At 72.6% G+C, this 115,343-nt stretch carries 87 protein-coding genes, 1 tRNA gene and 1 pseudogene (1 of these 89 running past the window's edge); 40 read left to right on the top strand and 49 right to left on the bottom strand.

Translation table 11 applies throughout. The features are described from left to right. Positions 1–101 precede the first annotated feature (101 nt). Entirely contained in the window at positions 102–554 is a 453-nt protein-coding gene (locus P3T41_RS06960) for a GNAT family N-acetyltransferase (RefSeq protein ID WP_280688703.1), read from the bottom strand. Positions 555–593: 39 nt separating this feature from the next. After that, complete coding sequence (locus tag P3T41_RS06965) at positions 594–1,385, bottom strand: VOC family protein (RefSeq protein WP_280688704.1); 792 nt, start codon at positions 1,383–1,385, stop codon at positions 594–596. Between the two features lie 152 nt (positions 1,386–1,537). On the opposite strand from P3T41_RS06965, the gene P3T41_RS06970 reads away from it, so the two are divergent. From P3T41_RS06970 to P3T41_RS06980, 3 genes are all read left to right on the top strand, one after another. Then, a complete protein-coding gene (locus P3T41_RS06970) occupies positions 1,538–3,778 on the top strand; it encodes an ATP-dependent RecD-like DNA helicase (RefSeq protein ID WP_280688705.1) in 2,241 nt (746 codons plus the stop codon). Positions 3,779–4,013: 235 nt separating this feature from the next. Further along, a complete protein-coding gene (locus tag P3T41_RS06975; RefSeq protein WP_280688706.1) occupies positions 4,014–5,312 on the top strand; it encodes a citrate synthase in 1,299 nt (432 codons plus the stop codon). 493 nt (positions 5,313–5,805) lie between these two features. Beyond that, positions 5,806–6,525 (top strand): SDR family oxidoreductase, encoded by a 720-nt coding sequence (locus tag P3T41_RS06980; RefSeq protein ID WP_280688707.1) that lies wholly within the window; start codon positions 5,806–5,808, stop codon positions 6,523–6,525. Between the two features lie 52 nt (positions 6,526–6,577). On the opposite strand, the gene P3T41_RS06985 is transcribed toward P3T41_RS06980, so the two are convergent. Together P3T41_RS06985 and P3T41_RS06990 are read right to left on the bottom strand one after the other, a co-directional pair. After that, complete coding sequence (locus P3T41_RS06985; RefSeq protein ID WP_280688708.1) at positions 6,578–8,839, bottom strand: heavy metal translocating P-type ATPase; 2,262 nt, start codon at positions 8,837–8,839, stop codon at positions 6,578–6,580. Between the two features lie 83 nt (positions 8,840–8,922). Then, positions 8,923–9,141, bottom strand: coding sequence for a cation transporter (locus P3T41_RS06990; protein ID WP_280688709.1), 219 nt, complete (start codon positions 9,139–9,141; stop codon positions 8,923–8,925). A gap of 276 nt (positions 9,142–9,417) precedes the next feature. Here P3T41_RS06990 and P3T41_RS06995 point away from each other — a divergent pair, with 276 nt between their 5' ends. Beyond that, positions 9,418–10,587, top strand: coding sequence for a PP2C family protein-serine/threonine phosphatase (locus P3T41_RS06995; protein WP_280688710.1), 1,170 nt, complete (start codon positions 9,418–9,420; stop codon positions 10,585–10,587). An 18-nt stretch (positions 10,588–10,605) separates the two neighbouring features. Here the strand turns inward: P3T41_RS06995 and dhaL are convergent, their stop codons facing one another. Both dhaL and dhaK read right to left on the bottom strand, forming a co-directional pair. Further along, positions 10,606–11,244, bottom strand: coding sequence for a dihydroxyacetone kinase subunit DhaL (gene dhaL, locus P3T41_RS07000; RefSeq protein ID WP_280688711.1), 639 nt, complete (start codon positions 11,242–11,244; stop codon positions 10,606–10,608). Positions 11,245–11,290: 46 nt separating this feature from the next. Continuing rightward, entirely contained in the window at positions 11,291–12,286 is a 996-nt protein-coding gene (gene dhaK / locus P3T41_RS07005; RefSeq protein ID WP_280688712.1) for a dihydroxyacetone kinase subunit DhaK, read from the bottom strand. A 114-nt stretch (positions 12,287–12,400) separates the two neighbouring features. Here dhaK and dhaM point away from each other — a divergent pair, with 114 nt between their 5' ends. Beyond that, complete coding sequence (dhaM, locus tag P3T41_RS07010; RefSeq protein ID WP_280688713.1) at positions 12,401–12,796, top strand: dihydroxyacetone kinase phosphoryl donor subunit DhaM; 396 nt, start codon at positions 12,401–12,403, stop codon at positions 12,794–12,796. 24 nt (positions 12,797–12,820) lie between these two features. Here the strand turns inward: dhaM and P3T41_RS07015 are convergent, their stop codons facing one another. Continuing rightward, the gene (locus tag P3T41_RS07015) at positions 12,821–14,548 is read right to left on the bottom strand and encodes a bifunctional 3'-5' exonuclease/DNA polymerase (protein ID WP_280688714.1); all 1,728 of its coding nucleotides are present in this window, start codon (positions 14,546–14,548) and stop codon (positions 12,821–12,823) included. A 125-nt stretch (positions 14,549–14,673) separates the two neighbouring features. Here P3T41_RS07015 and P3T41_RS07020 point away from each other — a divergent pair, with 125 nt between their 5' ends. Then, the gene (locus P3T41_RS07020; RefSeq protein ID WP_280688715.1) at positions 14,674–16,698 is read left to right on the top strand and encodes a M3 family metallopeptidase; all 2,025 of its coding nucleotides are present in this window, start codon (positions 14,674–14,676) and stop codon (positions 16,696–16,698) included. Positions 16,699–16,979: 281 nt separating this feature from the next. Here the strand turns inward: P3T41_RS07020 and P3T41_RS07025 are convergent, their stop codons facing one another. After that, the gene (locus tag P3T41_RS07025; protein WP_280688716.1) at positions 16,980–17,687 is read right to left on the bottom strand and encodes a G1 family glutamic endopeptidase; all 708 of its coding nucleotides are present in this window, start codon (positions 17,685–17,687) and stop codon (positions 16,980–16,982) included. Between the two features lie 271 nt (positions 17,688–17,958). Between P3T41_RS07025 and P3T41_RS07030 the strand changes: the two genes are divergently transcribed. After that, positions 17,959–18,924 (top strand): LuxR C-terminal-related transcriptional regulator, encoded by a 966-nt coding sequence (locus P3T41_RS07030; protein WP_280688717.1) that lies wholly within the window; start codon positions 17,959–17,961, stop codon positions 18,922–18,924. Here P3T41_RS07030 and P3T41_RS07035 read toward each other — a convergent pair. Next, on the bottom strand, positions 18,921–20,333 hold the full coding sequence (locus P3T41_RS07035; protein WP_280688718.1) for a cellulase family glycosylhydrolase: 1,413 nt from the start codon (positions 20,331–20,333) through the stop codon (positions 18,921–18,923). The two genes, P3T41_RS07030 and P3T41_RS07035, sit on opposite strands and share 4 nt — an antisense overlap. A 78-nt stretch (positions 20,334–20,411) precedes the next feature. Beyond that, positions 20,412–21,077 carry a TetR family transcriptional regulator gene (locus P3T41_RS07040; protein ID WP_280689034.1) on the bottom strand — a complete coding sequence of 222 codons (666 nt, stop codon included), beginning with the start codon at positions 21,075–21,077 and terminating at the stop codon, positions 20,412–20,414. A 133-nt stretch (positions 21,078–21,210) separates the two neighbouring features. Between P3T41_RS07040 and P3T41_RS07045 the strand changes: the two genes are divergently transcribed. After that, the gene (locus tag P3T41_RS07045) at positions 21,211–22,428 is read left to right on the top strand and encodes an acyl-CoA dehydrogenase family protein (protein ID WP_280688719.1); all 1,218 of its coding nucleotides are present in this window, start codon (positions 21,211–21,213) and stop codon (positions 22,426–22,428) included. 22 nt (positions 22,429–22,450) lie between these two features. Here P3T41_RS07045 and P3T41_RS07050 read toward each other — a convergent pair whose 3' ends face one another. Next, on the bottom strand, positions 22,451–22,645 hold the full coding sequence (locus tag P3T41_RS07050) for a DUF1918 domain-containing protein (protein ID WP_280688720.1): 195 nt from the start codon (positions 22,643–22,645) through the stop codon (positions 22,451–22,453). A gap of 80 nt (positions 22,646–22,725) precedes the next feature. After that, complete coding sequence (locus tag P3T41_RS07055; RefSeq protein WP_280688721.1) at positions 22,726–23,559, bottom strand: enoyl-CoA hydratase/isomerase family protein; 834 nt, start codon at positions 23,557–23,559, stop codon at positions 22,726–22,728. A 245-nt stretch (positions 23,560–23,804) separates the two neighbouring features. Between P3T41_RS07055 and P3T41_RS07060 the strand changes: the two genes are divergently transcribed. From P3T41_RS07060 to P3T41_RS07075, 4 genes are all read left to right on the top strand, one after another. Beyond that, entirely contained in the window at positions 23,805–24,296 is a 492-nt protein-coding gene (locus P3T41_RS07060; RefSeq protein WP_280688722.1) for an NUDIX hydrolase, read from the top strand. Between the two features lie 62 nt (positions 24,297–24,358). Beyond that, a complete protein-coding gene (locus P3T41_RS07065) occupies positions 24,359–25,105 on the top strand; it encodes a 4'-phosphopantetheinyl transferase superfamily protein (RefSeq protein WP_280688723.1) in 747 nt (248 codons plus the stop codon). Positions 25,106–25,229: 124 nt separating this feature from the next. Beyond that, positions 25,230–27,434, top strand: a complete 2,205-nt coding sequence (locus P3T41_RS07070; protein ID WP_280688724.1) for an AMP-binding protein — start codon at positions 25,230–25,232, stop codon at positions 27,432–27,434. Between the two features lie 55 nt (positions 27,435–27,489). Further along, positions 27,490–28,947 carry an NAD(P)/FAD-dependent oxidoreductase gene (locus P3T41_RS07075; RefSeq protein ID WP_280688725.1) on the top strand — a complete coding sequence of 486 codons (1,458 nt, stop codon included), beginning with the start codon at positions 27,490–27,492 and terminating at the stop codon, positions 28,945–28,947. Positions 28,948–28,990: 43 nt separating this feature from the next. Here the strand turns inward: P3T41_RS07075 and P3T41_RS07080 are convergent, their stop codons facing one another. From P3T41_RS07080 to P3T41_RS07095, 4 genes are all read right to left on the bottom strand, one after another. Next, positions 28,991–30,202 carry a serine hydrolase domain-containing protein gene (locus tag P3T41_RS07080; RefSeq protein ID WP_280688726.1) on the bottom strand — a complete coding sequence of 404 codons (1,212 nt, stop codon included), beginning with the start codon at positions 30,200–30,202 and terminating at the stop codon, positions 28,991–28,993. A gap of 189 nt (positions 30,203–30,391) precedes the next feature. Continuing rightward, positions 30,392–32,023 carry an AMP-binding protein gene (locus tag P3T41_RS07085; RefSeq protein WP_280688727.1) on the bottom strand — a complete coding sequence of 544 codons (1,632 nt, stop codon included), beginning with the start codon at positions 32,021–32,023 and terminating at the stop codon, positions 30,392–30,394. Positions 32,024–32,044: 21 nt separating this feature from the next. Beyond that, the gene (locus P3T41_RS07090; protein ID WP_280688728.1) at positions 32,045–33,343 is read right to left on the bottom strand and encodes an acyl-CoA dehydrogenase; all 1,299 of its coding nucleotides are present in this window, start codon (positions 33,341–33,343) and stop codon (positions 32,045–32,047) included. A gap of 56 nt (positions 33,344–33,399) precedes the next feature. Then, positions 33,400–34,212, bottom strand: coding sequence for a 2,3,4,5-tetrahydropyridine-2,6-dicarboxylate N-succinyltransferase (locus tag P3T41_RS07095; RefSeq protein WP_280688729.1), 813 nt, complete (start codon positions 34,210–34,212; stop codon positions 33,400–33,402). Between the two features lie 595 nt (positions 34,213–34,807). On the opposite strand from P3T41_RS07095, the gene P3T41_RS07100 reads away from it, so the two are divergent. The 4 genes from P3T41_RS07100 to P3T41_RS07115 are packed head-to-tail and all read left to right on the top strand — an operon-like array spanning position 34,808 to position 38,674. Continuing rightward, complete coding sequence (locus P3T41_RS07100; RefSeq protein WP_280688730.1) at positions 34,808–37,405, top strand: SpoIIE family protein phosphatase; 2,598 nt, start codon at positions 34,808–34,810, stop codon at positions 37,403–37,405. A gap of 10 nt (positions 37,406–37,415) precedes the next feature. After that, entirely contained in the window at positions 37,416–37,736 is a 321-nt protein-coding gene (locus P3T41_RS07105; RefSeq protein ID WP_280688731.1) for a metalloregulator ArsR/SmtB family transcription factor, read from the top strand. Next, complete coding sequence (locus P3T41_RS07110; protein ID WP_280688732.1) at positions 37,733–38,215, top strand: SRPBCC family protein; 483 nt, start codon at positions 37,733–37,735, stop codon at positions 38,213–38,215. The genes P3T41_RS07105 and P3T41_RS07110 overlap by 4 nt, the downstream gene beginning before the upstream one ends. Further along, positions 38,216–38,674: an SRPBCC family protein gene (locus P3T41_RS07115; RefSeq protein WP_280688733.1), complete on the top strand. Its 459-nt coding sequence runs from the start codon at positions 38,216–38,218 to the stop codon at positions 38,672–38,674. It abuts the gene before it with no gap. A 385-nt stretch (positions 38,675–39,059) separates the two neighbouring features. Here the strand turns inward: P3T41_RS07115 and P3T41_RS07120 are convergent, their stop codons facing one another. After that, the gene (locus P3T41_RS07120) at positions 39,060–39,413 is read right to left on the bottom strand and encodes a hypothetical protein (RefSeq protein WP_280688734.1); all 354 of its coding nucleotides are present in this window, start codon (positions 39,411–39,413) and stop codon (positions 39,060–39,062) included. A 520-nt stretch (positions 39,414–39,933) separates the two neighbouring features. On the opposite strand from P3T41_RS07120, the gene P3T41_RS07125 reads away from it, so the two are divergent. Together P3T41_RS07125 and P3T41_RS07130 are read left to right on the top strand one after the other, a co-directional pair. Further along, positions 39,934–40,662 carry an aspartate/glutamate racemase family protein gene (locus tag P3T41_RS07125; protein ID WP_280689035.1) on the top strand — a complete coding sequence of 243 codons (729 nt, stop codon included), beginning with the start codon at positions 39,934–39,936 and terminating at the stop codon, positions 40,660–40,662. Positions 40,663–41,608: 946 nt separating this feature from the next. Continuing rightward, complete coding sequence (locus tag P3T41_RS07130) at positions 41,609–42,667, top strand: site-specific integrase (RefSeq protein WP_280688735.1); 1,059 nt, start codon at positions 41,609–41,611, stop codon at positions 42,665–42,667. Between the two features lie 200 nt (positions 42,668–42,867). Here the strand turns inward: P3T41_RS07130 and P3T41_RS07135 are convergent. Beyond that, positions 42,868–42,943, bottom strand: a tRNA-Arg gene (locus tag P3T41_RS07135). A gap of 436 nt (positions 42,944–43,379) precedes the next feature. Between P3T41_RS07135 and ssb the strand changes: the two genes are divergently transcribed. The 5 genes from ssb (at position 43,380) to P3T41_RS07160 (ending at position 49,536) form a co-directional block, all read left to right on the top strand. Continuing rightward, entirely contained in the window at positions 43,380–44,327 is a 948-nt protein-coding gene (gene ssb / locus P3T41_RS07140; protein ID WP_280688736.1) for a single-stranded DNA-binding protein, read from the top strand. Positions 44,328–44,965: 638 nt separating this feature from the next. Beyond that, positions 44,966–46,156 carry a thioester domain-containing protein gene (locus tag P3T41_RS07145; protein WP_280688737.1) on the top strand — a complete coding sequence of 397 codons (1,191 nt, stop codon included), beginning with the start codon at positions 44,966–44,968 and terminating at the stop codon, positions 46,154–46,156. Positions 46,157–46,449: 293 nt separating this feature from the next. Next, positions 46,450–48,114, top strand: coding sequence for an energy-dependent translational throttle protein EttA (gene ettA, locus P3T41_RS07150; protein ID WP_280688738.1), 1,665 nt, complete (start codon positions 46,450–46,452; stop codon positions 48,112–48,114). Between the two features lie 134 nt (positions 48,115–48,248). Beyond that, positions 48,249–48,728 carry a thioesterase family protein gene (locus P3T41_RS07155; RefSeq protein WP_280688739.1) on the top strand — a complete coding sequence of 160 codons (480 nt, stop codon included), beginning with the start codon at positions 48,249–48,251 and terminating at the stop codon, positions 48,726–48,728. Between the two features lie 52 nt (positions 48,729–48,780). Continuing rightward, a complete protein-coding gene (locus P3T41_RS07160; RefSeq protein WP_280688740.1) occupies positions 48,781–49,536 on the top strand; it encodes a hypothetical protein in 756 nt (251 codons plus the stop codon). 48 nt (positions 49,537–49,584) lie between these two features. Here the strand turns inward: P3T41_RS07160 and P3T41_RS07165 are convergent, their stop codons facing one another. The 6 genes from P3T41_RS07165 to P3T41_RS07190 form a co-directional block, all read right to left on the bottom strand. Continuing rightward, complete coding sequence (locus P3T41_RS07165) at positions 49,585–50,508, bottom strand: ABC transporter ATP-binding protein (RefSeq protein WP_280689036.1); 924 nt, start codon at positions 50,506–50,508, stop codon at positions 49,585–49,587. 68 nt (positions 50,509–50,576) lie between these two features. Beyond that, a complete protein-coding gene (locus tag P3T41_RS07170) occupies positions 50,577–53,606 on the bottom strand; it encodes an ABC transporter permease (protein WP_280688741.1) in 3,030 nt (1,009 codons plus the stop codon). Continuing rightward, positions 53,603–57,115: an FtsX-like permease family protein gene (locus tag P3T41_RS07175; protein WP_280688742.1), complete on the bottom strand. Its 3,513-nt coding sequence runs from the start codon at positions 57,113–57,115 to the stop codon at positions 53,603–53,605. Before P3T41_RS07175 ends, P3T41_RS07170 begins: the two co-directional genes overlap by 4 nt. Before the next feature lie 148 nt (positions 57,116–57,263). Next, positions 57,264–57,665 (bottom strand): globin, encoded by a 402-nt coding sequence (locus P3T41_RS07180; protein WP_280688743.1) that lies wholly within the window; start codon positions 57,663–57,665, stop codon positions 57,264–57,266. 130 nt (positions 57,666–57,795) lie between these two features. Further along, entirely contained in the window at positions 57,796–58,887 is a 1,092-nt protein-coding gene (locus tag P3T41_RS07185; protein ID WP_280688744.1) for an ABC transporter permease, read from the bottom strand. Further along, the gene (locus tag P3T41_RS07190; protein ID WP_280688745.1) at positions 58,884–59,801 is read right to left on the bottom strand and encodes an ABC transporter ATP-binding protein; all 918 of its coding nucleotides are present in this window, start codon (positions 59,799–59,801) and stop codon (positions 58,884–58,886) included. Before P3T41_RS07190 ends, P3T41_RS07185 begins: the two co-directional genes overlap by 4 nt. 105 nt (positions 59,802–59,906) lie before the next feature. Between P3T41_RS07190 and P3T41_RS07195 the strand changes: the two genes are divergently transcribed. Together P3T41_RS07195 and P3T41_RS07200 are read left to right on the top strand one after the other, a co-directional pair. Next, positions 59,907–60,824, top strand: a complete 918-nt coding sequence (locus tag P3T41_RS07195) for a GNAT family N-acetyltransferase (RefSeq protein ID WP_280688746.1) — start codon at positions 59,907–59,909, stop codon at positions 60,822–60,824. A gap of 253 nt (positions 60,825–61,077) precedes the next feature. Beyond that, the gene (locus P3T41_RS07200; protein ID WP_280688747.1) at positions 61,078–63,246 is read left to right on the top strand and encodes a glycoside hydrolase domain-containing protein; all 2,169 of its coding nucleotides are present in this window, start codon (positions 61,078–61,080) and stop codon (positions 63,244–63,246) included. Between the two features lie 212 nt (positions 63,247–63,458). On the opposite strand, the gene P3T41_RS07205 is transcribed toward P3T41_RS07200, so the two are convergent. The 7 genes and pseudogenes from P3T41_RS07205 to P3T41_RS07235 form a co-directional block, all read right to left on the bottom strand. Then, positions 63,459–64,388, bottom strand: a complete 930-nt coding sequence (locus P3T41_RS07205) for an FHA domain-containing protein (RefSeq protein WP_280688748.1) — start codon at positions 64,386–64,388, stop codon at positions 63,459–63,461. Between the two features lie 208 nt (positions 64,389–64,596). Next, positions 64,597–65,958 (bottom strand): VWA domain-containing protein, encoded by a 1,362-nt coding sequence (locus P3T41_RS07210; RefSeq protein WP_280688749.1) that lies wholly within the window; start codon positions 65,956–65,958, stop codon positions 64,597–64,599. Between the two features lie 190 nt (positions 65,959–66,148). Beyond that, positions 66,149–66,976 (bottom strand): annotated as a pseudogene (locus P3T41_RS07215) (PP2C family serine/threonine-protein phosphatase); the annotation flags it as partial. A 200-nt stretch (positions 66,977–67,176) separates the two neighbouring features. Next, positions 67,177–69,699: a serine/threonine-protein kinase gene (locus P3T41_RS07220; protein WP_280688750.1), complete on the bottom strand. Its 2,523-nt coding sequence runs from the start codon at positions 69,697–69,699 to the stop codon at positions 67,177–67,179. Positions 69,700–69,704: 5 nt separating this feature from the next. Then, the gene (locus P3T41_RS07225) at positions 69,705–71,051 is read right to left on the bottom strand and encodes a hypothetical protein (protein WP_280688751.1); all 1,347 of its coding nucleotides are present in this window, start codon (positions 71,049–71,051) and stop codon (positions 69,705–69,707) included. Positions 71,052–71,086: 35 nt separating this feature from the next. After that, positions 71,087–72,013, bottom strand: coding sequence for a glutamate ABC transporter substrate-binding protein (locus P3T41_RS07230; protein WP_280688752.1), 927 nt, complete (start codon positions 72,011–72,013; stop codon positions 71,087–71,089). Between the two features lie 11 nt (positions 72,014–72,024). Next, positions 72,025–73,389 carry a hypothetical protein gene (locus tag P3T41_RS07235; RefSeq protein WP_280688753.1) on the bottom strand — a complete coding sequence of 455 codons (1,365 nt, stop codon included), beginning with the start codon at positions 73,387–73,389 and terminating at the stop codon, positions 72,025–72,027. 255 nt (positions 73,390–73,644) lie between these two features. On the opposite strand from P3T41_RS07235, the gene P3T41_RS07240 reads away from it, so the two are divergent. Next, complete coding sequence (locus P3T41_RS07240; protein ID WP_280688754.1) at positions 73,645–74,673, top strand: cytochrome c oxidase assembly protein; 1,029 nt, start codon at positions 73,645–73,647, stop codon at positions 74,671–74,673. 32 nt (positions 74,674–74,705) lie between these two features. Beyond that, positions 74,706–75,287 (top strand): nucleosidase, encoded by a 582-nt coding sequence (locus P3T41_RS07245; protein WP_280688755.1) that lies wholly within the window; start codon positions 74,706–74,708, stop codon positions 75,285–75,287. Positions 75,288–75,349: 62 nt separating this feature from the next. Here the strand turns inward: P3T41_RS07245 and P3T41_RS07250 are convergent, their stop codons facing one another. Beyond that, positions 75,350–76,141 carry a ZIP family metal transporter gene (locus tag P3T41_RS07250; protein WP_280688756.1) on the bottom strand — a complete coding sequence of 264 codons (792 nt, stop codon included), beginning with the start codon at positions 76,139–76,141 and terminating at the stop codon, positions 75,350–75,352. Positions 76,142–76,362: 221 nt separating this feature from the next. Here P3T41_RS07250 and P3T41_RS07255 point away from each other — a divergent pair, with 221 nt between their 5' ends. Together P3T41_RS07255 and P3T41_RS07260 are read left to right on the top strand one after the other, a co-directional pair. After that, complete coding sequence (locus tag P3T41_RS07255) at positions 76,363–76,998, top strand: DUF4291 domain-containing protein (protein WP_280688757.1); 636 nt, start codon at positions 76,363–76,365, stop codon at positions 76,996–76,998. Positions 76,999–77,127: 129 nt separating this feature from the next. Then, positions 77,128–77,577, top strand: a complete 450-nt coding sequence (locus P3T41_RS07260) for a nuclear transport factor 2 family protein (RefSeq protein WP_280688758.1) — start codon at positions 77,128–77,130, stop codon at positions 77,575–77,577. 21 nt (positions 77,578–77,598) lie between these two features. On the opposite strand, the gene P3T41_RS07265 is transcribed toward P3T41_RS07260, so the two are convergent. The 8 genes from P3T41_RS07265 to P3T41_RS07300 form a co-directional block, all read right to left on the bottom strand. Next, positions 77,599–78,216, bottom strand: coding sequence for a TetR/AcrR family transcriptional regulator (locus P3T41_RS07265; RefSeq protein WP_280688759.1), 618 nt, complete (start codon positions 78,214–78,216; stop codon positions 77,599–77,601). A 46-nt stretch (positions 78,217–78,262) separates the two neighbouring features. Next, positions 78,263–79,318 (bottom strand): BadF/BadG/BcrA/BcrD ATPase family protein, encoded by a 1,056-nt coding sequence (locus P3T41_RS07270; RefSeq protein ID WP_280688760.1) that lies wholly within the window; start codon positions 79,316–79,318, stop codon positions 78,263–78,265. Positions 79,319–79,384: 66 nt separating this feature from the next. Next, the gene (locus P3T41_RS07275) at positions 79,385–80,668 is read right to left on the bottom strand and encodes a 6-phospho-beta-glucosidase (protein WP_280689037.1); all 1,284 of its coding nucleotides are present in this window, start codon (positions 80,666–80,668) and stop codon (positions 79,385–79,387) included. Positions 80,669–80,673: 5 nt separating this feature from the next. Further along, a complete protein-coding gene (locus P3T41_RS07280; RefSeq protein ID WP_280688761.1) occupies positions 80,674–81,576 on the bottom strand; it encodes a carbohydrate ABC transporter permease in 903 nt (300 codons plus the stop codon). A 2-nt stretch (positions 81,577–81,578) separates the two neighbouring features. Beyond that, positions 81,579–82,553 carry a sugar ABC transporter permease gene (locus P3T41_RS07285; protein ID WP_280688762.1) on the bottom strand — a complete coding sequence of 325 codons (975 nt, stop codon included), beginning with the start codon at positions 82,551–82,553 and terminating at the stop codon, positions 81,579–81,581. Positions 82,554–82,560: 7 nt separating this feature from the next. Continuing rightward, on the bottom strand, positions 82,561–83,901 hold the full coding sequence (locus P3T41_RS07290; protein ID WP_280688763.1) for an extracellular solute-binding protein: 1,341 nt from the start codon (positions 83,899–83,901) through the stop codon (positions 82,561–82,563). Between the two features lie 124 nt (positions 83,902–84,025). After that, entirely contained in the window at positions 84,026–85,213 is a 1,188-nt protein-coding gene (locus P3T41_RS07295) for an ROK family transcriptional regulator (protein ID WP_280688764.1), read from the bottom strand. A gap of 237 nt (positions 85,214–85,450) precedes the next feature. Beyond that, positions 85,451–86,503: a mechanosensitive ion channel family protein gene (locus tag P3T41_RS07300; protein ID WP_280689039.1), complete on the bottom strand. Its 1,053-nt coding sequence runs from the start codon at positions 86,501–86,503 to the stop codon at positions 85,451–85,453. Positions 86,504–86,961: 458 nt separating this feature from the next. Here P3T41_RS07300 and P3T41_RS07305 point away from each other — a divergent pair, with 458 nt between their 5' ends. Then, positions 86,962–87,579: an HNH endonuclease gene (locus P3T41_RS07305; RefSeq protein ID WP_280688765.1), complete on the top strand. Its 618-nt coding sequence runs from the start codon at positions 86,962–86,964 to the stop codon at positions 87,577–87,579. Between the two features lie 155 nt (positions 87,580–87,734). Here P3T41_RS07305 and P3T41_RS07310 read toward each other — a convergent pair whose 3' ends face one another. Then, positions 87,735–91,940, bottom strand: coding sequence for a beta-N-acetylglucosaminidase domain-containing protein (locus P3T41_RS07310; RefSeq protein ID WP_280688766.1), 4,206 nt, complete (start codon positions 91,938–91,940; stop codon positions 87,735–87,737). Between the two features lie 424 nt (positions 91,941–92,364). On the opposite strand from P3T41_RS07310, the gene malQ reads away from it, so the two are divergent. Together malQ and P3T41_RS07320 are read left to right on the top strand one after the other, a co-directional pair. Next, positions 92,365–94,482 carry a 4-alpha-glucanotransferase gene (gene malQ / locus P3T41_RS07315; RefSeq protein ID WP_280689040.1) on the top strand — a complete coding sequence of 706 codons (2,118 nt, stop codon included), beginning with the start codon at positions 92,365–92,367 and terminating at the stop codon, positions 94,480–94,482. Between the two features lie 12 nt (positions 94,483–94,494). Beyond that, positions 94,495–94,737 (top strand): hypothetical protein, encoded by a 243-nt coding sequence (locus tag P3T41_RS07320; protein ID WP_280688767.1) that lies wholly within the window; start codon positions 94,495–94,497, stop codon positions 94,735–94,737. A gap of 57 nt (positions 94,738–94,794) precedes the next feature. Here the strand turns inward: P3T41_RS07320 and P3T41_RS07325 are convergent, their stop codons facing one another. The 4 genes from P3T41_RS07325 to P3T41_RS07340 form a co-directional block, all read right to left on the bottom strand. Then, complete coding sequence (locus P3T41_RS07325; RefSeq protein ID WP_280688768.1) at positions 94,795–95,505, bottom strand: VIT family protein; 711 nt, start codon at positions 95,503–95,505, stop codon at positions 94,795–94,797. Between the two features lie 83 nt (positions 95,506–95,588). Further along, positions 95,589–96,350, bottom strand: coding sequence for an FAD:protein FMN transferase (locus P3T41_RS07330; RefSeq protein ID WP_280688769.1), 762 nt, complete (start codon positions 96,348–96,350; stop codon positions 95,589–95,591). Further along, a complete protein-coding gene (locus P3T41_RS07335) occupies positions 96,350–96,862 on the bottom strand; it encodes an FMN-binding protein (protein ID WP_280688770.1) in 513 nt (170 codons plus the stop codon). The genes P3T41_RS07330 and P3T41_RS07335 overlap by 1 nt, the downstream gene beginning before the upstream one ends. Before the next feature lie 14 nt (positions 96,863–96,876). After that, a complete protein-coding gene (locus tag P3T41_RS07340; RefSeq protein WP_280688771.1) occupies positions 96,877–98,253 on the bottom strand; it encodes a ferredoxin reductase family protein in 1,377 nt (458 codons plus the stop codon). A 227-nt stretch (positions 98,254–98,480) separates the two neighbouring features. On the opposite strand from P3T41_RS07340, the gene P3T41_RS07345 reads away from it, so the two are divergent. Next, positions 98,481–99,176: a response regulator transcription factor gene (locus P3T41_RS07345; protein WP_280688772.1), complete on the top strand. Its 696-nt coding sequence runs from the start codon at positions 98,481–98,483 to the stop codon at positions 99,174–99,176. Next, positions 99,173–100,684: a HAMP domain-containing sensor histidine kinase gene (locus P3T41_RS07350; protein WP_280688774.1), complete on the top strand. Its 1,512-nt coding sequence runs from the start codon at positions 99,173–99,175 to the stop codon at positions 100,682–100,684. The genes P3T41_RS07345 and P3T41_RS07350 overlap by 4 nt, the downstream gene beginning before the upstream one ends. Positions 100,685–100,751: 67 nt before the next feature. Here P3T41_RS07350 and pepN read toward each other — a convergent pair whose 3' ends face one another. Then, positions 100,752–103,334 carry an aminopeptidase N gene (gene pepN, locus P3T41_RS07355; RefSeq protein WP_280688775.1) on the bottom strand — a complete coding sequence of 861 codons (2,583 nt, stop codon included), beginning with the start codon at positions 103,332–103,334 and terminating at the stop codon, positions 100,752–100,754. Positions 103,335–103,466: 132 nt separating this feature from the next. Next, positions 103,467–105,278, bottom strand: a complete 1,812-nt coding sequence (locus tag P3T41_RS07360; protein ID WP_280688776.1) for a PQQ-binding-like beta-propeller repeat protein — start codon at positions 105,276–105,278, stop codon at positions 103,467–103,469. A gap of 408 nt (positions 105,279–105,686) precedes the next feature. Here P3T41_RS07360 and P3T41_RS07365 point away from each other — a divergent pair, with 408 nt between their 5' ends. The 6 genes from P3T41_RS07365 (at position 105,687) to P3T41_RS07390 (ending at position 114,150) form a co-directional block, all read left to right on the top strand. Next, complete coding sequence (locus P3T41_RS07365) at positions 105,687–106,883, top strand: ROK family transcriptional regulator (RefSeq protein WP_280689041.1); 1,197 nt, start codon at positions 105,687–105,689, stop codon at positions 106,881–106,883. A 198-nt stretch (positions 106,884–107,081) separates the two neighbouring features. Further along, entirely contained in the window at positions 107,082–108,185 is a 1,104-nt protein-coding gene (locus tag P3T41_RS07370; protein WP_280688777.1) for a substrate-binding domain-containing protein, read from the top strand. Positions 108,186–108,312: 127 nt separating this feature from the next. Further along, positions 108,313–109,098 (top strand): ATP-binding cassette domain-containing protein, encoded by a 786-nt coding sequence (locus tag P3T41_RS07375; protein ID WP_280688778.1) that lies wholly within the window; start codon positions 108,313–108,315, stop codon positions 109,096–109,098. 32 nt (positions 109,099–109,130) lie between these two features. Next, on the top strand, positions 109,131–110,378 hold the full coding sequence (locus P3T41_RS07380) for a sugar ABC transporter permease (RefSeq protein WP_280689042.1): 1,248 nt from the start codon (positions 109,131–109,133) through the stop codon (positions 110,376–110,378). A 193-nt stretch (positions 110,379–110,571) separates the two neighbouring features. After that, the gene (dxs, locus tag P3T41_RS07385; protein ID WP_280688779.1) at positions 110,572–112,488 is read left to right on the top strand and encodes a 1-deoxy-D-xylulose-5-phosphate synthase; all 1,917 of its coding nucleotides are present in this window, start codon (positions 110,572–110,574) and stop codon (positions 112,486–112,488) included. A gap of 141 nt (positions 112,489–112,629) precedes the next feature. Then, entirely contained in the window at positions 112,630–114,150 is a 1,521-nt protein-coding gene (locus P3T41_RS07390) for a glycosyltransferase family 39 protein (protein WP_280688780.1), read from the top strand. Between the two features lie 61 nt (positions 114,151–114,211). Here the strand turns inward: P3T41_RS07390 and P3T41_RS07395 are convergent, their stop codons facing one another. Next, positions 114,212–114,655 (bottom strand): SPW repeat protein, encoded by a 444-nt coding sequence (locus P3T41_RS07395; protein ID WP_280688781.1) that lies wholly within the window; start codon positions 114,653–114,655, stop codon positions 114,212–114,214. 168 nt (positions 114,656–114,823) lie between these two features. Next, on the bottom strand, positions 114,824–115,343 hold the 3' end of the coding sequence (locus P3T41_RS07400) for a 3-hydroxyacyl-CoA dehydrogenase NAD-binding domain-containing protein (protein WP_280688782.1). The gene runs 1,607 nt beyond the window's last position; 520 of the gene's 2,127 nt are visible here — the last part of the coding sequence; its start codon lies beyond the right edge, outside the window; it ends in the stop codon at positions 114,824–114,826.

Raw genomic sequence — 115,343 nt, forward strand, 5'->3', positions numbered from 1 at the left:
CTGCAGGGGGGACCCTGTGGGAGAGTAGGACGCCGCCGAACAATTCTTCTAGAGAAGCCCTCTTCCTTCGGGAAGGGGGCTTCTCTGCGTTTACCGCATGCTCAGAGCTGCAGCTTGAACCCGAGGTGCGATCCGGTGAATCCCAACCGGTCATAGAAGCGGTGCGCGTCGGTGCGGCTCAGGTCCGAGGTGAGCTGCACCAGACCCGCGCCGAGTTCGCGGGAGCGGTCGATCGCCCACTCCATCAGGACCGTGCCGAGGCCGTTGCCGCGCTCGTCGGCGTGGACCCGGACGGCCTCCACGATCACCCGGGTGGTGCCGCTCCTGGAGAGGCCGGGGATGACGCTGAGCTGAAGGGTGCCGACCACCCGGCCGGCTCGGACGGCGACGGTCGGGTGCTGGTTGGGGTCGGCGGCGATGCGCTCCCAGGCCGCGTAATAGGGGGCCAGGTCGTCGGGGCTCTCCCTGGTTGCGGCCACCGAGTCGGCGGCCAGCATCGCCACGATGGCCGGGATGTCGTCGGAGGTCGCCGGGCGGATGACAAGATCATTCATGGTGCTCAGCCTAGTGACCCCGCCCGGTGACCCGCGGCCTCACTCCTCGGCGGGCGCACCGGTGATCACCGCGAAGACCGCGCCCTGCGGGTCGCTGAGTTGCGCGAACCGCCCGACTCCGGCCTCCTCGACCACGTGGCCACGCTGGGTGCCACCGAGTTCCACGGCGCGGGCGATGGTCGCGTCGACGTCGGCCACTTCGAAGTACGGCTGCCAGTAGGAGCCGGCGTGCGCTGCCCGGTCCTCGGCGACCATCCCGGCGAGGCCGCCCTGGCTGGCGTCGGTGCCGCCGTCGGTGGGGGTGATCACGGTGTAGGTGAAGTCGCCGAACGGGACGTCCTGCTCCAGCCAGTTGAACACCGTGCGGTAGAACGGCTTGGCGGCCGACGGGTCGGTGGTGTGCAGTTCGGTCCAGCAGAGCGTGCCGACGTCGGTCACGGCCTCCAGCCCGGGGGTGTCGCCGGGCTGCCACACGGCGAACCGGGCGCCGGTCGGGTCGGTGTAGCCGGCCATCCGGCCGTGGGTGAAGACGTCGAACGGGCCGAGCCGGACCACGCCGCCCGCCTGCTGGACGAGCTTGCTGGTCTGGTCGGCGTCCTCGGTGTGGAAGTAGAGCGTCCAGGCGGGTGGCGCGCCCTCCTCGGTGAGCGGGCCGAGCGCGGCGACGGTTCGGTCGCCCAGTTGGAAGAAGCCGTAGCCACCGGAGTTGGGGCCGGCCGAGTTGAAGGTCCAGCCGAGGAGACCACTGTAGAAGGCCTGGGCGGCGTCGGTGTCGGGGCTGCCCAGGTCGAGCCAGTTGGGCGCGCCGGGGACGTAGTTGGTGGTCAGCATGGCGTCCTCCGCCTCTGTGCGGGGCCGGAACGCGGGTTGGGCGTCCGGGCATGACAACGAGTCCTCCTCTGCCATCGTGTCACCGCGCTGTCGGCCCGGCGCGATACCGTTCCTGGGCATGGGTTCAGCGGCGGTGTTGAGGGGGTCCCCGGATGGCCGGGCAGCGGTCCGACACGGCTCAGGTGCCCGCCCAGCGGCAGCTCGCCGAGGTCGAGGGCGTACTGGAGCGGATCACCTACGCCAACGAGGAGACCGGCTACACGGTCGCCAGGGTCGACACCGGTCGTGGCGCGAACGACCTGCTGACGGTGGTCGGCGCGCTGCTCGGCGCGCAGGTGGGGGAATCGCTGCGGCTGTACGGCCGTTGGGGCTCGCACCCGCAGTACGGCCGCCAGTTCACCGTGGAGAACTACACCACGGTGCTGCCCGCCACCGTGCAGGGCATCCAGCGCTACCTGGGCTCGGGCCTGATCAAGGGGATCGGCCCGCGGTTCGCCGAGCGGATCGTCGAGCACTTCGGCGTCGACACGCTGACCGTCATCGAGGAGCAGCCGGCCCGGCTGGTCGAGGTGCCGGGGCTCGGGCCGAAGCGGACCAAGATGATCGCCGCGGCCTGGGAGGAGCAGAAGGCGATCAAGGAGGTGATGGTGTTCCTCCAGGGGGTGGGGGTGTCCACCTCGCTCGCCGTGCGGATCTACAAGAAGTACGGGGACAGCTCGATCGGCGTCGTGAAGAACGAGCCCTACCGGCTGGCATCCGACGTCTGGGGCATCGGCTTCCTGACCGCGGACCGGATCGCGCAGGCGGTGGGCATCCCGCACGACAGCCCTGAGCGGGTGAAGGCCGGGCTGCAGTACGCGCTCTCGCAGAGCAGCGACCAGGGGCACTGCTACCTGCCGGAGGAGCGGCTGATCGCCGACGGGGTGAAGCTCCTGCAGGTGGACGTCGGCCTGGTGATCGAGTGCCTGGCCGAGCTGGTGGCGCAGGAGGGGGTGGTCCGCGAGAGCCTGCCGGGGGAGGGCGGCGAGCCGGTGGTCGCCGTCTACCTGGTGCCGTTCCACCGCGCCGAGATCTCGCTCTCCAACCAACTGCTGCGGCTGCTGGGCGCCGAGACCGACCGGATGCCGGGCTTCGCGGACGTCGACTGGACCAAGGCGCTGGCCTGGCTGGCCCAGCGGACCGGGGCCGAGCTGGCGCCGGAGCAGGAGCAGTCGGTCCGGCTCGCGCTGACCGAGAAGGTCGCGGTGCTGACCGGCGGCCCGGGCTGCGGCAAGTCCTTCACGGTGAAGTCGATCGTCACGCTCGCGCTGGCCAAGCGGGCGAAGGTGCTGCTGGCGGCGCCGACCGGGCGGGCGGCCAAGCGGCTGGCGGAGCTGACGGGCCACCAGGCCTCGACCGTGCACCGGCTGCTGGAGCTGCGTCCGGGCGGGGACGCGGCCTATGACCGGGACCGGCCGTTGGACGCCGACCTGGTGGTGGTCGACGAGGCCTCGATGCTGGACCTGATCCTGGCCAACAAGCTGGTCAAGGCGGTGGCGCCGGGCGCGCACCTGCTCTTCGTGGGGGATGTGGACCAGCTTCCCTCGGTCGGCGCGGGGGAGGTGCTGCGTGACCTGCTGGCCGACGGTGGGCCGATCCCCTCGGTGCGGCTGACCCGGATCTTCCGCCAGGCCCAGCAGTCCGGTGTGGTGGTGAACGCGCACCGGATCAACGAGGGGCAGCCCCCGCTCACCGACGGGCTGCCCGACTTCTTCCTCTTCGTGGAGGACGACACCGAGCGCGCGGCCGGGCTGGTGGTGGACGTGGTGGCCCGCCGGATCCCGCAGCGGTTCCGGCTGGACGCCCGCCGGGACGTGCAGGTGCTGGCCCCGATGCACCGCGGCCCGGCCGGCGCCGGCAACCTCAACACGCTGCTCCAGGCCGCCGTCACCCCCGGGCGCGAAGGGCTGGCCGAGAAGCGCTTCGGCGGCCGGACCTTCCGGGTCGGCGACAAGGTGACCCAGATCCGCAATAACTATGAGAAGGGCCAGAACGGCGTCTTCAACGGCACGGTCGGCGTGGTGACCGCACTGAGCGTGGAGGACCAGCGCCTCACCGTGCTGACCGACGAGGACGAGGAGGTGCCGTACGACTTCGACGAACTCGACGAGTTGCAGCACGCGTATGCCGTCACCATCCACCGCTCGCAGGGCAGCGAGTATCCGGCGGTGGTGATTCCGGTCACCACCTCGGCCTGGACCATGCTGCAGCGCAACCTGCTCTACACGGCGGTCACCCGGGCGAAGAAGCTGGTGGTGCTGGTGGGCTCGCGCAAGGCGATCGGGCAGGCGGTGCGCACGGTGAGTGCGGGGCGCCGTCATTCAGCCCTGGATCACCGGCTGTCCATCGGATGATCACCTGAGGCCGAATGGGGTCAGGGGCCTCCGCGGGGGTATCTTGACGTGAAGAAATTGATGGACCAGCCTAGTCTTGCCGTGATCTTGTCCGGTTCGTACGGGCTGGTGCGTCGGTTCTTGTAGTGTGGGGCCCTTTTGGGCCACCCCGGGTGCGCGGTCGTCCTCCGGATGGGGGAGGGTGGACGGGCAGACACCTTGGAAGCGGATTTTCATTTCGTCGGTGAGGAAGCGCGTGAGCGAGAACAGTCAGGAATCTGTAGTACTGCGGTACCAGGGCGGCGATTACGAGTACCCGGTCGTCGAGAGCACTGCGGGGAACTCCGGCTTCGACATCTCGAAGCTGCTCCCGCAGACCGGCCTGGTCACCCTGGACAACGGCTTCGGCAACACCGCTGCCTACAAGTCCGCGATCACCTTCGTCGACGGTGACAACGGCATCCTTCGCTACCGCGGCTACCCGATCGAGCAGCTGGCCCAGCAGGGCAGCTTCATCGAGACCGCGTACCTCCTGATCAACGGTGAGCTGCCGACGCCGGACCAGCTGGCGGAGTTCAACAGCGAGATCACCCAGCACACGCTGCTGCACGAGGACGTCAAGCGCTTCTACCAGGGTTTCCCCCGGGACGCGCACCCGATGGCGATGCTCTCCTCGGTGGTCGGCGCGCTGTCGACCTTCTACCAGGACAGCCACAACCCGTTCGACGCGGCCCAGCGCCACATGTCGACGGTGCGCCTGCTGGCGAAGCTGCCGACCATCGCGGCCTACGCGTACAAGAAGTCGGTCGGCCAGCCGTTCGTCTACCCGCGCAACGACCTGAGCTACGTCGAGAACTTCCTGCGGATGACCTTCGCGGTCCCGGCCCAGGACTACGAGCTCAACCCGGTGATCGTCAACGCGCTGGACAAGCTCTTCATCCTGCACGCCGACCACGAGCAGAACTGCTCCACCTCGACCGTGCGCCTGGTCGGCTCCAGCCACGCCAACCAGTTCGCCTCGATCTCGGCCGGCATCTCGGCGCTCTGGGGCCCGCTGCACGGCGGCGCCAACCAGGCCGTGCTGGAGATGCTGGAGCAGATCCAGGCCGACGGCGGCGATGTCGACGCCTTCATCCGCAAGGTGAAGAACCGCGAGGACGGCGTCAAGCTGATGGGCTTCGGCCACCGCGTGTACAAGGCCTTCGACCCGCGCGCCGCGCTGGTCAAGGGCCTGGCGCACGACGTGCTGGCGCAGCTGGGCAAGTCGGACGAGCTGCTGGAGATCGCGCTCAAGCTGGAGGAGCACGCGCTCAGCGACGACTTCTTCATCTCGCGCAAGCTCTACCCGAACGTCGACTTCTACACCGGCCTGATCTACCGCGCGATGGGCTTCCCGACCAGCATGTTCACCGTGCTGTTCGCGCTCGGCCGGCTGCCGGGCTGGATCGCCCACTGGCACGAGATGATCAACGACCCGACCAGCCGGATCGGCCGTCCGCGCCAGATCTACACCGGCACCGCGATCCGCGACTACGTGGCGCTCGACAAGCGCTGAGCGATCCCGCGCCGGCAGGTGCCGGTAGGTGTCCAGCAGGCCCCGCAGCTTCGTGCCGCGGGGCCTTCGGCGTGTCCGGGGCGCTCGAGGCAGATGTGACGGCGCACGGCCGCCGGGAAGTGGACGAGGCTGGGAACGGCCGCTCAAAGCGTTCCTGGTCACCCCACTGCCCGGCGCCGTGCGCGCCCGGGGCCCGCCGGAGCCCCGTGGGCGGCGCGCCGACCACGGGTGCGCGGCCCTGCCCCCAGGGGAGAGGGTGGGTCGCACGGTGCCGTTCCGCAGTCGTCTGCCGCACTCACCAAGGTAAGACGTATCTGGGTCGGCAAAGTTACGTCCGGGGGGTGTGAGTTGTCTCTCGCTTCCGTCCGCGTCCCTCGGTTCACCCGCTCATACCACATGACTCGCGGCGCCCGACGTCACCCTCCCCGCAGTGATGGCAACCCAGCGTGATAGGAATCGTGGCATTCCGGTACGGACAGGGCGGGAGAGACAGATGGCCAGGAACGTTGTCGTCACCGGCGGTGGCACCGGGATCGGCCTGGAGATCGCGCGGCGGTTCGCCGAGGCGGGCGACGCGGTGGTGATCGTGGGCCGTCGGCGTGCGGTGCTGGAAAGCGCGGCCGAGCGGCTCGGCGCCGGCGTCAGCACGCTGGTCTGCGACCTGGCCGACCCGGACGCCGTGGAGGCGGCGCTGGGCGAGCTGCCGGCCCGGATCGACGTCCTGGTCAACAACGCCGGCAGCCGGGAGACCGGCTTCGGGGCCGGCCCGCACGCGCTGCTGGCCCGCTGGCGCGGCGACTTCGAGCGCAACGTGCTCACCGCGGTGCTGCTCACCGAGTCGGTGCGGGACCGGCTCACCCCGGGCGAGGGGCGGGTGATCACGATCAGCTCGATCGCCGCGCTGCGCGGAGCCGGCTCCTACGGGGCGGCCAAGGCCTCGCTGCACGCCTGGAACCACTTCCTGGCCGCCCAGCTGGGCCCCTCCGGGATCACGGCGAACATCGTGGCGCCCGGCACGGTGGCCGGCACCGAGTTCTTCGGCCCGCGGCTGGACGAGGCCGAGGTCTCCCGCCGGGCCTCCCGCACCCTGCTCGGCCGGATCGGCGAGACCGGTGAGGTGGCGGCGGCCGTGCAGTTCCTGGCCTCGCCCGGGGCGGGCTTCATCACCGCCGAGATCCTGCACTGCAACGGTGGCGAGCTGCTCGGGCGTTAGGTCCTGTCCGGCAAAGATCGGCCGGACAGGACCTGGCGCCGAGCAGTTCGGCTCAGGCGGCGAAGCGGCGCAGCCGCAGGCTGTTGGTCACCACGAAGACCGAGGAGAAGGCCATCGCGGCCCCCGCGACCATCGGGTTCAGCAGACCGGCGGCGGCCAGCGGGACGGCGGCCACGTTGTAGGCGAAGGCCCAGAACAGGTTGCCCTTGATGGTGCCCAGGGTCCGCCGGGAGAGCCGGATCGCGTCCGCCGCCACCCGCAGGTCGCCGCGGACCAGGGTCAGGTCGCCGGCCTCGATCGCGGCGTCGGCGCCGGTGCCCATGGCCAGCCCCAGGTCGGCCCGGGCGAGCGCGGCCGCGTCGTTCACGCCGTCGCCGACCATCGCCACCGCGTGGCCCTCGCCCTGCAGGCGCTCGATGACCGCGACCTTCTGCTCGGGCAGTACCTCGGCGATCACGTCGGCCGGCTCGATCCCGACCTCGGCCGCCACCGCCCGGGCCACCGCGGCGTGGTCGCCGGTCAGCAGCACCGGACGCAGGCCCAGCTCGCGCAGCTCGCGCACCGCCTGCGCGCTGGTCGGCTTGACGGTGTCGGCCACCACCAGGACCGCGCGGGCCGCGCCGTCCCAGCCGACCGCGACGGCGATGCGTCCGGCGGCTCCGGCGGCGGCCTTCGCGGCGGCCAGCTCGGGGCTGAGCGGCTGCGCCAGCTCGGCCAGCAGCGACTCCCGGCCGGCGAGCACCTGGTGACCGTCCACCAGACCCCGTACGCCGAGCCCCGGCAGGTTGGTGAACTCCTCGACGGCGGGCAGCGCGCCCAGCCGCTCGCGGGCCGCGGTGGCGACGGCCCGGGCGATCGGGTGCTCGGAGGCGTGCTCCAGGGCGCCGGCCAGCCGCAGCGCCTGCTCCTCGGTGACGCCGTCGGCGGTGTGCACGGCGGTCAGCGCCATGGCGCCGGTGGTCACCGTGCCGGTCTTGTCCAGCACGATGGTGTCCACCCGCCGGGTGGTCTCCAGCACCTCGGGGCCCTTGATCAGGATGCCCAGCTGGGCGCCGCGCCCGGTGCCGACCAGCAGCGCGGTCGGGGTGGCCAGGCCCAGCGCGCAGGGGCAGGCGATGATCAGCACGGCGACGGCGGCGGTGAAGGCCTCGGTGGCGCTGCCGGTGGCCAGCAGCCAACCGACCAGGGTGGCCAGCGCGATCAGGATCACCGTCGGGACGAAGACTGCCGAGATTCGGTCGGCCAGCCGCTGGGCGGCGGCCTTGCCGTTCTGCGCCTGCTCGACCAGCCGGGCGATGTGGGCCAGCCGGGTGTCCGCGCCGACCCGGCGGGCCTCCACCACCAGGCGCCCGCCCGCGTTGACGGTGGCGCCGGTGACGCTGTCGCCGACGGTGACCTCGACCGGGACCGACTCGCCGGTGAGCATCGAGGCGTCCACCGCCGAGGCGCCCTCCACCACCACGCCGTCGGTGGCGATCTTCTCGCCGGGCCGGACCACGAAGCGGGTGCCGACGGTCAGTTCGGCCACCGGGAGCCGGACCTCGTGGCCGTCGCGCAGCACCGCGACCTCCTTGGCGCCGAGGTCGAGCAGCGCGTGCAGCGCGGCGCCGGCCCGGCGCTTGGAGCGGGCCTCCAGCCAGCGGCCGAGCAGGATCAGCGTGGTGACGGCGGCCGCCGTCTCCAGGTAGAGGGTTGATCCGGCGTCAGCCCGGCCGATCGCCAGGCTGAACTCGTGCTTCATCCCGGGCATCCCCGCGCCGCCCAGGAAGAGCGCCCAGAGGGACCAGCCGAAGGCGGCCAGGGTGCCGAGCGAGACCAGGGTGTCCATGGTGGCCGCGCGGTGCCGCAGGTTGGTCCAGGCGGCCCGGTGGAAGGGCAGGCCGCCGTACGCCACCACCGGGCCGGTGAGCGCGAAGGCGAGCCACTGCCAGAAGGTGAACTGCAGCGCCGGCACCATCGAGAGCAGCACCACCGGGACGGTCAGCACGGCGCTGAGCAGCAGCCGCACCCGCTCGGGGTCGGCCTCGGCTCCGGCTTCGACAGCGGGGCCCGCGGCCGGTTCGGCGGCCGGCGGCGGGGGCGGCTCGGCGGTGTAGCCGGTGCGCTCCACGGTGGCGATCAGGTCGGCCACCGTGACGCCGGGGCCGAAGTCGACCCGGGCCTTCTCGGTGGCGAAGTTCACCGTGGCCGCGACGCCCACCATCCGGTTCAGCTTCTTCTCGATCCGGGCAGCGCAGGAGGCGCAGGTCATCCCTCCGATCGAGAGCTCGACGCGGTCACTTATGCCGGTGGGTGCGGTGGTGGCGGTGCTCATCGGGCGGCTCCTTCGCGGGACGGGTGGGGACGGGGTGCGACCGGGCGGCCGGGGTGCGTCCCGGTCGCTCCCCGTGACCGGGCTCAGGCGGCCGGGCCGACCAGCTCGTAGCCCGCCTCGTCGACGGCGGCGCGGACGTCGGCCAGGGCCAGCGGCTGCTGGGAGGAGACTGTGACGGTGCCGGCCTTGGCGTTGGCGGCCACCTCGGTGACGCCGGCCAGAGCGGAGAGCTCCGAGCTGACCGACTTCTCACAGTGGCCGCAGCTCATGCCGGTGACGGTGTAGGTGACGGTGCTGGACATCGCTGCCTCCAAGGGATGAGGGGGCGCCGGAGGTCGGCGCCGCCGTACTGTCGAGAACACGATACCCCCTAGGGGTATTTCGTGAAGAGGGGTGAGCCGGGCGGCCGGTGAGATGGTCGTCACGGTCCGCTGACCGACAGTAGTCGCACCACCACCATGCGCCCGTCTTCGCCGCTCCCGGTCACCCGGAATGGCGCTGGGTGACCGGGCGACGCGGCTGCTCGTCGGGGTGATGGCGGATGGGCATCCGGGTCGAATGTCCGTAATGTTCGGCACGTGTTCAGCTTTCGCCGCCCCAGCCGCCCCTTGGCCTCCGCCGTCCAGGGCCTGCCCAAGGCGCGGCGGCGGCGCGCGCTGGCCGCCGTCGACCTGCGGGACCTGTCCTGGCGGCGGCGGGCCGCGCCGGCCCTGCTGGCGATCGTCTGCGTCTGCTTGGCGGACCTGTCCACCGGTCAGGAGCGCTACCTGGCACCGCTGATGACCGTGGTGCCCTCGATCGCCGCGCTCACCTTGTCGGCCGTCGGGGTGCTGAGCGTCTGCACGATCGGGCTGGCGGCGCTGGCCGGGCTCAACCGATACGACCAGGTCACCGCGGTGCACGACCAGCGCTTCCTGTTCGGTTCGATGATCACCTACCTGGCGCTCACCCTGTTCAGCGCCTACGTCGCGGAGCTCCGGATGCGCCGGGCGGCCGCTTTCGCCGCCGTCAGCTCGGTGGCCGAGGCGGCCCAGCGGGCGCTGCTGCGCCGGCCGGGGCCCGAGGTCGGGCCGCTGCGGCTGGCGGTCCGCTACGCCTCGGCCGCCGACGAGGCGCGGATCGGCGGCGACCTCTACTCGGTGCTGGAGACCCCGCACGGCACCCGCGCGGTGGTCGGCGACGTCCGGGGCAAGGGGCTGGACGCGGTCCAGACGGCCGCCGTGGTGCTCGGCGCCTTCCGCGAGGCCGCCTACGACGAGCCGGGGCTGCACCAGGTGGCCGCCCGGATCGAGGCCAGCGTGGAACGGCATGTCCCCGACGGCGAGTTCACCACCGCGCTGTTCGCCGAGGTGTGCGGCGACGGGGTGGTCGAGCTGCTCCAGTACGGGCACGTGCCGCCGCTGCGGGTGGCCCCGGACGGCACTGTGACGGTGCTGGAGGCCCCCGACCCCTGGGTGCCGCTGGGCCTGGGGCGGCTGGCGGCGGGCCGCCCGCAGAGCTGGCACCAGCCGTTCGGCACCGGTGACGTCCTGGTGCTCTGCACCGACGGCGTGGTGGAGGCCCGCGGGCGCGGCAGCGGCGAGTTCTATCCGCTGGAGGGGCGGGTCGCCGAGCTGGTGGCGGGCGCCGCGGGTTCGGTGGCCGAGCTGGAGGTGGCGGTGGGCCGGCTCTACGCCGACCTGCTCCGGCACACCGGCGGCGACCTCGGCGACGACGCGCTGCTGCTGCTGGTCAGCCGGGCCGACTGACCAGCGGCAGCCGGCCGTTCAGCTGACCACCGCGTCCGCCAGGGCGCGGAAGAGCAGGGCGGTGGAGGTCGCGCCCGGGTCCTGGTGGCCGATGCTGCGAGGGCCGAGATAGGAGGCGCGCCCCTTGCGGGCCTGCAGCGGGATGGTGGCGCGGGCCCCCGCCTCGGCGGCCTCGGCGGCCAGCGCGCTGGCCTCGCGCAGCGTGAAGCCGTCGAAGGCGGCGCGCTCCAGCGCGGCCACGGCCGGCTCGAAGGCGTCCACCATGGTCTTGTCGCCGACCACGGCGCCACCCAGCTTCTGCACCGCGCCGAGCCCGGCGCGCAGCGCCTGGGCCAGCTCCGTCAGGTCCGCGCTCGGGGCGGGCAGCGCGGCTCCCACGCCGCGCAGCGCGCTGCCGTAGAGCGGCCCCGAGGCGCCGCCGACCTTGGAGATCAGCGTGCTGCCGGCCTTTGTGAGCACCGTGCCCGGCGAGGCGTCGGCGGGCAGCGCGTCCAGCGCGGTGATGACGGCGGCGAAGCCGCGCCGCAGGTTGCTGCCGTGGTCGCCGTCGCCGATCGCGGCGTCCAGCGCGGTGAGTTCCTCGTGCCGGCGCTCGACGGCGGCGGCTGCGGCGCGCAGCCAGCCGAGCGCGAGTTCCCGGTCCAGGTCATAGCGCATGACGGGGTTCCCAGTCGGTCGGTGACAGTTGATCGGTGACGGATGGTCAGGGCCGGTGCAGGGCCGGGGTGCGGGCCGGGGCGTCCCACAGCTCGAGCAGCTCGGGATCTGCCTTGGTCAGGGTGAGCGAGAAGCCTGCCATGTCCAGGCTGGTCACGTAGTTGCCGACCAGCGCGCGGGCGATGGTGATGCCGCGCTCGGCCAGCCGGGCGGCCACCTCGCCGTGCACGATGTAGAGCTCGATCAGCGGGGTCCCGCCCATGCCGTTGACCAGGGCGATCACCTCGTCGCCCGCCGTCAGCGTGTGGTCGGCGAGGATGGTCTCCACCACCTCGGCGACCAGCTCGCGGGCCGGGCGCAGCGGCTCGCGGCGGCGGCCCGGCTCGCCGTGGATGCCCACGCCCACCTCGATCTGGTCCTCGGGCAGGTCGAAGCCGGGGCGCCCGGCGGCGGGGGTGGTGGCGGCGGTCAGTGCCACCGCGAAGGAGCGGGAGGCGGCCACCGCGCGCTCGGCCACGGAGGCCACCTCGGCGGCCTTGGCGCCGCGCTCGGCCAGCGCGCCGGCCACCTTCTCGACCACCACGGTGGCGCCGGTGCCGCGCCGCCCGGCGGTGTAAGTGGAGTCCTCGACCGCGACGTCGTCGTTGACCAGCACGGTGCGGACCTCGATGCCCTCCTCGGCGGCCAGCTCGGCGGCGAGCGAGAAGTTGAGCACGTCACCCGTGTAGTTCTTGACGATCAGGACCGCGCCCGCGCCGCCGTCGGTGGCCCGCAGGGCGGCGAGCACCTGGTCGGGCACCGGGGAGGTGAAGACCTCGCCGGGGCAGGCCGCGTCCAGCATCCCCGGGCCGACGAAGCCGCCGTGCAGCGGTTCGTGGCCCGAGCCGCCGCCGGAGATCAGCGCGACCTTGCCGGGGCGGGGCGCGTCCGCGCGGTGGATGACGTGGTTCTCCCGGTCCACTGTCAGTTCCGGGTGGGCGGCGGCCACTCCGGTCAGCGCGTCGTCGAGTACGGACTCGGGGGTGTTGATCAGCTTCTTCATCGGCGTCTCCCGCTGCTGAGGTCGGACCGGCTCGTTGCCGAACCTACGCCACCAGGTGCGGGTTTCTCATCCGTTCACCGCGACCTGGCGTGGCGGCGACTACCCTCGGCGGACATGAGGACTTCGGTGGGAATCGTCCTGGTGTCGCACAGCCCGCTGCTGGCCGCCGGGGTGCGGGAGCTGGTCGAGCAGCTGGGTGGCGGGAGCGTGCGGGTGGCGGTCGCGGGCGGTACCGAGGACGGCGAGCTCGGGACCAGCTACGAGTTGATCACCGAGGCGGTGCGGCAGGCGGACGGCGGCGCGGGCGTCGTGGTGCTGCCCGATCTCGGCAGCTCGGTGCTCACCGCGCGGGCCGTGCTGGCGGACCTGGGGCGGGCCGAGGAGCTCGTGCTGGTGGACGCGCCGTTCGTGGAGGGCGCGGTGTCGGCGGTGGTGACCGCCTCCACCGGGGCGGGCCTGGCCGAGGTGGTCCGGGCGGCCCAGGAGGCTTGGCAGGCGCATAAGTTCTGACCGGACGGGGCCTGGGGCGCTGGCTCACTTGGCGTCCGCGTAGCACTCCACCACGGCCGTGCTCATCGGGAACCGCACCGGGGTGTCGCCGAAGACCAGCCGGCTGGCCTCGTCGGCCGCCGCCGTGATCAGCGCTGCCACCTGCTCGGCCAGCTCGGTGGGCGCGTGCACCACCACCTCGTCGTGCTGGAAGAAGACCAGGTGCGGGCGGCCACCGGGCCCGGTGAGCTCGGCCAGCCGGCGGCGCAGCGCGGCCAGCAGGGCCAGCGCCCAGTCGGCGGCGCTGGCCTGGATCACGAAGTTGCGGGTGAACCGGCCGCGGGCCCGGGTGGAGCGCCCGCCCTGCTCGGCGCTCTCGCCGCCGGCCGCCGCGGCGCCCTCGGTCAGGTCCAGCCAGGCGTCCGAGGGCGGCGGGCAGCTGCGGCCGAGCCGGGAGGTGACGATGCCGCCCTCCTCGCCGGTGCGGGCGGCGGCCTCCACGTAGCCCATCGCGACGGGGTAGCGCTGGCGCAGGATGGCGAGCAGCGGGCCGATGTCCCCGCTGGTCTGCCCGTACATCGCGCCGAGCAGGCCGAGCTTGGCCTTCGCCCGGTCGCCCTGGAAGGCCGTGGCGGCCAGCGCCTCGTAGAGGTCGCCGCCGGCCGCGCTGCGAGCCAGCGCCGCGTCACCCGAGAGGGCGGCCAGCACCCGGGGCTCCAGCTGGGCCGCGTCGGCCACCACCAGCCGCCAGCCCGGATCGGCCACCACCGCGCGGCGCAGGATCCGCGGGATCTGCAGCGCCCCGCCGCCCCGGCTGGCCCAGCGCCCGGAGACCACTCCGCCCACCACGTACTCGGGGCGGAACCGGCCGCCGCGCGCCCAGGCGTCCTGCCAGGCCCAGCCGTGCGCGGTGTGGATCCGGGCCAGCTCCTTGTAGCGGATCATCAACTCGGCGGCTGGGTGGTCCAGTTCGCGCAGCTCCCAGACCCGGGTGGAGGTCAGCCGGACGCCCTGCTCGGCGAAGGCGCGCAGCACCTGGGTGTGCGAGTCGGGGTTGAACGGCTTGCCGCCGAGCGCCTGCTGGAGCCGGACGGCCAGCTCGGCCAGCTTGGCGGGCTGGGTGCCGGGGATGTGCGGGCGCGGGCCGAGCAGCTCGGTGAGCAGCGCGTCGTGGACCTCGGTGCGCCAGGGCAGGCCGTCCTGGGCCATCTCGGCGGCGGCCAGCGCGCCGGCCGACTCGGCGGCCACCAGCAGCCGGAACCGGGCCCGCTGCGCCTCGCCCTCGATCGCCTGGAGCCGGCGCTGCTGGTCCGCGTGCACGGCCAGTACGGCGGCCAGCGGGTCGGTGCCGGGCGGCAGTTGCAGGCGGTCGGGGGCGAACAGGGTGTCCTGCGCCTCGGCCGGGCCGCTCTCCGACAGGTCGGCGGGGACCGGCAGGGAGCGCAGCCGGGCCCAGGCGGCGCCGAGCGAGCGCGGCGCGCCCCAGCGGCCCTCGTGCGCCAACAGCAGGGCCTCGACCAGCCGCAGGTCGTGGCAGCGGCCGAGCCGGCGCCCGCCGGGCAGGTCGGCCAGTGCCGCCAGCAGCGGCGGGTAGACGGACTCGGCGCTCGCCCAGACCCAGCGCGGGTGCTCGGCGGCCTCCAGCTCGGCGACGGTGACGGCCAGCTCGGCGGCCTTCAGCGGGGCGCCGAGCGGCTCACCCGCCTCGGAGATGCGGTGCAGCCGGCCGCCGCGCCCGTGGGCGTCGGGGACCAGGGCGATCCTGGCGGGCACGGTGGGCTCCGTCTCGGTGGGTGGCGGCGGCAGGCGGGCGGCTCGCGGTCGGCGGGCCGCGCGTGCCGGTTCGTTCGACCCGACCGTAGCGCGCGGCGCTGACAGCGGCGCGTAGGGTCTGCGGAATGACGGAGAATCCCTTCCTGGCGCCCAGCCGGCTCCCTTACCAGTTGCCTCCCTACGCCGAGATCCGCGCCGAGCACTACCGCCCGGCCCTCGAGGCGGGGATGGCCGAGCAACTGGCCGAGATCGCGCGGATCGACGCCGATCCGGAGCCCGCGAGCTTCGAGAACACGGTGGTCGCGTTGGAGCGCACCGGCGAGCTGCTGCGGCGGGCGCTGGCCGTGTTCGACAACCAGAGCTCCGCGCACACCGACGCGCTGCTGCAGGAGTTGGACGCCGAGTTCAAGCCGAGGCTGGCGGCGCACAGCGACGCGATCCACCTGGACCGCGCGCTCTTCGCCCGGCTCGACGCGGTGCATGCCGAGCGCGCCTCGCTGGACCTGGACGCCGAGTCGCTGCGCCTGCTGGAGCGCCACCACCTGCGCTTCGTCCGGGCCGGGGCGCAGCTGCCGCCGGCCGAGCAGCAGCGGCTGCGCGAGTTGAACGCCGAGCTGGCCACCGCCTCCGCCACCTTCGAGCGGAACCTGTTCGCCGCCAACGCCGCCGGCGCCCTGGTGCTGGACCGCCCCGAGCAGTTGGCCGGTCTGGGCGAGGCGGAGATCGCCGCCGCCGCCGAGAACGGCCGGGCGCGCGGGCACGACGGCAAGTACGTGCTCAGCCTGCTGAACTTCACCCAGCAGCCGGCGCTGGCCCGGCTGACCGACCGTGCGGTGCGCCGCCGGCTGATGGACGCCGCGCTGAACCGGGGCCTGGCCGACAACGGTCCGCTGGCCGCCCGGATGGCCGCGCTGCGCGCCGAGCGGGCCGCGCTCTTCGGCCACCCCAGCCACGCCGCCTACGTGGTGGCCGACGAGACGGCCGGCAGCGTCGAGGCGGTCACCGCGATGCTGCACCGGCTGATCGCGCCGGCGGTGGCCAACGCCGAGCGGGAGCTGGCCAGGCTGCGCGAGGAAGCGGCGGCCGACGGCGTCACCGACTTCGGCCCGCACGACCTCGCGTACTACGGCGAGCGGGTCCGGCAGGCCGAGTACGACCTGGACAGCGCCGCGCTGCGCCCGTACTACGAGCTCGAACGGGTGCTGCACGACGGCGTGTTCCACGCGGCGGGCCTGGTCTACGGGCTGACCTTCACCGAGCGGACGGACCTGGTCGGCTACCACCCGGACACCCGGGTCTTCGAGGTCTTCGAGCAGGACGGCCGGCCGCTGGGCCTCTTCCTGGCCGACTTCTTCGCCCGCCCGTCCAAGCGCGGTGGCGCCTGGATGGACGAACTCGTCAAGCAGAACGGCCTGTTCGACCGCAAGCCGGTGGTCTTCAACAACCTGAACATCACCAAGCCCGCGCCCGGGCAGCCGGTGCTGCTCAGCGGCGACGAGGTCCGCACCCTCTTCCACGAGTTCGGCCACGCGCTGCACGGCCTCTTCTCCGACGTGCGCTACCCGCTGCTGGCCGGCACCGAGGTGCCGCGCGACTTCGTGGAGTTCCCCTCGCAGGTCAACGAGATGTGGCTGAGCTGGCCCGAGGTACAGGCCAACTACGCCCGGCACCACCTGACCGGTGAGCCGCTGCCGGAGGAGCTGCTGGCGAAGCTGGCGGCGGCCGAGCGGTTCGGCCAGGGCTACCAGACCGTGGAGTACCTGGCGGCGGCGCTGCTGGACTGGGCCTGGCACACCCGCCCGGTCGGCGAACCCGTGCTGGACGCGGCCGCGTTCGAGGCCGAGGTGCTCAAGGAGGCCGGGCTGGCGCTGCCCGAGGTGCCGCCGCGCTACCGGACCGCCTACTTCAGCCACCTCTTCGTGGGCGACTACAGCGCCGGCTACTACGCCTACATCTGGTCCGAGGTGCTGGACGCCGACACCGTGGAGTGGTTCAAGGGCAACGGGCGGCCGATCCGGGAGAGCGGGGAGCGCTTCCGCCGCGAGCTGCTGGCCCGGGGCAACAGCGTCCCGGCGCTGGACATGTTCCGCGCCGTGGTCGGCCGTGAGCCCGACGCCGCACCGCTGCTGGCCCGGCGCGGGCTGGGCTAGGGCCTCTCTTACGGATCTTGTCGGATCAGCGTGCGGCTCCCCCAGCCTTCGGCCGGGAGGTGCCCCCACGGCGCCCGGCTGGGCGTGCCGGCGGATCGTCCTCGTACTGGGTCGTACTTGGATGATTCGCCGGTGCGTCCAGGCGGGATGCCCGGCGTCGCACGCCCGGCAAGATCCGTAAGAGAGGCCCTAGGGCGCGTCAGTGGTGCGGCCGGTGTGCCACGCGACGCTGCGTGGCACACCGGCCGGATTCAGTGCTCTGCCGGGGACTTGACGGTTGGTCAGCCCGGGATGATGGAGAACGCGCCGTTCTGCAGCGCGGTCTCGGTGTAGGGGCCGCTGTCGATGGACTGCGGCGAGTAGTTGTCGAAGACCTGGCCGTTCACCTTGAGGTTGGCGAAGTTCAGCTGGCTGAAGGACGGGTAGCTCTGGGTCGGGGACTCCATGACCGCCTCGGCGCTGACGTCCTGGGAGCGCAGGGTCTGCTTGGTGGTCTTGGTCCAGCCCTGGGTGACGTCGGTGAGGGTGAGCGTGTAGCTGCTCCGAGTGCCGGCCACCACGCTGGCGTTGAAGGTGTCGCCGGCGCTCACCGGCTCGTTGAAGTAGACCGGAGCGGCCGGGTACATCTCGTACCAGCCGGAGTAGACCGGCGAGCCGCTGGAGCAGTCCGCCTGGACGCCGGTCTGCTCGACGGTCTGCGAGCCGTAGCCGTCGATGCCGATCCACGGGGCGAACAGGTCGTTGCTGGTGTTGCACTGGACGTCCGGCATGGTCCACGAGCCGGTGATGCTCTTGAAGCCGCTGCCCTGGGCGATGTAGCCGCCCCAGTTGCTGTTGCCGGAGTAGGGGTGACCGCCGTGGCTGTGCAGCGGGGCGAAGAAGTGCGGGGTGGCGGCTTGCGCGGCCGGGGCGGCGAACGCGGCGCCGGAGAGGGCGAGCAGCCCGGCTATCGCGGCCCGGGCGGGCTTGCGCAGGCGAAGACTGGCCATGGGGTACTCCTCGGTGCGTGGGGGTCGGTGCGCCGGGCAGCCTTCGGAGTTGGGGGCCGGAGGACTGTCTGGCGCTGCCGATCAGCGTGCGGCCAGGCGGTGACTGTCGGGAAGGTCACGGCTGGTGCCGGAATGCGACATGGCGGAAACATGTCAGGTGTCAGAAGTCTTGATTTCCGGTCAGGTGTGGACCACAGTCGGGTCCACGACAGGACCGGATCCCCAGGTGGGACCGGTCGCGGCGACGGTACGTGATCCAGGGGCGGGCCAGGTGGCGGAGCAGTGGGCGGGGCGGTTCGGTGGCCTCGGGCTGGCCGCCGACCAGGAGTTGCTCTACCTGCACCTGTTGAGCAGCCCCGGACTGACCGCGCCCGGGCTGGCGGCCGCCGTCGGGATCGGTACCGAGCGGGCCGTGGCCGCGCTCGGCGCGCTCGCCGACCTGGGCCTGGTCGAACGCCCGCCGGCGGACGGCACCGTGTGGCACCCGACGGCGCCCGATGTGGCGCTGGAAGAGCTGTTGCTGCGCCGCGAGTTGGAGCTGCGCCGGACCCGGGGCCGGATCACCGAGCTGCTGCGGACCTACCGGCACACCAGCACCGGCGCCGACGGCGATCTGGTCGAGGTGATCACCGGGCGGGAGGCGATCGCCGACCTGTGGCGCAGCCTCCAGCTGGGCGCGCGCGGCGAGTTGCGGGTGCTCGACAAGCCGCCCTACATCCGCCGCTCCGATCCCGAGCTCGAACTGGCCTCGCTGGCCCGGGGGGTGCGGATGCGGGTGGTCTACGAGAGCCAGGTGCTGCGCGACCAGGTCCGGCTGGCCGAGATCCACCAGTTCACCGAGGCCGGCGAGCAGGCCCGGGTGCTGCCCGAACTCCCGCTCAAACTGGCGCTGGTGGACGACCGCTGGGCGCTGCTGCCGGTCAGCTCGGGCACCGCGGAGCAGAGCGTGCTGCTGGTCCGCCCGTCCTCGCTGCTGGACGCGCTGGCCGGTCTGTTCGAGCTCTACTGGTCGCGGGCGATGCGGATGCCGCCGCCCGACTCCACCGAGCCGCCGCGCGACCGGCACCACCAGCTGCTCACCCTGCTGGCCGCCGGGCTGACCGACGAGAGCATCGCCCGGCAGATGGGCGTCTCGACCCGGACCGTGCAGCGCTGGGTGCGCGAGCTGATGGACCGGTTCGGCGCGCGCACCCGGTTCCAGGCCGGGATCCAGGCGGCCCGCGCCGACCTGCTCTAGCTGCTCACGGTCAGGGTGACCTCGGCGCCCCGGGGGACCTGGACGCGCGGCTGCCCGGGGCGGCTGCGGTCGATGGTCACCCGGCTGCTTCCGGTGACGGCGATCCGGGCGTCGGTGGGGGCGGCCAGTTCGGTCCAGCCGCCGCTCGCCCGGAAGGTCACCGAGGCGGCGCCGGCCGCCCAGGACTCCGCGCTCGGCCGCCCGGCGAGCGCGAGGACGTACGGGCCGAAGGCCGGCCCGTCCCCGGGCGCGGCCTGCCCGTCCGTCCCCAACGCGCAGTAGCCGCCCTGCCCTTGGCACCAGTACCACATGGTCCAGGCGCTCGCGAAGCCCGCCATCGCGGCGATCTGCCGGCGCACCAGCTCGGTGTTGCCCGGGGTGCGGGAGTTCGGCGGACCCCACTCGCCGACCAGCACCGGCATCCGGTTGGCGTGCGGATAGGCGGTGATCGCCGCGGTGTAGTTCTCGACGAAGCCGTCGGCCGGGTTCCAGTCGGCGCCGTTCTCCACCGCGGTGTCGTAGAAGTGCGGCGCGTAGCCGAGCCTGGCCGCTCCCCGGCGCGGGTCGGTGAAGCCGGGCAGCTGGGTCGGCACGCCCTCGCCGACCAGCACGGTGGGCTCGACGAAGAGCCAGGAGCGCTGGTCCACCGAGCGGATCGCGGCGATCAGCCGCTGGTACATGGCCGCCAGCCGCCCCTGCTCCAGGGCCGCCGAGGCGGCCGCCAGCACCGCCGGGTCGCTCGGGTCGCCGTTCACCGGGCCGAACGGTTCGTTGAACAGGTCGTAGCCCAACAGCGAGCGGTGGCCGCGCAGTTCGGTGGCCAGGTGGGTGTAGAAATCGGCCTGCCAGCGGCGCAGGTCGGCGTCGTCGTAGAGGTGGCGGAAGGCGGCCTGCACGGCGGGCTGGAAGTAGCCGGCGAACCAGTCGTTCGGGTCCGGGACGAAGGGCAGCCCGTCGTCCCGGGTCGCCCAGAGCGGGATGCCCCGGTCGCCACCGCCGAAGGCCGGCCCGTAGACGTCCTGGTGGAAGTCGATCACGGCGAGCAGCCCGTCCCGGTCGGCCCAGCTCAACAGGCGCTGCAGCTTGCCGAGTTCGACGCCGTCGTAGTGGCCGCGGGCGGGCTCCAGGCGGTTCCAGGAGATCGCCACCCGGATCAGCGTGAAGCCGTGGACGGCGATCGAGCGCAGGTCGGCCTCGGTGGTCTCGTCGTACTTGTCGACGTTGAAGCCGCGCGGTTCCACCACCCGGCCCGCCGGATCGGTGAAGAGCGTGCGCCCGTCCGGAACTTGGGCGCTGCCGGTGGGGAAGTCGGCGGCCGGGCAGACGGGTTGGGCCTGTGCCGTGGGCGCGGCGGTGAGCAGCGCGGCGGCGCTCAGCAACAGGGCGGCGGCGGTACGGAAGGCGCGCACGGACACCTCGCACGGGGCGGCGGTCGGGGAGAGCGCCGATCGTGGCCCATGCCGCCGCCGTGCGCAAGAGGTGCGGCGCTACTCCGCGGCGGGGACGGCCGTTTCGGACCCGGCTCCGCCGTTCGGCAGCGGCGTGGGCAGCGGCGCGGCCGCGGCCAGCCGTCCCCAGAGCAGGTCGGCCAGCGCCTGCACCATCCGGGCCCGCGGGCAGGGCTTGGCCTCCAGCCACCAGTCCCCGGCGGCCAGCACCATGCCGGTGATCGCCCGCCCCCAGGCCTCGGAGAGCAGCGGCGCGTCCGGGCCGAGGTCGACCTGCGCGGTGACGGCCCGGGTGATCTCGTCGGCGATCTGGCGCAGCGCGGGGGCCAGCGCGTTGCCCACCCCGTCGGGGTCGCCCGTCTCCGGATGGGTGAGCAGCCGGTAGACCTGCGGGCGGGCCTCGATCCCGGCCAGGTAGGTGTCCAGCACGAGCTCGACCCGCTCGCGGCGTTCCAGCGGTTCGGCCAGCGCGCTGCGCACCGCGGCCAGCAGGCCGGAGGTGTGACGCTCGGTCAGGGCCTGGAAGAGGCCGCTGCGGTCGCCGAAGTGCCGGTAGAGGATCGGCTTGGTGATGCCGGCCTCGGCGGCGATCGCGTTCATGCTGGCGCCCGGCCCCTCCCGACTGACCACCCGGTCGGCGGCGTTGAGCAGCTGCTCCCTGCGCGGTTCCTCCAGCGCGGTCACCTGGCCCTCCGTTCCCCTCATCGCGGCGTGGTGCGGTGCCGTCGTGCTGCGCATTGACAGCCGTTACCTATCAGTAGCAGACTCCGTCGGTGTTACCGGGGGTAACCCCCCGGGACGCACCCCGGGCGGCGCGATCTTGATCCTGGAGGACCGAATGAACCCCTTCTCACTGGCACTCGGCGAGGACCAGCTCGCCGTCCGCGACTGGCTGCACGGCTTCGCCGCCGACGTGATGCGCCCGGCCGCCGCCGAGTGGGACGAGCGCGAGGAGACCCCCTGGCCGATCATCCAGGAGGCCGCCAAGATCGGGATCTACTCGATGGACTTCTACGCCCAGCAGTTCTTCGACCCCTCGGGCGTGGGCATACCGGTCGCCATGGAGGAGCTGTTCTGGGGCGACGCCGGCATCGGCCTGTCCATCGTCGGCACCACGCTGGCCGCGGTGGCCCTGCTGGCCAACGGCACCGACGAGCAGATCGGCACCTGGGCCCCGCAGATGTTCGGCACCCCCGAGGACGTCAAGGTGGCCGCCTTCTGCTCCTCCGAGCCGGACGCCGGCTCCGACGTCTCCGCGCTGCGCACCAAGGCCGTCTACGACCAGGCCAAGGACGAGTGGGTGCTGAACGGCACCAAGACCTGGGCCACCAACGGCGGCATCGCGGCCGTGCACGTGATCGTCGCGACCGTGGACCCCGAGCTCGGCGCGCGCGGGCAGGCGTCGTTCGTGGTGCCGCCGGGCACCCCGGGCCTGTCGCAGGGACAGAAGTTCAAGAAGCACGGCATCCGTGCCTCGCACACCGCCGAGGTGGTGCTGGACGCGGTCCGGGTGCCCGGGAGCTGCCTGCTGGGCGGCAAGGAGAAGCTGGACGAGCGGCTGGCCCGAGCCCGTGAGGGAGTGCGCAAGTCGGGCCGCAACGCGGCGATGGCCACCTTCGAGGCCTCCCGCCCGGCGGTCGGCGCGCAGGCGATCGGCATCGCCAGGGCCGCCTACGAGGTGGCGCTGGACTACGCCAGGACCCGGGTGCAGTTCGGCCGTCCGATCATCGACAACCAGGGCGTGGCCTTCACCCTGGCCGACATGCGGACCCGGATCGACGCGGCCCGGCTGCTGGTCTGGCGGGCCTCCTGGATGGCCGCCAACCAGCAGCCGTTCACCGCGGCCGAGGGCTCGATGTCCAAGCTCTACGCGGGTGAGACCGCCAAGTGGGTCACCGCGCAGGCGATGCAGATCCTCGGCGGCAACGGCTTCACCCGGGAGTACCCGGTGGAGCGGATGCACCGGGACAGCGCCATCTACACCATCTTCGAGGGAACCAGCGAGATCCAGCGGCTGGTCATCGCGCGGGCCATCTCGGGGCTGCCGATCCGCTGAGCTGTGCCGAGCGGGTGTGCGGCTACCGCTCGGCCGATCGGTTCTCGATGGTGCAGTCCGGGCCGGGGTAGATCAGACCCTCGTGCCCGTCGGCGAACCTCACCATGTACGGAGGTTCGCCGTCCTGGCCGCGCACCTCGGTGATCTCGCCCTGGCGCTCTTCGAGGCCGATCGATCGGCTGTGGATGTGGATGCGGTCGCCTACGTCTGCACGCATGTCCGGAAACTCCTTGCCTCGGGGGGTGGGACTGCTCCTGAGGGCATCTCACCAGAGAGTGACTGGACTCACGTCTCACGTTACTCCGTCGGGCCCAGTCGGTCCGGGAACGCGGGCTCGCGCCGCTCCAGGAACGCCGCGAGCCCCTCGCGCACGTCGGGCGCCTCGCGGGAGCGCTGCTCCCACGGGGCGAGCGCGGCGGCCGGGTCGCTCGCCGCCAGCGCCGCCTTGGCCGCGCCGATCGTCTGCGGCGAGCGTCGGGCCAGCAGCCGGGCGAACTCCAGCGCCCGCCCGTCCAACCGCTCCGCCGGGTGCACCTCGTCCAGCAGCCCGAACCGCTCGGCCCGCTCGGCGTCCACCAACTCGCCGGAGAAGAGCAGGTACTTGGCCCTGGCCGGCCCGACCAGTGAGGCCAACCGCGCGGTGGGGACCGCCGGGTACACCACGCCGAGCTTGGCCGGCGTGATCCCCAGCCGCGCGTCCGCCGCACCGAACCGCAGGTCGCAGGCGAGCGCGAGCTGGCAGCCGCCACCCACGCAGGAGCCGTGCACCACGGCCAGCGTCGGGTGCGGGAAGGCGGCCAGCGCCTGCTCCGCCTCGACATTGCGCGCATGGTAGGCGTCCGCGCTCGCCGGCTCGCCGTACACCTGGGCGAGTTCGCCGATGTCCGCCCCCGCGCTGAAGGTGCGCTCGGCCCCGGTCACCAGCAGCGCCCGCACCCCGGGCCGGGCCGCCAACTCGGCCAGCAGCCCGGGCAGCGCCTGCCACATCGCCAGCGTCACGGCGTTGCGGCGCTCGGGGCGGTCCAGCAGGAGCACGGCCACGGCGTCGGCCTGGCCGTGGAAGGCGCGCAGACCGGGCACGGGGGAGGGGAGTTCGGCGCGGTCGGCGGTGAGGGGCGTCTGGTCGGTCATGGGCCCCACTCTTGCAGGCGGGGTGGGTGGCACCCGCCGGGGGCGGGGGTGACGGGGTCGGTGGCCGTCGGGAGCGCCGAGGCCACCGGAGCCATCGCCTCGATCAGCGGCTGATCGCCAGCAGAGCCCCGGAGTTCGGGGACCGAGCCGGGGCGCCCCTTTCCCGGGCGGGAGCGCCGTTCGGGGAAGGGGTCGTGGTTGAATGCGCACGACGAGACCACCGCACCGCGCAGAGGAGTCGACAAGTGGACCAGGAGCAGTTGCTACCCCGGGACGCCTGGCTCGCCTCGCTGCCGCGCTCCTACACCGCCGCCGGCTGCCTGCTCACCGACGAGGCGGGCCGGGTGCTGGTGCTCAAGCCCAACTACCGGCCCGGCTGGCAGTTCGCCGGCGGCACCATCGACCTGGGCGAGGACGCGCTGCAGTGCGCGAAGCGTGAACTGCTGGAGGAGACCGGGCTGGACCGGGAGGTCGGCTCGCTGCTGGTGGTCGGCTGGACCCACCCTTCCGGGCAGCTGGACCACCCGGCCGTGCACTTCATGTTCGACGCGGGCACGGTGCCGGTGGACACCGTGATCACTTTGCAGGAGAGCGAGTTGGAGGAGTACCGCTGGGTCGAGCCCGAGCAGGCCTACCCGCTGCTCGGCGAGGCGCGCGGGCCCCGGCTGCGGTTGGCGCTGGCGGCGCGGGCCGACGGGGTGGTGCGGATCGCGTCGGGGACGGTCTCGGGGATCTGAGTCGGCCGGGCGAGTGGCTCGGTGAGCGAGAGGGAGTGGCTGGAGTGGGTGGGGCGGGCAGGATGGAGCCGGGGCAGGTCGAGGTCCGCTGGGTCGCGGTGACCCCGGCCAGTGCGGCCGTGGCCGAGGCCGCCGCCGGTGGGGTGCTGGACGAGCACGAGCGGCGGCGGTCCGCCGCGTTCCGGCGTGCCGAGGACCGGGCGCTCTACCAGGTCGCCCACGTCGCGCTGCGCAGGCTGCTGGCCGAGCGGTTGGGCCGCCGGCCCGAGGAGGTGACGTTCCGTCGGGCCTCCTGTCCGGGTTGCGGCGAACCGCACGGCCGGCCGGAGCAGGCGCACGACCCCGGCCTGGAGTTCTCGCTCTCGCACGCCGCCGGACTGGCGCTGATCGCGCTGGCCGCCGATCCGGTCGGCGCGGACGTCGAGTTGGGCGGCGCCTTCGAGCCCGGGGCCGGCGCGGAGGTGGTGACCCAACTGCACCCGGCCGAGCAGGCGGAACTCGCCGCGCTGGCCGAGCTGCGGCCGGAACGCTGGGCGGCCGGCGCGCTGCGCTGCTGGGTGCGCAAGGAGGCCTACCTCAAGGGGACGGGGATGGGGCTCGGCCAGGGCGCGGACAAGGACTACGTGGGTCTGGGCCCGGGGTTCGAGGTGCCGGCGGCCGGTGGCGCGCAGCCGCCCGTGGGCTGGGAGCTGCGGGCGGTCGACGTGCCGTCCGGGTACGACGCGGCGATCGCGCTGCGGCTGCCGCCCGGGCTGGCGGGGGAGGCGGTCCTGGTCCGGTCGGCGGAGCTGCGGCTCGCGCAGCGATGAGGCGGTAGCGTCGCCCGTCGTCGCGTCGCTCGTCCGGGTGGTCGGCGGCAAACGGGCGAAACGGCTCGTCGATGCCCTCGTTCCTCCCCTCGGAGCTGATGACGCGACGACGACGGGAAGCACGATGGCAGGGCGCAGCGGCAAGGAGTTCCTGGCGGGTCCGGCCCGCCGCGGCGTACCGGTGAGCCGGGCCTCGGCGTGCGACCTGCCGCCGGGCGAGCAGTCGCTGATCGAGCAGGGGCTGGTCGAGGAGACGCTGGTCGGGGAACCGTCGGTGGGCCGGCTCTTCCCGGACGCGTTCAGCGCCCAGGCGGCCACGACCCCGGACCACGTCGCGCTGGTGCACGGCTCACGGACCGTCAGCTATGCCGACCTCGAGGACTACTCCAACCGGCTGGCCCGGCTGCTGATCTCGCGCGGCGCGGGCCCCGGTGAGCTGGTCGCACTCGCGCTGCCGCGCTCGGCCGACCAGCTGATCGCCATCCTGGCGGTGCTCAAGTCCGGCGCCGGCTACGTCCCGCTGGACCCGGTCGCGCAAGGCCAGTGGACCGGCCGACTGCTGGCCGTCGCACGGCCGGTGCTGCTGGTGACCCGCAGCACGGTGCCCCGGCTGCCGGGCACGCCGAGCGCCGTGGAGCTGGACGACCCGCTGACCGTGGCCGAGTTGTTCGGTCTCGACGCCGACCCGGTGACCGACGCCGAACGGACCCGCCCGCTGACCGCGCAGGACATCGCCTACCTGATCCAGCCCGCCGGCGCCCACGGGGTCGGCGCCCCCGAGGCCGTCGCCGTCCCGCACCGGGGCCTGCTCGTGCTGGCCGCCGCCCACATCGAGCGGCTGGGTCTGAGCGAGCGCAGCCGGGTGCTGCAGCACGCCTCCACCAGTTTCGACGCGGCCGTCCGCGAGTTCAGCATGACGCTGCTCAGCGGCGGTGCGCTGGTGCTCACCCCCGACGGCCCCACCACGCGCCGGGAGCCGATCCCCGGCACCGCTGTCGCGCACACCCCCACCCACGTGATCATGCCGGTCGCCACGCTGGCCGCACTGCCCGAGGGCGCGCTGGCGCCCGGCACGGTGGTGGTCACGGTCGGCGAGGCCTGCCCCGCTGAGCTGGTCGAGCGGTACGCGGGGCGGTACACGCTCTTCACCGGCTACGGCTCGGCCGAGACCACGGTCGCGGCCACCCTGAGCGAGGTGCTGGTGCCGGGTGAACTCCCCGGTATCGGGCGGCCGTTGCCGGGGACCCGAGTGCACCTGCTGGATCCCGGGCTGCGCCCGGTCGCGGCGCCGGCCGTCGGCGAGCTGTACGTCGCGGGGCTGGGAGTGGCCGAGGGGTACCACGGGCAACCGGCCCTGACGGCCGCCCGGTTCGTCGCCGACCCGTACGGGCCGCCCGGCAGCCGGATGTACCGCACCGGCGACCTGGCCCGCCGACTGCCGGACGGGCGGCTGGACTTCGTCGGCCCCGCCGATCAGCGGCTTCAGCGACCTGGCCGGACTCAGCAGGCCCAGCAGGCCTGGCAGCCCCAACAGGCCCAACAGGCCCAGCAGACTCAGCAGCCGAAGACCGACGGCGACCAGGCACCGGCCACCCATCCGCTGGACACCCCGGTGCTGCTGCGTGCCGGGGAGCCCGGGCGCCCCGCGCTCTTCTGCCTGCCACCGCTGAGCGGCATCGCCTGGCCGTACCGCGCGCTGGCCGCCCAACTGGAGCCCGGGCGACCGCTGATCGGCCTCCAGGCGCGCGGCCTGATCCCCGGCCGGCACCCGCTGACCGACCCCGACGAGCTGATCACCGACCTGGTCGCCCAGATCCGCGCCGCCCAGCCGGCCGGGCCCTACCACCTGCTCGGCACCTCCTTCGGCGGCGTCCTGGCCCACCTGACCGCCACCCGGCTCCAGCAGTCCGGCTGCGAGGTCGGCCTGCTGGCCAGCCTGGACGGCTACCTGCGACCTGCCACCCCCGCGAGCACGGCCGAGTTCGACCGACGCGCCCTGTTGCACGAGTTGGAGAAACTGACCAGCGCGCCGACGGCCTTCGACGAGGCCACCATCGACGCCGTGCTGGCGGTCTGCGCCAACCACCTCCGGCTCATCCCGCTGCTGCGTCCCGGCGTCTTCCGTGGCGACCTGCTGCTCTTCGCCGCCGTCCCGACCCCCGGCGGGCGTGCCCTCGCCGACCCCGTGGGCAGCTGGTCCCCGCACGTGGAGGGCACCGTACGGGCGCATCAGGTCGACCAGCCGCAGCTGCGGATGCTCGACGCGGCGGCGGTGGCACAGCTCGGGCCGGTGCTGCGTGCGGCGCTCAAGCAGTGGAGCACGCGGTGAGGGCGCCCGCCGGGCGTTGCCCCGGTCTGCTCGGTCCGCTGGGGCCGATCGCCCGATGACCGCGGACGTCGTCGTGGTGGGCAGCGGGCCGAACGGTCTGGCCGCTGCGGTGACCATGGCCAGGGCCGGACTCGCCGTCGAGGTGTTCGAGGCGGCGGAGGAGATCGGCGGCGGCCTGCGCTCGAAGGCGCTGTTTCGGGCGGACGTGGTCCACGACGTCTGTTCGGCCGTGCACCCGATGGCCGCCGCCTCCCCTTTCTTCCGGGAGTTCGACCTCGTCGCGCGCGGGGTCGAACTCCTGCGGCCGGAGATCAGCTACGCCCATCCACTGGAGGGCGGCCGGGCCGCGCTCGCCTTCCACAGCCTGGCGAGGACCTGTGAGCGGCTCGGCCCGGACGGGCGCCGCTGGGAGGCCCTGATGCGTCCGCTGCTCGACCGCAGCCGCGGTGTGGTGGACCTGATGCTGTCCGCCCGGCCGAACCCGGCGGCCGATCCGCTCGTCGCCCTCCTGTTGGCCGGCCGGATCCTGCGCCATGGCAGCCCGATGGCCACCCGGCAGTTCGCCGGTGAGGAGGCGGCGGCCTTGCTGTCGGGGGTGGCGGCGCATGTGGTGGGGGCGATGCCGACCCCGGCCTCGGCGGCCGTCGCGCTGCTGCTGGGGCATCTCGCCCACGGCAGCGGCTGGCCGTTGCCCCGGGGCGGCAGCGGGCGGATCGCCGAGGTGCTGGCCGCCGACCTGGCGGCGCACGGCGGCCGGATCCACCCGGGACAGCGCGTCACGGACCTGCGGCGGTTCGCCGGTGTCCGGGCGGTGCTGCTCGACGTGGGGGCCAGAGAGTTCCTGGCGATCGGTCAGGAACTGGTGCCGGCCGGCTATCGGAGGATGCTGCGCGCGCTGCGCAACGGTCCGGGTGCGGCCAAGGTCGACTATCTGGTCAGCGGACCGATCCCGTGGGCCGAACCGCTGGTCGGCCGGGCCGGAACCGTCCATCTCGGCGGCATCCAGCGGGAGGTCTTCCGTCAGGAGACGGCGGTGGCCCGGGGACGGCGCGGTGACACACCGTTCGTCCTGGTGGTCGAGCCCTGCGCGGTCGACCCCGGCCGGGCGGCGCCGGACGGGCAACGACCGGTCTGGGCCTACGCGCACGTGCCCAACGGGGACCCCACGGACCCCGTCGAGCTGGTGACCGCGCGGATCGAGCACTACGCACCGGGCTTCCGGGACACCGTGGTGGCCCGCCGTGGGGTGAGTGCCGCAGCGCTGGAGAGTTACAACCCGAACTACGTCGGCGGTGACATCGCCTCGGGTGCGGTGACCGTCAAGCAGTCGCTGTTGCGCCCCGGGCCGCGCTGGGACCCCTACCGCACGCCGATGCGCGGGGTGTACCTGTGCTCCGCGGCCGCCGCGCCGGGGCCGGGGGTGCATGGCATGTCCGGCTACCTGGCCGCGCGTTCCGCGCTGCGGCGGGAGTTCGGCATCCGGTCCGCCCCGTCACTCGGGCTGGCCGAGTGACGGGGCGGTTGGTGGTGCACCCCGGGCGGGGCGTCCGCCGTGGTCAGCCCTCGGCCGGGAGCTCGTAGACGTGGTCCGGGGTGACGATGGAGGTGACCGCCTTGGCGATGAGGGTGCTCGGTTCGAAGCCGTTGTGCAGGATGTCGGTGTTGAGCAGGATCACCATCGTGGCGTCCTGCTCCGGCAGGTACATCACCACGCTCTCGTAGCCGGGCAGCGACCCGTTGTGCCCGATCCAGCCGTGGGTGTTGAAGAGGCCCAGCCCGTAACCCGCGCCGTCGAATCCGGGGACCGGGATGAACTTCTCCCGCTGCGCCTGGGTGGCCGGGGAGAGCAGGGTGCCGGTGGCGAGGTCCTTGGCCCAGTGGTGCATGTCGTGCAGGTCGGAGATCATCGCGCCGGCCGCCCAGCCCCAGCTCGGGTTCCAGTGGGTCGTGTCGGCGATCGCGCCGGTCAGCGTCTGGTTGGTGTAGCCGTGCGCGTGCGGCTTCGGGAACTCGGCGCCCTGCGGGAAGAGCGTGTGGTGCAGGCGGGAGGGCTCGAGGACACGCTGGTGGATGAAGTCGGCGAGCGGCATCTTGGCGAGCTTCTCCACCAGCAGGCCGAGCAGGATGTAGTTGGTGTTGGAGTACTGGAACTGCGTACCCGGGGGGAAGACGTTGTCGTGGCGGAAGGCGTACGCCAGCAGCTCCTGCGGGGTGAACGGGCGGGTCGGGTCGCTGAACAGGGCGTGTTGGAAGTCCGGGTCGGCGCTGTAGGTGAACAGGCCGCTGCGCATCTCGGCCAGCTGCCGGATGGTGATGTGCTCGCCGTCGGGGACGCCGTCCAGGTAGGCGGAGATCGGGTCGTCCAGGCCGACCAGCCCGTCGTCGACCAGTTCCAGGACGGCGGTGGCGGTGAAGGTCTTGGTCACGCTGCCGAGCCGCATGTTGAGGTACGGCTTCATCGGCGCACCGGTCGCGGTGTCGGCCGTGCCGGTCGACCGGATGTAGCTGCCCTGGCCGGGGAACCAGAGTCCGACGGTCACGCCGGGGACGCCGGCCTCCTGGCGGGTCTGCTCGATCGCCTGGTCGAGGCGGGCCACGATCGCGGGATCCAGGCCGTGGGGCGGGCAGTCGTCCGCGGACGGGTCGGTGGCGGAGACGACGGCCGTCGGCGGGGCGGCCTGGGCCTGGGGCGCGGCCAGCGCGAGCGGGGCCAGCGTGGAGAGGGCGAGCAGGGCGGTGGCGAGTCGGCGGGCGGGGGCACGGCGCATGACGGGGCGTCTCTTCCGGTGGGGTGAGGGGACCTTGCCAGGCAACGTCACCACCCGCTGCGGCGCCGGACCCCGCACTCCCGGACGCCGCTCGGCGAGTCCACCCGTACGGGCCTGGCGCCGCCGGCACGTCCGCACGCCGGCACGCCCGCACGCCCGTGCGTCCGCGTGTCCGTGTGTCAGCGCGGCCTACGACCCGGTGGATTCCCGAAGTCCCTCAGCCTGCCACCGCAGCACCTTCTTGTCCGGCTTGCCGGCGTCGGTCAGCGGCAACGCGTCGCGGAACGTGACGCGGTACGGCTCGTACATCGTGCCGCGCCCCTCGCGCACCATGGCGCACAGTTCGCCGGCGTCGACCCGGCTGCCCGGCACCGGTACGACCACGGCGTGCACGCGCTCCACCCGGTCGGCGTCCGGGACGCCGAAGACCGCGCTCTGCCGCACCTGGGGATGGGAGTTGAGCAGGTCCTCCAGTTCGGAGGTGTACACGTGGCCGCCGCCGGTGTTGATCAGGTCCTTCAGCCGGTCGACGATGGTCAGATAGCCGTCGGCGTCCAGGTACCCGATGTCCCCGGTGTGCAGCCAGCCGTCCTTGAGGACCTCGGCGGTCAGCTCGGGCTGCTTCCAGTAGCCCTGCATGAGGCTGTCCGAACGCACGCAGACTTCGCCGCGCTCACCGGTGGCCAGCTCGCGGCCCGCCTCGTCGCGGATCGCCACCTGGTACCCGGGCGCGATCCGGCCCACGGACCGCAGCCGCTCCGGGCGGCGCGGATCGTGGTCCGCGGTGTCGAGGACGCTGACGATGCCGGCCTCGTGCTGCCCGTAGAGCTGGACCAGCACCGGACCGAAGCGTCGGATCGCGTCGGCGAGCCGCGCCGGTGAGGCCTGGCAGCCGCCGTAGGTGAGGCGGCGCAGGCTGGTGGTGTCGGCGCGGTCCGCCTGCGGGTGGTCCATCAGCTGGTACAGCAGCGGTGGCATCAGGAACACGTCGGTGATGCGTTCCTGCTCGATCGTGCTGAGCACGGTGGCCGGGTCGAAGTCGTCCAGCAGCAGCGCGCTGCCGCCGGCCCGCAGCACCTTGTCCGTCATCTGACCTGCGGCATGGGCGATGGTGGTGCACACCAGCAGCCGCAGCGGCTCTGTCGGGTCGTCGGGCAGGTCGGGGCCGAAACGGCGGACCTGCCCGTAGCCGACGCAGATCCCCTTGGAGTGGCCGGTGGTACCGCCGGAGTGCCGGATGGTGCGCACGTCCTGCGGCCGGGCCTGGCAGGGGAACGGGTCGGCCGACTGGTCGGCGGCCAGCGCCAGCAGATCCGTGCCCACCGGATCCGTGCCCACCGGATCCGTGCCCACCGGATCCGTGCCCACCGGATCCGTGCCCACCGGATCTGTGCCCACCTCGGCGGGACCGAGGACCAGGACGGTCGCGACCGGGGTGCGGCCGGTGATCCCGGCGGCCCGGTCCGCGTGGCGGGGATCGACGATCAGCGCGCGGGTCTCGACGTCCCGGACCATGGTGGCCTGGGTGTCGACCGGCAGCTTGTTGTAGAGCTGGTTGACGCGGCAGCCGATCAGGTTGGCGGCGTAGCGCGCGGCGACGGCCTCCGGCAGGTTGCCGCTCAGCAGGGTCACGGTCTGCCCGCGGTCGATGCCCTGCGCCCGCATGGCCCGGGCCAGGCGGTGGGTGAGGTCGCGCAGTTCACCGGAGGTGATGCGACGTCCTTGGTGGACCAGGGCCGTGCGCTCGGGGTGGGCCTCCAACGTGTCGAGGATTTCCGCTGTCTCGGTCCGGAAGTGCTGTGTGCTCGTGGTGATCGGCATCTGCGGCTCGTTGCGTCGGTGTCAGTGGTGGGCGAGGAGACGGGCGGCTTCGGCCTGCTGAGCTGCGGCCCGCTGTTCCTCCGTCGAGTGAGGCTCCGTCAACTGGTCCTCCGTCAGCATGGAGTGGGCCAGCACGCTGTAGAGCGTGTCGTTGGGACCGTCGGCGATGCGCAGCCCGCGGATGTCGCGCAGTCGCTTCTCCATCGGGGTGTGCCGGGTGTATCCCTCACTGCCGTGCAGTTGGAGGGCGAGGTCCACGGCCCGGTAGGCGGTGTCGGTGGCCAGGGCCTTGGCGGCCGAGCAGGCGGCGACGTCGACAGTGCCCTGGTCGATGCGCTCCAGGAGCGAGAAGCACCAGGCGGTGGCGGCTTCGACCTCGGCCGCGCAGGTGCCCAGGCGGGCGGCGACGGAGGGGATGGCGGACAGCGGCACCCGGCCCACGCGGCGGCGCCGGGTGCGGGCCACGGACTCCTGGATCGCGGCGGCAGCGGCACCGAGGCAGAGCAGCGACATCATCAACCGCCAGGCGGAGAAGTGCGTGTCGAAGATCCGGCGGCCGTCGCCGGGTTCGCCGAGCAGGAGGTCCTTGTCCAGCCGGGTGTTGACGAAGTGCAGGTGCCCGAAGCTCCACCCCCGCATCCCCAGCGGGTCGGTGGTCTCGGTCAGCACGCCCGTGGCGTCCATCGGTACCCACACCGCGGACAGCGGCACGCTGCGCAGGTCGACCACGCCGACGTCCCGCCGGTCGATGAGCTTGCAGAACACGACGAAGCCGCAGGCCTCCTCGACCCTGCTGATCAGCCCCTTCGAGCCCGACAGCAGGAAGTGGTCACCGTGGTCGACCAGGACGGTGCGAAAGCCCCGAAGGTCCGATCCCGAGTGCGGCTCGCTGGACGCGACCCCTGCCAACTTCCCGCCCGAGACGACCTGTTCACGTATCCGCCGGGCGACGGCCGGTGACCCGTAGCGCAGCGGCATCGCGCCGTGCCCGGTACTGAAGACCTCGCGCGCGTCGCAATCCCGCTGCCCCGCAAGGAACATGGCAAGGCCCTGGGCGACCAGCCGAGACCCGTTCGGCTCGTCCCGCCTGTCCGGCCCGTCTGCCGCGTTCGGCCCGTCTGTCCCGTCCGGCGGAGCGACGTCGATGCCGGTGAGCCCTGCGGCCGCGGCCGCTTCACGCAGCTCGAGCCAGTCGGGCCGGCTGTCGTCCTCGCAGACCGGTACGGGCAGGTGGGCGTCCAGGAAGGCCAGGAGCCGGGACTGGAGATCCCTGAGCTCGGGGTGGCGGTTCAGAACCGGGGTGATTCCGGTGGCAGACATGGGGGCAGATTCCTCGACTTGTCGACTGGAGGCGGAGTGACCGAAGGCGGCGGGCGTCAGAGGACGACGGGCGGTGTACGCACCGCATCGTTGAGCCTGGCCTTGTCGTGACGCTCGCCCTTCTTCAAGTGCTTGATCACCAGAAGGCAGGGCAGGCCGAAGGTGCCGCCGGTGAATTCGCGCGGACGGCTGGCGGGAACGGCGACCGTCCACGGCGGGACCTCGCCCCGGCTCAGTTCCTCACCGGTGGCGGCGTCGATCACCGGAATGGTGTCGGTCAGCAGGGCCCCGGCCCCCAGCAGCGCACCTTCACCGACCCGGGCACCGCTGTAGATCATCGCCCGGGCGCCGATGAAGGCATCGTCCTCGATCACCACCGGCCTGGCCATCGGCGGCTCGATCATGCCGCCCAGGCCGACCCCGCCGGAAAGGTGGACGTTGCGGCCGATCTGGGCGCACGACCCGATCCCGACCCACGAATCGACCAGGGTGCCCTCGCCGACGTACGAGCCGATGCCGATGTGACTCGGCATCACCACAGCGCCCGGCTCCTGGTAGCTGCCCCGGCGGATCACGGCGCCCGGTGACACCTGCACACCGGACGCACTGATCCCGGACTTCAGCGGAATCTTGTCAGCACACTCGAACGGGCCGAACCGCGAGTTCTCCGGCTGGGCCTGCTTGTACAGCAGGAGGATCGCGTTCTTCAGCCACTCGTGGACCACGACCTCCCCGGCGACGAGTTCGGCCACCCGGGCGCGGCCGGTGTCCAGCAGCTCGATCGCCGCGTCGACAGCGGCCACGGCCTCGGCCGACTGGAGCGAGACCTGGTCCCGCAGCTCCCAGAGCTCCTCGATCTCACTCTGCAATATCGCTGTATCGACACCGCGGTTCAGCATCGGTCCACACGCTCCCCAGGTTGGATGGAAGGTCGTCCCGGTGACCACCGGGACCTCGCACCGGGCGGCTCACGTGGGTTGCGCCCCATGCCACCCCGGCTGCGATGTGCGACGTCCGCCACTCTCCCCGGGACGTCAGCACGCGATGGGCACGGCGAGCTACTCAGCGGTAACTGCCTGCCAGGACACAGCCTCGCACACCTGTGATTCGTAGATCAAACCGGCGATTTGGCATCAAAAGGAAGGTTGAAAAGTAAAATTTTGACCCTTGCAAAAGTACGCTTATCGATGACCCGGGACGATCCGTGGGAAGGTCAGGCCCCGCCCGGCGCGACGAAACGCCATGGCCCCTCGCCATGCCGGTCACCGCCGTGCGCTGACCGCTCTCCGCTGCCCGCCGTGCGCTGACCGCCGTCCGCCGTGCGCTGACCGGCGGGCGGTGCGAGCCGGCGATAGGCTTTCCTGGGTTGGTGGATCAGCCAAGGAGAGGACCCCCAGGCCGCCGCAGGCGTCGATTGCGGGTGGCGCGGTCGAGTGCCCGCGAGTCGCGAGGTGGGTGTGACACATGCGCGAGGCGGTGTTCCACGACACCTTCGGTGAGCTCCCCGAGCCGGGGGACGAGTCATACGCGGTGGTGGACGCGCGCGGCGTGCTGATGAGCTGGAGCCCGGGCGCCGAGCGCCTGCTCGGATACACCGTGGACGAGGTCCAGGGACGGTCCGCCACCGAACTGCTGGACAGCCACGCCGAGGTGGCCAGCCTCGTAGGGCGCTTCCGGGCGCAGGACACGGCCTTCCTCGGACAGGTGGTCCTGCGGCACCGGCACGGTGGCCGGCTGCGGGTGGCCATCTGGGCCCATCCCCTGACCGGTGCTTCCGGTCAGCCGTGTTGGCTGGTCCACGCCGAGAGCACCGATGACTTTCGCCGGCGTAACCTCGGCCGCGCGATCCTGGGGAGCCTCTTCAACGAGTCCCCGTTCATCGTCGACGTCTTCGACACCCGGCTGCGCTTCGTCGCGCAGAACCGCAGAGCCCGTCAGGGGGCGGGCTTTCCGGATCAGGACTCCTTCGGGCGCACCATGCGGGAGATCGCCCCCGCCGGGTTGTTGGACCTGACGGCTTTCGAGGCCCGGCAGCGGCAAGTGCTGGCCACCGGTGTGGCCATGGTCGCCACCGAGGTGCGTGGCCGCGTTCCCGCCGACCCCGACCGGGACCGTACCTGGTCGGAGACCATCCTGCCGCTGCGAAACCGCTCGGGGGAGGTGATCGGAATCGTCCACGCGGTGTTCGACGTGACCGAGCGAGTGCGGGCCCAGGAGCGGTTGGCCTTGGTCAACGACGCGAGTTCGAAGATCGGCGGCAGCCTCGATGTCCTGGACACCGCACAGGAGTTGACCGATCTGGCCGTCCCGGCGTTCGCCGACCACGCCTATGTCAACCTGCTGGACCCGGTGTTCGGCGGCGAGGAGCCGACGGCCGGTCCGATCGCGGACGCCGTGCCGCTGCGCCGTGCGGCGAGTTCGTCCGTCCCCGGGGGGCCGGGGCAGGCGGTGGTCGCGACCGGAGATGTCGACCCTTTCACCTCCGGGCCGAGCTCCCTGTTCACCCGGGCCATGGCGAGCGGTGAACCCGTGCTTCTGACGGGAGCGGAGGTGCTCGCCGAGCTCACCGCGTTCGATCCCCGTCGGGCCGCGCTGGTCGGTGAACTCGGAGTCCACTCCTGGCTGCTGGTGCCGATGGCCGCACGGGGCGCGGCACTTGGCACGGTGGTCTTCGTACGCTTCCAGCGTGCGCACCAGTTCGAGGCGGACGACGTGCTGCTGGCCCAGGAGTTCGTCGCACGTGCCGCCGTGTGCATCGACAACGCGCGCCGGTACACCCGGGAGCGAACGACCGCGCTGGCACTGCAACGCAGCCTGCTGCCACGGCGACTGCCCACCCTCGGTGCCGTGGAGGCGGCGTCGCGCTACCTGCCGGCCGGCGGCCACCTGGAGCTGGGAGGCGCCTGGTTCGACGTGATCCCGCTGTCGGGCGCGCGGGTGGCGCTGGCGGTGGGAGACGTCGGCGGGCACGGCCTGCACTCGGCAGTGACCATGGGCCGGCTGCGCACCGCGATGCGCACGCTCGCGGACCTCGACCTGCCGCCCGAGGAGGTGCTCACCCACCTGGACGACCAGGTCAACCGGTTCCAGGACGAGAGCGACGAGAGCGACGATGTCGACGAGAGCGGCGAAGGGCTCACCGGCGGGGCGGCCGGAACGACCTGCTTGTACGCGGTCTTCGATCCCATCTCACGGCGTTGCACCATGGCCCGGGCCGGTCATCCGTCGCCTGCGCGCGTGTCGGCGGACGGGAGGGTGGAGTTCCTCGAGCTGCCGGGCGGTCCTGCTCTCGGAGGCAGCGGAGCGCCGTTCGAGAGCGGTGAGCTGACCCTGGCCGACGGGGACCTGCTCGTGCTGTACACCGGTGCTCTGCTGAAGTCGCCGGAGCAGGGCACCGCCAGCAGGGCGGAACGGCTCCGCGAGGTGCTGTCCGGCCAGCCCCTCTCCGACCAGCCGCTCTCCGGCCAGCCTGTCTCCGACCAGCCCCTCTCCGGCCAGCCTGTCTCCGGGCTTGCGCTCGACGACGTCTGCGAGGCCGTGATCCGCCAGATGCTGCCGATCCACCCGCAGGACGATGTGGCGCTGCTCGTGGCGCGGGTCCACGGACTGGACGCCGACCACCACGTCACCTGGGAGCTGGCGTCCGAGCCCGAGATCGTGCGTGAGGCACGTACGCTGACAGCTCGACAGCTGGCCGAGTGGGACCTGGCGGACCGGGCGGACCTCGCGTTCACCACGGAACTGGTGGTCAGCGAACTGGTCACCAACGCCATCCGCTACGGCAAGCCGCCGATCCGGCTGACACTGATCCGCGACCGCACCCTTGCCTGCGAGGTCACCGACGGCAGCAGTACCTCCCCGCACATCCGGCGCGCACTGGAGACCGACGAGGGAGGGCGCGGGCTGTACATGATCGCCCAGTTCACCCAGCTCTGGGGCGCCCGCTACCACGCCCGCGGCAAGACCATCTGGGCCGAACTGCCGCTCCCGGAGAGCCCCGGCGCCCCGGAGCGGCCATCCCGCACAGCGCCAGGCCTTGACCTCAGTATCCGTAAGTTGTAGCTTACTGTTCGTGGGTACTTACCGAGCTGGCGATGGCTTTGACGCCTTGGGGGATCCCACCAGGCGTTCCATAGTCGAGTGTTTGGCGCAGCGACCGCACGCCGTCGGTGAGCTGGCCGACCAGTTGCCGATCAGTCGGCCGGCGGTATCCCAGCACCTGAAGGTGCTCAAGGACGCAGGGTTGGTGACCGACCGTGCGGTCGGCACCCGCCGGGTCTATCGGCTGAATCCGGCGGGCGTGGCCGCGCTGCGTGATCAGCTCGAGACGTTCTGGAACCGCGCGTTGGACGGCTATCAGGACGTCGTGGACCAGACCGAGGAGAAGCCATGACTCAGGCAGCGGCTGCCGTGGTTCGCAGGGAGATCCTCGTAGAGGCGCCGATCGAGCGGGCCTTTTCCGTGTTCACCGAGCGGTTCGGCGACTTCAAACCGCCGGAGCACAACCTGCTCGGCGTCGCGATCGCCGAGACGGTGTTCGAACCGAAGGTCGGCGGCCACATCTACGACCGGGGCGTCGACGGCAGCGAGTGCCGCTGGGCTCGCGTCCTGGCCTTCGAACCGCCGGATCGGGTCGTGTTCAGTTGGGACATCAGCCCGCAGTGGCAGATCGAGACCGACCCGGACAACACCAGCGAAGTCGAGGTCACGTTCGTCGCCGAGACCCCGCACCGCACCCGAGTGGAGCTGGAGCACCGCCACATCGACCGGCACGGCCCCGGCTGGCAGGCCGTCAGCGACGGCGTCGCCCACGACGCAGGATGGCCGCTGTATCTGACGCGCTACGCGGCCCTGTTCACGGAGGGCAGCTGAATGTCACCGATCACCGTCAGCACTGATGTGGACCGGCCGGCGGAAGACGTGTTCGCCTACGCCATCGACCCGACCCGCTTCCACGAGTGGCAGGCGGGCGTCATCGACGGCCACATCGACCAGCCGGGTACCCCCGCCGTAGGGGCCCGGTGCCGGACCACCCGGCGCATCGGCGGCGCCAACCGTCCGAGCACCTCCGAAGTCGTCCACGTCAACCCACCCGAGACATGGGGCGTTCGGGGCATCGACGGGCCCGTCCGCGCCGTCGTCGACGTCACCGTCAAGCCCCTGACCGCCGACCGATCCCGCCTGACCATCGCCGTGGACTTCGAAGGCCACGGGATCGGCAAGCTCCTCGTCCCGCTCGTCGTACGCCGTGAGGCCCGCAAGGAGATGCCGACCAACCTGGCGACCCTGAAGCAGCGCCTGGAACGTGGCCAGGGCGACACGTCGATCTGACGACCGCAGCTCGCGAGACCACTGACGGCACCGCGGCACCGCCCTGAGCCGTCCTGACTCGCCCCCGCAAGGTCGTATCCAGGCCCCGGCCGCCGCACCCGGGCGTGAGCGGCCCCGCTGGCTGGCTTCTGACCTGCGAAAACGCCCCGCCGATCCGGTCCGGATCGGCGGGGCGCGGCGGTGCCCCCGGCAGGAGCCGCAGAACATGGCTGGTCGTTGCGGGCAGTTGGTGGTCCGTCAGGCCGTCGTGCTGCGGCGGTAGGTCCGGCATCGTCCACCTCCGAGTCTCGCGGCCGGCGGGTCGCAGGGCTACGCACCGCCAGGCCTGCCACTCAGCCCGAGCGCACTACGTGATCGCCAGGACCGACCAGTGCAGGACCACCGGTCAGCCGTGAGGTTCCTTGGCCTGAGGAGTGGCCCCGCCGACGGAATCGGTCAGCTCCTGCCGACGGGCGTCCACTGCGTTGGCCAGCACTTTCGCGCGGAACGGGTTCGCTCCGTCCAGCGCTTGTGCGACCTCGACCGCCTCGTCCAGCAGCGCCAGCCTGACCTGCGGCAGCTCGCTCACCCTGGCTGACCGGCTGGCCTCGACCAGCACATACGCGAGCTTCGACCCGTATACCTCGGGCCCGACCTGCGTCAGTACCCGGTAGACCCACAGTGCCTCTGGCCCTCGCAATACCCGCCGGTTCGAGCTGAGCAGCAGCGCCCTCGCCCGCAGTACCGCATCCTGATCCATCGCGTTCCCCCTTCAACCCGGCACTCCCGCCCACCGTCGACGGCGGGGCAGCACGACGTACGCACCGGCACCTGGGGACAGGCGCCGACACGCGGCCGTGGGAGTGGATGCCGTCGAGTCTGCGGGCGAACGACACATGCGGGCAAGGGAACCCGGGCGTGCTCTCCGTCCTACCCCGGGAGCCTGTGACAAGGCATGATGGACCTGACACTCTGACGGAGACCCAGCGCCCTGACGGTGCTGGTCGCCCCGCCACCCACCCCTGGGGCGGCTACGGGGTGGATGCGCCAGAAGAGCGAGAATCCAGCCGGATCACGCAGTGCTGACCGTCATGGTCAGCGAGAGTGACGAGTGGCCCACTGCCGCTTGAGCGGATGCCCGTGACCTGTGCGAGCCGGTCGAGTGCGCTCACTGACTCCAAGCGAGGCTATATATCGGGGTCTGCCATGCTTGATTCCTCATATGGAGGCCTCCGGTGGCGAACCCGATGCCGCTCGGAGTCGACGTGAGGGGCGTGGCGATGAAGACGATCGGGCTGATCGGTGGGATGAGCTGGGAGTCGACAGCGGAGTACTACCGGTTGTTGAACGAGTTCACGCGCGACCGCCTCGGCGGACTCCACTCGGCGCGGTGCGTGCTCTACTCGGTGGACTTCGCGGAGATCGAGCAGTTGCAGGTCCAGGGCCGCTGGACGGAGGCCGGCGAGATCCTGGCTGCGGCTGCTCAGGCTCTCGAGGCAGCCGGCGCAGACATGGTGCTGATCTGCACCAACACCATGCACAAGGTCGCCGACCGTGTCGAGGCGGCGGTCTCCATCCCCCTGCTGCACCTGGCCGACGCCACCGCAGAGGCCGTACGGGCGTCAGGCCTGCACCGAGTCGGCCTGCTGGGCACCGCGTTCACCATGGAGCAGGATTTCTACCGAGGCCGTCTCGAAGCCGGCGGACTCGATGTGCGAATCCCGGACGCTGACGGGCGCACGACCGTTCACCACGTGATCTACGAGGAACTCTGCCTGGGCATCGTGCGGGACGAGTCACGCGCCGCTTACCAGAAGGTCATCACGGACCTGGTCGCAGGCGGTGCGGAAGGCATCATTTTGGGCTGCACCGAAATCGAGCTTCTCATCGGTTCCGAGGACAGTCCCGTCCCGGTCTTCCCCACCGCACGACTCCACGCCGCGGCCGCTGTGGACGCGGCACTGTCCGGCACCGAGAACGACGCACCAACCGCGTCCGTATCCCGCTGACAGCCGTCTAGTCCCGCAGGCTCGATCGTTCGGCAGGACTCGAACCTGCGGCCACGTGCTTAGAAGGGCCCCTGCTGGGTCGCGGCCCGCTCCATCGAGACTGGGGATCAGAAATCCGTTTACCTGCCCGCTCTGCGACAGCAGCCTCACATCCCGTGCCCGGCCGTACTAGTTGTGGCGACGAGGAACTCAAGGAGCTCATCCAGAAGGTCTACCACGCCAACTACCGTGTCTACGGGGCTCGGAAGATCTGGCGCGAGCTGGGTCGGCAAGGCCACGCGGTGGCCCGATGTACCGTCGAGCGACTGATGCGCGAACTCGGCATCACCAGCGCCGTGCGAGGTAAGAAGGTCATCAGCACCATCGCCGACCCGGCCGCCGAGCGCGCCCCGGACCCCTACGACAACGCCCTCATGGAATCTACGATCGGGCTGCTCAAGACCGAGCTGATCAAGCCCCGGCGGCGCTGGCGCACCCTCTCGCAGGTCGAACTCGCCACCGCCGAACGAGCCCGTACCTGTGGCCCCTCGTACAGAACTCGACCGCACCATGGTGGTGGGCTTGTACCGCGATGGCCAGAGCATCAAGGCCATCGCGGCCCTGGGGTTTCGACCGCCACGATCTCGCGGCGCCTGGCGTACTGGGGCGAGAACAAGCGTGACGTGCGGGCAGGGGGGCCGTCTCAACGCCGCACCGTCCTACGGGCGCGGTCAGGCGGTCGGACGTCGTCCGTGGGCAGCGGCGTTCGCCGCCTCCGGTGGACGCGGGCACTGCCCCGACTGCCGGGAGCTGACCGCCGAGCGTCAGCGGGCCCGCGCGCGGGGCGAATCGGAAGCGGTGGCGAGCGGTGCGGGCTTGACGGGTTCCGCCCCGGATCATCGAGCAGCGGGGAGCCCGGACGAACGGCGAGCAACCATCGGCTTTGACCTGGGGAACACGCTGGGCCGTGACGGCCTGTCCGGGGATCTTCCGGACCGGTTCGACTGCCACCTTCGTCCTTGAGTGGGCGTTCAACAAGGAACACCAGGACCAGACATCGCAAGAGAACAAGCGGATCCTGCGCTGGATTCAGCAGCACAGTCTCCCGGCCGGCGACATCGAGGACAGCGCCCGCTTTGCCCTGGTGATCACTGCGATCACCACCAAGCTCGACGGGAAGCGGGCCGCCGCGTCGTCCCTGAGTCGGAGTCGTCGGATCCCGACGAACGCGCTGGACTACACGGTCCGCTCCAAGGTGCTGACGGCCAATCCGATGCAGCAGTCGAGCGAACCGCGGGCCAAGGCCGTGAAGACCAGCGATGCGGTCGACAAGCGATCGCTGATCGGTCCGGACAAGACCGCCCAGTTGTTCGCCTGGATCCGCAATCGTCCGCGCGGTGGCAGCCGGCTCCACCCGTTCTTCGCGACGGTGCGCTACGCCGGGACGCGGCCGGAAGAGGCCGTGGCCCTGCGGGTGAGTGACCTGGCTCTGCAAGAAGGAGCATGGGGCGAACTGTTGGTGCACGTGGCAACGCCGGAAGTGGGCCGCCGCTGGACCGACTCCGGGACGCGGCACGACCGCCGGCACCTGAAGGGGCGCGAGGAGGGGCAGGTGCGGCCGGTGCCGTGCTCGCCCCTGCTCGGTGGCATCCTGCTCCAGCACATCGAGGACGAGAAGCTGAAGACTGGTGACCTGCTCTTCCAAGGGGAGGGAGGCGGAGTGCTGGCCGGGTCCGTATGTCGGCGTGCTTGGCACCGGGCCCGGGACCAGCTCCTGACCGCCGAGGAGGCGGCCTCTCCGATGGCGAAGCGGGTGTACGACCTCAGGCACACCCGGCTGACGGAATGGCTGAACGCCGGGATCCCACCGGCCGAGGTGGCCGCCTGGGCAGGGAACAGCGTCGAGGTTCTGCTCCGGAGCTACGCCCTGTGCATCGACGGGCAGCTGGCGGAGTACCGGCGCCGGATCGAGAGCAACCTCCATTGGGAGGTCGCAGGCCCGAACGGGGCGCCGGGTAGCCCCTGACTGGCCCGGGCCACGGCGGATCGTTGCCGCCACGCGTCCGCGAATGTGCCGTGGACAGCCGGAAACGCCGCCGCCAGTCGCAACCAATCGGACAGGAGTTCGATTAGAAGTCCCTGGTCACCATAGACAAGGTTGCCGCACGGTCGTGCTCTGACCTGCGAAAACGCCCCGCCGATCCGGCTCGGATCGGCGGGGCGCGGTGGTGCCCCCGGCAGGACTCGAACCTGCGGCCAAGTGCTTAGAAGGCACCTGCTCTATCCGCTGAGCTACGGGGGCGGGGCGGGCGTTGGCCCGGGGTGGGGCTGGTGGGCGTTCGGTGCCTAATCCCTGGGTGGGGTTGGTGGCGCCCTGCCCTGTCGGGGACAGGATAAGGGGGTAAGGCTGCCTTGCTTGGCTTTCCACCGAGGGGGTGGGTTGTGTCGGCCTTGCGAGAGCGGTCTGATAATCGCAGGTAGCGGGGCGGGGTGCAGCATTGCGGGGTGGGTTCCCGTCGGACGTTGTGCAGTCGTTACGGCGATGTCTCCTCACCCGTTATGGACCTGCCGTGCTGGTAGCGGGGTGTGCCGGGAACGTGACGGTTCAGGAAGGGTGGGACGGGGGCGGGATTTCGGTTCGTCCGGTCGGATGACGTGGACAGAGCGTCCCTGCTGCCACTCGTTCAGGGGGCATGGGGCGCAGGTGAGCCGCCCTCTTGTCATGCACGCAGAATGTAATGACTATCGGCCGTGAATATGGGATGGCCAAACCCTGGCAAAGTTATCCACAGGGGCTGGTTATCCACAGAAATATCCCACCGTGGGCCGATGTCCATGAAACGGGACATCATCGTCATCAGCCGACCGATTCTCCGGTACGGGAGAAATACGAGAAATGCGGAGGGTGTGTCGTGAACGAGACTCTGGTGACGATGATCGGAAATGTCGCCTCGGCGGTGAACTACGGGCAGACGGCCGCCGGGGTGCCGACGGCCAACTTCCGGCTCGCGGCCACCGAGCGGCGCTACGACCGGGCGCGCGGTGAGTGGGTCGACGGCGAGACCAACTGGGTCAGCGTGACGGCCTGGCGCTGGTTGGCGACGAATGTGGTCAGTTCGCTCAGCAAGGGTGATCCGGTGGTGGTGTGCGGGCGGCTGCGGATCAGGGAATGGGAGGACGACGGCAAGCGGCGGAGCGTTGTGGACATCGACGCCCGGGCGGTGGGGCACGATCTCGGCCGGGGTACGTCGGCGTTCCGCTGGGCGGTTCGTGGTCGTTCGGAGGTGACGTCGGCAGGAGAGGCGGTGCCGGAGTGGATCGTGAAGGCGATCCGCGAGCACCGCGCCACGCGGGCGGCGGAGGCGGATGGCACGGGTGGTGCCGGAGGCGCTGCTGGGGCTGGCGAGTTGATGGCCGCTGCGGTGGCCGGCGAGGCTCCCGGGGTGCGCGAGGTGGCGGTCGGGTCGCCTCGGCGGCCGATGGCGATCGAGGCGGGTGCAGCGGCGGGTGACGTCGGGGGAGAGGGGGTGCCTGGCTCCCCGGCGGCGCGCGCCACGCGGGCGCCCCGAGCAGCGCGGGGTGCGGTGGCGCCGCGGTCGACCAGGGGAGGGTGCGCGGCAGGCGGAGCGTCAGCCGGAGCGGAGGCTCCGTCGGTCGGGGCGGAGGGCGAGGTGGTGACGGTGTGACCGAGCTGGGCGCGCGGCCGTGGGCGGAGCGGGGCGCGTGGCCTGACCTGGCGTCGGGTCGGGCGCCCCGGCGGCCGGAGATGGTCGAAGCTGGTCGAAGGGGCAGTCGCTGGCGGTCACCGGCTGGGCGCTGGTCGGGGGCCGGTCGGGGGTTGGCATCGTGACAGTACGGGCCTGCTCAGGACACAGGCGTGGCCGTAGGCGTGGGCGTGGAAAGGGCCTGCGGGGTATGGGAATCGGGAGTAGTGGAGTCGGGCAAAGGGGTCTCGCCCGCTGACCGTTAGTTGAGCCTTCGCCAACTCTTCGCCGACACTTCGGTGACACTTCTCGTCACCGACTGTGCAATGGGAGACCGACGGCGGCAGGTCAGAGAGTCGATAAAGTGACGAAATAGCTGGCACCGCGTCAGGATGACGCGTTGGCAACCGGCTTGATAACAATTCCGATACAGAAGCGACTTCTGTAGGTCCTGTGGTTTGCACGCCTGCGGTTCTCAATATGATGCGTCTGGTTCAGACAAGTGCGGCAGCGCCACAAGCGCGGCAATGCGCGGCGGGCCGTCATGGGCGCGGCCCTGCCCGGAGGGGTCATTCATGTACCACATGCAACGGCGGGGTATCTCCCGCTTCGCTTCTGTCATGCTCGCGTCGAGCATGCTGGTCGGCGGCGGGTTCGCACTGGCGGGGGCGGCTGTCGCGGACGGCGGCACCGGCGGTTCGGGGGCCGTCGCCACGCTTCAGGACGGCCTGAAGGCCGGCGGCCACATCAAGATCAACGACAGCGACTGGATCGCCGGCGGTGGCCTGATCGTCCTCAAGGCGGCCGACGGTACCGAGTTCGACACCTACTGCATCGACATCCACAACGAGACGCAGCAGAGCGCCAAGTACCAGGAGAGCGACTGGTCCGGCATCTCGCTCGGGACCAACCCCGACGCCGGCAAGGTCAACTGGATCCTGCAGAACTCCTACCCGCAGGTGAGCGACCTCGCCACGCTGAGCAAGGACGTCGGCGGCGCGACGCTCTCGGCGGACCAGGCCGCGGCCGGCACCCAGGCTGCCATCTGGACCTACTCGGACCACCTCAAGGCGGTCCCGACCGACGCCACGGCCGCGGCGCTGGCGACCTACCTCATCAGCCACGCGACCGACGTGCAGCAGCCGACCCCGTCGCTCACCCTGAGCCCGGCGGCTGTCAACGGTGCGCCCGGTGCGCTGCTCGGGCCGATCACGGTCGCGAGCACGGGTGACTCCGTCGCCGCCCAGCTCGACTCCGCCTCCAGCGCGGCCGGCGTGGTCATCACGGACGCCACCGGCAACGTCCTGTCGGACAAGACCGGCAAGCTGACCAAGCCTGCGAAGAACGGCGACAAGCTCTTCGTGAAGGCTCCGGCCGGTGCGGCCGCCGGTTCGGCGACCATCACCGCCTCCACCTCGGCCCAGGTGCAGAGCGGTCGGGCGTTCCGCAGCCTCAACTACACCCCCGATCACCACAGCCAGACCCTGATCCTCGCCGGCAGCCAGACCGACACGGTCAGCGCCGCCGCCAAGGCCGGCTGGACCGTGACCACCCCGTCCTCGTCCCCGAGCACGTCGGCCACTCCCACCGCCCCGGCGACCCCGAGTGCCAAGCCGAGCAGCTCCGCCGCCCCGGTGGTGCCGAGTGTCTCGGCCAGCCCGAGCAGCACGGGTGGCAAGAGCCTGGCGTTCACCGGTGGTGGCGGCTCGACCCCGCTGATCGCGAGCATCGCCGGTGCGCTGGTGCTGCTCGGTGGTGGCTCGGTGTTCATGATGCGTCGCCGTGGTCGCCACAGCCGCACCGCTGCCTGATCGGGCAGCCTGGGGCCCGACCGGGTGACCAGGAAAGCCTGACGCAGCTGTAGAAGGCTGTTGAGCGGCTGTGAGAAGAAGACGAAGTGGCCTGGCCCCGACCCCGGGGCCGGGCCACTGGCGTTCGCCCGCCCTCCCGCCGTGCGGCTGCGCTCGTCCCCGGCCCTGCCCTCGTCCTCGGCCCCGTCCCCGGCCTGCCCGGGCCCCCGCAGGTTCGGGATGGGAGCCGGGGTGCGGCACAATGGAACGCTGACAGCCTGAAACACTCCTCGACGACGCCGGAGCGATCTCACGTGGCGGAATACATCTACACCATGCGCAAGGTGCGCAAGGCGCACGGCGACAAGGTCATCCTTGACGACGTGACGCTCAGCTTCCTCCCCGGAGCGAAGATCGGCGTCGTCGGCCCCAACGGCGCCGGCAAGTCCACCGTGCTGAAGATGATGGCCGGCCTGGAGCAGCCCTCCAATGGTGACGCGTTCCTGTCGCCCGGATTCAGCGTGGGCATGCTGCTGCAGGAGCCGCCGCTGGACGAGTCCAAGACGGTCCTGGAGAACGTCGAGGACGGCGTCAAGGAGGTCAAGGGCAAGCTCGACCGGTTCAACGAGATCGCCGAGCTGATGGCGACCGACTACTCGGACGCGCTGCTGGACGAGATGGGCAAGCTCCAGGAGGAGCTCGACCACGCCAACGCCTGGGACCTCGAAGCGCAGCTGGAGCAGGCCATGGACGCGCTGGGCTGCCCGCCCGGCGACTGGCCGGTCACCAGCCTCTCCGGTGGTGAGCGCCGCCGCGTCGCGCTCTGCAAGCTGCTGCTCGAGGCGCCCGACCTGCTGCTCCTCGACGAGCCCACCAACCACCTGGACGCCGAGTCGGTGAACTGGCTGGAGCAGCACCTGGCCAAGTACGCCGGCACCGTCGTCGCGGTCACCCACGACCGGTACTTCCTCGACCACGTCGCCCAGTGGATCCTGGAGCTCGACCGCGGCCGCGCCTACCCGTACGAGGGCAACTACTCCACCTACCTGGAGACCAAGCAGTCGCGTCTCAAGGTCGAGGGCCAGAAGGACGCCAAGCGCGCCAAGCGGCTCAAGGAAGAGCTGGAGTGGGTCCGCTCCAACGCCAAGGGCCGCCAGGCCAAGTCCAAGGCCCGCCTCGCCCGGTACGAGGAGATGGCGGCCGAGGCCGACAAGATGCGGAAGCTGGACTTCGAGGAGATCCAGATCCCGCCGGGCCCGCGTCTGGGCAGCATCGTGGTCGAGGTGGACAAGCTCAACAAGGCCTTCGGTGAGAAGGTGCTGATCGACGACCTCAGCTTCACCCTGCCGCGCAACGGCATCGTCGGCGTGATCGGCCCCAACGGTGCCGGCAAGACCACGCTCTTCAAGATGCTGCAGGGCCTGGAGAACCCGGACTCCGGCAGCGTCAAGGTCGGCGAGACCGTCAAGATCAGCTACGTCGACCAGAGCCGCGCCAACATCGACCCGAAGAAGACCCTGTGGGAGGTCGTCTCCGACGGTCTCGACTGGATCAACGTCGGCCAGGTCGAGATGCCGTCCCGCGCCTACGTCTCGGCGTTCGGCTTCAAGGGCCCGGACCAGCAGAAGCCGGCCGGGGTGCTCTCCGGTGGTGAGCGCAACCGCCTGAACCTGGCGCTCACCCTCAAGCAGGGCGGCAACCTGCTGCTCCTCGACGAGCCCACCAACGACCTCGACGTCGAGACCCTCTCCTCGCTGGAGAACGCGCTGCTGGAGTTCCCGGGCGCCGCTGTGGTCATCTCCCACGACCGCTGGTTCCTGGACCGAGTGGCCACCCACATCCTCGCCTACGAGGGTGACAGCAAGTGGTTCTGGTTCGAGGGCAACTTCGAGTCCTACGAGAAGAACAAGATCGAACGCCTGGGTGCCGATGCGGCCCGCCCGCACCGCGCGACCTACAAGAAGCTGACGCGCGGCTGACGATCCGTCAGCGCCCGCTGGTCCGTCAACACGCGGCCCACGGCTGACCGGGCCCGGCGGCCCAGCGGCCCGGCCGGGTGCCCCTGCGGCATCCGGCCGGGCCGATCGAATGAGTGGAAGAAGGAGAGACGTTCGTGGCTCGCCACATCTACGCCTGCCCGCTGCGGTGGTCCGACATGGACGCCTTCGGCCATGTCAACAACGTGGTCTTCCTGCGCTACCTGGAGGAGGCTCGGATCGACTTCATGTTCACCCAGGCCGCCGAGGCCGGGGCGGGCGAGTTCGCGGGCGGCTCCGTGGTGGCGCGGCACGAGATCGACTACAAGCTCCCGCTGGTGCACCGCCCGACGCCGGTGACCATCGAGACCTGGGTGACCCGGATCGGCGGGGCCTCGCTCACCGTCCGCTACGAGGTGAAGGACATCGCGGAGGACGGCACCGAGACGGTGTACGTCCGGGCGTCCACGGTCGTGGTCCCGTACGACCTGAAGAACGCCCGCCCGCGCCGGATCAGCCCGGTGGAGCGGGAGTTCCTCAGCCGCTTCATGGACGCGTCGGACGTCGTCGAGCGGAGCGCGGCGAAGCGGGCCGAGAAGGTGCCCGCGGCGGCCTGACCACCTCGAGCGAACGACGAACCCCGACGACGAACGAAGTGTGAGCGCACCCGTGATCAGTACCGCCCGGTTCGTGCTGGCCGACCCCCGCGAGGCGGCCGACCTCGGCGCGTTCCTGGCCCGGCTGCTGCGGTTCGACCGCGCGGCGGCGGTCCGGCTGCAGGCGACCCCGGACGAGACGGGAACGGGTGAGGGCACGGGAACGGGCGAGGGCTCGGGCGCCGGTGTGCTGGCCGTGTACGGGCGGTTGCCGCTCGGCAGCGCGGGGGTCCTGGCGCTGCGCACCGCACGTCTGGTTCGGTCCGCCGATCTGTCCGCCGATCCGTTCGTCGGCCCGGCCGTCGACCTCACGGTCTCGGCGGGTCAGCTGCTGGACGGCGTGGACGAGGAGCACGGCGCGCTCGCCGTGCCGCCGCCGGTGACCGGGCCCGCCTGGGCGGGTCTGCTGCCGCCGCGCGGCGGCTGGCGGCTGCTCGGCGCGGTCGGCGCGGACCAGGTGCTCCCGCAACTGCTCGCCGCGGTCGGCGAGTTCAAGGAGCGCACGGCCCAGGTGCCGGAGCACCACCGCACCCGCGCGGTGCTGGACGGCATCGCCGACGAGATCTGGGCCCGCCCGCTGACCGCGCTCCCGGCGCTGCCGCTGCGCGCGGCCCACGCCGCCTACCGGATCGGCTTCCTGCACCCGGGCGCACCGCTGACGGCGCACCGCGCGGGTGGCTGGTTGCGGCTGACCGCCCCGCACGGCACCGTCGCCCTGCGGGCCGCCGCCGCCCCGGGTGCGGGCCTGGGGCTCACCCCGCTGGCCTGACGCACCACACCGGCCGCGCCTGACGCACCCCAGCACGGGCCCGGCCGCTCAGCCGGCCTCCCGGTCGTCCGGCCGCACCGCGATGTGGTCGGCGGCCAGGTCGACCGCGACCCGGTGCTCCATCCCCAGCGCGGTCAGGAACTCGCGCGGCAGCTGGACCCGCCCGGTGCGGTCCAGCATCACGTACTCCCGCTCGCTGACCGTCTCGCGTCCCTCCTCGTCGGTGAGCGTCTGACGCAGCACCTCGGAGCTGGTCCGCCCGTCCCGGATCGCGACGGTGCGCCGGACCTCGCCGGCCACCATCGGGTCGTGCGTCACGATCACCACGGTGGCGCCGAGTTCGCGGTTGACCGTGCGGAACGCCTCGAAGATCCCGGCGGCGGTCTCCGAGTCCAGCTCGCCGGTCGGCTCGTCGGCGAGTACCACCGAGGGGTTGTTGGCCATCGCGACGGCGATGGCCACCCGCTGCTGCTCGCCACCGGAGAGCTGGGCGGGTCGCCGGTCGGCCAACCGGCCGATGCCGAGCGCGTCGAGCAGTTCGCGCGCCCGGGCGGAGCGGCGTCCGGCCAGGCCCGCCTTCCAGTGCTCGCCGTTCAACTGCATGGGCAGCGCGACGTTCTGGGCGGCGGTCAGGAACGGCATCAGGTTGCGTGCGGTCTGCTGCCAGACGAAGCCGACCACCTCGCGGCGGTAGCGCAGGCGCTCCTTGGCCGTCATGTTCAGCAGGTCGCAGCCGGCCACGCTGGCCGAACCGGCCGACGGGACGTCGAGTCCGGCCAGGATGTTGAGCAGGGTGGACTTGCCGCTGCCGGAGGCGCCGACCAGCGCGACCAGGTCGCCCTTGCCCACCAGCAGGTCCAGGCCCTGCAACGCCTGCACCTCGACCCGTTCGGCGGTGAAGATCCGCACCAGCCGGTCGCAGGCGATCACGGAGTCGTGCCCGTAGCCGGGGGCGGCCTTGGCGGTCCGCACCCGCCGTTGCAACTCCTCGAAGCTGACCTCGGCTTCGGCACCGCCGGCCACCCGCTTCGTCCCATCGCTCACCGCTGGTCACCCGCTCTCAACTCGGTATTGATCTGCCGCCGCCCGGCGAGCAGCGTCTCCGCGACCACCACCGCGCAGGACAGCGCTGCCAGGATCAGCGCCTGCCAGGCCACCGGGGCCAGTGCCGGCCGCAGGCCGCCGGGCACGCTGGTGCCGACCATGGCCGTCAGGTTCACCGCCGAGCCGAGCAGCGGCACGGTCAGCCAGCTCACCGCGGCCCCGGCGATCGCGGCGAGCAGGGTCTGCGGCAGCGATTCGATCAGGATCAGCGCCAGCCCCTGGCCCGGGCGCAGGCCCATGGTGCGCAACCGGGCGAGCAGCGCGGCCCGTTCGGGTGCCGCGCGGAGCAGGGTGAGCAGCAGCGCGAGCGCGCTGTACCCGGCGGCGGCGAACACGGCTGTCCAGAACAGCCGCGCGGCCGCGTGCTGCAACGGGCTGTCGCTCAGCCCGTTGGCGTAGTCCTGCGCGGTGGCGACGCTGAACAGCTGGTTGGCCTGGTTCAGCCGGCCCGCCTGGCCGGCGTCGATCCCGGCCGCCGGCAGCTCGCCGGCCAGCAGCCCGCGCAGCGCGGCGCCGCTGATCCCGCCGCCGCTGCCGAACCACTCGGTGGGTGCCGCCAGCAGCGGTGCCGACCTGGGCAGTTGACGCACGACGGCCGCGCTGGAGACGACGATCACCGCGCGCTCGGCGGGGTCCGGCATCGCGGGGGTGCGATGGAAGGCACCGACCGGCTTGATCCGCAGTTCCCCGTACGGCGACGGGAGTTCGATGCCGCCGCTGCCACCGTGCAGCGCGCTCGCGACGTTGTCGCTGATCAGCGCCGGGACCAGGCCGTCCGAGCCGTCCGACGAGTCCCCCGACGACGCGCCTGACCCGCCCGACGACGCGCCTGACCCACCCGAGGCCCCACCTGACGACCCGTCCAGCACCGCCGGATCGAACTGCCCGTAGCCCACCTGCCTCGACAGCGCGGCGTACCCCTGCGGATCGACCATGACCAGCATCGCCCCCGCCATGTCGTCGCCGCTGCTGGTGGTGAGCGCGGCGGTCTGGTCGACCACCACCGAGGTGCCGGCCCGCACCCCGGGCAGCTTGGCCGCGGCCGCCGGGAAGCCCGCCGGCAGGGTGCCGAGATCGCTCGCCATCACCCGGGCGTCGCCCCCGACCAGCTGACGGACCGCCAGCTGGCGCGCCGCGGAGCTGGAGTCCAGCACGGTGACCCCGAAGCCGGCGGTGGTGACCGCGAGTAGCAGCGCCATCAGCGGCAGCACGGTGGGGGCCTGCCGCTGCCGTGTTCCGGAGCCGCCGAGGGAGCCGCCGAGGCCGCCGCCCGTGCCACCACCGCGGGTGGCCCTGGCCAGTCCGAGGAAGCCGACGGCCCCGCGCCCCCGGGCCGCCAGCCGCGCCCCGGGCGCGAGAAGCAGCGGGAAGAGCCGGGCCAGCAGCACCGTCGCGGCGACCGCCAGCAGCACCGGCGCCGCGCTCAGCAGCAGGTCGAGCGAGCTGCCGGGCGGGGCCACCCCGCGCCGTCGCACCGCCAGCACCGCGCCGGCGGCCAGCGCCAGCGCGGCCAACTCCGCCACCAGTCGCCCCGGTTCGCCAAGCGGCCGGGCGAACCGGGAACGCCGACCGGTCCTGGCCGGCGCGGGCGTCCGACGGTCCTTGGCCCGTGGCCCGGTGGCCCGCAGCAGCGCCACCGCCCGTACCGGGAACGGCAGCAGTCCGGCCAGGCCGGTCAGCACGCCGAGCAGCACCGCGGCCGTCCAGCGGGGCGTGGGCAGCAGCACCAGCGCCAGGGCGGTGCCGAGCAGGGTGGCGGGCAGCACCGGCACCGCCGTCTCGGCGAGCAGCCGCCCACCGATCGCCGGCAGCGAGCCGCCCCGGGCACGCAGCAGTGCCAACTCGGCCTGCCGGCGGTCCACCGCGAGCCCGGCCGCCAGCAGCAGCACCACCACCGCGACCCCGGCCGCGCCGAGCGGGCCGATCGCGTAGAGCGGGGCGGCTGCGGCGCGCTCCTGCTGGGCCTGCTCCAGCAGGGTGGGCAGGCTGGACTCTGGGCGCAGGCCGGGGACGCCGGCGGCCGCGTCCAGTTGCGTGACCAGCGGGCCGTCCAGCATCGAGCCGACCAGGCGCTGCGCCTGGCCGAGCTGGTAGCCGTGCAGGTGACGCGGATCGATCGGCAGCTGCCAGAAGAGCTCGGCCCGGCCGCCCCAGACCGGCAGTTGTGGCAGTGCGCCGGCGCCGACCAGCGCGTTGACCTGCCAGTAGTGGGCGGGCGGCATGGTCGGGGTGCTGGCCAGGCAGGGACCGGTCAGGCAGGGCAGCGGGGACCAGAACGCCTCGTTCGGATCGTTCGCCTCGAAGACGCCGACCACCACGGCCTGGCGCTGCGACCGTGGGCCGTTGATCACCGGCGACCCCGTGAAACTGGTGGTGCGACCGGTGTCCAGGACGCTGCCGACACCGACGTGCAGCAGGTCGGCGGTCGGCTTGGCCAGCGCGATCTCGAAGCGGAGGTTGCCGTCGGCTCCGGCGTCGACCGTGTCCGGCAGCCGGCCGGCCAGCAGCCGGACATGGGCACTCTGGTCGTGCGGGGTGACCAGGTTCATCGACGGCGGGACGGCGTCGGGGCTGGGCAACCCGGGGTCGGTCAGGTCGCGCGGGACGGTGGTGCGCGCACCGTAGGTCTGCTCGCCGGGGGAGGGGGCCAGCGGCTGGGTGATCTCGTCGTGCAGCCCGTGCGCGACCAGGTCCAGCACGCGTTGGGTGTAACCGGAGGCGCCGCCCGGGTTGCCGAGGCCGCCACTGGTCTGGTCGCTGCCGACCGTGGCCGTCAGGCTGCGGGCGGTCGGCGCGGCGTCGGTCAGCAACTTGCTGACCGCACGGTCGGAGTCCCGGTCCAGCGTGCGCGGGAGCGCCGCGGCCAGGAAGGTGCTGCCGAGCACCAGCACGGTCAGCAGCAGCGCGGCGGCGCGGCTGGTCCGCAGCCGGGTCCGCACCCAAGGGGCCAGCGGGCGGGCGCTCACATCTCCTCCGAGAGGCGCAGGCGGGCGACGGTGTCGGCGCCTCGGGCCGGCCGCAGCACCCGTTGGACGGTGAGCAGGACGGGCAGCGCGGCGACCGCCGCCAGCAGCACCAGGGCCTGCCCGAGCGGCAGCACCACCAGCACCGGCGGCATCGGGCGGTGCGCGGCCGGGGTGAGCACCGTGTGCGGCACCACCAGGTGGACCAGCACCGTGCCGAGCAGTGCGCCCACCCCGAGCCCGAGCGCGATCAGGATCCCCTGCTCAGCGGCGGCGGTTCTGGCCAACTGCCGGTGCCGGGCGCCGAGCGCGCGCAGCACGGCGAACTCGCCGGCCCGCTCGCCGGCGGCACCCACCGCGGCCGCCGCGAACCCGATCGCGGCCAGTACGGCGGCGGCGACGGTCAGCGCCAGCAGCGCGCTCTGCGGGGCGGCGCTCAGCGGGTCGTCGCGCATCGTGGCCAACTGCTGGTCGTCCAGCTCCAGTTGCGCCGGGACGGTGCCGGCCCGCAGCTTGGCGGCGGCCTGGGCGGGCACCGGGTCGTCGGGGCCGGTACTCGGCAGCCACCACTCGTTCGGGCCGACCGGCTGGCCGCCGGCGCCGGCCAACGCCCGGTCCATGGTGGCCAGGTCGACCATCAGCGCGGTGGTCGGGCCGCCGCTGTCGCTGCCGACGGTGGGCAGCGCGGGGACCACCTCGGTGATCCTGACGTCCAGGCTCGCGGTGCCGGCCTGCACCGGGACGTGCTGGCCGAGCTTGGCGCCGGTGGCGTCCATGAAGTCCTTGGTCGCGGCGGCGGCGATGGTGCCGGGGAACGAACCGCCCGGCCCGTCCACGGTGACCTGCTGGGTGTCGCCGGCGCCCTTCGAGGTGTACGTCAGACCGAGCAGGTCCTGGCCGTTGTCCGGGGCCAGGGTCGGTTGGCCGGGCGGCGCGCCCGCGGTGGTGTCGTAGTCCGTCACCCGCCAGTGCAGTCCGCCGAGGCGGGGCGCCGGTACGCCGGCCGCGCCGGGGGCGTCCACGGATCTGAGCTGATGGATCGTCAACTGCTGTTCGGCGCCGGTCGATACGCTGTTGGTCAGCTGGAAGCCGGTCAGCGTGAGCGGGTAGGCGGGGCGGCCCGCCGGGGCGGCGAAGAGGGCGCCGAGGTCGGCCGAGACGGTTCCGTCGCCCTGGTAGGGCAGGTTGGGGACGATCGCCTCGAAGGCGACCCCGAACCGGTCGCGCAGTTCCAGCCGCAGCGTGGGGGTGGCTGTGGTCGCGTCGACGGGCGGCACGAACAGGCCCGGCGGCGCGCCGGGCGGCGGGGTCCAGTGAGCGTCGCCGGTCCGTACCGACACGTCGAGGTCGAGCCGGGTCGGCTCGCCCGGCAGCGTGATCCCGGCGCCCGGTCCGGTGCTCTGTCCGCTGCTCGGGTCGGCGCCCGATCCGGTGCTCGGACTGGCGCCCGGTCCGGTCTTCGGGTCGGTGGAGGTCAGCGGGCCGAACAGCTGGGCCGGCGTCCGCCCGCCGGTCAGGTCCTGGCGCAGCCGGACCGAGGTGGCCGCGTCCTTGCTGTCGACGGCCAGCAACTGGCCGATCCGGCCGCTCTGCAGCGGCAGCGGCTGCCGGTTGACGGGCAGGAACCGGCTGCCGCCGGGCAGCGCCGCGAGCACCCCGCCCTGGCCGACGGCCGGTACCGCGAGATCCGTCACCTTCAGGCCGTCGACGGTGGTGAAGTCGGCCTGGTCACGCTGCGAGGCGGTGAGCGAGGCGGCCTGGCCGAGCGCGAGCAGGCCCATCGAGACCGCGAAGACCAGCAGCAGCACCGGGCCGGCGTTGCGCCGCGGCCGGCGGGCGAACTGCCAGCCGGCCAGCGCGCCCGGCAGCCCGCGGCCCCGGCTCGCCCAGCGCTCGCCGAGCCGGGCGGCCAGTGGCAGCAGGCGCAGCGCCAGCACCGTGCCGGCGCACAGCGCCAGGGTGGGTGCGGTGACCAGGATCGGGTCCAGGCCGAGCCGGCCGGTGGCGTCCGCCGACAGCGCCCCGCCGCCGGTGGTCGCGGCGCCGGCGGCGGTGGCCGAGACGCCGGCGCCGGCCGCCGAGCCGTAGTGCGCGAGTTGCAGGTAGGCGAGCACGGCCAGCACGAGCAGCGCGAGGTCCACACCGGACCTGGCCAGGCCCGAGACGAGCTGCCGGCGCCGTCCGGCCCGCCGCTGCAGCACCGGGCCGGCCGCCCGGAGCGCGGTGGGCACCAGCACCACCAGCACCGCGCCGGCGGCGACCGCGAGCGCGATCAGCCAGGAGTCGAGTGACAGCTCGCCGCTCGGCCGCACGCCGGTGCGGGCGAGCGCGCCGTAGCGGCCGAGCAGGCGCAGCAGCGGCGGCGTGAGCAGCGGGGCGAGCGCGGCGGCGGGCAGCGCGAGCAAGGCCGCCTCCAGCGCGGTCAGCCGGGCGATCCGGTGCCAGGCGGCGCCGCGCGCGGTGAGCAGCGCGTCCTCGGCGGCCTGCCGCTCGGTCAGCAGCCGGGTCACCAGGACCAGGGCGGCGATCGCCAGCACGGTCAGCTGCAGCGCGCCGATCACCAGGGTGGAGGTGGCCACCAGCAGGTCGTTGTGCAGCGCGTCCAGGGCGTTCGGCAGCCCGCTGCTGCTGGTGAGGCCGATGCGCTGCTGAAAGTCGGTCAGCTGACTGCTCGTCCGGTCCCGCAGGGCGTCCAGCTGGCTCGCCTGGGCCCGTGAGAAGTCGGCGCTGATCAGCCAGTTGACGCCCTGCTCGGTGATCCGACCGCTGCTGAAGGCGGAGTCGGCGACCAGCAGCGGGCCGTAGGTGGTGAAGCCGTTGACCTTCAGGCCACGTCCGGCGAGCGGGTCCAGCTGCCAGTACGGGGTGGTCGCGTCGGTGGCGTGGTAGCTGCCGGTGACCAGCACGTCCAGCGCGGAGCCGTCGAACCGGTCGACCAGCCGCAGCGTGGCCGGCAGGTCCGCCGGACGCAGGCCGAGCCGGCTGAGCGCGAGGTCGGGCACGGCCACCTGAACCGGAGCGCCGGCGTCGGCGACGGGCTGCGGCAGGCGGCCCGCGCTGACCGTGACCTCGGTCGGGTCCAGCGTGGCGAGCAGCGTCAGATCGGGGTCGGCTCCGGTCGAGGTGCTGCCCGAGCCGGTGCTGCCTGGGCCCGTGCCGCCTGGGCTGGTGCTGCCCGGGCCGGTGGTGCTGCCGCCGGCCGGCAGCGCGTAGGCGTGGCTGCGGGCCACCTCGCGGACGGTGCTGGGCAGCGGGCCGAAGATCCGCCCCGCCAGCGCCCGGACCTGCTGGTCGGCAGCCGTCCGCTTGCTCGCGTCGATGCTGTCGGAGCCGACCTGGACGGTGGTGGCGCTCTGATCCTGGACGCTCAGCGCCCGGCGGACCCCGGCGTCCCCGATCCCGGCCTCGAAGGCGTTCAGCGCGCAGAGCACGGTGGCGGTCAGCAGCACGGTCAGCGCTGCGGCCGTGGCCAGCGCCCAGCGGCTGCGCAGCCTGCGTAGGACAAAGCCCATGGACGCCGACCCTCCCCCGAACCGTCCGAATACCGGGCGATGCTGTCAGACCACGAAGTCCATGGGAAGGGTGTTGCTGGAACGAACGTCCGAATCCTGGTATGTCTGCCCGAGAGGGCAGCGGGCTGTCAGTGGGCGTCGATGGACGTCAGTGCGCGTTGACCATCGAGGCGGCCGCGTAGGTCAGGTAGTCCCACAACTGCTGCTCGGCGGCCGGCTGGAGATGGAGTTCGTCCACCGCCGCCCGCATGTGCCGCAGCCAGGCGTCGTGCGCGGCCTGGTCGACCTTGAACGGGGCGTGCCGCATCCGCAGCCGCGGGTGGCCGCGCTGCTCGCTGTAGGTGCGCGGGCCACCCCAGTACTGCATCAGGAAGAGCACCAGGCGCTCCTCCGCGCCGGCCAGGTCCGCCTCGGGGTACATCGGACGCAGCACCTCGTCCCCGGCCACCCCCTGGTAGAAGTGGTGCACCAGCCGGCGGAAGGCGGCCTCGCCGCCGACCGCCTCGAAGAAGCTCTCCTCGCGAGTCTCGTCCCGCCCGATCTCAGTCACCTGACCATGGTCGCAGACTGCCACCGGGGCCGGGAAACAGACCTTCGTCCTAGGTCCTGTCGTCGCCGAGCAGAAGGGGACGACAGGCCCTAGGCTCCCGGCCCCGGCTAAGGGACGACTACGGGCTCCGCTACGCGTCCTCCCAGTCGAAGATCCGCCAGGCGATCAGGCCGAGCACCGCCGCGAACGCCAGCAGCCCGCCCATCTGCGGCAGCACGTCCATCAGGCCGCCGCCGCGGCTGAGCACCGTCTGCGCGGAGGTGACCAGGTAGTGCAGCGGGAAGATCTTGGACAGCTGCTGCAGCCACTGCGGAGAGTTGTCCAGCGGGAAGAAGGCGCCGGAGAGGAAGGACATCGGCAGGATGATCACCTGGTTGATGCCGTTGGCCGCCTCCTCGGTCTTCGCGATGGCGCCGGTGACCAGCCCGATCGACATGAACGCCAGCGTGGCGCAGAGCACCAGCGGGAGCACCAGCGGCCAGTTGCCGGTCAGCTTGAGGCCGAAGGCCGGCGTGGTGGCCACCGCCAGGAAGATCGCGGTCTGTACCAGCGCCACCACGCAGGTGACCAGGATCCGGGAGCCGACGATCGCGCCGATGCTGACCGGCGCCAGCCGCAGCCGCCGCAGGATCCGCTTCTTGCGCCAGTTGACCAGGCTGAGCGAGGCCCCGAAGATCGCCCCGGTGGCGATCGCCCAGCCCAGCAGGCCGGGGGTGAGGTACTGGATCGGCTTGAGGCTCTGGTCCTCCACCTGGCCGGCCACCATGGTGTAGGCGGGGTCCTGGTGGGTGGCGGCCTGGTTGGCCTGCTGCACCAGGCCGTTGAGCACGCCCGTCACGCCGCCGACCTTGACCGTGTCGGAGGCGCTGTAGCGGACGATCACCTGACCGCCCGGGCCCTGCTCGATCAGCGCGTCGTAGTCACCCTTCTTGACCTTGGTCAACGCCGTCTGCTCGTCAGGGACCTGAGTGATCGTCAGCGCCTTGTCGATGCTGACCCGGCCCTCCCCGGTGGCCGAGTCCAGCACCGCCACCGGGCCGACTTGGGCGATCTTGAGGTGCGGCGAGGTGGCGCCCTTGAAGAGGAAGCCGAACAGCACCAGGAACATCAGCGGCATCAGCAGCGTGAAGAAGAGCGCGGTGCGGTCCCGCAGGAAGGTCAGCAGCATCACCCGGGAGAGGCCGACGAAGGCGCTCGCCCGTTCCTTCTCTACAGCGCTCATGCGCGGTACTCCCGTCCGGTCAGGTGCAGGAAGACGTCTTCCAGGGTCGCGCCGCGGACTTCCAGGCCGCGCAGCGCGCCCTGCTCCGCCAGCACCGAGAGCACCGGGGCCGGCGCCCGGGTGGAGAGCGAGAGCAGCACCCCGTTGTCCTCCAGCGCGGCGATCTCGGCCCCGGCGGCGGTCAGCAGCTCGCGCGCCGTCTCGATCGGGATCAGCCCGGACTCCACGCTGATCCGCACGGTGTCGTCCAGCTCGCGTACCAGCGCGGCTGGGGCGCCGGTCTGCAGCACCTTTCCGTGGTCCATCACCGCCACCCGGTCGCAGAGCAGTTCGGCCTCGTCCAGGTAGTGGGTCGTCAGCACGACCGTGCGTCCTTCGGCGTTGATGTCCCGCAGCAGGTCCCAGAGGTTGCGCCGGGCCTGCGGGTCCAGGCCCGTGGTCGGCTCGTCCAGGAAGACCAGCTCCGGGTCGTGCACCAGAGCGCAGGCGATCGAGAGCCGTTGGGCCTGGCCGCCGGACATCTTGTCGGTGCGCACGGCAGCCGAATCGGTCAGGCCGACCCGATCCAGCCAGGCGTCCGCGCGCCGGGCCCCGACCCCGTAGAAGGAGGCGAAGGTGCGGATGGTCTCCCGCGCCGTCAGCTTGTCGAAGAAGGCGGAGGCCTGGAACTGCACCCCGATCCGGGGCAGCAGCTTCGGATTGCGCGGCCAGGGCGCCAGCCCCAGCAGCTCGATGCGGCCCTCGTCGGCCTCACGGATCCCTTCCAGGATCTCCAATGTGGTGGTCTTGCCGGCGCCGTTGGGCCCGAGCAGACCGAAGAACTCGCCAGTCTCGACGGTGAGTGATACTCCGTCGACAGCCTGGACATCCCCGTACCGCTTCCGGATCCCGTCAGCGGATATAGCAGTTGTCATGACGCCAGACCCTACGGGCGCAACGGGCCGGCGGATACACCCTGCCCGAGCGGAAGCGCGAAAACCATTGGACAGACGGGGAGATGATCTCCCTATCCTGCCCGGATGACGGACTTCGCCCTCCTCGCCGCATCCTCCGACTGGGAGCCCGCCTACCGGCAGCGCCTGATCGACGCCTACCGGGCGACCGGCCTGCCGGAGCCGGCGGCGGCCGAATTCGCCACCTCGGTCATCGAGCAGGGCGACGAATGGACGGCGGCGGCGATCCTCGACGAGGACGGCCGCCGGATCGGGCAGGTCGTCGTCAGCCTCACTGAGCAGCAGGGCAGCACCGCCGGCCGGATCGGCGAACTGTGGACCGACGCCGACCACGACGCCCAGGGCAGCCACCGCCGCGCAGCCCACACCTGGGCGCGCCGCTGGTGCGCGGAGCACGGGGCCGGGCGGGTGGGCGTGCGGCTGGCCGCACCGGACGAGCTCTTCGCCGACTACCCGGTCCGCGCCCAGACCCGGATCAAGGTCGTCACCACCCCGGCCGAGCCGCCCGCCGGGGTGACGCACCGGCCGATGACGGAAGCCGAGTACCCGGCCTGGCTGGCCGCCGGACAGGAGCGCTACGCCGCCGAGATGGTGCAGGCCGGCGCCCGGACGCCCGAGCAGGCCCGGCAGAAGGCCGAAGAGGACTACCGCACGCTGCTCCCCGAAGGCGTCTCCACCCCCGACAACACCCTCCTGGTGCTCGAGGCCGACGGCGAGTCGATCGGCACCGGTTGGCTGCACCACCACCACCTCCCCGGAGTCACCTTCGGCTTCTCGCTGCTGGTGCACCCGGAGTTCCGCGGCCGGGGCCACGGCCGCTCGGCCATGGCCATCGGCGAGCAGGTCACCCGGGCCAGCGGCGACCAGGTCCTGATGCTCAACGTCTTCGGCGGCAACGAGGCCGCGATGTCCCTCTACACCGCGGTCGGCTACCGCGTCCTGGAGGAGGGCCGCTCCCGCGACCTCACGGGTCAGAACAACTAGCTCCGGTCCGGCCGATCTTGCCGCGCGCCCTCCGCCGGCACCCGCCAAGGCCGCTCGGGCACGCCAATTCGCCGGGTGCCATCAGGACTTGTCCGAGCGTCGCACTAGCATCCCGAGTGGCTGGCACGCCGACGTTCCGATCGGATGGTCGGTCTGCCAGTCCGTAGCAGTCGCCGGCAGCTGTGCCGGTGACGTCCGCCGGCCTGCCGCATCCCCGGCGGGCCGACCGTCACCATCATCAGGAGAGACCCGGGTGAACTCCCGCCTCACTACTAGACGACGCCGCTACGCGGTCGCCACGACGGCCGCGCTCGTCGCGTCGCTGACCGCCGTCGGATCAGCACAGGCCGCCTCCGGAGCCTCGGACACCAAGGCCGTGTCCTACCTGAACCACGTGTTCCACGTTCCCACCGCATGGACCGTGGTGGATCTGACGGCCGATCCGCACGCCTGCGTCCGGTTCGACCAGCACGCCGTCTACCTCGGGCATCCGGGCACCGAGCAGAACTGCCCGCCGCATCTGATCGGCCGCACCGAGGCCCTGCTCGTCGAACCCGTGGCCAGCGGTACGCCGGTCGGAACGAGGATCAACGCGATCGGCCATGAGATCGACGCGGCCGACACCACGGTTCGGGTGACCGGTGCGTACGGCACCGACCAGCCGTCGGTCCGTCAGATCATCGCCGCTGCCGGACTGCCCACCGCGGCACCGAGTGGCCCGCCTGCCGCGGCCGCCGCCCCCAGGAAGCTGATGGCCGCGCCCAGGACCGCCACGGCTTCGGCCTCGGCCGCCGCCGCGACCGTACCGGCCTCCGCCACCAGCTACGCCGGTCAGGGCTTCGACGCCTGCGACGCGCCGAGCACCGACGCCATGAGCGCCTGGATGTCCGCCTCCCCGTACCGGGCGATCGGCATCTACATCGGCGGCTCGCAGCGCACCTGCGGCCAGTCCAACCTGACGGCCTCCTGGGTCCAGCAGGAGCAGAGCAGCGGCTGGCACTTCATGCCGCTGTACGTCGGCGTGCAGGCCGCCGGCATCACCAACCCGGCGTACCAGGGCGCCAGCGCCGCGGACGACGCGGTGCAGCAGGCCACGACGCTCGGTTTCGCCCCGGGCAGCGTGCTGTACTACGACATGGAGAGCTACCAGTCGACGTACACCGGTTCGGTGCTCGCCTTCCTCACCGCCTGGACCAACGAGCTGCACGCCTACGGTTTCAACTCCGGCGTCTACAGCAGCTCCAACTCCGGCATGAAGGACCTGGTCGCCAACGCCGGAAACAGCGCCTACACCATGCCCGACGTGGTGTTCGACGCGAACTGGAACGGCACGGCCGACGTCAACGACCCGGCCATTCCGGCCGGTTACTGGGCCAACCACCAGCGCGTCCACCAGTACGCCTCGCCGTCCGCGAACCAGACCTACGGCGGCTACTCGATCGGGATCGACGAGGACTACCTCGACGTGTCGGTCACCAGCGTGCCGCCGTCCCAGTCCTCCGAGTTCTTCCTCGGCGTCCGGACGAGCTCCGGTAACTGGCCCGGCTTCACCCCCATGTCGGGTGTCGGCGGGGTCGGCGTGTTCAAGGGTTCCGAGGCAGCGATCACCGGGATGCCGGACGGCACCTCACAGGAACTGGGCGTCGGCACGGACGGGAACCTCTACCACGCGATTCGGTCCGCCGGCGGCAGGCTGAGCGGCTTCGCGCCCCTGAGCGGTGTGGGATCGCCGAACATGTCGGCGCGCAAGGCGGGCATCGCGGGGATGCCGGACGGGTCCTCGCAGGTGCTGGCGATCGGTAACGACGGCAACGTCTACCACGAGATCCGCTTCGCCAACGGCAGTTGGAGTGGCTTCGCCCCGCTGCCCGGTGTGGGCTCGCCGAACATGTCGGCCAGGGCGGTGGCGATCGCGGGGATGCCGGACGGGTCCTCGCAGGTGCTGGCGATCGGTAACGACGGCAACGTCTATCACGAGATCCGTTTCGCCAACGGCAGTTGGAGTGGCTTCGCCCCGCTGCCCAGCGCCGGCTCGCCGAACATGTCGGCGCGCAAGGCGGGCATCGCGGGGATGCCGGACGGGTCCTCGCAGGTGCTGGCGATCGGTAACGACGGCAACGTCTACCACGAGATCCGCTTCGCCAACGGCAGTTGGAGTGGCTTCGCCCCGCTGCCCAGCGCCGGCTCGCCGAACATGGCCGCGAGCGCGGTGGCGATCGCGGGGATGCCGAACGGCTCCTCGCAGGTGCTGGCGATCGGCAATGACGGCAACGTCTACCACGACATCCGCCTCGCCAACGGCAACTGGAGCGGCTTCGCCGCCGTCCAGGGGCCGTACGGGTCGAGCACCTTCCCCGCTCAGCGGGCGGCCATCGCGGGGATGCCCGACGGCTCCAGCCAGGTCCTGGCGACCCGGAGCTGATCGGCTCTCCGGTCGTGACGGCGGTGGGGGGGCCCCCCCCCCCCGGGGGGGGGCCCCCCCCCCCGGGGGGGCCCCCCCCCCGCCTCCTGCTCTCGGCAGCCGGACCAGTACTCCGGCGACCTACGGGTGTCGCCGCCTGAGAGCAGCTGGCACCGACCAGCGATCCGCCGCCGTCCCACACCCTGGTGGGACAGCGGCGGACAGGAGCGGACCTACGCCCGGATCAGGGTGATCGTGGTCCAGGCGCCGATGTGGATCCGGTCGCCCTCGGTCAGCGGGATGGCGGTGTGCGGGGCGATCGGGTCCGGGCCGCCGTTGACGGTGGTGCCGTTGGTCGAGTCCTGGTCGACCAGGACCCAGCTGCCGTCCGGCTGTTCGGCGAGAAGCGCGTGCTGGTGGGAGGCGCCCGGGTCCTCCGGTGGCACTGAGAGGTCGATCTCCGGGACGGTGCCCTTGTGCTGGCTGCGCCGGCCGATCCGCAGCTGGCCGCGGCCGGTGATCGGGATCCGGCGCTCGGGGCAGTACGGCGGGAAGAACAGCCCGGAGGCCTCCGGGCCGCTGCGCGCCATCATGTCGGTGAAGTACTCGCGGTCCGCGGCGACCACGGCCACCCAGGTGGTGCGCGACTGCTGCTGGTGCGGGGCGGCCGGCGGGGTCAGCGCGAACGAGGTCGGGTACTCCATCGACTGCTGCTGCGGGGGAGCCTGCTGCTCGGGCTGCTGCTGGTAGCCCTGGTCGGGGTAGGCCTGGCCCGGGTAGTTGTTCTCGGGGTAGCCGTTGCCGTTCGACGACGGGTAGGGCTGGGGGGCCGACGGCTCCTGCGGCGGGTAGCCGTAGCCGCCCTGCGGCTGGGGAGGCTGGCCGATCGGCGGGTAGCCGTAGCCGCCCGGCGCCTGCTGCTGAGGCTGAGGCTGCTGCGGGGCGGACGCGGCCAGCTCGTAGTCGTAGCCGCACTCCTCGCAGTACCGGCCGGTCTGCGGGGTCTGGCAGATCGGGCAGCTGACCAGGGCCTCGGTGGCCCCCGCCGGGTAGCCCCCGGCCGTGCCCGGCGGCGGACCGGGCGGCATCTGCGGCATCGGCGGCGCCGAGTAGGGTGCCCCACCGGCCGCCCCGCCCGGCACCGAGCCGGAGGCCGGGTTCATCGGGAAGCCACAGAAATCGCACCAGTCCTCGGCTTGCGACTCATGGCCCCTAGGGCAGATCGGCATCAAGTCCCCCACATCTCAGCAGGTCCGGCAGGTAGCGGCAGCAGGTCATGTCAGCGCACCACGATACCGATGAGTGGTGAAGCGGTGAACGCCGGATCGAAGCCGTTCATGCCCGGTGCGCGCCGGTGCGCGCCCGCCGCGCTCACTCCGGGCGCTTCTTGCCGGCCACCCGGACCGTCTTCGTCGAGCGGGTCTCCAGGGTCATCGAGTCGGCCTCGCTGACGTCCTTGCGGAACTTGACCGTGCCCTCCTTGGCGTCCACCACGTCGACCACCTTCTGGAGCAGCTTGAAGGTGCCCTCGTTGCCGGTCTGGTGGGCGAGGCGGACGGCCGCGCCGAGCTTGGAGGTGGCGCGGTCCAGGTCGCCGGCCCGGTGGGCCTCCAGGCCTTCCTGGATGGCGTCGGCGAGCTCGGCCTGGCCGGTGTAGTGGGCGACCTGCGGGCTGATCTTGGTGGAGGAGGCCAGGTCGTCGGTCCAGACCGCCTTGACCAGGCCCTGGGTGAGCACCTCGGCGGTACCGCCGGCCTGCGGCAGCACCAGCGAGATCCGGGCGGCCAGCATCTCGTTGCCGACCGCGGCCGTCGGGACCTCCACGCAGACGTGGTAGTCGCGGCTCTCGTCTCCCCACGAGCCGGTCGGGTAGTCGCCGGCCCGCGGGCCGGCCTCGGCCCGGCGCTCGGTGAGGTCCTCCAGGTTCGGGGCGACCTGCTTGACGAACTTGACGCTCGCGTTGGCCGGGGTCCAGACCCGCAGCGCCACGTCGGCGACCTGCTTGCCCATCGCGGCCTCCATCATCGAGCGGAAGTCGTCGGCCAGGCCCGAGGGTTCGGCCACGATGTCCACCGTGCCGAGCAGCGCGGAGGAGATCCGGCGCAGTTCGGGGATCTCCCAGTCGGTGCCGACCCCGCGGCAGTCGGCGGTGAAGTGGCCGCTCACCCGGTCCAGGGTCCGCTGCAGGTCCTCGGGCTTCTCGTGCTCGTTGCGGCCGTCGGTGAGCAGGATGCCGTGCCGGATGGCGAAGTCGCGGCGGGTCAGGAAGAGCTTGTCGGCCAGCGTCAGCCAGGTGCCGATCGCGGTGCCGCCGCCGGCGGTGAGCTTGCGCAGCGACTGCTTGGCCGCCTCCCGGGTGGCCGGCGAGGCGATCGCCAGGCCGCCGTCGCCCGGGTAGACCTCCTTGGCCTCGTGGGTGCCGGCCACCACCGCGAACGCGACCCCGTCGCGCACCGTGTCGATGGCCACCGCGGTGGCGTCCCGGGCGTTGCGCATCTTGGTGGGCGGGTAGTCCATCGAGCCGGAGCAGTCCACCATCAGCACCACGGCGGCGCTCTGGCCCGCGTCGCCGCCCGCGTCGCCGGCGCCGAGCGGCCGGCCGCCGGTGGTGCCGCCGCCGGTGGCCGTCACGGTGACGATCGCGTTGACCTCGCGGGCGCCCTCGGCGAGGTACTCGTTCTGGAAGATGTCGGTGGTGAAGCGGGGCAGGTTCGACTTGGCGAGACTGGCCATGGCCGTGAACTCCTGAAGCGTGGAAAGGGGATGGGATGGCCGGGAAGCGTCGTCAGCGGGGCGGCAGGGGCAGCGGCGGGTGCGGGGGCACCGGGGGGACCGGCGGCATCGGCGGCGCGGCGGCGGGGGCGGTGATCACCGGCAGGTCCAGCAGCGTGTCGGTGTAGCCGCCGGCCGGATCGGGCAGCACGGGCAGCACCGCCACGGTGATGTTGTCGTGGCCGCCCGCCCCGACCGCGAAGGAGACCATGGCCCGGGCGGCCCGCAGCGGGTCCCGCTGGGCGTCGACCCGCACCAGGTCGGCCAGGTCGGTGGCGGCCTCGGCGTAGTTCCACAGCCCGTCGCTGCAGATCACCAGCACCCCGGGCACGTGCGGGGTGAAGGCCACGGTGTGCGGCTCGACCTCCTCGGCGTCCGCGCCCAGCCAGCCGGTGATCGCGTGCGCCCGGGCGTCCGCGTAGGCCTCGGCCTCGCTCATCAGGCCGGCCGCGACCATCCCGGCGGCCCAGGAGTCGTCCTCGGTCAGCCGGTAGGGCTCGGCGCCCTCCCGGTCGTCCGGGATCCAGTAGGCCCGGCTGTCGCCGACCCAGCCGATGGTGACCACGCCGCCCGCCGCGACCGCGCCGACGAAGGTGCAGGCGGGGGAGTTGCGCCCGGCCTCCGGACCGCTGGTGCGGCCCAGCTCGGCGACCGCCTCGGCGGCGGTCAGGATCGCCCCGCGCATCGCCGGCTCCGGCTCCACACCGTGCTCCAGCGCGGTCAGCAGCGCCTCGCTGGCCGTGTCGGCGGCGGTCTGTGACGCCTCGTCAGGGCGCGAGGCCGAGGAGACGCCGTCGCAGACCACCGCGACCTGCGCGTTCTCGCCGCCGGGCAGCGAGGTGGCGGCCACCGCGAAGGCGTCCTCGTTGCGGTGGTGGCGCACCCCGCGGTCGCTCACCGCGGCCACCCCGGACAGCTCGCGCTCCTGGTGGTCGCGCGGGCGCGGCTGGGCCGCGCCGCAGGACTCGCAGTAGCCGTCCTGGCTCAGCGACAGCGAACCGCACTGCGCGCAGCCGTTCGGCGCCGGCAGCTCGAAGTCGCCGTCGTCGGCGGCCGGTTGCTGCTCCTCGCCGCGCTCGGCGGCGGACGCCAGGTGGCGCCCGCAGGCCTCGCAGAAGACGTCCTGCGGGTCGAGCGGTTCGGCGCAGAACGGGCAGACCCGCTGAAACTCCATCATCGTCACACCCAGGTTCGCGGGCGGGTGCGGTTGGCCCGCTCGACCAGTTCGATCCGGTCCTCGGCCCGCTCCGCCAGCCGGGCCAGCACCCGGTAGGAGCGTTCCAGGGCGAACCGCAGCTCGCGCTCCCGGGCGGGGTGGCCGAGCACTTGGACGTCGCCGTCGCCGGCCGGCAGCGGTCGGCTCGCGGCGGGCGTGGGCCGACCGGCCAGCACCCAGCCGAGCGCGGCGTCCAGCACCTCCACCGAGAGCTGCTCGCGCCGCCGGTCGTCCAGGCCGAGCGAGCTCAGCTGGGCCGAACCGGCCAGCAGGTCGCCGCCCAGCGGCTCCTGGCCCGGGCGCTCGCGCAGCCGGGCCCGGATGCTCGCGATCCGGGCGGCGGTGTAGTGGCTGGAGGTCTCCGGGACGGACTCCAGGGTGGCCACCGCACCGGCCCGGTCGCCGGCCGCCAGGCAGACCCGGGCCAGGCCGAAGGCGGCGCTGACATAGGCGTGGTCGGTGGTCCAGACCAGACGGTAGAACTCGGCCGCGTCCTCGGCGTGGCCGAGCAGTTCGGCGCAGATGCCGAGCGCCAGCTTGGGCGCGGACTCGCCGGGGAAGGCGTCGTAGATCGCGTCGAAGGCCTCGGCGGCGGCCTCGGCCAGCGCCCGGGCTGCCGCCGGATCGCCGGCGGCACCCGCGGCCGTCAGCTGGGACAGGCCGCGGTACCAGACCACCCGCCAGTCGTCCCCGTCACCGGCCTGCAGCTCGGCGAGCGAGGCGGCGGCGTCGGTGTGCCGGCCCAGCTCGATCAGCGCCCGCAGCTCGCGCAGCCGGCGTTCCACCGAGTTGACCGGCGCGCCTTGCAGGGCGGAGAGCACGTCGGCGGCGCGGGTGGCCATCAGCGCGGCCAGGAAGCCCGCGTTGGGGTCGCTCGGGTCCACCCGGGGGACCGGCAGGGCGAGCGCGGTGGCCGCCGCGTCCAGCGGCCGCAGTCGCGGCAGGCCGGGCGCGGGCGGCTCACCGTCGGTCACCAACTCGGTGTCCACCACCCGCAGTTCGGGACCGAACAGGGTGGAGAGGGCGGGCCGCGGGTTGCGGTCCTTGAGCGCCAGGATCTCCCGCAGCACGCCGGTCAGCTGGTCGGCCATCTCATCGGCGGAGGAGAACCGGCGGCTCGGGTCGGGGTCGGTGGCGCGCACCAGCAGGCGGTAGAAGGACTCGTACTCGGCGAAGACCGGCACCTGCTCGGGGCCGGGCAACTCGTCGACCCAGGTGGTGCTGTAGCCCTGGAAGTCGAAGCTGAGCACGGCCAGGGTGCGGGCCACGGTGTACAGGTCGGAGGCGGGCGACGGGCCGTCGGTGGCGATCTCCGGCGCCTGGTAGCCGACGGTGCCGTAGATCGGGCCGTCGTCGTCGAAGCGGCGCACCGCGCCCATGTCGATGACCTTGAGCGTGTCCTCGCTCTGGATCACGTTGTCGATCTTGAAGTCGCAGTAGATCAGGCCCCGGCTGTGCAGGTAGCCGAGCGCCGGCAGCGCCTCCAGCCCGTAGGCGATGGCCTGCTCGACCGGCAGCGGCTCGCGCTTGCCGTCCGCGCCGCGCCGCTCGTTGGCGATGTCCTTGAGCGACTTGCCGCCGACGTACTCCATCACGATGTAGCCGTCGGTCGAGCCGGTGCGCAGGTCCGGGTGCTCGACGAAGTTGATGATCCGCACGATGTTCGGGTGGTCCACCTCGGCCAGGAAGCGCCGCTCGGCGATCGCCGCCGCCAGCGCGTCCTCGTCGCCGCTGTCCAGCAGGCCCTTGAGCACCACCCAGCGGTCCGAGACCCGGCGGTCCACCGCCAGGTAGATCCAGCCCAGGCCGCCGTGCGCCAGGCAGCCCAGCACCTCGTACTGGCCGCCGACCAGATCGCCGCGGCGCAGCTTGGGGGTGAAGGAGTACGCGGTGCCGCAGTTGCTGCAGAAGCCGTCCGGGCGGCCCGGGCGGCCGTTCTTCTCCCGGCCGACCGGGCGCTCGCACTTGCTGCAGAACCGTTTGCGCTCGGGGACCTCGGGGTTCTCCAGCACGGCCAGCGAGGGGTCGGCGGTCGGCACGGTGGGGACCGTCACCAGGCCGGCGCCCAGCCGGGGGCGCCCGGCGGTGGTGCCGGTGGACTTGCTGCTGCGCACCGAGACCGAGCCGCGGGTGCCGGTGCGGGTGGAGCGGTGCGAGCGCGAACGGCCCGACATGGCACGGGCCGAGCCGGTCCGGCTGGAGGGCATCGAGCGCACCGAGGAGGAGTCCGGCGACTGCCGGGCGGACGGGATCGCCGCGCCGCCCTCGGGGGCCAGGCCGCACTCGTCGCAGAATCCGTCCGCGTCGATGGTGCCGGCGCAGCCGGCCCGCGCGCAGCGGGCGCCGGGGCCCGCCGTCGCGGTGGCCGCCGGCGCACCGGCCCGACCGGTCGTCGCCGACAGCGGGGCCAGCCCGCACTCGGTGCAGTAGCCGTCCTCGTCGATCACACCGCCGGAGCAGTCCGGCCGCACACAGGCTTCGCCCATGGCTCTCAGTCCCCCTGTCCTTCGTACCGCCGCGCGTCCTGCGGCGCCGCCGCCGGACGGAGCGCCTGCTGGAATCTCGCCACCGCCGCCGCTGCCGCGCGCAGATCGCACGGGGCGCTCCACAGCAGCCAGCGGGCCTTCTCGTAACGCTCGATCACCTCGGGGTCCTCGGCCACCCCGAGCCGGGCCGCCATCGCCTTGTAGGCGTCCAGCCGGCCGCGCAGCTCGGCCCGGACGGCCAGCGGCGCGGTCACCTCGGTCAGCGACTGCCGGGCCCGGGTCAACTCCTGGGCGGCCTGCTCCTCCAGGGCGTCGAGCAGCGGCGCCAGCCGGTGCCACTGCCCGCTCTGGCGCAGCTCGGCGGCCTGGTGCACCCCGTCGCGCAGCGCGGCCAGCGGCCCCGGCACGGCCGGCACCTCGGTCGCCGCGATCTTGGCGAGCACCTCGCCGCGCGCCTGCCGGGCCTCGCCCAGCGTGGCGTCCGCGCGCCGCAGCAGGTCGGCGACCTGGTGCAGCCGCTCGTCCGCCTCGTCGCGCAGCCGGAGCAACTGCTCCAGCTCGACCCGCACGTTGTCCAGCGCCCGGCCGGCCTGGTCGAACCGCTCGGTGTCCACCGCGCCGGCCGCGGCCGCCTGGGCGGCCACGCTGCTCGCGGTCTCCCGACCGCGCTGGGCCGGCACCCGGGCCGGGCGCCAGAGCGCCAGCGGGTCGGCCAGCACCTGGGCCCGAAGCTCCGTCAGCTCCTGTTCGAGCCGGCCCAGCTCGTCGGCCAGCGGGTGCGCGCCGGCCCGCACGCCGACCGAGGCGGCAAGCGTTGCCACCCGGCGCAGCTCGGCGAGCAGCAGGTCGATCCTGGCCGGCAGCGCGGACCAGACCGCGTCGGCCGCGCTGACCACCTCCAGCACGGTGGCGTACCAGGAGTTCATCCGGTCCATCAGCTCGCCGAGGCTGATCTGCTCCACCATCCGGGCAGGGCCCGTCAGTTGCATCGCCGCGTTGGGCAGCTGGCCGCCCGAGACGGTGACCGCGCGGCCACGCAACAGCTCGCTCAGCTCGGCCAGTTCGGGCGAGGTCGGGCGCACCCGGCGTGAGCGCACCGCGCGGGCGGCGGCCAGCGCCTCCGAGTAGCGGTCGAAGAAGGCCCAGAGCAGGCCGAGGCCCTGGTTGGCCACCGACCAGCGCTCCTCGGTGCGCCCGGACAGGGCCGCGCCCTCCAGCAGGCGCCGGCCGGGATGGTCCTGGAGCGCGAGCAGCGCCGCCTCGACGGCCTCGCGCTCGGCGCTCAGCCGGGACAGCTCGCGGTCCACCTCCTCCCGGCTCAGCACCGGGCCAGCGGATCCTGTCAACGCCACGCCCTTCTCTCCTCAATCCTCGGTCAGTTCGGTTCTCACGGCAGGTAGTTCGCGGGCGGCGGGCCGTCGGAGGATCCCAGGTAGGGCGCGAGCCACTTGTCGTAGCTGGCCATCCAACCACCACCGCCGCGGTAGTCGGCCAGCACCTGGTTCACCCGGGCCACCAGGTCGGGCGCGGTCCTGGACATCGCCACGCCGTACGGTTCGTCGGTGATGGAGGGGCCGACCACCTGGACCGTCGGGTCCTGGGCGGCCTGGCCGACGGCGATCGCGTTGTCGGTCAGCGTCGCGTCCACCTGCCCGAGCTGCATCCGCACCAGGCAGTCGAGGTCGTTGCCCACCACCGTGATCGCCTTCACCCCGCGCGGATCCTGCTTCAGCTGATCCTGCGCGGTCGAGGCCTGCGACACGCACACCGTCTTCCCCTTCAGTGCGCCGTCGACACTCGTTGCGTGGGCCGCCTTCGGTACCACCACCTGCTGTCCGGCCTGGAAGTAGACCGTGGAGAAGGCCACGTCGTTCAGCCGGTCGCAGGTGATCGTCATGGTACGCGCGATCACGTCCACCTGGCCGTTCTTGATGGCTTCTATACGTTGCGCGGTGGGCACCATCTTGAACACGACCTTGCTCGGGTCACCCAGGATGGCCTGGGCGATCGCGTGCACGATGTCGATGTCGAAGCCCTCCACCTGGCCGCTGGCCGGATCCCGGAAGCCCCAGTGGTAGTTGTTCTGGTCGACGCCGGCGATCAGGTAGCCGCGCTTCTTGATCGCGCTCACCGCCGGGCCGCTGTCGCTGCTGCTCGGCGGCAGGCTCTTGGTGGGATCGCAGGTCGGCGCCGCCGTCTTGACCGTCGCACCGGCCACCGCCGCCCGCCCCGCCACGCCCGAGGCCGAACCGGCCAGCGCGAGCGGCGCCAGCAGGGCGGCTGCGACCAGTGAGGTCCGTACCCGTCGAGTCATCCGTCCCCCCGTCATCGGAACTCCGCCAGCCGGCGGCCGATCCCGCGCAGCACGCCCGCCGCACCCAGCAGGGCGAGCACGGCGGCGGCGTAGACGACGGTGCCGGTGGCGTCCCGTCCGTTCTTCGCCGCGCTCAGGAAGTCGGCCTGTTCGACCTTCACCGCGTTCGCCAGGTCCTGATCCAGCGCCAGGAAGGCCGGCTGCGCGCTGTCCGCGCCACTGCCCACCGTGCCGTCCAGCGCGCCCTGGTAGTCGCCGGCGTTGTTCTTGGCGTCGGCGGCGGTGTGCCGCTGGGTCCAGAGCGAGAACTGGTCGCGGGCGGCCTTGATGTCCGCCGCCGCGCCGCTCGGGGCCAGCTGTTGGGCATTGGCCAGGGCGCCGGAGTCGGCCGCCGAGGTCTTGGTCCACTGGTCGGCGTACTGGGTGGTGGAGCCGCGCGCGACCAGGTTGAGGTTCTCCGCGGTGCGTGCCTGCAGCGAGTCCACCCGGGCCAGGTTGAGCGCCTGCAGCGGCGTCGAGCCGTGCTCGAGGCTGTCCGAGAGCGCCGAGTCGGCGGCCAGCACCCCGACGGTCAGCCAGAGCAGGGTGGCCAGCAGCGCGCCGGTGGCGCCCAGCAACCCGAGGTTGAGCACCCGGTTGGTGCGCCGGAACAGCCGGACCTGCACCCAGAGCAGGCCGGCCAGGAGCAGCGCGCCGAGCACGTAGGCCGCCCAGGGGGTGGCCTGGGCGTCGGCGTAGTCCTGGTTCAGCCGGGCGAGTTCGGCGTCGGACAGGTGCTGGGCGGCCGGCAGCAGCTGGCTCTGCATCTGGTTGGAGGCGTAGCTCAGGTAGGCCGCGCCCAACGGCAGGCCCTGCCGGTCGTTGGTCCGCGCGGTCTCCACCAGGCCCGAGTAGACCGGCAGTTGCTGGTTGAGCTGGTCGATCCAGGTCTGCGCCCGGCCTGCGCCTGCGCTCTGCGCGGCGGCCTGGGTGAGCAGTTGGGCGGCGTTCGCCAGGTCGTCCTGGTAGCGCTGGCGGACCTCGCGCGGTTCGCCGCCGGCCAGCAGGAAACCGGAGGCCGCCGTGGTGTCGGCGTCCGCCAGCGAGCGGTAGATCTCGGTCGCGTTCTGGCTCAGCGGCTGGCTGTGGGTGACCACCTGGTCGGCCGCGCTGCTGCGGTCGGCCACCTGCCACCCCGTCAGGGCGCCGAAGGCGAGCACCAGGACCACCAGGGCGGTCCCGGTCAGCCGCAGCTGCCCGGGCGCGGTGCGGGCCGCGGCCCGCCAGCGGTCGCGCCGTCGCGCCCGCGGCGGCGTCGGTGGGCGTCGTGGATACGGTGGTGGCGCGCCGCCACCCTGTCCCGGCGGTCGTGCCGCCGTCTGCGCTGGTGTTGCCACCCGCCCCACCTTCCCCCAAGGCCACCCCGACGGTCAGGACCGGCCCGTTGCCAGCAGTATGGCCACCGCGTCCGACAGCCACACGTGACTTGCGCCAAGACGCGACTGAACCTTAGTGCGGTTGCGGCGCCGGGCCACCGGCGGGTGGCGCGCTGGACGGCGTGGCGTCGGTGCCCCGCTGCCGGTGATCGACTCGCGGTCGGCCATGATGGCGTGGGAACCCGCCGCACCCGGGCGGAGCATGGAGCGCGAACGATGCAGAGCACAGCAGTCCTGGCCGAAGCCGCCGGATACCACGGCCCGCCGCCGTGGCAGTGGGCCGACCTGGCCACCTCGTGGACCGCCGAGCCGGTGGTGCTGGCGCTCTGCGCGCTGCTCGGCGGCGGCTACCTGCTCGGTCTGCGCACGCTGGCCCGGGCCGGGCAGCGCTGGCAGCCGACCCGCACGCTGAACTTCTTCGGCGGGCTGCTGCTCTGGATCTGGGTCACCTGCTCGGGCATCGGCGTCTACGACCGGATCCTGTTCACCGACCGGGCCGTCCAGGTGGTCCTGCTGCTGATGCTGGTCCCGCTGCTGATCGCGATGGGTGCGCCGGTCTCGCTGCTGGCCGAGGCCTCGCCGCCGGACCGCCGGGAGCGGATCCTGCGGGCGCTGCGCAGCGGGCCGTCCAAGGTGCTGATGTTCCCGGCGGTCTCCACCGTGCTGCTGCTGGCGCCGCCGTGGCTGCTCTACTTCACCCCCTGGTACGAGAAGAGTCTGAGCAGCGGCGCCTGGAACATCGGGCTGCACGTCTCGCTGGTGCTGCTCGGGCTGGCCTACTTCTGGCCCCGGCTGCAACTGGACCCGGTCGGCCACGAGTACCCGCACCTGATCGGGCTCGTGATCACCTTCGTCGAGGTGATCTTCGACGCGGCGCTCGGCATCGTGCTGATCTACGGCGGTCACATCGTCGCCGAGCACTACTACGTCACGCTGGACCGCCCCTGGGGCCCGAGCATCGCGCAGGACCAGACCTGGGGCGGCAACGCGCTCTGGGTGCTGGGCGATCTGGTCGGCCTGCCGTTCCTCTGCGCGCTGATCCGCCGGATGATCGTGCAGGGCCGCGAGGAGACGGCGGCGGTGGACGCGGTGCTGGACGCGCAGTACGCGGCGGCAGCGGAGGCGGCCCAGGCGGCCGGGGCGGAGGGCGGCGAGGGCGGCGAGGCCGAGCCGGCCGAGGTCGGGCTGCGCCCGTGGTGGCTGGACGACCCCAACCTGAAGCACCGGTTCGGCGCCGACGGCTGAGTACGCGGGCCTGTCTCAGTACGATCGGGCGCATGCAGCTGATCGGAACCGTCGCCCCTGACCGCCCGCTCCTGGTCCTCGCCGTCGCCGAGGAGGCCGCCCACCTGGGCGAGGACCTGCCGGTCCTGCTCACCGGCATGGGCAAGGTGAACGCCGCCACCGCGCTGGCCACCGTCCTGGCGAGCGGCCCGCACCCGGCCGAGGTGATCAACCTCGGGACGGCCGGCGCGCTGCGGCCCGGGCTGGACGGTCGGATCCACCTGATCGGCACGGTGCTCCAACACGACCTGGACACCAGGGTGCTGCGGCAGCTCACCGGCCAGAGCTTCGGCGGCCCGCTCACCCTGGCCGCCGACGGCGCCGTGCTCGCCACCGGCGACCTCTTCGTCTCCGACCACGCCGCCCGCGACCGGCTGGCCGCCGCGGCCGAGTTGGTCGACATGGAGGGCTATGCCGTCGCTGCCGCCGCCCAGCGCGCGGGAGTTCCGGTCCGGCTGGTCAAGTACGTCAGCGACGAGGCCGGCGAGGGCGCGGCGAAGGCCTGGCGGGACTCGGTGGACGACTGCGCCGTGCGGCTGGCGGCTTGGGTGCGCGAGCAACTCGCCGGGCGCTGAACCACTGAGGGGGGCGCCGACCGGCGCCCCCCTCGCAGTCGCTCGACGCGCTCAGGCGCGGTTCACGCCCCGCCGGCCGTCACGATCGCGTCGGTGGCGAAGCCCAGCAGCACGCCCGCCAGGATCAGCCAGGTGGTCAACTCCTTGAGCGCCGCCCGCCGGGCCACCGCGAGCAGCTCGATGACGACGTAGAGGATCGAGCCGGCCGCCAGGCCCAGGAACGCGATGCTCAGCTTGTCGTTGACCAGGTGCTGGCCGACCAGGGTGCCGGCGAAGGTCGGGCCGCCGCCGATCAGGCCGAGCAGGCCGAGGCTGCCCCAGGACGGGCGGGTGCCCTCGGCGGCCAGCGGGGCCACGATGCCGAAGCCCTCGGTCGCGTTGTGCAGGCCGAAGCCGATGATCAGCAGCACGGCCAGCGATATCTCGCCGCGCGCGGCCGAGTTGCCGATCGCCAGGCCCTCGGCGAAGTTGTGCAGGCCGATGCCGACCGCGATCATCATCGCCAGCTCGGCCGCGCCGGCCTTCGCGCCCTCGACACCGGCCGCCTTGGCCCGCCGCCGGGCGTTCCAGCGGTCGTAGTAGACCAGCCCGACCAGCCCGATCCCCAGGCCGGTGGCCAGCACCAGCGCGCCGCTGATCGCGGTGCCCCAGTGCTTCTCGGTCAGTGCCTGGTCGGTGGGGTCCCAGGCGTGCGTGAGCACGTCCCAGATCAGGAAGATCAGGATCCCGATGGCCAGCGCGTTCAGGCCGGCCCGCAGCCGGGGCGCCGGGTTGCGCAGCCGTCCGATCGGCAGGCCGAGGTAGATGGTGAAGCCTGCGATGGCCCCGAGGAGGGCGATCTGACCGCTGGACAAGGCTTGCTCCGGTGGGGTCGGAATGAGGGTGTCGCCGCAGACAGTAAGCCAGGCAAGGCTCACCTAACAAGCCGTTGGGTCGGAGGTCTCGGCCAGGCAACGGTCGGATCACGAGGGGATTCCCGGTCGGCCATGAACAGCCCAAGAGTGGCCCAAGGAAGAGTCCCGAGTGCCTCGTAATCCCGGTGACGGTGGCCACCCGCCCGGTGCAGACTGACCCGATGCAGCACGAGAGCAGCGAAGCCGCCCCACTGCCGGTCCGGCAGATCCGCGCCGCCTACACCGAGCAGACGGTGACGGTCTACCAGGCCTACCCGCCCGCGATCGGCGAGCACGCGGCCCGGCACGGGGAGTTCCCGGCCGACTGGAGCCGCAGCCGGATGACCTGGATCAAGCCGAGCTTCCGCTGGATGATGTACCGCAGCGGCTACGGCACCAAGCCGGGCCAGGAGGTGGTGCTGGCCCTGGAGATCACCCGGGCCGGCTTCGAGTCCGCGCTCGGCCGGGCCGTCCTCTCGCACTACGACTCCGAGGTGCACGCCGACCGCGCCGCCTGGTCGAAGCGGCTGAAGGAGAGCACGGTGCGGGTGCAGTGGGACCCGGAGCGCGACCTGGACCTCAACCCGCTGGGCCACCGCTCGCTCCAACTGGGCCTGGCGGGCCGCGCCACCCGCGACTACGCCGACCACTGGCTGCGCGCGGTGCGCGACGTCACGCCGCTCGCCCACCGGGTGCGGGATCTGGTGCGGGCCGGTGACCGGTCGGCGGCCGCCGCGCTGCTGCCCGCCGAACTGCCGTACCCGCCGGTCGCGGTGGAGGTGGTCCGGGAGCTGCGGATGTCGCCGCAGGAGATCTGACGGGGCGTCGGCAAGCGGGGGGTAGACAAGCGGGGGGTAGACAAGCGGGGCGGACTCTCCGGATACTGAAGCGGGGCCACCGTTCCGATTCCACCGGTCCCGTTCTGCCGACTCCGGAGGAGCACTCCCATGTCCGAAACCGTCCTGACCCCGCGCCAGGTGCTGGAGAAGCTGTTCCACACCGTCGTGCACGGCACCCGCGACGAACTCGCCGACCTCTACGCGCCCGACGTGGTGATCGAGATGCCGTTCGCCCCGGCCGGCGCGCCCAAGGTCTCGCACGGCCGCGAGGAGTTCCGGACCCGGCTGAAGGAGCGGGCCGGCCGGTGGGTGTACACCGGTGTCGACGTCCTGCACCTGCACGACACGGACGACCCCGAGGTGGTGGTGGCCGAGTACCAGGTGCGCGGCACGGTGAGCTCGACCGGACGGCCGTTCGCCTTCACCTACATCATGGTGGTCCGGGTCCGCGACGGGCTGATCGCCGTCTCGCGCGACTACTTCAACGTGCTGGAGAGCATGGCCGCCCTGGACGCCACCCCGGAGGCGATCGCGGGCCTGATCCACGGTGACGCCTGACGGTCTTCGCGGGCCCGCCCGTCAGTGGCCGGTCGTGCTCCGGGCGGCGAGCAGGCCGAGCGCGCCCGTGACGGCCTCGTCGAACGGCTGCCGCGACTGGGCCGCCCTGGCCAGCACGTAGCCGCCCTGGACCACCGCGACGACGGCGCCGGCGGTGGCCGCCGGGTCGAGTTCCGCGCTGAACTCGCCGTTCGCGAGGCCCTCGGCGAGCAGTTCGGCCAGCCGGCCGTGCAGCCAGCCGAAGGTCTCCTCGACCGGCTGGCGCAGCATCGGGTCCGCGATCACCTCCGGGTCCTGGGTGAGCCGCCCGACGGGGCAGCCCTTGAGGACGTCCCGCTCCCGGCGCAGGTAGGCGGTGATCCGCTCCAGCGCGGTGCCGGGGCCGGCGAAGTCCGCCTCGGCGCCGGCCCGGACCTCCTGTGCGGTGCGGGTGATCGCGGCCAGCGCCAGGTCGGGCTTGCCGTCGAAGTGGTGGTACATGCTGCCCTGGCCCACTCCCGACCGCTGCTGGATCGCCTTGGGGCTGGTGCCGACGTACCCGCGCTCCCAGAGCAGCTCGCGGGTGCTCTCGATCAGGCGCTCGGCAGCGTTCGGCCCGGCGGCGTTCGGCCCGGCGGCGTTCGATCCGGAGGTGTCCATGCGAGGCATCGTACCTACCAGTAGGTACAGCGGGCAAAGGGCGGCGCTACGCCACCACCGCCGCCGTCGTGCTGCCGTACGCCTCGCGCAGCCGCCGCTGGGCCGCCTCGCCGCCGCCCAGGCCCCCGTCGGCCAGCCGGTCCAGGCCGAGCAGCGCCGCGCCGAGCACCGGGGGAGCGGTGACGATCCGAGGCAGCGCCTGCGGGGCCAGGGCGTGCAGCCGGGCGGTCAGGTTGTCCAGCAGCAGCGGGTGCTCGGCGGCCAGCACCCCGCCGCCCAGCACCAGCGGGGTCGGGGTGTCCAGCAGTTCGAGCCGGGTGAGCGCGACCCGCACCAGCCTGGTGATCTCGTCGGCCTGACGGTCGATCAGCTCCAGCGCCGCCTGATCGCCCCGCTCCGCGCAGCCGAAGATCAGCGGCACCACCTCGTGGAGCCGCTCCTGGCCCAGCTTGCGCAGGTGCAGCGCCTCGGCGACGGCGGTGGCGTCGGGCAGCCCGAAGTGCGCGGCGATCGCGGGGGCCAGCGCGGTCGCCGTACCGCGCCCGTCCTCGGCCCGGGTGGCGTGCCACATCGCCTCGGCGGCCAGCCCGCCGCCGCCGCCCCAGTCGCCGGTCAGCTGGCCGAGCGCGGGGAACCGCACGGTGCGGCCGTCGGGCAGCAGGCCGACGCAGTTGATCCCGGCCCCGCAGACCACCGCCACCCCGTACGGGGTGGCGCTGCCGGCCCGCAGCAGTCCGAAGGTGTCGTTGCTGACGGCGACCGTGCGGCCCCAGCCGTACGCGGCCAGCGCGCGCTCCAGCTGCTGCTCCTCGACCGGCAGATCGGCATTGGCCAGGCAGGCCTGGAGGTGCTGCCCGAGCGGCCCGGCGGTGGCGCCGAGCCCCGCCGCCCGGGCTGCCGCCGCGATCAGCGGCGCGAGCGTGGCGACGGCCGTCTCGGGACCGTCCAGGTGCGGCGTGAAGCCGCCGCCGCGCGCGGTGCCGAGCAGCTGCCCGTCGGCGCCGACCAGGGCGACATCGGTCTTGCTGTTGCCCGCGTCGATGGCGATCACGCCGACGGGCTCGGTGGCGTGATCGTGCGGTTCCAGCTGGTGGTGGTCCATCGTTTCCCCGGGGCTCGTCCATGAGGCCCCGGCCGGTCCGGCCGGGGCGCGGTGCATGACTGGTCGTCAGAGCCAGCTCAGGTACCGGCTGTTGTGTGCGAGCAGCCGGTCCGTCAGCTGGTCGGCGAGCTCGATCTGGCCGACCAGCGGGTGGGCGAGCAGCGCGTCGAAGACCCGGTCGCGGCCGCCCTTCAGGGCTGCCTCCAGGGCCAGTTGCTCGTAGGCCGTGACGTTCGCGATCAGGCCCCGGTAGAGCGGCTCGACCGGGCGCTGCGGCAGCACGGACACCCCGTGCGGGCCGACCCGGGCCGGGACCTCGATCACCGCGTCGTCCGGCAGGAACGGCAGGAGCCCGTCGTTGCGGGTGTTGACCACCTGCACGTCGTACCGCTCGCCGCCGGTCCCGAGCAGCGCCGCGAGCAGTTGCACGGCCGCCTCCGAGTAGAAGGCGCCGCCGCGCTTGCCCAGCAACTCGGGCTTGCTGTCCAGGGTCGGGTCCGCGTACAGGTCCAGCAGTTCGCGCTCGATCGCGGCGACCTCGGCGGCCCGCGAACCCTTCTCGCGCAGCTCCTCCACCACCTCGTCGTGCTGGTAGAAGTAGCGCAGGTAGTAGGAGGGCACCACGCCGAGCCGGCGGATCAACGGCAGCGGCAGCTCCAGGTCCGTGGCGATCTCGGGCCCGAAGCCGTCGAGCAGTTCCGGCAGCACCTCGCGCCCGGTGGTCGCCTCGGGCGTCTCCAGCAGCGTGACCCCGCGCTCCCAGGTCAGGTGGTTCAGTCCGACGTGGTCGAGCCTGATCAACTCCGGTGCCACGCCCAGGTGCGCGGCGAACTTGCGCTGGAACCCGATCGCCACGTTGCACAGGCCGACCGCCTTGTGCCCGGCCTCCAGCAGGGCCCGGGTGACGATGCCCACCGGATTGGTGAAGTCGATGATCCAGGCGTCCGGGTTGGCCCGGCGGACCTGCTCGGCGATCTCCAGCACCACCGGGACGGTGCGCAGCGCCTTGGCCAACCCGCCCGCGCCGGTGGTCTCCTGGCCGACGCAGCCGCACTCCAGCGGCCAGGCCTCGTCCTCGCCCCGCGCCGTCTGACCGCCGACCCGCAACTGCAGCAGCACGGCGTCCGCGTCCGCGACGCCCGCGGCCAGGTCGCCGGTGGTCCGCACGACGGCCGGGTGCCCCTGCTTGGCGAAGATCCGCCGGGCCAGGCCGCCGATCAACTCCAGCCGCTCGGCGGCCGGGTCGACCAGCACCAGCTCGGCGATCGGCAGCCGGTCGCGCAACCGGGCGAAGCCGTCGATCAGTTCGGGCGTGTAGGTGGAGCCGCCGCCGACGATCGCGAGTTTCAGAGACATCAGCCCTTGACTCCTGTCAGGGTCACACCTTCGATGAAGGCCTTCTGTGCGAAGAAGAAGAGAACGATCACCGGTGCCATCACCAGCAGGGTGGCCGCCATGGTGAGGTTCCAGTTGGTGTGGTGCGCGCTCTTGAACGACTGCAGGCCGTAACTGAGCGTCCAGGCGCCCTGGTTCTCGCTGGAGTAGATCTGCGGTCCGAAGTAGTCGTTCCAGCAGTAGAAGAACTGGAACAGTGCCACCGCGGAGACGGCGGGCCTGGCCATCGGCAGGATCACCCGCAGCAGGGTGCGCAGTTCCCCGCAGCCGTCCACCCGGGCCGCCTCGGTGTACTCCTTGGGGATGGTGAGCAGGAACTGGCGCAGCAGGAAGATCGAGAAGGCGTCGCCGAAGGCCATCGGGATGATCAGCGGCCAGAGCGTCCCGGTCAAGTGCAACTGCTTGGCCCAGAACAGGTACATCGGGATCACCGTCACCTGCGGCGGCAGCATCATCATCGAGATGACCGCCATCAGCGCCAGGTTGCGCCCCCGGAACCGGAACCGGGCCAGCGCGTAGGCGACCGGCAGGCTGGAGACGATGGTCAGCGCGGTGCCCGCCCCGGCGTAGACCAAGGTGTTGCGCCACCAGGTCAGGAAGCCCGGGGTCTGCCACACCTTGACGTAGTTGCCCCACTGCCAGTTCTGCGGCCAGAAGTCGGTGGTCAGCGCCTGGCGGTCGGTCATCACCGAGGTGAGGAAGACGAAGACGAACGGCATCAGGAAGAAGAGCGCCGCCGCCACCGCGGTGGAGTGCACGGCCACCCAGTGCAGGGCGGCCCGGCGCCGGGCGGCGCGCACCGCGTCGCCGTGCCTGCCGGCGCCGACCGGCTTGGCGAGCGTGGGGGTCGAAGTCAGCGTCATGCTCAGTCCTCGCTCGTCACGAAGCCGGCCCGGCGGCGCAGCAGCAGGCTGGTGAAGGCCATCGACAGGGCGAACAGGACCAGCGCCACCACGCAGGCCGAGCCGGTGTCGAAGCGCTGGAAGCCCAGGTTGTAGACCATCTGCGGCAGCGTCCAGGTGGAGCCCTGCGGAAAGCCGGGCTCGAACTGCTCGCCGGAGCCGCCGATGATGCCGCTGGCCACCTGCCCGGCCACGATGGCCTGGGTGTAGTACTGCATGGTCTGGATCACGCCGGTGACCACCGCGAACATCACGATCGGCGAGATGTTCGGGTAGGTGACGTAGCGGAACCGCTGCCAGGGTCCGGCGCCGTCCAGCTCGGCCGCCTCGTACTGCTCCGTCGGCACGTCGAGCAGCGCGGCCATGAAGATCACCATCAGGTCGCCGATGCCCCACAGGGCCAGCATGGTGAGGGCCGGTTTGGACCAGGTCGGATCGTTGAACCAGCCCGGCTGCGGCAGGTGGAGCTTGCCGAGCAGGTGGTTCACCGGCCCGGTGCCGGGGTTGAGCAGGAACGCGAAGGCGATCGTGGCGGCCACCGGCGGGGCCAGGTAGGGCAGGTAGAAGGCGGTGCGGAAGAGGCCCGCGCCGCTCTTCACCTTGGTGATCAGCATCCCGATCCCGAGCCCGAAGAGCACCCGCAGCGTCACCATCACCACGACCAGCCAGAGCGTGTTGCGCAGGCCCTGCCAGAAGAAGGGGTAGTGGTTGAAGACGTAGTCCCAGTTCTTCAGGCCGGTGAAGACGGGCGGGGCGAAGCCGTCGTACTTCATGAAGGAGAAGTAGACGGTGGAGATCAGCGGGTAGGCGAAGAAAAAGCCGAAGCCGATCAGCCAGGGGGAGAGGAACGCCAGCGTGCGGGCGGTCTCCCGGCGGCGCTTGCGGCGCAGGGCCTGCGGTACGCGCGCCGCCGGGCGGGTGGCTCGGGTCAGTGCCATCGGGGTGTCACTTCGCCTGGGCCACGGCCGCGTCGATTTCCTTGTCGGTGGCCTTCAGCCCACCGGCCAGGTCGGTCTGCTTGCCGCTCTCCACGTCGTAGGCGAAGTTCTGCAGGCTCACCTGGTACGCGCCGCCGTTGATGCTGGCGGGCGTGGTCGAGGAGTTCGGGTTCTTGGCGATGTCCAGGAACGTCTTGAAGTTCGGATCCTGGGTCAGGTTCGGCGAGTTGAGCGCGGCGACGGTGCTCGGCACGTTGTGGATCGCGTTGGCGAAGCTGACCACGGCGTCCGTGTTGGTGGTCAGGTACTTCACCAACTGCCAGGCGGCGGCCTGCTTGGTGCTGGTCCGGGCGATGCCGACGATGGTGCCGGTCTGGTAGCCGCGGCCGTAGGTGCTGGCCAGCGCGTCCGGCACCGGGAACGGCGCGGTGCCGTAGTCGACCGTGGAGTTGTCGTCGGAGATCGACTGCGTCCGCCACTCGCCGTCGATCGCCATCGCCACCTGGCCGGTCTCGAACGGGTTCTTGGCGCTGAACTCGTCACCGAAGCCGGTGCGGAACTTCTCCAGCTTGTCGTAGCCGCCGAGCTGGTTCACCAGGTCCTTCTGCCAGCTGAGCATCTGGGTGACCGTCGGGTCGTTCGCCAGGTTCGACTTGCCGCTGGCGTCGAAGTAGCCGGTGCCCCACTGGCCGAGGTAGTGCGCGGGGGAGGACTCGTAGCCGTGGTAGTCCGGCATGAAACCGAGCTGCTGGTAGCCGTCGCCGCTCGGGACGGTCAGCTTCACCGCGTCGGCGTCGAACTCGCTGAGCGTCTTGGGCGGCGCGGTGATCCCGGCGGCCGCGAAGGCCTTCTTGTTGTAGTAGAGGCCGTAGGCGTCGCCGAGCAGCGGCAGCGAGCACTGGTCGCCCTGGAAGCCGCTGTACTGCAGCATCGGCGCCGGGAAGGTGGCCTTCGGGTCGATGCCGTCCTGCTTGAGGAAGGGCGTCAGGTCGGCCCAGATCTTGTCGGTGCAGAACTTGCCCACGTTGTCGGTGGTGAACGAGGAGACCACGTCCGGCGCGTCGGGGCCGCCGGCCCGCAGCGCCTGCTCGCTCTTGTCGTCCGAGATGTTGGCGACCACCTTGACATGGACGTGCGGGTTGAGCTTCTCGAAGTTGGCGATGTTCGCGTTGATCGCGCCGGTCTCGTTGGGCTGGCTCCAGCCGTGCCAGAACGTGATCGTGACGTCCTTGCCGTTGGTCGAGGTGTCGCTTCCGGCGGAGCTCTGTCCGGTGCAGCCGGCCAGGAGCACGACGCTCGCGCCGAGTGCTATCGAGGCGAGGGAGCGGCGGGTACGGGTCTGGGACACGCGTCCTCCAGGGGGGTGCGGGGGCGGGCGGCATGGCCCGTCCACCCGGCGGGGGGAAGGTGGGGAGGGGTGGTGCGTCGGGCGGTGCTGTGTCGGGCGGTGCTGTGTCGGGCGGTGGTGCGCGTCAGGCGGTGGTGAAGGCCCTTTCCCGCGCGGCGGTCAGGGCGTGGTGCAGGGCGCCGTGCAGCACGGGGGAGCCGGGGACGGTGCTGCTGAGCAACTGGGGGCGGGGCACCGCGAGGCCGGTGAGTTCCTCGCGGACCAGCTCGCGCAGCCGATCGCCGCCGGCGGTGGGGATCCCGCCGGAGAGCACCACGATCTCGGGGTCCATCACCGCGACGACCGCGGCCAACCCGGTGGCCAGCCGGTCGGCCAGCTCTCCGAGGAACTCCTCGCCCGCGCCCGGGGTCACCAGTGCGCGTTCGATCGCGGCCTCGGCCGTCCTGCCGGACAGCCCGTGCCGCTTGGCCAGCGCGAGTACGGCGTCGGCGCCGGCCAGCTGCTGGAAGCCGCCGGAGTTCTCCCGGCGGACGTTGCGGACCACCGGCGCGCCGGGCACCGGCATGTAGCCGACCTCGCCGGCACCGCCGGTGAAGCCACGGTACAAGCGGCCGCCGATCACGATCGCGGCGCCGATCCCCTCGGCTGCCCAGAGCAGCACGAAGTCGTCGCAGCCGCGCGCCGAGCCGAGGGCTCGCTCGGCGACAGCGGCCAGGTTGACGTCGTTCTCGATCGAGACCGGCGCGCCCAGCGCCGCTCGCAGCTCGGTCAGCAGCTGCGGGTCGTGCCAGCCGGGCAGGTGCGGGGCGTAGCGCAGCTTGCCGGTGGTCGGGTCGAGCGCGCCCGGGGTGCCGATGGCGACCTCGCTCAGGCAGCCCGGCGCGAGGCCGGCCAGCCGCAGCGTCTCGGCCACCCCGTCGGCGACCCGAGCCACCGTGCCGGCGGCCTGCCGGCCCGGGGTGGGCACCTCGTGCTCGGCCAGCGTGCGGCCGGTGATGTCGGCCACCGCGAAGCTGATCTGACTGGGCGTCACATCCAGGCCCGCGACGTACCCGGCGGCCGGGTTCACCTGGTAGAGCTGCGCGTTCGGCCCCGGGCCGCCCGCCGTGGTGCCCACCGGGACCACCAGCCCGGCTGCCTCCAGGCGGGCCAGCAACTGGGAGGCGGTGGGCTTGGACAGGCCGGTCAGGGCGCCGATCCGGGTGCGGGAGAGCGGGCCGTGCTCGAGCAGCAGGTCGAGTGCCGCCCGGTCGTTGATCGCCCGTAGCCGGCTGGGGGTGCCGGGGCGGCGAGTGCTGGTGGAATCTGTCACGGGCTCGATCCTCCCTCATCGGCGCTGGCGTCGGGGTGGTGGTGACCCCTTGCGATGATTGGAAACTTTACTAACAGTCGAGGGCAGGCTGTCAATGGTTTCGACTGACCTTCGACTGACCTTCGACTGACCTTCGACGTGCAGTCCGACATCACGGTGCGGACACGACGGAGCCCCGCGACCCGGAGATCGGGGTCGCGGGGCTCCGTGACGTGCGACTTCGCGCGGAGCGCGGCGCTACGGCAGCTTGCCGAACGCCTGCTGCTCCTCCGGCGTGGGCGCCGGGATCGGCCGGACGGCCAGCGAACGGGCCGAGGCCGGATCGGAGAGCGCGGACGGCGGCAGCGCGTCCGCCGGAGCCACGGCGGCCACGGCGGCCGCGATCCCGTCCTCCTCCTTGAGCTTGATCCCGGCCTCGTCGAAGGCGAGCTTGAGGCGCTGCCGCAGCCCCCGGGTGATCAGGGTCGCCTTGCCCGGCATGGTCCTGGCCTGCACCCGCAGCACCACGGCGTCGGCGGCCACCGACTCCACGCCCAGCACCTCCACCGGCTCCCAGAGCAACTCGTCCCAGGGCGCCTCCTGGGCGAAGTCCTCGGCCGTGCGCAGGATCAGCTCGGTGACCTGGTCCAGCTTCTCCCGGTAGCCGACCTGGACGTCCACCGTCGCGGTCGACCAGCCCTGGCTCATGTTGGCGATCCGCTTCACCTCGCCGTTGCGGATGTACCAGATCTCGCCGTTCGCACCGCGCAGCTTGGTCACCCGCAGGCCGACCTCCAGCACGGTGCCGCTGGCCACCCCGGTGTCGATCTCGTCCCCGACGCCGTACTGGTCCTCCATGATCATGAAGACCCCGGAGAGGAAGTCCGTCACCAGGTTGCGCGCGCCGAAACCGATCGCCACCCCGGCCACGCCGGCGCTGGCCAGCAGCGGCGCCAGGTCCATGCCGAGAGCCGACAGCACCATCAGCGCGGCGGTGCCCAGGATGCTGAACGAGGCGACGCTGCTGAGCACCGAGCCGATCGCCGCCGAGCGCTGCTGGCGGCGCTCGGTGTTCACCAGCAGCCCGCCCAGCCGGCCGATCGAGTCGGCGTCGGCCTCCGGCTCGCGGGTCATCCGCTGTATGAACTGCGCGATCAGCTTGCGCACCACCGCCCGCAGCAGGACCGCGAGCACCACGATGATCAGGATCCGCAGCGCGCCCTCGACCCAGCTCGCCCAGTTGGCGTCCAGCCAGGACGCGGTCTGCTTGGCGCTTGAGGTCACGTCGTCCGCACTGGTCGGCAGGTGCAGCGACGGGGCCTGGGGCGGAGCGGCCGACGGGCCGGCGGCGGCCAGGGGGAGGAGGGCCGGGGGACCGGACCAGCTCACGGTGGAACCTTCCTGCAGAGGGACACGCCACCGGTCCGTGCGGGACACACCGCCCACGCGGACCGGGCACCTCAGCCTAACGCCCGTCCACCGCCCTGTTTCCCCGCCGTTTGCCCGCCGGGGGACCACGAGGTCCCGTCGGAGTGATCTTCCTGGGCCGCTCAGCGGCGTCGTGACGGCCGTTCGAGTGCGACACGGTGCGCCGCTGGGCATAGAGATCAGTACGACCGGTCGCGACCGAAGCCTCTTCGGGCCGTTACCCGGTAGTGGTGGCGCCGTACAAAGTCGTAAGGCGACACTGGGGGTGATCGCGCAGCGATGCGCGATCATCCGCTCGTCCCGGCGCGAGCCACGCGCCGCAGGCGTCCAAGGAGGCATCCGTGCCGCATGTCCTGGTCCTCAACGCGTCCTACGAGCCACTCGGCGTCGTATCGATGCGCCGCGCCCTCATCCTCGTCCTCAACCACAAGGCGGTCAGCCTGGAGGACTCGGGTGTCACTCTGCACAGCGCCACCAGCGCCGTTACGGCGCCCTCCGTGGTCCGGCTCACCCGGTTCGTCCGGGTGCCGTTCTGCGGGCCAGTACCGCTCACCCGCCGCGCACTGTTCGCCCGTGACCACGGGCGTTGCGTCTACTGCGGGGCCGCCGCGACCAGCGTCGACCACGTGATCCCGCGCAGTCGCGGCGGGCAGCACCGCTGGGACAACGTGGTGGCGGCCTGCCGCCGCTGCAACCACATGAAGGCCGACCGCCACCTGACCGAGCTCGGGTGGCGGATGAAGCGACCTCCGGCTCCGCCCAGCGGGCTCGCCTGGCGCATCATCGGAACCGGGATCAGGGACCCGCGCTGGCGGCCCTACCTGGAGCCGTACGGCGGCACGGACCAGTTCCGTGACTTCGAACACCACGACCATACCGACCACGCGGGAGCACCGGTTCCGCTGGGCCGGTCCCGTCCCGTCCACCGCGATGAGCAGCCGGAGGCTCTCACCGCCTGACCAGCGAGGGCCGAACGGTGCCTCATGGGCCGGTGGCGCGCTCGAGCGAGCGCACCACCGGCCCGCCGTCATGGTCGGCCGGTATGACGACGGCGACATCCGCGCGCTGACGGCCGGGCAGCTCGCCCGGCGCCGACCGTCATCGGGTCACGGCCTCAGTGCGTCGAGCCCGGTGAGGAGCTCGGGTCCGGCGAGGCGCCCGGGGTCGGGGCGCCGCTCGGGGGTGGGCTCGGTGTGCTGGCGGGGGGTGGGGTGGCCCCGGTGCCCGGAGTGGGCAGGGGCGTGGGGACCGGCACCGGCACCGTGGGGGTCGGCGTGCTGCTCGGCACCGGTCCCGGCACGCCGCCCGGGGTCGGCGTCGGTGCCGGCACGCCCACCGGCGGCTGGGCCGGGGGCGCCACGGTGCCGCCCTGCTCGGTGACCCCGTAGAGCTCGAGCCCGGACAGCGAGTAGCCGTCCTTGGTGGCCCGGCTGACCCCCTGCATCCGCAGGTAGAGGGCTCCGGGCGCGTCGAACCGGACCGTCTCGGTGCTGCCGTGCCCGTTGGCGACCGTGGCGACCGTGGTCCAGGTCTTCCCGTCCGCCGAGGTCTCCAGCCGGTAGGCACTGGCGTAGGCGTCCTGCCAGTGCAGCACCGCCTCGCCCAGGTGGGTGGCCTGCGGCAGCTTCAGCTGCACCCAGGCGTTGTCCGTGGCCGGCGAGGCCCAGCGGGTGTTCGGGTCGCCGTCGTTCACCGCCGAGGACGGGAGCTTGGACGTCAGGTCGCCCGACGAGCTCGCCGTCGCGCCGCGCGCCAGGTCGGGCCCGCCGGTCGGCGGCACCACGTGCACCTGGAGGGTCTGCTGGATGGCCACCGAGCCGGCGGTGAAGCTCACCGGCACCTGGTAGGTGCCGGACGGGGTGCCCGCCGCCGCGCTGACCTGCACCGGAGTGCTGGCCCGCCCGCCGCGCGGCAGGCTGACCGGGGTGCCCGGCTGGCCCGGGGCGGGGGCGGGCGCCACGGTGATGCCCTGGACCCCGCTCGGGGCCGCCGCCTGGAGCAGGCCGGTCGTGCCGTCGGGGCGCAGCGCGTCCACCACGGCCTGGGTCTGGGCGGGCGCGGGGGCGCCGGCGATCACGTCCAGCACCGGGTCGACCAGGGTCAGCCGGGCCACCGGGGTGTCCGCGTACCAGGGCACGATCTGGTTGACCACCGGTGCGTCGCCGCCCGGCTGCCAGGTCAGTCGCACCGCGTCGGTGGGTCGGCCGCCGGCCGGCAGCTCGTTGTAGCCGGGGCGCAGGGTGCCGATGTCGCGCCAGCTGCCGTCCGGATCGTGCACCGACACGGTGGCGGTGGCCCGCACGGTCGGGTCGGTCAGCACGGTGAGCCGGTCCAGCGGCCGGGGCGCGCCCAGCTCGATGCTGAGCGGGGCGTCGGTGACGGTCGGCGCGGCGGCCGCCCGGTAGGCGGTGTCGGGGTCGCCGTCCAGCACCGTGGCGGCCGAGGAGCCGGGCAGGGCGGCCGGGCCGCCGGAGACGGTGACGTTCACGCTGTCCGGCGCGGTCACGCTGAACTCGCGCACCGCGACCGCCGTCTGCTGGGTCTTGGTGGCGCGCAGCCGGACCGCCTTGACCAGCACACCGGCCGGCAGCTGGGCGGTGACCGTCTTCTGCTGGTGCACCGTCGTCAACTGGTGCCAGACGGCGTCGTCGCCGACGTACTCCAGCACCCCGTCGTGCAGGTAGTCGTTCGCCGCGGCCGCTGTATCGTCCCCGATCGGGGCGGCACTGCCGGGCCCGCCCGCACCGTCCGTCGAGCCCATCCGCACCGTCACCGAGGCCACCGGGCGCCCGTCACCCAGCGCGACACCGATCGCGTCGCCGGGCTGCGGCGGGGCCGAGGTCCAGTAGAAGGTGTCGGGCGAGGCGTCGGCCATCAGCGCCGGGGGGTGGCCGTTCGCGCTGCCCATGGTGGTGGTCGCGCTGAGCTGGCCGGAGCTCACCCCCGACCAGCTGTCGGCGGCCTGGGTGGCCCGGTCCAGGAAGGGGTCCAGCACCCCGGCGCCGACCGTCACCGGACCCTGGGCGGCCAGCTGGGTGCGCAGCGCGCGCAGCTGCACCCGGGCCTGCCAGGCGGTGGCGCCGTCACCTCCGTGCTGGGCCAGCAGCATGTCCAGGGCCGCCTGCCCGGCCTTGCCGTACAGGCTCAGTCGGTCCAGCCAGGGGCCGGCCTCCGCGGCCAGCGGGCCGGCCCCGGCCGGTGAGCCGCCGCGCAGCGCGTCCGGGGCGCCGGCCATGGTGCCGAAGGCGGCCCGCAGCGGGTCGGCGGCCTGCTGCAGCCGGCCGAGGTCGACGGCGCCGCCGGCGGGCTGCAGCGCGGACCAGAAGGCGTCGAGCAGCGGGGTCAGGTAGCCCGACTCCTGGGAGGAGAGCGGTGACGAGGAGCTGTTGCCGGCCAGCGCGCCGATCGCGGCCAGCGCGGGGCCGGCGTCGGTGGCGGCGGCCGGAGTGGCGCCCTGGACCGGCCCGAACTCGGCCGCCAGGGCGCGCAGCGCGTACCGCCAGGAGGCGTCGGACTGGTAACCGGTCGGGTTCCAGGCGTAGTCGGCGGCGGTCGACAGCGGGATCTGCGAGGCGGTGGGCTGCTGCATCGCCGCCGTAAGCAGCATCGCCGAGCGGCTCGCCACCTCCGGGTCGCGCCCGGTGTAGGGGCCGAGGAAGAGCCGACCCGGGGTGGAGTCGTTGACCGGGTAGTTGTCCATGGTGACCAGCGGGTGGTCGAAGAGGCGCCCGGTGTCCGCGGTCTGACCGGCGGTGATCTTCCCGGGGATCACCCCGACCCCGCTCCAGGCGATCTGCACCACCTTCGGCAGCGCGGCGGCCAGCGCGGTGCGGTACGGGCTGGCGCCCTGCTGGTGGAACTCGGTGGGCACCACCGAGAGCGAGGCGAGCGCCGGATCCGGGTCGATCAGCCGCCGCTGGACGGCGGCCGCCAGCTTCGCCTGCGCCTTGGCGGCGGCGGCCGGCCCGGTGCCGAAGGCGTCCTGGTCGGCGGAGCAGTGCCAGTCGTCGTAGCTGACGTCGTCGAACTGCAGCTGGAAGGCGCCGAATCCGAGGTCGCGCATCGCCGAGAGCTTGCCGATCAGCGCGTCCAGGTCCTTGCCGGAGCTGAAGCAGAAGTTCTGGCTGGGGGAGACGGCGTAGCCGAGCGTGACGTGGTCGGCCGCGGCCCGCTGGGCCAGCGCCTTCAAGTCCTGTGCCTGCGCCTGCGGGTAGGGCTGGCGCCACTGGTCCTGGCGGTACGGGTCGTCACCGGGGGCGTAGAGGAAGAAGTTCTGCTTGGTCCGGCCCAGGAAGTCGATCAGGTCGAGCCGCTGGGCGGTGGTCCACGGGGTGCCGTAGAAGGACTCGGCGGTGCCGCGCAGCGCTGCGCCGGTGGGCCAGTCGCGGATCGTCAGACCGGGGAAGCCGTAGCCGCCGCCGTTCTGCCCCTGCCCGGCCGGCACGGCGGTGAGCAACTGGCGCAGGCTCTGCGCGGCGTAGAAGGTGCCGGTGGTGTCCACTCCCGCGAGCACCACCGCACCGTAGGAGCCGCCGGCGATGGGCAGTTGACCGGCCGCCAGCACGTAGCCGCCGGCCGGCAGCCCGGCCGGGCCGCTCGCGCCCAGCGCCTGCAGCGCCTGGGCGGCGCTCGGGTCGGGCTGCTCGGCGGGGCCGCCGAAGTAGACCACCAGCGAGCCGGCCGTGGGCGGCGGGATCGGCGTGCCGGGGACCAGCGAGGAGGGGACCACCACGCTGGTGGCGCCCGCCTCACCGAGCACCTCGCGGACCGCCGCCAGCGCGCCCGGGTCGGCCTGGCCGCCGGTCACCAGGGTCACCTGGGCGGGCACCGTCACCGGCTTGCCGCCCGGCGTCAACTGCTGTGGCTGTGGGAAGACCTGAGGGCTGGTCAGACTCCCGAGCGGAGTGCGCACCGGGGCGCTGACCGCGTACCCGGCGCCGGTACCGGCCGCCGCCGTGGCCGGGGCGGCGGCGACCAGGCCGCCGATCACCGCGGCGGCCGAGAGGGTGGCGGCGATCCGCAGCGCGGCCCGGCGGTGCGTCAGGGCCTGTGCGACGCCGGTGCCGGTGACGGTCCGTCCACTGATGGTCCGTCCGCTGGGGTGCCGCTCGGCGCGCACCGCGGCGAGCAGCGGTTCGGTGCCCTTGAGGTCGGCGATCAGCCGGTCCGCCGCCCGCGGCGCGACCAGGCGCGCGGTGCGGGCGGCGGACCGCCGGGTGACATGGACGGCGGGATGCTGCAGGACCTCACGCAGAGCCGGGCTTGCTTGGAACTGTTGCCGCAGCCGCTGACCTGCGGCGACGGACACACGGGTCTGCACGGGGGCCTCCTCGCGGCCGGGGGCGGGCGGCCGAACGGGGTGATCGACGGGCTCGCGACGACTGCTTTCCCGGCCCCCCTGCCGAACCCGCCGACCTCGCGGCCCCAGCCCACCAGTTGGCTGCTCCCACTGTCAACGTGAGCCGGTCCGATGGCCGTTCCATCCCCTTTTGTCCGGTGCTGAACCGGCTTTCGTCCGGCGCCCGGACCCGATCACTTCCCCACCTCCGGCGCGCCGCCGCGGATGCCGACCGGACCGGCCGGGTAGGAGTGGAGCTGACGAACACTCTGCCGCCGCAGGAGTCACACCACACCCGCGAAATTGTCCCCGAGTCCTCCAGGAGACCGTGTTGGCCGCCTATCTCCACCGCTCCGACGAACAGCCCGACGAGTCGTCAGGTCCGGCCGCCGATACCGCCGCCGACCTGCCCACTCCCGCGCTGGCCGCCCTCGCCCACGCGCACGGCGTGGACAGCAGCTACGACCCGGGCGACGGCGTGCCGGTCCGGGTCGGCGCCGGCACGCTGGTCGACGTGCTGGCCGCGCTCGGCGTGGACGCGAGCACCCCGCAGGCCGTCGAGCTGGCGCTGGCCGAGCACCGGGCCGCCGTCGCCGCCCGGCTGCTGCCGCCCTGCCTGGTGGTCCGCGCCGGGCGACGCACCGCGCTCGACGTGCCCGCCGCCGCGCGGCTGAGCATCACCCTGGAGGACGGCGGCAGCTGGCAGCTGGCACCGGCCCGCTCGCACTGGCTGCCCGCCGACCTGCCGCTGGGCCGCCACACCCTGCACCTGACGCTGGCCGACCGGGCCGCGACCACCACCCTGATCGTGGCCCCCGACTCGCTCGCCCCGCTGCAAGGGCGCGGCTGGGGCTTTCTGACCCAGCTCTACTCGGTGCTCTCCGAGCGCTCCTGGGGCATGGGCGACCTCGGCGACCTGGCCGAGCTCGCCCAGTGGTCGGCCGGCGCGCTCGGCGCCGACTTCCTGCAGCTCAACCCGCTGCACGCGGCGTTGCCCGGCACCCCCTCCGACCCCTCGCCCTACCGGCCCTCCTCGCGCCGCTTCGCCGACCCGGTCCACCTGCGGATCGAGGCGGTCCCCGAGTACGCCTACACCGACGCCGCCGACCGGGCCGACCGGGCCGAGCTGGCCGAGCTGGCCCAGCAGGGCGGCCGGCTGCGCGCCGAGGTGCTGGAGCACGACGGCCTGATCGACCGGGACGCCGTCTGGGCGGTCAAGCGCGAGGCGCTGCGGCTGCTGCACGCCGTCCCGCGCGGGCCGGGCCGGGAGGCCGCCTACCAGAGCTTCGTCCGGAGCGAGGGCGACTGGCTGGAGCAGTACGCGACCTGGAACGCACTGGCCGAGCTGCACGGCAGCGACTGGCGGCACTGGCCCAAGGGGCTGCGCCACCCCGGCACCCCGCAGCTGGCCGCCGCCCGCGCCGAGCTGGCCGAGGCCGTGGAGTTCCACCGCTGGCTGGCCTGGTTGCTGGACGAGCAGCTCGGCGGGGCCCAGCAGGCCGCCGAGCGGGCCGGGATGGCCGTCGGCCTGATCCACGACCTGGCCGTCGGCTGCCACCCGAACGGCGCGGACGCCTGGGCGCTGCAGGACTACCTGGCCGCCGGCATCTCGGTCGGCGCCCCGCCGGACGCGTTCAACGCGCACGGCCAGGACTGGGGCCTGCCGCCCTGGCGCCCGGACACGCTGGCCGCCGCCGGCTACGCCCCGTACGCCGAGCTGCTGCGCGCCGCTGCCCGGCACGCGGGCGCGATCCGGATCGACCACGTGATGGGCCTGTTCCGGCTCTGGTGGGTCCCGGCGGGCCGCCCGCCCACCGAGGGCGCCTACGTCCGTTACGACGCCGAGGCGATGCTGGGCGTGCTCGCCCTTCAGGCGCACCGGGCCGGCACCGCCGTGATCGGCGAGGACCTGGGCACGGTCGAGCCAGGGGTGCGCGAGGAGCTGGCCGCGCGCGGGGCGCTCGGCACCTCGGTGCTCTGGTTCGAGCGGGACTGGACCGGCAAGGAGGGTGCCAAGGGCGCGCCGCTGGCCCCCGAGCGCTGGCGGCCCGGCTGCCTGGCCACCCTGACCACCCACGACCTGCCCAGCACCGCCGCGCGGCTGTCCGGCGAGCACGTCCAGCTGCGCCATCAGCTGGGCCTGCTGGCCCGCCCGCTGGCTGCCGAGCAGCAGGCAGCCGTCAGCGAACTGGCGGACTGGCGGGAGGAGTTGACCAAGATCGGATTGCTCGCCAACGGGGCCGAGCTGGACCAGGCCGCGCTCTACCGGTTCCTGCTGGCCACCCCGGCCGAGCTGGTCGGCGTCTGGCTGCCCGACACGGTCGGCGACCCGCGCCCGCAGAACCTGCCCGGCACCTGGGACCAGTACCCGAACTGGCGGCTGCCGATCGCCGACGCCGGCGGCCGCCCGGTCACCCTGGAACGGCTGGCCCGGGCAGCGGGCGCCGCCGAGCTGGGCGCCCTGCTCGCCGCCGGGCTGCCGGCCCGACCCGGAAGGCCGACCCCGCCGAGCGATGCCCAATAAAGGGCGGGTACGTTGAAAAACGTGGACAAGAGGAATGCTTTGCGCGCCGGTGCGGTCTCCGCGGCGGCCACGCTGATGATGCTGCTGTCGTCGCCCGCCTTCGCCGCGACCAAGGTCGCCACGACGGAGCAGGCCAGCCTGGGCGTCGGGGCCGCGATCGGACTGTACGTCGGGATCCCGGTCGTGCTCTTCGCGGTCATCGCCGGCCTGGTGATGCTGGGTACCGCCAACAGCGCCAAGGGCACCAAGAAGTAGTCGGTCCGACCGCCCCGCCACCTCACCACCCGGTGCAGTGGCGGGGCGGTCGCGTGCTCACGCCCCGGCCCTGCCCAGCAGCACGCCCGCCAGGTAGGTGACCGCCATAGCGAGGCCGCCGCCCAGCACGTTGCGCGCCACCGAGGGCCGCACCGGCGCCTCGCCCAGCCGAGCGCCCGCCCAGCCGGTGAGCAGCAGCGCGCAGAGCACCGCCGCCACCGTGACGGGCACCCGCAGCCCGGCCGGCGGCAGCACGATCGCCAGCAGCGGCAGCAGCGCGCCGATCGTGAACGAGACGAAGCTGGCCCAGGCCGCGTGCCAGGGGTTGACGATCTGCTCGGGGTCGATGCCCAGCTCGACCCGGGCGTGCGCCGTCAGCGCGTCCCGGGCGGTGTACTGCTCGGCGACCTCCCTGGCCAGCTCGGGGGTCAGCCCGCGCTCCTCGAAGAGCCCGGTCAGCTCCACCAGTTCGGCGTCCGGCTGCTCGGCCAGCTCGCGCTCCTCGACCGCGAGCGCCGCCCGCTCGGAGTCCCGCTGGGCGCTCACCGAGACGTACTCGCCGGAGGCCATCGAGAGCGAGCCCGCCAGCAGCCCGGCCAGCCCCGCGGTCAGCAGCGTGTTGGCCGACGAGGTCGCGCCGGCCACCCCGACCACCAGGCCGGCGGTCGACACGATCCCGTCATTGGCCCCGAGCACGCCGGCCCGCAGCCAGTTCAGCCTGCTGCTCAGGCTGCCGGCGTGGTTCTCCGCGTGCCCGATCTCGTCCATCGCCTCAGTCTTGCCACAGCCGCCGCCCCGAAACCCTGATCCGGCGCGGTCGCGGCGTGTCGTGCTGCCGGACGGTCGCCGGCTCAGCTCACCAGATGGCGCGCCACGCCGGGGGTGCCGAGGCGGCGGCCGTCCGGCAGCACCGCCAGGGCCTCGTACCCGTCCTTGGCCGTCACCCAGTCCAGCGCCCGCAGCGGGCCCATCGCGAAGGCGGCGGTGGCGTAGGCGTCGGTGCGGGCCAGCCGGGGGCCGATCAAGCTGAGCGAGAGCAGGCCGCGCGCGGGGCGGTCGGCCTTCGGGTCGATGATGTGCTCGCCGCGCTCGGCCGTCCCGGAGGTGGCCACCGCGAAGCCGTCGGCCCGCGCGTCCTCGCTCAGCACCGCGGCCAGCTGCCCGGCCCGGGTCGGGTCGGCGACGCCCACCCGCCACGGCCGTCCGGGCGCCGCCTGGCCCCTGGTCTGCACATCGCCGCCGCCGGTCACGCTGTGGTGCCGGTAGCCGGCCGCCAGCAGCAGCTCCGAGGCCCGCTCGATCGCCCAGCCCTTCACCCAGCCGGACGGGTCCAGCCGCCCGCCCGGGCGCGCGGTGAACCAGCCGCCGGTCTCGGTGGCGACGGCCGCGCAGTGCTCCAGGGCCTCGCCGACCAGCGGGTCGCACTGGCGCAGCGTCAGCTCGCCGCGGCCCAGCCGGCTGATCTCGCTGCCGGGCAGGTAGGTGGAGAAGAGGGCGTCCAGCCGGTGCAGTTCGGCGAGCGCGGGCCCCAGGATGCCCGGTTGCCCCGGCTCGGCGTCGCGCACCGCGAAGGAGAAGACGGTGCCCATCGCCGCCTCCGCGTGCGTCAGCATCAGTGCACGCCGGCCTGGTCGAGGGCGCTCTGCAGGGAGCGGGTGTAGCCGTCGCTGGTGTAGGTGGCGCCGGAGACCGAGTCGATCCGGGCGTTCCCGGCGGCGATCGCCTCCTGGTTCAGCTGGGGGAGCGCGTAGCTGTTGATCTCCTCGTCGCGGTTGGACTCGCTGGGGTACTGGAGCACGTCGACCTTGCTGAGCTTGCCGCCGGTGAGGGTGATCCGGACCTGGACCGGGCCGTACCGGGTGTCGACGGGGCTGCCGGTGACGGTCCTGGTCCCGCCGCCGCTCGCGGCACTGCCGGCGGCGCTCGGGCTCGGGCTCCCACCGGTGCTCGGGGCCGTGCCCGAGCCGGTGCCGCCGCTCGACGGCTGATCGGCCGGCGTCGCGGCCCCGGTGTCCGAGGAGATCACCGGCAGGCTCTGCGCGGAGGCGCTGCCGTGCGGCTTGAGGGCGAGCAGCAGCACCACGCCGGCCGCCGTGGCCGCGGTGGTGACGATGGTTCGGCGCATCGGCTCAGGCTCCTTCAGAAGACGAACGACTCATGGTGGATCCGCCGGCGCGGCACCCCCGCCGCGCACAGCGCCGTGATCACGGCGGTGGTGAACTCCTCGGGACCGCAGACGAAGACCTCGTGCCCGGTCAGCTGCGGTACCAGTCGCTTCAACCGCGGCGCCGTGAACGGATCGCCCACCTGCGAGCGCCGCCCCAGCAGGAAGTTCAGCTTCGCCCGTCGCCGTGCCGCCACCGCCTCCAGTTCCTCGCGGAACAGCACGTCCTGCTCGCTGCGGGCCCGGTAGAGCAGGGTCAGCTCGCCGGGCCGGGCGGGCAGCGTCTCGAAGAGCGCGCGGATCGGCGTGATCCCGACGCCGGCCGCGATCAGCAGCACCTTGCGGGCACCGCGCCGGCGCGCGGTGAACGCCCCGTACGGGCCCTCCGCCCGCACCCGCACGCCGGGGCGCAGCGCCGCCACCGCCCCGCTGTGCCCGCCCAGGTCCTTCACGGTGAAGCGCAGGAAGCGCGGGTGCGGCGGCGCCGAGAGCGAGTACGGGTTGGCCGCCCAGCGCAGTCCCGGCACCAGGAACTGCAGGCGGAAGAACTGCCCGGGCTCGCAGCGCAGTTCGTCCAGCCGCTCGCCGGTCAGGTAGACCGACACCACCCCGGGCGCCTCGGGGCGCACCTCGGCGATCCGCAGCCGGTGCCGGCGGTCGCTCAGGAACGGCACCACCAGCCGGAACCAGCCCAGCAGCGCGAAGGATCCCAGGTAGAGCGCCCACCAGCCGAGCATCCCGACGCCCTGGTTCAGGTCGGCGCCGTTGGTCAGCTGGTGGGCGAAGGCCAGCGCGATCGCCAGGTAGGTCGCCAGGTGCAGGTAGTACCAGGCCTCGTAGCTCAGCCGGCGGCGGGCGGCCCGGGCCGAGACCGCGCCGGTGCCGAGCAGCAGCAGGGTGCCGAAGGTCGCCTTGAGCATGTCCGGGTAGTGGAAGACCAGTTGCACGCTCTCGGGGACCACCCCGGTGTGCGCGGTCAGCGCGTACCCCCAGATCACCGTCAGCACGTGCACGGTGACCAGGCCGACCAGGTAGCGCCCGCCGAGCGCGTGCCAGCGGGCCAGCCGGTCGGCGCCCACCTCGCGCTCCAGCACCGGGATCCGGGCCATCAGCAGGAGCAGCACCGGCGCCGCGTAGCCGGCCAGCAGCCCGGTGATCCGGGCCGCGCCGGTCAGCCACTCGGCGGACCCGGTGACCGCGAAGGTGTCCCGCCACCAGAGCGCCAGCACGGCCGCGGCGCCCGCGGCGATCAGCACCGGCACCAGCGTGGCCAGGTCGACGGTGACCGAGTCGTGGGTCGCCGCGGGCGTGGGTGCGGCACGGCGTGCGCGGCGGTGGGTGGCGGTGCTCACCAGCGGTTCTCCTCCGATCGGGACATCGCCACCCTGCCACCGGAAGCTATCAATTCGCTCTGAACCCGAACGGCCTTCGGCCGGGAGATCCGGCGTCTGCGCAGGTCAGAGCGGTATGGCCGGGCCGGGGATCTCACGGCATTCTCATCGGGCACCCGCAGACTGCCCAGGGTCCGGGAGAATGTCCGGACCTGCCGCCCTCTCACCTTCTTCCTTGAACGGACCCCATGACCACCCCACGCCGCATCCTGGTCGTCGACGACGAGCCCGATCTGGTCGAGGTGCTCTGCGGCGCGCTGCGCTACGAGGGCTGGCAGGCCCGCGGCGCCGCCACCGGGCGCGCGGCCGTGGCCGCCGCGCTCGACTGGGCGCCGGACGCCGTGGTGCTCGACATGATGCTCCCCGACCTGGACGGTCTGGCGGTGCTCGCCCGGATCCACGCCGAGCGCCCCGAGGTCCGGGTGCTCTTCCTGACCGCCCGGGACGCCGTGGAGGACCGGATCGCGGGGATCACCGCCGGCGGCGACGACTACGTGACCAAGCCGTTCAGCCTGGCCGAGGTGGTCGCCCGGCTGCGCGGCCTGCTGCGCCGGGTCGAGCCGGCGCCCGGGCCGCCGCCGGGGGAGGCCCTGGTGCTGGGGGACCTGGTACTGGTCGAGTCCGCCCGCGAGGTCACCCGGGGTGGGGTGCCGATCGAGCTGAGCCCCACCGAGTTCGCGCTGCTGCAGCACCTGATGAGCCACCCGCGCCAGGTGCTGAGCAAGGCCCAGCTGCTGGACGCCGTCTGGTCCTACGACTTCGGCGGCCGGGCCCACGTGGTGGAGCTCTACATCAGCTACCTGCGCAAGAAGATCGACGCCGGGCGGCCGCCGATGATCCACACCGTCCGGGGCGCCGGCTACCTGATCAAGCCCGCGCCGTGACGCGGCCGTCCCCACGCGCGCTGTGCGCCCGGCTCCTGCCCCGCACGCTCCGCGCCCGGGTCTTCCCCCGCACGCTCCGGACCCGTCTGATCGCCGGCCTGGCCGCACTGCTGCTGGTGATCTTCGCCGGGGTGGGCCTGGCCGTCACCACCGCCCTGCAGCACTACCTGCTCGCCCGGCTCGACCAGCAACTCGCCGACACCGGTGGCCGTTACGCCGCCAGCCTGGAGCACAACGCCAAGGCCGACACGGCCAGCCACGACACCCGGGCCCAGTCGCCCGGCACCTTCGGCGCCCGGCTGCTGGACGGCATCGTCACCGAGGCCGGCGTGGTCGACGGGGACGCGGACGACGCGGCGGTGGCCGCCGGGATCGCCCCCGCCGACACCGACGACCAGGTCGAGCTGAGCCCCGCCGAACAGCGCACCCTGGCCGCCCTGCCGGTGGCCGGCCCGGCCCGCACCGCCGACCTGGCCGGCCTCGGCGACTACCGGGTCCGCGCGGTGGCCGGCGGGGACGGCGACGTGCTGGTCACCGGCCTGCCGCTGCGCCAACTCAAGGACACCGTGCACCAGGTGATCATCCTCGAGGTCACCGTCTACGGCGCCGCCCTGGCCCTGGCCGGGCTGGCCGGCGCGCTCTGGGTACGGCTCGCGCTGCGCCCGTTGGACCGGATCGCCGACACCGCCGAGCGGGTCAGCGCTCTGCCGCTGGCCCGCGGCGAGGTGGTGCTGACCGAGCGGGTGCCGCCGGCCGCCGCCGACCCGGACACCGAGGCCGGTCGGGTGGGCCTGGCCCTCAACCGGATGCTCGGCCACGTCGAGGACGCCCTCGCCCAGCGGCATGCCCTCGAGGACCGGTTGCGCTCCTTCGCCGCCGACGCGGGGCACGAACTGCGCACCCCCGTGGCCACCGTGCGCGGCCACGCCGAACTGGCGCTGCGCCACCCCGAGCCGATCGCCGCGCCGGTCCGGCACGCCCTGAACCGGATCGAGGCCGAGGCCGCCCGGATGGGCACCATCGTCGACGACCTGCTGCTGCTCGCCCGGCTGGACGCCGGCCGCCCGTTGGCCGCCACCGACGTCGACCTCACCCGAATCGTCCTGGACTGCACCGACGATGCCCGCGCCGCCGCCCCCACCCACCACTGGCGCCTGGACCTGCCCCCCGACCCCGTCGTGCTCACCGGCGACGAGGACCGCCTGCGCCAACTCCTCGCCAACCTGCTGGCCAACGCCCACCGGCACACCCCGCCCGGCAGCACCGTCACCCTCGCGCTGACCCGCCACCGCCTGACCGTCACCGACGACGGCCCCGGCGTGCCCGCCGACCTGGCGCCGCACATCTTCGACCGCTTCGTCCGCGGCGATCAGACCCGCTCCCGCAGCACGGGCACCACGGGGCTCGGGCTGGCCATCGCGCGCGCGATCGCGGTGGCGCACGGCGGGAACCTGACGCTGAGTCAGCTCGACGGCGGCGGTGCGCGGTTCGTGCTGACGCTGCCCTGACACGGGCCGCACGCCAGTCGGCCCCCGGACGCGATCGCGTCCGGGGGCCGACTGCACTGCGGGATCGTCAGGCGTGCGCGCCGGCCTCACGGTCCGCCGCCCGCGCGGTCAGCGACCGCTCCACGCCCGCGCGCGACTCCACCACCAGCCGCGCCAGCGCCGGGGCCGGCTCGGCGTCGGCCAGCCACGCGTCGGTGGCCGCCAGGGTCTCGCGCGACACCTGGTAGCTCGGGTAGAGCCCGATGACGAGCTGCTGCGCGATCTCGTGGCTGCGGGTCTCCCAGACGTCCTTCAGCGCCGCGAAGTACCGGTCCACGTAAGGGGCCAGCAGCTCGCGCTGGTCGGCGACGTTGAAGCCGCTGATCACCGCGTCCTGGACGTAGTTGGTCAGCGCGTCCGAGTCGATGACCGAGGCCCAGGCCTCGGCCTTGGCCTCGGCCGTCGGGCGGGCGGCGCGGCAGGTCGCGGCCTTCTCCTGGCCGGCGGCGGTGTTGTCGCGGGCCAGCTCGGCGTCGATCGCCGCGTCGTCCGCCTGGCCGACGGCGACCAGGCGGGTGAGCAGGTCCCAGCGCAGGTCGGTGTCGACGGCCAGGCCCGGCACCTCGATGGTGCCCTCGAGCAGGCCGGCCAGCAGGGCGAGCTGCTCGGCGGAGCGGGCCACGGTGGCCAGCGCCTTCGCCCAGGCCAGCTGGTGGTCGCTGCCGGCCTCGGCGGCGCGCAGCCGCTCCTCGGCGGCGGCGGCCCAGCGGACCAGGCCCTGCTCGCGCCAGGCGGGGTCGGCGTAGAGCTCCAGGGCGAGCTTGACCTGGCGGTGCACCGACTGGACCACGCCGATGTCGGACTCCTTCGGCAGCCCGGACAGCGCGAGCGCGAGGTAGTCGCGGGTGGCCATCTCGCCGTCGCGGGTCATGTCCCAGGCGGCGGCCCAGACCAGCGCACGCGGCAGCGGGTCGGCGAAGTCGCCCAGGTGCGCGGTGACCGCGGCGAGCGAGTCGGCGTCGAGCCGCAGCTTGGCGTAGGAGAGGTCGTCGTCGTTGAGCAGCACGACGGTCGGGCGCCGGCGGCCCACCAGCTCCGGGACGGCGGTGAGTTCGCCGTCCACGTCCAGCTCGATCCGGTCGGTGCGCACCAACTTGCCCTCGACCAGCGAGTAGCAGCCGATGGCGATCCGGTGCGGGCGCAGCGCGGCGACGCCCTTGGCGCCCTCGGGCAGCGCCGGCGCCTCCTGGCGGACGGCGAAGGCGGTGATCACGCCGTCGGCGTCCAGCTCCAGTTCGGGGCGCAGGACGTTGATCCCGGCGGTCTGCAGCCAGGCCGTGGACCAGGCCTTCAGGTCGCGGCCGCTGGCCTCCTCGAGCGCGCCGAGCAGGTCGGCGAGGGTGGTGTTGCCCCACGCGTGCCGCTTGAAGTAGGCCTGCACGCCCTGGAAGAAGGCGTCCTGGCCGACGTAGGCCACCAGCTGCTTGAGCACCGAGGCGCCCTTGGCGTAGGTGATGCCGTCGAAGTTGACCTGGACGTCCTCCAGGTCGTTGATCTCGGCCATGATCGGGTGGGTCGAGGGCAGTTGGTCCTGCCGGTAGGCCCAGGTCTTCATCTGGTTGGCGAAGCTGGTCCAGCCGTTGGGCCACTTGGTGCCGGCCGGCTCGACCAGGGAGACCATCTCCGCGTAGGTGGCGAACGACTCGTTGAGCCAGAGGTCGTTCCACCACTCCATGGTGACCAGGTTGCCGAACCACATGTGGGCCAGCTCGTGCAGCACGGTGGTGGCGCGCTGCTCGTAGGCGGCGTCGGTCACCTTCGAGCGGAAGACGTACTGGTCGCGGAAGGTGACCGCGCCGGCGTTCTCCATCGCGCCGGCGTTGAACTCCGGGACGAAGAGCTGGTCGTACTTGTCGAACGGGTAGGCGAAGTCGAACTTCTCCTGGAAGTACGTGAAGCCCTGCTTGGTGACGGCGAAGATCTCCTCGGCGTCCAGGAACTCCTTCAGCGACGGGCGGCAGTAGATGCCCAGCGGCACCCGCTGCGCGCCGTCGGTGAACTCGTCGAAGACACCGACGTACGGGCCGGCGATGATCGCGGTGATGTAGCTGGAGATCCGCTTCGTGGGGGCGAACGTCCAGGTCTGCGTCTCGCCGTCGCCGACCGGCTCGGGGGTGGGGGAGTTGGAGACGACCACCCAGCCGCGCGGCGCCGTGACGGTGAAGGCGAAGGCCGCCTTCAGGTCGGGCTGCTCGAAGGAGGCGAACACCCGGCGGGCGTCCGGCACCTCGAACTGGCTGTACAGGTAGGTCTCGCCGTCCACCGGGTCGACGAAGCGGTGCAGGCCCTCGCCGCTGTTGGTGTACGCGCAGTCGGCGACCACCCGCAGCTCGTTCTCGGCGGCCAGGCCGGTCAGCGCGATCCGGCTGTCCGCGAAGGCGGCCGGATCCAGCTGCTCGCCGTTGAGCACGATCTCGTGCACGGTCGGAGCGACCAGGTCGATGAAGGTGGCTGCGCCCGGCTGCCTGGCGGTGAACCGGACCACGGTGGTGGACCGGAAGGTGCCGCCTTCGCGGGCCGAGCTCAGGTCGAGCTCGATGTCGTACGCATCCACGTGGAGGAGCGCGGCCCGGGTGCGGGCCTCCTCACGGGTCAAGTTGGTGCCAGGCACTCGCAGGACTCCTTCGTCAGGCTTGTTGGCCCGATCCTCCCACGGCACCCGGCCGCGGCCCGAGCGGATTGTGCCGGAGCCCGCCGCGGCTTTCGCGACGGGCTCCGGTGACAGCCCCTAGGTGAGACCAGGTCAGCTCTTCGTGTAAAGGGTGGCGGTGGCGTTCATCGGCAGGGTCGGGACGGTCAGCACCTGGCCGTTGTCGGAGAGCAGCACCTGCGCGTCCTGGAAGGAGAGGAAGGCGTCGTCGCCGTTCTTGGCGCTGAAGGCCTCCACCTGCGTGACGCTGCCGTCGGTCGGGCTCAGCGTGACCACCCGGGCGCCCTTGCCGAAGCCGTCCATGGCGATCGCGGTCGGCTTGCCGCTGGAGGTCTTGTCGACCAGCCGCAGGCCGTTCTCGGCGCCGCCGTCGACGGTCCACAGGGTCTTGCCGCTGACCAGGTCGATCGCCTCGATGGAGGTCTTGCCGCCGCTGTTCACCTCGACGTAGAGGGTGTTGCCGATCACCAGGCTCTTGTTCATCGGGTCGGAGTAGGCGGAGAGCTGCAGCCGGTCCGCGCCGGTGGACTTCAGCGGGACCTTGGCCTCGGCGTTGCCCGAGGAGTCGACGCCGACGAAGTAGTCGTTGTCGTAACCGTTGGAGATCTGCACCACCAGCGGCTTGGCCGAGACGATGTTGGTCAGCCGCTCGTTCTCGCCGAGGGTGAACGACTCGGTGGTCTTGCCGGTGTTGGCGTCCAGCACCATCAGCGCCTGCTTCTGGTCCGCGTCCGAGCAGTAGTCGCTGACCACGATGACGGTGTCGGCGGCGTCCGCGTTGTCCGAGCAGTACTGGCCGCGGTCCTTGTAGGCCCAGACCGAGGTGCCGTCGGTCAGGTTGTAGCCGGCCAGCAGCGAGCCGCTGGCGGCGGCCAGCGTGGTGTCGGTGACGGTGACCTGGGTGCTGAAGCTCTTGCTGCTCAGCGGCGAGCCGACCTTGTAGATCAGCTTCCCGGTGGTCGCGTCGATCGCGCCGACCGCGGCGCAGTCGTTGTCGCCCAGGTTGAAGCTGACGCCGCCGATGTTGTTCTTGTTGACGGTCTTGGACATGCTGCAGATGGCCTTGGTGCCGTCCGGCGCCTTCAGCGTCCAGACCGCCTTGCCGGTGCCCAGGTCGTAGCCGGTCAGCCCGGTGCTGTCGCCGCGCACCAGCAGCTTGTCGGTGACCCACTCGCCCAGGGTGTGCAGGTCGGTGGTGTTGCCGTCGACCTTGGGCACGGTCCAGGTGACGGTCAGCTTGCCGGGGTCGCCCCCCGTGCCGCCACCGCCGGTGCCGCCACCGCTGGCGGCGGGGTTCGGCCTGGAGTGGCCGCTGAACAGCACCACCAGGCCGACCACGATGGCGACCGCCAGCACGCTGCCGATGACCGCGCCGAAGACCAGGACCGGGTTGCGCTGCTTGGTCGGTTGCCCGGTGGGCTGGACCGGCCCTGGGTAGCCGTAGCCGGGGGCGGGCTGCTGGCCGAACTGCGGCGGCGGGTAGCCGCCCTGCGCCGGACCGGGCGGCGGGTAGCCGCCCTGCTGGGCACCGAAGGCGGCGGGCGGAGCGGCCTGCGGGTAGCCGTAGGAGAGCTGCGGCTGCGGCTGCGGGTCGTACGGGCCGACCGGCGCGCCGGGCGCCGGCGGGGCGCCCTGCGCGGGGAAGGCCAGGGCGGTCGGCTGGTAGCTCAGGTCGGCCGCGCTCGGCCCACCGGGCGCACCGGCCGCTCCGGGCGCCCCCGGGGCGGCGGGTGCGCCGGGCGGTGCGAACGGCGGCTGGGCCGGAGCCGGGATCGCCGCCGAGCCGAGCTGCGTCAGCTGGTCCGCGACCGCCGCCGGGTCGACTCCCGGCCGCGGCGGTACGCCGCCCTGGCCGCCCGCCGGGTCCTGCGGCCCGTAGCCCGCACTGGGCTGATCCCCTGCCATGTGATGCCCCGTCATTGTCCGTCCGAGCGCCGCCCGCCCCGGCCCGGTGGGACGCGGGAGACTGGATGGGCGGCTGAGAATTAATGGACATCGTAGAGGCGCACCGTTTTCGGGTGGCCCCAGGTCCGGTTCGGGCGCGCCCGGGCGGACTCGAAGCTGACTCGCAGCGGACTCGCAGCGGACTCGACGTGGACTCGAAGCGGCTCCGGAGAACAGCGGGTGAACGGCGTTCGATGACGTGGCTGAGCGGTGGTTGAGGTTTCGGAGCGATCCCGTTTGCCGTCTTGACGAGGTACCCGGTGGTGCGCTCGGCATAGAGTTCAGAAGTTGAAGGTGAATTTTCCCGCAACGGCGCGGTTGGGCGGGGGACCGTCGGGTGCCCGCGTCCGAAGGAGGTCATTCATGTCCATGGACACGCCGGGGTCGCAGTCCTCGCTGCACCGCGCCAACCTCGAACGGGTGCTGCGCGCCGTGCGGATGGCGGGCTCGCTCACCCAGGCCGAGATCGCCCGGGCCACCGGGCTCTCGGCGGCGACGGTGTCCAACATCGTCCGCGAGCTCAAGGAGGGCGGCACGGTGGTGGTGGCCGACACCTCCTCCGGCGGCCGCCGGGCCCGCAGCGTCTCGCTCAGCGGGGACGCCGGGATCGTGGTCGGCGTCGACTTCGGCCACTCGCATCTGCGGGTGGCGGTGGGCAACCTGGCGCACCGGGTGCTCGCCGAGGAGAGCGAGCCGATGAACGTGGACGTCTCCGCCGAGCAGGGCTTCGCCCGGGCCGAGGCGCTGGTCGAGCGGCTGCTGGTGCAGGCCGGGTTCCGGGCCGACAAGGTGATCGGGGTGGGCCTGGGTGTGCCGGGCCCGATCGACGTGGAGACCGGGGCGCTCGGTTCCACCGCGATCCTGCCCGGCTGGACCGGCATCGCGCCCGGCCGCGAACTGGCCCAGCGCCTGGGCATGGAGGTCTACGTCGACAACGACGCCAACCTGGGCGCGCTCGGCGAGCTGGTCTGGGGCGCCGGCCGCGGCCTCGGCGATCTGGCGTACATCAAGGTGGCCAGCGGGGTGGGCGCCGGGCTGGTGATCAACGGTCAGATCTACCGGGGCCCGGGCGGCACGGCCGGGGAGATCGGCCACATCACGCTGGACGAGGCGGGGCCGGTCTGCCGCTGCGGAAACCGGGGCTGCCTGGAGACCTTCGTCGGCTCCCGCTACCTGCTCAACCTCTTGAACGCGAGCCACGAGCGCGAGCTGACCCTGTCCGAGGTGGTGCGGCTGGCCCAGCAGGGCGACCTCGGCTGCCGCCGGGTGATCGCGGACGCGGGACGGCAGATCGGCACCGGCGTGGCGACCCTGTGCAATCTGCTCAACCCGCGCCGGGTGATCCTCGGTGGCGACCTCGCAGAGGCCGGTGAGCTGGTGCTTTCCCCGATCCGGGACTCGGTGGCGCGGTACGCGATCCCCTCGGCGGCCCGTCAGCTGTCGATCGTTCCCGGCACCCTGGGCGGACGTGCCGAAGTGTTGGGCGCCTTGGCCCTGGTGATGAGTGAGATGGGTGAAACCGGCGTAATCGGGCATGGTACGGCTGCGGTGGGCGCGCGCGGCTGACGGTCTGTCACCTGGGTACAAGGGGGGCGAAACGGACATGGTCGGACAGTTTGGTCTCAGCTCAGCCTTCAGGAAGATAACGAAAGGGTTTGAATTTTCCGAGGCTTGGGTTTACTTGTTGACGACAATGCGAGGTGGCAGGTTGACTCCCTTCCACCTCGCCGCAACGTTGCGGCTCTGTCAGGGAGGCACCCCCACATGAACGCAATGATGCGTCGCGTCGTCGTCGGTACCGCTGCGGTCTCGATGGCCCTCACCTTGGCCGCCTGTGGCAAGGCCGGTAGCAGCAGCTCCAACTCCGCGAGCTCGGGCGACAACAAGACCATCGGCCTGCTCCTCCCCGAGAACTCCTCCTCGGTGCGTTACGAGTCCTTCGACAAGCCGCTGATCCAGGCCAAGGTCAAGGACCTGTGCCCTGACTGCACCGTCAAGTACAACAACGCCAACGGGGACGCGGCCACCCAGAAGCAGCAGTTCGACACCCTGGTCTCGCAGGGTGTGAAGGTGATCATGCTGGACGCCGTGGACGCCACCGGCACCGCTTCCTGGGTGACCGACGCGCAGAAGAAGGGTGTCAAGGTCATCGCGTACGACCGGCTGGCCACCGGCCCGGTCTCCGCGTACATCTCCTTCGACAACGAGAAGGTCGGCGAGCTGCAGGGTCAGGCCCTGATCGACGCCATCAACGCGAGCGGCGGCAACGCCAAGACCGCGAACGTCGTGATGATCAACGGTGACGACGCCGACCCGAACGCCGGTCAGTTCAAGGCCGGTGCGCACAAGGTCCTGGACAGCGGCGTGGGCAAGATCGTCTACGAGCAGTCCGGTGAGTGGAAGCCCACCGTGGCCAGCCAGAAGATCGGTGCCGCGATCACCTCGCTCGGCAAGAACGGCTTCCAGGCCGTCTACTCCGCCAACGACGGCATGGCCGCCGCGATCGTCACCGCCCTGAAGACCGCCGGCATCACCAACATGCCGGTCGGTGGCCAGGACGCGGCCTCCGACGCCATCCAGCGGATCCTGACCGGCGACCAGGCCTACACCATCTACAAGGCCTACAAGCCGGAGGCCGAGGGCGCCGCCACCATCGCGGTCGACCTGCTGCACGGCGTGGACGTCAGCGGCACCGCCACCTCGGTGACCCCCAGCGGTGGCCAGAACGTCCCCTCGCTGCTGCTCACCCCGGTCGTGGTGACCAAGAAGAACATCGCGTCCACCGTGATCGCCGACGGCCTCTACAAGGTCTCGGACATCTGCACCGCCCAGTACGCCGACGCCTGCAAGGCCGCGAACATCCAGTAACGGACGCGACCTTCAGCAAGCGACGCAGTCGACCGGGCCTGAGCAGCAGGTCCGGTCGGCCTGCCGTCGGCACTTCGGCGTGCTGGCCTGAGCCATGTGCGCCCTTTGACCCCCGAAGGAGCCACCGATGGTTCAGTCAGACATACCCGTTCTCGCCCTGCGCGGCGTCTCCAAGCGGTTCGGTGCCGTCCAGGTGCTCACCGGCGTCGACCTGGAGGTGCACGCGGGCCAGGTGGTCGCGCTGGTCGGTGACAACGGCGCCGGCAAGTCCACCCTGGTCAAGACGATCGCCGGGGTGCACCCGATCGACGAGGGCAGCATCGAGTGGTCCGGCCGGCCGGTCCACGTGACCCGTCCCCAGGACGCCCAGGCGCTGGGCGTCGCGACGGTCTACCAGGACCTCGCACTCTGCGACAACCTCGACGTGGTCGCCAACCTCTTCCTCGGCCGCGAGCTGGTCCGCGGCGGCCGCCTCGACGAGGTGGCGATGGAGAAGCGCGCCAAGGAGCTGCTCGACACCCTGTCGATCCGGATCCCCAGCGTGCGGATCCCGGTGGCCGCGCTCTCCGGCGGTCAGCGCCAGGTGGTCGCGATCGCCCGTGCGCTGATCGGCGACCCGAAGGTCGTGATCCTGGACGAGCCGACCGCGGCCCTCGGCGTCGAGCAGACCGCTCAGGTGCTCGACCTGGTCGAGCGGCTGCGTGACCGGGGCCTGGGCGTGATCCTGATCAGCCACAACATGGCGGACGTGCGCGCGGTGGCCGACCAGGTCGCGGTGCTGCGGCTGGGCCGCAACAACGGCGTCTTCCCGGTCGCCACCACCAGCCACGAGACGATCATCTCGGCCATCACCGGCGCCACCGACAACGCGGTGACCCGCCGTCAGGCACGAGTCGCGGAGACGACCAAGTGAGCAAGCACGCCACCCCCGAGAAGGCTTCCACCGTGACCGAGACGACCGACAGCGCGGCGCCCGCCGCCGTGGACCCCCGACTGCTGGTGCGCGAGCAGGGCCTCGCCGGCTACCTCGAGGAGTTCAAGCGCAAGTTGCGCTCGGGTGACCTCGGCTCGATACCGGTGGTGATCGGACTGATCCTGATCGCCACCATCTTCCAGGCGATCACCGGCAACTTCCTCACCGCCGGCAACCTCTCCAACATCACCCTCTACATCGCGGGCCCCGGCCTGATCTCGGTCGGCATCGTCTTCGTGCTGCTGCTCGGCGAGATCGACCTCTCGCTCGGCTCGGTGGCCGGCGTCTCGGCCGCGGTCTCCGCCGTGCTCTCCATCCAGCACGGCGTCAACGAGTACCTGGCGGCGATCCTCGCCGTGCTGGCCGCGCTGGCCATCGGCGCGCTGCACGGCTTCTTCTTCGCCAAGATCGGCGTGCCCGCCTTCGTCGTGACGCTGGCCGGCCTGCTCGCCTGGAGCGGCCTGCAGGGCTATGTGATGGGCAACACCGGGACGCTCAACAACATCCCGAACGGCTTCATCGCCAACCTCGACAACTACTTCTTCGCCGACGTCGCCGCCGCGTACGGCCTGGCCGCGATCAGCGTCGTCGGCTACCTGGTCGCCGCGCTGCTGGGGGCCAGGAGCCGCCGCGAGGCCGGCCTGCCCGCCAAGCCGGTCAGCGAGATCGCGCTGCGTGCCGTGGTGCTCGCGGTGCTGGCCTTCGGCGCCGCCTACACCCTCAACCAGGACCGCGGCTTGCCGCTGGCCCTGGTGGTCTTCCTCGGTGTGGTCGTCGTCACCGACTTCGTGCTGCGCCGCACCGCCTACGGCCGCAAGGTCTTCGCGGTCGGCGGCGGCGTCGAGGCGGCCCGCCGGGCCGGCATCAACGTGGCCCGGGTGCGGATCTCGGTCTTCATGATCTCGGCGGGTCTGGCCGCGGTCGGCGGTCTGTTCATCGCCTCGCAGGCCGGCTTCGCGGACAAGCAGCTGGGTAGCGGCAACGTCCTGATGAACTCGATCGCGGCGGCCGTGATCGGCGGCACCAGCCTGTTCGGCGGCCGGGGCAAGACCTGGTCGGCGCTGCTGGGCATGCTGGTGATCCAGTCCATCGTCACCGGCCTTGACCTGCAGGGCATCAGCCAGTCCATCCAGTACATGATCACCGGTGCGGTGCTGCTGGCCGCGGTGGTGCTGGACTCGGTCTCGCGCCGGACCCAGAAGTCCTCCGGCCGCGGCTGACGGTCGGGATCGCCCGCCCGGGACACGCCCGCACCAAGGGGGCGCGTCCCGGGCGTTCGCGCGCCTGGTCAAAGCCCGCCAAGACGCCCCGCGCCGCAAAGCGTCCGACGAGCGGACATTAGACTCGACCAGCTGGGTAGTCCGACAGCCTGCCCGCGACACGTACCGATAGAGACCGATAGAGGAGGAACGGGTGCCCCTGCTGACCCGCATTCGGGGACCGCGCGATCTCGACCGGCTCACCCCGGGGCAGCTGGCTGCCCTCGCCGAGGAGATCCGGGGCTTCCTGATCGAGGAGGTCGCCAAGACCGGCGGACACCTGGGACCGAACCTCGGTGTGGTGGAGCTGACCATCGCGCTGCACCGGGTCTTCGACTCCCCGCGCGAGCGGATCCTCTTCGACACCGGGCACCAGTCGTACGTGCACAAGCTGCTGACCGGCCGTCAGGACTTCAGCCGGCTGAAGATGAAGGGCGGCCTGTCCGGCTACCCGTCGCGGGCCGAGTCCGAGCACGACGTGATCGAGAACTCGCACGCCTCCACCGTGCTCGGCTACGCCGACGGCATCGCCAAGGCCAACCAGCTGCTCGGCCACCAGGACTGCCCGGTGGTCGCGGTCACCGGCGACGGCGCGCTGACCGGCGGGATGGCCTGGGAGGCGCTGAACAACATCGCCGACGGCAGGGACCGCCCGGTGGTGATCGTGGTCAACGACAACGAGCGCTCCTACTCGCCGACCATCGGCGGCCTGGCCAACCACCTCTCCACGCTGCGCACCACCCAGGGCTACGAGCGCTTCCTCACCTGGGGCCGCGACACCCTGCAGCGCACCCCCGTGCTCGGCGGGCCGCTGGCCGACGCGCTGCACGGTGCCAAGAAGGGCCTGAAGGACTTCATCGCGCCGCAGGGCATGTTCGAGGACCTGGGCCTGAAGTACCTCGGGCCGATCGACGGCCACGACATCACCGCCGTGGAGTCCGCGCTGCGCAAGGCGCGCGGCTTCGGCGGCCCGGTGATCGTGCACGTGATCACCGAGAAGGGCCGCGGCTACCACGCCGCGCTGAACAACGAGGAGGACCGCTTCCACGCGGTCGGCGTGATCCACCCGGACACCGGTCTGCCGGTGAAGACCTCCGGCAAGGACTGGACCTCGGTCTTCGGCGAGGAGATGGTCGAACTCGGCCGCGAGCGCGAGGACATCGTGGCGATCACCGCCGCGATGCTGCACCCGGTGGGCCTGGCCGACTTCGCCAAGGCCTTCCCGAAGCGCACCTTCGACGTCGGCATCGCCGAGCAGCACGCGGCCGTCTCCGCCGCCGGGCTCGCCACCGCGGGGCTGCACCCGGTGGTCGCGGTCTACGCGACCTTCCTGAACCGGGCGTTCGACCAGGTGCTGATGGACGTCGCGCTGCACAAGCTCGGCGTCACCTTCGTGCTGGACCGGGCCGGCGTCACCGGGACCGACGGCGCCTCGCACAACGGCATGTGGGACATGTCGATCCTCCAGGTGGTCCCCGGGCTGCGGCTGGCCGCGCCGCGCGACGCCGACCAGCTGCGCGCCCAGCTGCGCGAGGCGGTCCAGGTCAAGGACGCGCCGACGGTGGTGCGCTACTCCAAGGGCTCGGTCGGCCCCGCGGTCGCCTCGCTCGGCCGGATCGGCGGGATGGACGTGCTGCACGGCAGTGCTTCGCCGCTGCCCGAGGGGGAGCGGCGGGCGGACGTGCTGATCGTCTCGGTCGGCGCGCTGGCCCCGCTCTGCCTGGAGGCGGCCGCGCTGCTGGACGCCCAGGGAATCAGCGCCACCGTGGTCGACCCGCGCTGGGTCAAGCCGGTGGACGCCGCGCTGCCGGGGCTGGCCGCCGAGCACCGCGTGGTGGTCACGGTCGAGGACAACGGGCGGGCCGGCGGCGTCGGCTCGGCGATCGCCCAGGCGCTGCGGGACGCGGAGCTGGATCTGCCGCTGCGCGACTTCGGCATCCCGCAGGCGTTCCTGGACCACGCCAAGCGCGAGGAGATCCTGGCCGAGATCGGGCTCACCGGGCCCGACATCGCCCGCCAGGTCACCGCGCTGGTCTCCCGGCTGGACCAGTCCGCGGTGGTCGAGGCCTGACCGGATCGGGGCCTGAGCTGCGTCGATCGGCCTCGAGCGTTCCTCAGGCGATCTTCCATGGCCTTCGTGACAATATGACATTCATATCTGAGTTCGGGACCGGCGGCGTCTGCGCCGGTCCCGCCCGGTAGGTTGTCCCTCGTGCCTGCTGAGACCTCGACCCTCACGCGCCCCGCCGCGCTTGCCGCGCGGGTCTCCGAGCACGTCCGCACGGGGTACTGGACCCGGGTGGTCCCGGTGCTGGCCGTGCTGGCGACCCTGACCCACATCCCGTCCTTCCTGCGGCCGGTCTGGAGCCCCGACGAGGGCTACCTGGCCACCCAGGCCCGGATGCTCGCCGACGGCGGCGTGCTCTACGACACCGTGGTGGACCGCAAGCCGCCGCTGCTGCCCTGGCTCTACGAGGCCTGCTTCTCGGTCTTCGGCTCGCTCTCGCTCTGGCCGCTGCGCACCCTGGCGATCGTGGCGCACCTGGTCACCGCCGTGCTGCTGGCCTCGCTCGCGCGCGGCCGCTGGGGCAATCGCGCCGGCGCCGCGGCCGGGGTGCTCTACCTGATGCTCTCCATCGGGCTCTCGCCCGAGGACACCCAGGCGGCGACCTTCGAGGTCTTCATGCTGCCCGCGATGGTGGCCGCCTTCCGCTACGCCGAGCGGCGGCGCTGGCTGGCCGCCGGGATCGCGGTGGCGGTCTGCTCGCTGACCAAGCAGACCGGCGGCGCGGTGCTGCTGCCGGTGCTCTGGATGCTCTTCCAGGACGCCCGGCTGCGCGCCGTGCCGTGGCGGAGCGCGCTGGCCAAGGTCGGGTTCGGCTTCGCGCTGCCGATAGCGATCGTCGCGGTGATCCTCACCAAGCCCAAGGGCTTCCTCTTCTGGGTGGTCACCGGCAGCGGCGACTACGCCTCGCTGAACGGCGACTGGTTGCAGATGCTCGGCCGGGCGCTGGGCAACTCGGCGATCCTGCTGGCGGCCGGCCTCGGCTTCCTCTTCCCGCTCGGCCACCGGGTCTGGCTGCGCTACCGCACCGGGCGGCCGCTGCCGACCCGTGGCGAGTCCCACGGCGCGGCCAGCGACCTGTGGGTCTGGCTCTTCTCCTCGGTGGTCGCGGTGGCCACCGGCTTCCACTTCTTCGGCCACTACTACCTGCAGCTGATGCCGCCGCTGGTGCTGCTCGGGGTCGGCGCGGTCTCGGTCTCGGCGATCCGCTGGAAGCCGGTGCTGGTCTACAGCTCGGTGGCCTGCACGACCTTCTGGGCGCTCGCGGTGGCCTGGCCGGGCGAGCAGATGAGCCAGAACAACCAGGTGGCCACGGCGGTCGCCGAGCGCAGCACGCCCAAGGACACCGTGCTGGTCTGGGGCATGCACCCCGAGCTCTACTGGCTCTCCGACCGCAAGCCGGCCACCCGCTACCTGACCGCCGGGTTCCTGACCAACTTCAGCGGTGGCAAGGGCAGCGTGGACGTCGGCGAGCAGTACAGCGTGCCGGACGCCTGGCAGACCTTCGACAAGGAGTTGTCCAACGGGCTGCCCGCGGTCGTGGTGGACGACTCCGGCAGCGCGCCCTACCAGCCCTCCCAGGTGCCGGCGATCGAGAACCTGCTGGACACCCACTACCAGGTGGTCGGCGCCTACGGCGACGCGATGGTCTACCGCCTGAAGAAGTAGGCCGCAGCAGTGAGCCGCCGACCCACGGGGGGTCGACGGCTCACTGCTGGGTCACTGCCGGTCAGCGTCGGCGGCTACCGAGCACCATGCCGGCGGCGGTGAAGGCGAGCAGGCAGGTCAGACCGCCGACCACCACCTGGTTCCAGATCATTCCCCTGGTCGCCGTGTGCCCCACGGTCACCACCCAGGGGGAGATGATCAGGAACACGCCGGTCGCGGCCATCGCCCAGGTCAGCCCGAACATCCGGGCCGGGGCGAGGGTGAGGCCGAGTCCGAGCGCGGCGATGCCGATCCCGAGGATCAGGTTGCAGATCGTCAGTTCGTGGCTGGCGGCGCTGAAGTGCACCACGTAGGGCGAGATGGCCAGGTAGAGGCCGGCGAGCACGACGAGCCCGTCGACGGCGACTCCCTGCGGTCCGTCCATCATGCGTGCGTACCGGGTCCGCATCTCCGCAATGTCGGGATGGGTGGAGAGGTCACCGGTTCGATGTGAGACGTCGGCCATACGACTCGCCTCCTTCGGTGTGCAAGTCCGATCTCGCTTGGCCTAAAAGTATTATGCGCTTTGTCCTCATTTGATGTATACCGATGGGGTTCAGGCATGCGAAAGGGCGGCCCGCTCGGATCGAGCGGGCCGCCCTTCAGGCGTTCAGGCGCTGTCGCGGGCGCGGTCTCAGACCGGCACGCTGGCCAGGCCGGGGGCCAGGAACTTCTTGCCGTTCACCCGCTCGGCGACACCCTCGCGGTCCAGGTACGGGGTGATCCCGCCCAGGTGGAAGGGCCAGCCGGCGCCGGTGATCATGCACAGGTCGATGTCCTGCGCCTCGCCGACGACGCCCTCGTCCAGCATCAGGCCGATCTCCTGCGCGACGGCGGAGAGCGCCCGGTCCCGGACCTGATCCTCGGTCAGCGCGCTGTCGCCGAAGGAGAGCAGCTCCAGCACCTCGGGGTCGAGGACCTGCTTGCCGTCCTGCCAGATGTAGAAGCCGCGCTTGCCGGCCTTGACCACCTCGGCAAGGTTCTCGGAGACGGTGAACCGCTCCGGGAAGGCGCCGTGCAGGGTCTCCGAGACGTGCAGCGCGATGGCCGGGCCGACCAGCTCGAGCAGCGCGATCGGGGACATCGGCAGGCCGAGCGGCTGGACGGCCGCCTCGACGGTCTCGAACGAGGTGCCCTCGTCGATGATGTTCTGG

The sequence above is a fragment of the Kitasatospora sp. GAS204B genome (assembly GCF_029892155.1).
GTDB lineage: Bacteria > Actinomycetota > Actinomycetes > Streptomycetales > Streptomycetaceae > Kitasatospora.

Coding starts and splice junctions, on each gene's coding strand:
- P3T41_RS06960 (WP_280688703.1), bottom strand. CDS start 554: ATGAATGATCTTGTCATCCGCCCGGCGACCTCCGACGACATCCCGGCC.
- P3T41_RS06965 (WP_280688704.1), bottom strand. CDS start 1,385: ATGCTGACCACCAACTACGTCCCCGGCGCGCCCAACTGGCTCGACCTG.
- P3T41_RS06970 (WP_280688705.1), top strand. CDS start 1,538: ATGGCCGGGCAGCGGTCCGACACGGCTCAGGTGCCCGCCCAGCGGCAG.
- P3T41_RS06980 (WP_280688707.1), top strand. CDS start 5,806: ATGGCCAGGAACGTTGTCGTCACCGGCGGTGGCACCGGGATCGGCCTG.
- P3T41_RS06985 (WP_280688708.1), bottom strand. CDS start 8,839: ATGAGCACCGCCACCACCGCACCCACCGGCATAAGTGACCGCGTCGAG.
- P3T41_RS06990 (WP_280688709.1), bottom strand. CDS start 9,141: ATGTCCAGCACCGTCACCTACACCGTCACCGGCATGAGCTGCGGCCAC.
- dhaL (WP_280688711.1), bottom strand. CDS start 11,244: ATGCGCTATGACCTGGACCGGGAACTCGCGCTCGGCTGGCTGCGCGCC.
- dhaK (WP_280688712.1), bottom strand. CDS start 12,286: ATGAAGAAGCTGATCAACACCCCCGAGTCCGTACTCGACGACGCGCTG.
- dhaM (WP_280688713.1), top strand. CDS start 12,401: ATGAGGACTTCGGTGGGAATCGTCCTGGTGTCGCACAGCCCGCTGCTG.
- P3T41_RS07020 (WP_280688715.1), top strand. CDS start 14,674: ATGACGGAGAATCCCTTCCTGGCGCCCAGCCGGCTCCCTTACCAGTTG.
- P3T41_RS07025 (WP_280688716.1), bottom strand. CDS start 17,687: ATGGCCAGTCTTCGCCTGCGCAAGCCCGCCCGGGCCGCGATAGCCGGG.
- P3T41_RS07040 (WP_280689034.1), bottom strand. CDS start 21,077: ATGAGGGGAACGGAGGGCCAGGTGACCGCGCTGGAGGAACCGCGCAGG.
- P3T41_RS07045 (WP_280688719.1), top strand. CDS start 21,211: ATGAACCCCTTCTCACTGGCACTCGGCGAGGACCAGCTCGCCGTCCGC.
- P3T41_RS07050 (WP_280688720.1), bottom strand. CDS start 22,645: ATGCGTGCAGACGTAGGCGACCGCATCCACATCCACAGCCGATCGATC.
- P3T41_RS07055 (WP_280688721.1), bottom strand. CDS start 23,559: ATGACCGACCAGACGCCCCTCACCGCCGACCGCGCCGAACTCCCCTCC.
- P3T41_RS07065 (WP_280688723.1), top strand. CDS start 24,359: ATGGAGCCGGGGCAGGTCGAGGTCCGCTGGGTCGCGGTGACCCCGGCC.
- P3T41_RS07070 (WP_280688724.1), top strand. CDS start 25,230: ATGGCAGGGCGCAGCGGCAAGGAGTTCCTGGCGGGTCCGGCCCGCCGC.
- P3T41_RS07075 (WP_280688725.1), top strand. CDS start 27,490: ATGACCGCGGACGTCGTCGTGGTGGGCAGCGGGCCGAACGGTCTGGCC.
- P3T41_RS07080 (WP_280688726.1), bottom strand. CDS start 30,202: ATGCGCCGTGCCCCCGCCCGCCGACTCGCCACCGCCCTGCTCGCCCTC.
- P3T41_RS07085 (WP_280688727.1), bottom strand. CDS start 32,023: ATGCCGATCACCACGAGCACACAGCACTTCCGGACCGAGACAGCGGAA.
- P3T41_RS07090 (WP_280688728.1), bottom strand. CDS start 33,343: ATGTCTGCCACCGGAATCACCCCGGTTCTGAACCGCCACCCCGAGCTC.
- P3T41_RS07100 (WP_280688730.1), top strand. CDS start 34,808: ATGCGCGAGGCGGTGTTCCACGACACCTTCGGTGAGCTCCCCGAGCCG.
- P3T41_RS07110 (WP_280688732.1), top strand. CDS start 37,733: ATGACTCAGGCAGCGGCTGCCGTGGTTCGCAGGGAGATCCTCGTAGAG.
- P3T41_RS07115 (WP_280688733.1), top strand. CDS start 38,216: ATGTCACCGATCACCGTCAGCACTGATGTGGACCGGCCGGCGGAAGAC.
- P3T41_RS07120 (WP_280688734.1), bottom strand. CDS start 39,413: ATGGATCAGGATGCGGTACTGCGGGCGAGGGCGCTGCTGCTCAGCTCG.
- P3T41_RS07125 (WP_280689035.1), top strand. CDS start 39,934: ATGAAGACGATCGGGCTGATCGGTGGGATGAGCTGGGAGTCGACAGCG.
- ssb (WP_280688736.1), top strand. CDS start 43,380: ATGACTATCGGCCGTGAATATGGGATGGCCAAACCCTGGCAAAGTTAT.
- P3T41_RS07145 (WP_280688737.1), top strand. CDS start 44,966: ATGCTCGCGTCGAGCATGCTGGTCGGCGGCGGGTTCGCACTGGCGGGG.
- P3T41_RS07175 (WP_280688742.1), bottom strand. CDS start 57,115: ATGGGCTTTGTCCTACGCAGGCTGCGCAGCCGCTGGGCGCTGGCCACG.
- P3T41_RS07185 (WP_280688744.1), bottom strand. CDS start 58,887: ATGAGCGCTGTAGAGAAGGAACGGGCGAGCGCCTTCGTCGGCCTCTCC.
- P3T41_RS07190 (WP_280688745.1), bottom strand. CDS start 59,801: ATGACAACTGCTATATCCGCTGACGGGATCCGGAAGCGGTACGGGGAT.
- P3T41_RS07195 (WP_280688746.1), top strand. CDS start 59,907: ATGACGGACTTCGCCCTCCTCGCCGCATCCTCCGACTGGGAGCCCGCC.
- P3T41_RS07205 (WP_280688748.1), bottom strand. CDS start 64,388: ATGAACCCGGCCTCCGGCTCGGTGCCGGGCGGGGCGGCCGGTGGGGCA.
- P3T41_RS07210 (WP_280688749.1), bottom strand. CDS start 65,958: ATGGCCAGTCTCGCCAAGTCGAACCTGCCCCGCTTCACCACCGACATC.
- P3T41_RS07220 (WP_280688750.1), bottom strand. CDS start 69,699: ATGGGCGAAGCCTGTGTGCGGCCGGACTGCTCCGGCGGTGTGATCGAC.
- P3T41_RS07230 (WP_280688752.1), bottom strand. CDS start 72,013: ATGACTCGACGGGTACGGACCTCACTGGTCGCAGCCGCCCTGCTGGCG.
- P3T41_RS07240 (WP_280688754.1), top strand. CDS start 73,645: ATGCAGAGCACAGCAGTCCTGGCCGAAGCCGCCGGATACCACGGCCCG.
- P3T41_RS07245 (WP_280688755.1), top strand. CDS start 74,706: ATGCAGCTGATCGGAACCGTCGCCCCTGACCGCCCGCTCCTGGTCCTC.
- P3T41_RS07255 (WP_280688757.1), top strand. CDS start 76,363: ATGCAGCACGAGAGCAGCGAAGCCGCCCCACTGCCGGTCCGGCAGATC.
- P3T41_RS07260 (WP_280688758.1), top strand. CDS start 77,128: ATGTCCGAAACCGTCCTGACCCCGCGCCAGGTGCTGGAGAAGCTGTTC.
- P3T41_RS07265 (WP_280688759.1), bottom strand. CDS start 78,216: ATGGACACCTCCGGATCGAACGCCGCCGGGCCGAACGCCGCCGGGCCG.
- P3T41_RS07270 (WP_280688760.1), bottom strand. CDS start 79,318: ATGGACCACCACCAGCTGGAACCGCACGATCACGCCACCGAGCCCGTC.
- P3T41_RS07280 (WP_280688761.1), bottom strand. CDS start 81,576: ATGACGCTGACTTCGACCCCCACGCTCGCCAAGCCGGTCGGCGCCGGC.
- P3T41_RS07285 (WP_280688762.1), bottom strand. CDS start 82,553: ATGGCACTGACCCGAGCCACCCGCCCGGCGGCGCGCGTACCGCAGGCC.
- P3T41_RS07325 (WP_280688768.1), bottom strand. CDS start 95,505: ATGGACGAGATCGGGCACGCGGAGAACCACGCCGGCAGCCTGAGCAGC.
- P3T41_RS07330 (WP_280688769.1), bottom strand. CDS start 96,350: ATGCTGACGCACGCGGAGGCGGCGATGGGCACCGTCTTCTCCTTCGCG.
- P3T41_RS07335 (WP_280688770.1), bottom strand. CDS start 96,862: ATGCGCCGAACCATCGTCACCACCGCGGCCACGGCGGCCGGCGTGGTG.
- P3T41_RS07345 (WP_280688772.1), top strand. CDS start 98,481: ATGACCACCCCACGCCGCATCCTGGTCGTCGACGACGAGCCCGATCTG.
- P3T41_RS07360 (WP_280688776.1), bottom strand. CDS start 105,278: ATGGCAGGGGATCAGCCCAGTGCGGGCTACGGGCCGCAGGACCCGGCG.
- P3T41_RS07365 (WP_280689041.1), top strand. CDS start 105,687: ATGGACACGCCGGGGTCGCAGTCCTCGCTGCACCGCGCCAACCTCGAA.
- P3T41_RS07370 (WP_280688777.1), top strand. CDS start 107,082: ATGAACGCAATGATGCGTCGCGTCGTCGTCGGTACCGCTGCGGTCTCG.
- P3T41_RS07375 (WP_280688778.1), top strand. CDS start 108,313: ATGGTTCAGTCAGACATACCCGTTCTCGCCCTGCGCGGCGTCTCCAAG.
- P3T41_RS07395 (WP_280688781.1), bottom strand. CDS start 114,655: ATGGCCGACGTCTCACATCGAACCGGTGACCTCTCCACCCATCCCGAC.